Below are 115,343 nucleotides of genomic sequence, written 5' to 3' on the forward strand. Positions count from 1 at the left end.
CACGCTGAACACGCGCTGGTTGGCGCCGGACATCACGGGCTCGACGAAGTGCAGGCGTAGCGTGTAGTTGCCATTGGCAACGCTGCGGTTGAATCCGAAGTCGGCGCCCCAGCGGCGGTCGTAGTACAGGCGATCGTCCGTCGTATCGGCGACGGCAATCGTATAGCTGCTGCTCGTGCCACCGCTGAATCCCGTGGTGCTGGCATTGTCACCGGCCGCCCAGACCTGCCCCTGCGCATCGGTGTAGGAGGAGCCGCCGGCGTTCACGCGGAACGTCGTCCCGGCGGCCGCGGCGCTGGCGGACATCACCGACAGGTCCTGCGACGCATCGTGAGCCGCGGGGTCGCCGAACGCGTGCACATCGGCACAAAACAACTGGCGGGCCTCCAGGCCTTCGACCACCGGACGTGACGCGCGATCGAGCGCAGCGAACATCGCAGCCTTATGAACAAACATCTGCATTCTCCCGAGGTTGCTAAAACAGAAATGACACCCACGGTTCGGGTGAGGACGACGTGAGACATCCTAGACGTGAGATATCGTACCAGTATCTCCCATCTGGCCAACGGCAAATCGGCGCGCGCAACGGTAGCGTGCGAGCCACCATGTGGTGGCCTTAACGGGCCGGTAGATGCCAAACGGTAGCGCAAAATCGGCGCACCGAACGCGACCGTAGCCGGTGATTTGTCTTGACTCACAGTGGGCGGGGCCTATCCTCTAGACCCTCCTGGTCCCCTTTTACGTGGGTAGTCTATAGCCGAAAATTGGCCGTTACGCCGACCATACCACGTTCGTTAGAATCTCGTCCCTGTCCTCCCCCGGCTCCGCATGGTGCAGAGTTGGGGTACCCCCACAACACGCCGACCGGCAAAGGGGAAGGTGTGTTAAAAAATTCGGAGAATTATTCGTGACCTCACGTACGTCCAAGAAAATCGCGTCTCCCCTGGCTAGCGCCGTCCGCTCCGTCGTCGAGCCGCTCGAGGGGCGTACCCTCTTCGCCGTCAACCTCCCCTTCCAGCTCGACTGGTCACCGTCGGAGACGCGCAGTGGCTTGGCCGGCAACAACGGCGCCGAGACGGGGTTCGAACTGGTGAACGGTCCGGCGTTCAACGCGTCGCTTGTCAACGTCGACAGCGCCAACGGTGACCTGCGCCTCACCTCGACGCCGACCACGCCGTACGACGCGACCAACTCGCTGGTCAACAACCTGGTCAACGAGTTCGACGCCGGCGAGCAGTTTTCGGTCACGACCCGCATTGAGGACCTGACGACCGCGCTGGCGACCTCCGGTCGGCAGGCGGGGCTCTGGTTCGGGCCCGATCAGGACAACTACGTGAAGCTGGTCGTCGTCTCGACCCCCAAGGGCTCGCGCCTGCAGTTCCAGGACGAACGCGCGGTCGGTCCGGTGTCGGTCCACACCGCCACTACCGCCCAGACCTTCACGACGCTCACCGGCACGATCGAGTCGGTCGAGCTGCGCCTCGACGGCACCCGCAACGCCACGACCGGCGTGTCGACGGTCGCCGCGTACTACAAGGTCAACAACGCCCCGACCTTCACGAAGCTGCCCTTGGAATACACCTTCACCGGTGAGCAGGCTGAGCAGTTCTTCAATGAAGAGTCGCGCGCCGGCATCGTCGCGATGCACCGCGCCAGCTCGTCGGCTTATGCGTTTGCGTTCGACCGGTTTGCGATCACAAGCGTTCCGGGCCCCGGCGGTCCTGTCTTGTCTCCGAGCGCCACAGACGCGTACTACAACGAGACCATCAACGACTCCAGCACGTCGGCGCAGACGTTCACGTTCACCAACACTGGCACGACCGCGCTCACGCTCGGCGGCAGCGCCGTCACGCTGAGCGGCCCGAACGCCGGCCTCTTCACGATCGTCAGCAACACGCTGCCCGCCACGCTGGCCGCGGGCCAATCTGGCCAAGTGCAGGTCGCGTTCCGCCCGACCGGTAGCGACAACATCGCCAACCGCGGCTTGAAGACCGCGACGCTGAACGTAGCCAGCGCCACCGACACCGCTTCGGTCAACCTCCGTGCCCTGGCGACCGCGGTCAGCGGTGAGGACGCCGAGCCGTCGCTGCAGCGCGTGCTGGACCTGTACCAGATTCCGATCGTCACCGGCGACACCGATCCGGACGATGCCGAGCTGTACGACGATGAAGAGCCGCTCGCGGCCGTCACCGACGAGGTCGCCGCCTCGCGCCTGGTGAAGGCCGGCGCCGGCCCGGTGACGATCGAGACGCTGGGCGCCTTCGCGGTGCCGGAGAACGTCTCGGTGCGCCTCGGCTACTACCGCTCGGGCAGCCCGCTGGAGCGCACGCAGCTGGGCACCATCAAGGGCGACGACTCGCAGAGCGTCAACGCGACGCTGCAGGGACCGACCTCGTTCGACCCGGGCACCGGTGCGTTCAGCCTGTACGGCACGTTCCCCGGCAACTCGGCATCCGGCACACGCTTCATGAACGCCGACGGTGGTGGCACCGGCCTGGCCGCCGGTGGCTCGCCACGCGACGTCTTCGCTGAGGACCAGCTCAACACGTGGGACCCGGCCTCGCCGCACAAGATCCGCTTCTACCCGCTGAAGGATGCTGGCGGCGCCGTGGTGCCCAACGCGTACGTCTTCGCGATGGAAGAGTACGACCTCGAGTTCGACAGCAACGACTACATCGGCATCATCCGCAACGTCAGCATCGCGCCAGCGGCCCCCGAGATCGGCGTGGTCAACCCCGATCCCGCGCCGTTGGCGAACGTGCTGACGTTCAACAACATCACCAATCGCGACCCGGCCGATGTCAACGCACCCGACAACGTCGTTCACGACGTCGTCACGCTGAAGGTCCACAACACCGGCAGCCAGCCGTTGAACATCAGCACCATCGCCGCGACCGGGCCGTTCCTGGTAAGCCAGCCTGGGCCCGTGACCGTGGCGCCCGGCACGTCGACCGACGTCACCGTGACCTTCACCGGCACCGGTCTCCCCGCCCTGCAGACGGGCGTGCTGACGATCGCCTCCAACGACCCCGACGAGCCGACCAAGACCTTCGACCTGCGCGGCATCACGCAGGACCGCAGCGAGGGCACCAACGAGCGCGACCTGCAGACGATCGTCCAGGCCTTCGGGTTCGGCACCGTCACCGGCACCCCGGGCCAGCTCAACACGCTCGGCCAGCCGACACCGGTCGGCGACGAGATCATCAGCCCCTACTGGACCAGCGCCGACGGTGGCGAGGTCGTCGTCCGCCAGCTGGCGGCGTTCCACACGCAGGGCAACCAGTCGACCATCCGCTGGTTCACCCAGGCCGGCACCGGCGTCGGGCAGGCCGCGGCGCCTGCGCCGTCCAACCTGCGGGCGCTCAACAATTCGGCGTCGGCCACGGGCAACGACATCCTGGTCACCTGGACCGACAACTCGACGACCGAGACCGGCTTCCAGATCGAACGCAGCACCAACGGTGGCGCCTACAGCGTCGTCGGCACCGTTGCGCCCAACGTCACGACCTTCACCCACAGCAACCAGTCGGCCGGCACCACGCACAGCTACCGTGTCAAGGCGATCGCCGGTGACGCCGGTGGCATCGATACCGGTTATTCGAACACGGCATCGAACGGCAGCGTGCTGTCGCACGTCGGGGTAGACGCCCAGTCGTTCTACCCGCGCCGCGCCAATGCCGCGACGGGCTACCAGCCGGTCGCCTATTTCCAGCCCGACGCGCCGTTCGGGTTCCGCTTGGACGAGGAGAACAGCGACGACTCGCTGAACACGCAGGAGAACGACGACACGACCGCCACGCCCCACCGCGTGCGGTTCTACCCTGCCAAGACCGAAGCGGGCGTCGTGATCGCCAACACCTACATTGCCGTCATGGACTTCAACGGCATCAACTACGACTTCAACGACAACATCTACCTGATCAGCAACATCGCCCCGGCCAACGCCGTGGCCGCCCCCACGGCGGCGGCGGCGTACACGGACGCCAGCGGCGCCTTGAACCTCGACTGGGCCGACAACGTCGAGGCCGGCGTCACCGGGTACAACGTCTACCGCTCGACCGACGGCGCGACGTTTGCGCTGTTGAACTCGGCACCGTTGACGGCGTCAGCGTTCGTCGACTCGACCGCGGTCGCCAACACCGCCTACACCTACCGGGTGACGGCGATCGGGCCCAACGGTGAGTCGCTGCCCCGCACGGTCGCCGTCAACGCGACCGGTGGGTACTCGACGTTCGCCGTAGGCACGCTGACGCTGGCCCAACCGGCCACCGGCAGTCTCGCCGAGCTGACCGGCCTGACCTCGGCGGTCGACGTGTTCGCGAACCAGTAACGACTGGTGATCCCCGGCCCCCCTCGGGCCGCGCGGTCATCGGGTTCATCGGATCCTCCTTCACGGGCCCGGCAGGCAACTCCTGTCGGGCCCGTTTTCTTACGCGATGAAATGTCGCGCGTGCGCATGCGAGTCGGCGCGCAACGGGCGGGTGATAAAATTCCGGCCGTATCTGTTGGAAATGTGCCTGGTGCTTCAGTACGTTGCGCGGCACGCACCTCGGTGGCGCACGGGCGGCGACAGTGAGGGACACCTACACTTACCGCATCGGGCCCCGCGCCCGGGAAGGACGTTAGAGCGATGAAACTCCACCACTTGCTTGTCGTTGCCTGCCTGCTGGGCGTCACCAGCGCGTTCGCCGCCACGCCGGCCGAGGACGAGGCGCAGATCAACCGGCTGGCAGCCAAGATGCGCACGACCGCCGAGCAGCACGGCGCCCGCGCCAGCGCCGCCGAGCAGGTCGCCGTAGACGCGGGCACGCGATTGTCTGCGCTGGCCGACGCCAACGCGAAACTCGCGCTGGAGGTCGACCGCCTTCACGCGCAGCTCGCCAAGGCCCCCGGTGCCACACCGTCGAAGGTGTACGTCGTGCCGGCAGGTGGCGACATCGCCGCCGCGCTCGCCAAGGCCAAGCCAGGCGACGCCGTGAACGTCGAGCCCGGCGCGATCACCGCCGGTTTCGTTGTGCCTGAGGGCGTCACGCTCGACCTGACCGGCAGCACCTTCGACGGCAAGGGCGCCAAGGCGATCGGCCTCGTTCGCCTGGCCAAGAACGCGACGATCATCGGTGGCACGATCCGCAATTTCGCGGCTGAGAACGAGCGAAACAAAACGACCGTGATCATCGCCGGTGACAACGCGACCCTGCGGGGCACCACGCTGCAGGACTGGACGGCCGGTTGCCCGATCAGTTGGAACCTCGTCGATCGCCCCAGCTTTATCGACGTGACGATCCGCAACATCGCCGGGTCGGCCTACCTGGGTGGTGGCGGGGGTGACGACGGTGACAAGACCGTCGTCGGCCCGCTGTTCGAGAACTGCACGATCGCCGACTGGAACCAGGGCACCGAAGGTGGCGAGAGCGGCATCGGCGTGAACAAGATCACGCGCACGACCGGTACGACCTTCCGCAACTGCACCTTTGAGGGTGGGCGCGGGCGCGCGATCTGGCTGGACATCAACAACCGCAAGTTCCTTATCGAGGGCAACACGTTCCGCAACCTGAAGCCCGCCAGGCACGTCTGGGACCCGATCGGCGTCTGCATCGAACTGAACCCCGGCGACGGCGGCGTTATCCAGAACAACACCTTCGAGGGCTTCACCAAGGCCGCGACCGTCAGCATCGAGGAATCGTCCGACATCGTCGTGCGCAACAACAAGCAGAACCCCGACGCGTTCGGTGAGGTCCGCAACATGCGGAACCCAAAACGCGATTCGGGAAACCGCACCTACGGTTACTGGGTCACCGAGAACGGCAAACGCGTGCAGAAGTACGTCGAGGTCGAACTGAAGAACGTCCTGTTCGAAAACAACGCGGGCGGAAAGTGGACCCACCTGTCGATCCCCAAAGATTTCGGACCGGATCCCGATGCACTCCTGAAGGCGCAGAACGTCGTCTATCGCAACAACAAGTAGGGAACATCTGGAATTCAAACGGAGCTGTTTGGGCGTGTTCAGTTCAGCTGAGCACGCCGTTTCCGTTCCGCGGGCGCGTCTGCTTTCAAAACGCTTGTAACATTGACGTGCACCTCTACACCCACCTTGTAAGATTGTGAAGGATCGATACAATCTTCACCCCTGTTGGCACCCGCGCAACCCTTGCGCACAATGACTGAGATCACGAGTAAGAAAAAGGAACCATCCATGCCCGCAACCGGACGCATTACGCAGGTCATCGGTTCGACGTTCGACATCGAGTTCCCCGAAGACAAACTGCCGGCCATCTACAACGCGGTGAAGATCGAGGGCAACAACGATGGGCAAGCCATCCGGTTGACCGGCGAGGTCGCCAGCCACTTGGGTGGTGGGCGCGTTCGCGCCGTGGCGCTCGGCAGCACCGACGGCCTCCGCCGTGGCATGGACTGCCTCGACACCGGCGCGCCACTGAGCGTGCCGGTCGGCAAGGAGACGCTCGGCCGCGTGTTCAACCTGCTCGGCGAGCCGATCGACAACCGCGGCCCGGTGAACGCCGAGGCGAGCCGCCCGATCCACCGTGAGCCACCCGAGTTCATGGATCTGACCCCCAAGGCCGAGGTGTTCGAGACCGGCATCAAGGTGATCGACCTGCTCACGCCGTTCCTTCGCGGCGGCAAGGCCGGCCTGTTCGGTGGCGCCGGGCTGGGCAAGACGGTCGTCATCCAGGAACTGATCGCCCGTATCGCCCAGCAGCACGGTGGTTATTCGGTGTTCGCCGGCGTGGGTGAGCGCACGCGTGAAGGCACCGACCTGTGGCTGGAAATGCAGGAGGCCGAGATCGGCAGCACCGGCAAGCACGTGATCGACCAGACCGTGATGGTCTTCGGCCAGATGAACGAGCCGCCGGGTGCGCGTCTCCGCGTCGCGCTGTCGGCCCTCACCATGGCCGAGTACTTCCGCGACGAGAGCGGCGCCGACACGCTGCTGTTCATCGACAACATCTTCCGCTTCACGCAGGCCGGTTCGGAAGTGTCGGCGTTGCTGGGCCGCATGCCGTCAGCCGTGGGTTATCAGCCGACGCTGGCGACGGAGATGGGCGAGCTGCAGGAACGCATCACGTCGACCAAGCATGGCGCCATCACGAGCGTGCAGGCCGTTTACGTGCCCGCCGACGACCCGACCGACCCCGCCCCGGCCAACGCGTTCGCCCACTTGGACGCGTTCATCTACCTGGAGCGTTCGATCGCGTCGAAGGGCATCTACCCCGCCGTCGACCCGCTGGCGTCCGCCAGCCGTGCGTTGTCGGCCGACATCGTGGGTGAGGACCATGCCCGCATCGCCCGCAAGGTGCAGACGATGCTGCAGCGCTACCGCGATCTGCAGGACATCATCGCCATTCTGGGCGTCGACGAACTGAGCGAAGAGGACAAGCTGATCGTCAGCCGCGCCCGCAAGCTGGAGCGCTTCTTCAGCCAGCCATTCATCGTCGCCGAGCAGTTCACCGGCAAGAAGGGCATCTACGTGAAGCTCGCCGACACCCTGCGCAGCTTCGAGGAGATCATCAGCGGCGCCGCCGACGATCTGCCGGAACAGGCCTTCCTGTACGTCGGCAGCATCGACGACGTGCGGTCCCGTGCCGCGGAGATGGCGAAGTAACGCTGACCGCTATAAAGCGACAGAATCGGCGGGCGTTCCTGACCAAGGGACGCCCGCTTTTTTATTGCCTTGTTCCCACGTCGCGCAAAACCAAGCCATCGGCTAGCGCATTGACGCCCTTTCTCATTGGCGGGTATGTTCAGCGCCCGTTCCATTCCGACCTGATCCGCATTCGTGAGTCCGGGGAGCCTTCCATGACATATCGGCCGACGTCGAACCGCGCCCGCGCGCTTGTGGTGGTGGAAGGGCTGGAGTCGCGTCAACTGCTCGCGGGCGACCTGCCCGTGTCGCTGCACGTGAACGCCGGCGGACCGGTGGTCGCGGATTCCGTTGCCCGCACGTTCGCCGCCGATGTCGGGTTCACCGGTGGCACCGTCGGCACGCAGGCCGCCACCGATGCCCAGGGCTTGCCCGCCGATGTGACCTACAACAGCTTCCGCGCCGGCACGAGCTTCAGCTTTTCGCACGCGCTTGCCGACGGCAACTACGCGATGTTCCTCCAGTTCGCCGACGCGGCGGTCACCGCCAGTGGCAACCGGTTCTCGGTCGTCGCCGAAGGCAAGCAGATCCTGACCGACTTCGACCCACAGGCCGACGGCGTCGGCGTCGCGGCCGCGCGGGCGTTCGATGTGACGGTGGCGGGTGGCGCGGTCGACCTGCAGTTCAACTGCACGGTGGGCCACGCCGTCATCAGTGGCATCGTGCTGGTGCCAACGGACATCCCGGTGGAAGCGCAGCCGTATTCTTGGGCCGGGTTTGACGACGTGGGCCGCCAGGTGCAGTCGGCCAACACGTTGCGCAATATCGGCTCCCTCATCTTCCTCCATCGCAACGAGAACAGAAACAATTATCCTGCGATGCTGTCCGACTTGGTGGACGGGTCCACGTATCCGGCGATGTTCGCGAGCATGCGCACGGACACCCTACTGCCGCGGGGGGAACTGTCGACGCTTGAGGTGCAGGCATGGGCGGCGGTGCGTCAGGACTATATCTACATTCCGGGTCCTCGGCTCGACACCCCTGATCGCGTCGCCGCCTATGAGAACCCGGCTCGCGTCGCCGGTGACATCAGTGTGCTGTTCAGCGACGGGCACGTCGAACTTTTGGCCCGCGCTGACGCAGCGGCCCGGATTGGGTTCGACCTGAACGTGCCGCCCACCGGTGGTGCGCCCTTTCGCACTACACTGCGGCCCGATCCGCATTATCAGCAGAACGTCGCCAATCTGAACCAGATTGGCCGTTCGCTGCTGACGTTCGCCAACCAGAACCGTCAAACGTACCCGCTCACCGCTGGCCTGCTCGTCCATACCGGCGCGACCGCAGCGACGTTCCATGACCCTCGCGGCGAGACCCCGGCCCCACCGGCCGGCATGACGACGGACGAGACCCGCGCGTACATCGACGCCTCGACCGACTACCGTTTTCTCGCCGGCGGGCTGAGCGCGGGCCAAAGCAGCAACATGGTGTTGGCCTATGAAGATCCGGCTCGGTTCACCGACGGCATCTATAGCCTGTTCGCCAATGGTCGATCCGAGTTCCGCGAGCACCGGTGGGCAATGGAGACGCTGCGCCGTTCCGCGCTGCGCTACGAGGGCGGCGTCACCACAACCCGTCCACTGGCCGAGATCGCGGGCGTCAGCAAGACGATGACCGCCGGTGAAACCATTCGCCTTGCCGGCGCGGGCGTTCCCGTACGGGTGGCCCGGGCGGGCTCAGAGGTGCCGATCGTGGCCTACTCCTGGGACTTCGATTACGACGGTGCCACCTTTACGGCCGACGCGTCCGAGCAGGCCATCGCGTTCACGCCGCAGGCGATTGCGGGCAAGCCGGAACGAACCATTGCACTGCAAGTCACCGATGCGCAGGGCCGCAGTGGGATCCGGTCGATCAGCGTGACGGTCAACGATCCACCGCCCCCACCCCCGTCGCCGACCGTGGTTTTACAGGCTGAGACGGCCACGTTGTCCGGTGGCACGGCTCGGCAGAGTCAGCACGTCGGCTTCACCGGCGACAGTTATGCCGACTTCGCAGGCAGCGGGTCGGCCATCCAGTGGGCGGTGGATCGCACCGATGGTGAGACAACCACGCTCACCTTCCGTTACGCCAATGGCGACACGAAGAATCGGCCGCTCACGATTGTCGTGAACGGGGTGAGCGTAGGGTCGGTCGCTTGCGTGCCGACAGGGTCGTGGACGGCTTGGAAGATGGTGCCGATTGTCGCCAACCTTACCGCCGGCACCAATACGATTCGCGCCGTCGCGGGCGCCGCGGCGGGCGCCAACGTGGACGCGCTGACGATCGCGGTCGGCGACACGCCTCCGCCACCCACGGAGACGTCAGTCGTAAACCTTCAGGCCGAGACGGCAACATTGGCCGGCGGCACGAGCATCGCGACCCTTCACGCCGGCCATACCGGCGCCGGGTATGCAGACTTTGGCGGCAATGGCTCGTCGGCCCGGTTCTCGGTCACGCGCTCGGCCGCGGGAGCGGCACGTCTTGACGTACGCTACGCCAATGGTGGCTCGGCCAACCGGCCGCTGGCGGTGACGGTGAACGGCGTCGTGGTCGGCACCATCACCTGCGCGCCTACCGGGGCATGGACAACGTGGAAGACCGTGTCCATCAACACCTCACTTGCCGCGGGTGGGAACGCGATCGTGCTTACCGCTACGACCACCGCCGGTGGCAGCAACATCGACTCGCTGACGATCGTTGCGGTTGACCCGGCCACCCCGCTGCCAGCATCGCCTGTGACGATTCAGGCCGAGATGGCCACACTTGGTGGGGGCACGTTCAAGTCCAGTACCAACGGTGGTTACAACGGCACCGGCTACGCCGACTTCACCGGGGCCAACTCGTACGTGCAGTTCGACGTCCACCGTACGGCCGCCGGCGACGCGACGCTCGCGGTGCGGTACGCGAATGGCTCGACAGTGACGCGGTCGGTTCGGGTTACGGTGAACAACGCGGTAGTCGGCACGCTCCCCCTTGGCCCCACCGGGTCGTGGACCCACTGGGCCACGGCCTCGCTGACGACGGCTTTGCGAGAGGGAAACAACATCGTGCGCGTCACGGCCATCAATGACGGACCCAACCTCGATGGATTGACCATCGCTTGAACCGGTGCACGTACCGAAGCGAGCGCAGTGACTGGCCGCTTTCGGGAAACCTTCTATTTCGCCCAATTGGAATTTGCCCCCATCTTAGATCGCGCCGTCATATTTCTATTGTGCCGTCACATTTCGCAGCCCGAACCTGCCGGAAACGCCGTAAGCTAGGATGAGGTCGGTCAGGCTTCTTGACACTGCAGAAACCGCGGGGAAATAAGGATTTTGACCGTGCATAGATTCGGATTGATCGGTATGTTCTGCGTCTCCTAGGGTGTCACCGTTGCAGTGGTGATAGGACGGTTGGGGACTTGGCGAAGCGACCAGGTATCTGTGCGTTTGCCGAGTATCAAGTCTGACGAGGTTTTGTGATCACACGGTCTAACGTTCGTTTGGGGCTTCGCGCCCCGGTTGTCTTCGAACAGATCGAACCCCGCCTGCTTATGAGCGGCGTCGTGCAGGGTGGCGCGTTGGCGACGCCCGAGCTGACGCCCCATACGCTGGCGGACGAATCGGTGGCGTTGTCGCCAGGCATGGCGGCGGCGACGGCGTCCCGCACGACCAACGCCACTGCCACCACCACCACGCTCAAGCCACTGTCGGCGGCGCCGCAGCTCAGCAGCCTCGCGTCGGCGGCGAAGAAGCTCTACCTGAACTTCGTCGGTGGCGAGATCCCACCCGAGTGGTGGTCGTCGGCGTCGCACACGCCGGCGTACGACCAGGACGCCGACGCGACCACCTTCAACGACAGCGAGCTCGCCTCCATCACCGAGATCTGGAAGCGCGTGGCCGACAAGTACGCGCCCTTCAACGTCGACGTCACCACGGTCGACCCCGGCAACCGCAACGACAACCAGACCTTCAGCGTGATGATCGGTGGCGACGGCGCCTGGTACAACCCCGCGTACGGCGGCGTCGCGATGATCGGCGGCTTCAGCAACGAGTATTCCAACACCGCCTTCGTCTTCGCGGCCCAGGCCCCCTACTACACGAGCTTCCTCGGCAACATCATCACCCACGAGTCGGCCCACGGGTTCGGGCTGGACCATCAGGCCAACCTCTCGCTGCCGCCCGATGATTACTGGCACGAGTACAACCAGGGTGGCTACGACCCCACGACCGGGCAGACGGTCGGCCCGATCCTGGGCGATTCCAATACAACGCTCGCCGGCTGGTGGAACGGACCCAGCTCGCAGAACGCCGACGGCAGCGTCGTGATGCAGAACGACTTGACGATCCTCGGCACCACGCTCGGCTATCGTCCCGACGATGCCGGCAACGCGATCGCCAGCGCCACGCCGCTTGGCGAGGTGAGCAGCGCGGTGCTCGTGCGCGGCACGATCGAGACGACCACCGACACCGACGTCCGCTCGTTCACCACGCGCGGCGGGTCGATCTCGCTGAACGTCAACCTGAACGCCGAGTTCGCCAGCATGCTCTCGCCGCTCGTCGAACTGCGCAACGCCAGTGGCGCGCTCGTCGCCACGGCACAGGACAACGGTTCGTATCAATCGCTATCGGCGACGATCCCGTCGGGCACGTACTACCTCGTGGTCAAGGGCAGCGGCTGGGTGACCGTGGACGGCCCCAACACGCTCGACCAGTACGCCGACATCGGCACGTATACGATCGACGGCGGCATCGTCGGTGGCGTCGAACCGGCCGACACCGACCCCGACGACACGATCGCCGAGTCCAGCGCCCGCACCGACCGCCAGAAAAACATCGGTAGCAACGTCGACCTCGAATTGAACCCCGCCACCGACGTCGACATGATCGGCTTCAAGGTGACCGCCGGCCAGCGCGTCGCGTTCGACGTCGACTCGCGCAGCGGTTCGAACATCGACACGCACCTGCGCCTGTTCACCGCCAACGGCGTCGAACTGGCGAGCAACGACAACGGTCGGGAAGCCGGCGAGACGGCGTCGGGCTTCTCGTACCTCGAGCACACGTTCAGCACCGCCGGCACGTACTACGTGGGCCTGTCGCTGTCGCCCAACCGCAGCTACGACCCGAACGCGGGCACCGGTGACGTGCCGGCCACCGGCGCGACCGGGCTCTATCGCTTGCGGCTGGTGAACGTCGCCGTCACCACACCTCCTCCTCCGCCGCCACCACCGCCGCCCACGCCGACACCGACCGGTGCGGTGACGGAGCGCACGAACGCGACGAGCACCGCGATCAAGATGGGTGACGGTCGCGTGTTTAGTGCCGCAAGCGGCTTCACGGGTGGCACCGAGTCGTCGTACGGTTACGAGGTTGCCAACACGACCGACGACACGCTCTACACGACCCGTCGCTGGGGCAAGGATTTCGGCTTTGCGCGCAGCGTTCCCAACGGCACGTACAACGTGACGCTGTACTTCGCCGAACCGGTCTACAGCGGCAACGGCAAGCGCGTGTTCGATGTGTTCGCCGAGAACGGCAAGGTGCTGGCCGACTTCGACCTGCACGCCGTCGGTGGCGCCAAGAGCGCGATCGCGCGCACGATTCCCGTGACCGTCACGGACGGCCAACTGAACTTGCGATTCCTGGCCAAGGCCGACAATGCGATCGTCAGTGCGGTGATGATCGCGCCGCAGCTGGAGGCCGAGGTCGCCACGAGGGTCGGTCCGAGTTTCAGCACGCAGCACGCCGGCTTCACCGGCACCGGTTTCGCCGATTTCAATGCCGCCAGTGGCGAGTACGTGCAGTTCACCGTCAGCGCCGCCACCAGCGGCAAGTACCTGCTGACCTTCCGCTACGCCAACGGCGGCACGACCAACCGCCCGCTGGAACTACGCGTGAACAACACGGTCACGGGTTCCTCAATCCCGTTTGCCCCGACCGGCGGATGGACGACGTGGAAGGACGTGACCGTCGCCGTCGATCTGCTGGCCGGCAGCAACACGGTACGCCTGACGAGCATCGGCAGCGGTGGTGGTAACCTGGATTCGTTGGTGGTGACGTAGAGGCTCCAGCCCGCCCTGAGGGCGCGGCGCGGTCTGACGGATCGCGCGCTGGCGAAACCCATGTCATCCCGATGGGAGCCTAAGGCGACCTGAGGGATCTCCCACGGGCTTCAATCGTTCGTCATTCGAGATCTCCCAGGTCGGCAAGCCTCCCATCGGGATGACAGACACTTCCTTATCTCTCCCGCGCCGCCACAACGCTCACCGTACTCACCGAAAGCTCACCTCCATCGCGTGATCGCCAGTATCGCACCGCGATCGGCGCGATCAGCAGCAGGTTCAGCACCACCAGCGCCGCGATCAGTTGCATCATGGAAACCCAGTCCCCGCGTAGGCTGCCGCCAGCGGCGCCGAGGATCGTGTAGAACCCGACGCTGCCGGTGTTGCCCAGCAGCGTGCCGATCGCGACGTCGCGTGGGCGCAATCGCATGATGCCGAACGCGACATTGAATGGCCCGAACGGCGTGAAGTGCGCCAGCCGCGTCGCCATTACCAGGGGTATGCCAGTAGAGCCCAACCGGCGTTGCACGTGGCGTAACTTCGCCAGGACGGGCGCGATCTTCTTCATCGACATGCCGCGGATCATCCACTCGCTGGCCGCGGTGGTGATGTACGCCGCGATCGCGTTGCCGATCTGGCAGAGCAGCGTCGCCTGCAACGGCCCGAAGACGAACCCCGCCACCCCCTGCAACGGCCACAGCGGCAGCATCGTGCAGCCGACAAACGCGTACCCAATCAAAAACAGCAACGGCGCCGCCGTCGGATACTCCGCCAGCAGGTTCGCGATGCGCTGTTGATCCGTGATCGCGCGGCCGAACGGCGTTAGCAGCAACAGCCATCCCAATCCTGCCAGCGCCAGCAGGAGGACGACGAAACGAAGCAGTTTTTGTTTGGGGGAGACGCCCGGTATCACGCCGCGCATCGTACGCGGACCGACGCCCGCAATCGACCCGCTTTCTGCATCCCCGGCATTACTGGACTGGCCGCTTTAGCGGCCAGTGCTTTCGCCACTTTCCCACGCCATCTAGTTCACGATGAGTTAGTTCCCCTACCGGTTCGCAAACATCACGTTGCGCATGCCGATCCAGTAGGTCCAGAACAGATAGCTTGCCGTCGCGATGACTTCAGCGCTCAGCAAGTACAGGTACGCGACGCTCAGCTGAAACCCACCGATCTCCATCACGGTCGGCCGCATCCAGATGAACGACGCCGTGGTGATCGCGAACAGCATCGCCACGGGCAGGTAGTGCGCGTAGTGGAAGTCGAGGCACCTGCGCACCGTGTCCAACGGGAGGCGCAGCCCGCGATAGGTGGCCTCCCAGTGCGTCAGTCGCGCCGCAAGGTTGGTGATGAGCGCAAGTGAACCGACGCTGCAGAGAAAGCCACCGAGGAAGACCGCGTAGTGCTTTGGCGTACCGAAGCGCTCGCCGGAAACGATCAGCCAGTACCCGACGGCGGTGAAGCCGAACAGCAGCGACGCGATGATGGCGTGCGCGCGACCGAAGGTTCTGGCCTCGCCACGGCCACCGCGAACGCTGAGGTGCCGGAAGAACGCCGTCGGCCGGAGCAGCAGCGCGAGCGTGGTCGCGACGAACGCCGCAGGCCGACCTTTTGATGGCGATTGTTCCCACCGCGACAACTGACGGCCGTCGTTCACGCTGTCGCCGATCGGGCCACCGCATTCCGGACAGCGGCCGTCGTCGGGCAGGCCGTTCAGCGTGTAGCCACAGTGCTCGCAGAGCAGATCGGTGGGAGCGGGAACAGCGGGGGCAACTCGCGCCATGGTGATCGATCTTATGCGGACTGAACGGTCTAAGTCTCGCCGATTGTGTAGCCGCGACGCTTCACGCGCTCGGATGAACCCACGTCGGCGCCGCGCCGTCCCACACTTCCTGCTTCCAGATCGTCACTTCGGCCTTCAGCGTGTCGATGACGAACCGGCACGCCGCGAACGAGTCGGCCCGGTGCGGCGTGCTGACGGCGATCAGCACGCTCGGCTGCCCCACCGCCACCCGGCCCGTGCGGTGCAAAATCGCCACCTTCAGCACCGGCCACTGCTGACGCGCCCGTTGCGCGATGTCGCGCATCTGTTCGATCGCCATCGCCGCGTAGGCATCGTAATCCAATGCGATCAAATCCTGACCCGCGGCGTTCCGGTCGGATCGCGTTGTGCCGAGAAACACGTCAATCGCACCCGCGGCCGCGTCGGTGACGAACGCGATGGCGGCGGCGGTGTCGAGGGGATCGGAGGAGAGCTGGATCAGGTCGTGCATTGTTGTCCCTCACCCGCCGCTCACGGGTGGGATGGCGGCCAGTTCGTCGCCGTCCTTCAGCACCTCGGCGGGACCGGCGTAGGTGCGGTTGACGGCGTAGCCGGTGTGCGGCAAGTGCTCGGCCAATGCCGGCAACCGCTCGCCCAGCGCTACTGCGGCCGTGTGAACCGTCGCGCCGTCGGGCAGGTCCAACGTCAACTCCGGTGTGCCCGCAGCGTCGCGGAGGATGGCGAACAGTTTGACGTTGATCTGCATGCGTCTTCCCATCGAGTCGTGAAATCAACGTGCTACTGCCCGCGCAATTGGTCTTCACCCCACGAGCGCGGCATCCACTTCGGGTCCTCATCCGGCGGTATCCAGGTCGTCGAGACCATCATCGGCATGACCACTTCAAAGCCGGCCTTGGCGCGGTTGCGGTCGGGCAGGAAGGCCAGCACCAGCACGCCCACGAACCCCAGCAGGCCCAGCGCACCCACGCGGCCATGGTAACCCTTCGAGCGCGCCCGGCGGACGCAGCCGACCGTCAGCACGGGGACGCCGGCGAGGATCATCACCAATCCCAGCCAGAACGGCGCGATGTCCGGCCGACCGACCATCGCCATGATGAACGCGCCAGCAGACTGGGCAAGCAGGCCGCTGTGGATGCAGTCGGTGCCGCGCCGCCGCGCGATCACCTGCGGCGTCTCCTCACCCACGTAATCTCGATCTTTCCAGAACATGGTGGAAGTACCACCCAAGAGGAAGTCGTTCGATCCCCTCTCCCGGTACGCCGGGGGGAGGGTAAGGGAGGGGGTCTTACTTGCGTTGGGAAGCAAAGAGCCCCCACCCCTGCCCTCCCCCGGCGTACCGGGAGAGGGGGTTAAATTTCAGCCGGCCATCTCGCCACCGTAGCCGACGACCGCGATCTTGTAGCGGTCGGCCAGTTCCAGAACTTTAGGCCGCTCGAGCATCACAGTCTTCCCCGGTTCCAGCACCACGCACCCCGCTTTGGCAGCGGCGAGCTTCTCGATCGTGGTTGTGCCGATCGTCGGCACGTCGACGCGCAAATCGGCGTTGGTGTTGCTGACCTTGATCAGCGTCCACCCGCCCGACGGGCACAACTGCCCCGCCCGCTCGATCATCGCGTTGGTGCCCTCGGTCGCCTCGACGGCCAGCACGTCGCGATCCTTCAGCGCGATGCACTGGCCGATGTCCATCCGGCTGATCGCAACCGCCCGCTCGTACCCATGGCGAATGTCGGTCCACTGGGCGTCGGTCGGCTGCCGCTTGCCCATGACGCCGGGCGTCGACAGTTGGTCGGCGGTGTAGGTGGTTTGGTCGATCAATTGAATTCCGTTCTGCGCGAGCTCAGCCGTGATGGAATCGATCCAGGTCTGCGGGCGCTTGTCGTGGCGAAAGATGCGCCACAGCATCTTGGCCGTCAGCCAGTCCGGCACGTAGCGGACGAGGTTCCAGTTGTCGTACGCCTTACCCTTGGCCACGCGGCCGACCAGGATCGCCTCGGTGCACCCGTGCTGCCGTAGCAGGCGGATCCACTGCCCCATGCGCAGCAGCCCGACCCACCCAAATACGTCAACCTCGTTGGCCAGCGATGCCCACGCGTGCCCGGCAAACCCCGCGCACACCACCCGCCTGCCCGCCGCCCGCGCACCGCGCGCGATCAGCACGGGGAAGATGCCCTCACCAGCGATGATGCCCAGCGGCGCGCTCATAAGCTGGCAGTATAAGTGGATGCGACGCGCGCCCCAAGGTGCGGCGGCGGGATTTCAACCGTCGCATGGGCGAGACGCCTATCCCACGGCCAGTGCGAGCTCATCTGATGGTGAAAAAGCTCTGTTTACAGGTTGTTCGCACCGCCGCACCGCGTTAGTGTCGCTCGGCTGACTCCTGGCAATGCTGGCTTGCAAAAACGGATAATCAAACATGCGCGAAAATCGTCGTAACAACGCGGGTGAACGTTCTATCTCGGCCGTGGAACCGCTCGAACGTCGGCAGCTGCTCAGCGTGTCGTTTGCCCCTCCAGCCAGCACACCAGTAGGCAGCGGCGCCAGTGCCGTAGCCACGGCCGACCTCAACGGTGACGGGATCGCAGATCTCGTTACCGCCAACCGCACCGCGAGCACCGTCAGCGTGCTGCTGGGCGACGGTGCCGGTGGCCTCGGCCTGCGGGCCGACTATCCGGTCAGCCAGCCGCCAACCGCATTAGCACTTGCGGACGTGAACGGCGACGAGCTGCCCGACATCGTCACCGGCAGCGAAACCGGCGTTGCGACGGTCCAGCTGAACCTCGGTGATGGCACCTTCGCCGCCGGCGCCGACTTTGAGGCCGGTGGCGCCGTGCGCAGCTTGGCCGTGCAGAACGTCACCGGCGACGGTGGCGCAGACATCGTTGCGACCATCGGCGGCACGGGTGGCTTCAGCACGCTCGCCGGCAATGGTGACGGCACCTTCGACGCCTTCGACTTCACGGCCGTGCCGGGCAACGCGATCGGGCTGGCGCTGGGCGACGTCGACGGCAACGGGTCGGTCGACTTCGTCACGGTGGATGCGGACGCCAACACCGTCACGGTCACCCGCCGCATTGCCGGCGTGACCGAGCCGGCGCAGCAGTCGTACGCCGTCGGCCGATCCCCCACCGCCGTCACCCTGGCCGACCTGAACGCCGACGGCGCACTCGACCTGATCGTCAGTTCCAGCGTCGACGGTGAGATCGCCGTGCTGTTGAACACCGTTATCGGCGGCGCGTTTGCGCCGAAGGTCGACTACCGCGCCGCAGGCGTCAGCAACGATCTATTGACCGGTGACGTCGACGGCGACGGTTTCACCGACGTCGTCGCCACCGCCACCACCGCCGACGGGCTGCTCGTATTGCAGGGCAACGGCGCCGGCAGCCTAGTTGGCCTGCAGGGCCTCAGCGCCGGCGGCGAGTTCACCGGCGTCGCGCTGGCGGACGTGAATGCCGATGGCAAGCCCGACCTGTTGGCGACCGACGCCGCCGGCACATCGGTCAACACGTTCGTCAACACGTCCACGCCCGGCCTCTTGCCCACTGCCGACCTCGTCACGGCATTTCGTCGCGTATCACTGCCGGCCCTCTTCGTGCCCGGCGATCGCGGGTCGGCGTTGATTTCGGTGAGCAACGCCAGCGACGTTCAGGCGACCGGTCGCGTCACCGTCAACCTGTACGCGTCCGCCGACGCCGTGCTGGACGAGAACGACGTGCTGCTGAACACCGGCACGGCCCTCACCGACCGCGCCATCAACCTGCGCGGCGGGCGCACGACGACGCTCCGCGCCTCGTTCGTGGCCGACGACACGATCCCCGCCGGGCCCGTCTACCTGCTGGCCAATGTCAACACGACCGACATTCCCGAGGGCAGCGTCGCCAACAACACCGTGGCCAGCGACACCACCTACGAACTTACGCAACAGTTCGGCCGACTGGGCAACCGCACGCTTCGCCAGACGCGCACCGACGCCGACGGCACCGAGATCACGTTCTCACTGTCGGGCCCGGGCACCGGCACCGTCACGACGGGCGCCAACGACGCGCTGAACGTGACGCTCGATGGCACCACGAGTCGCACGACGCTCATCATCACACCGCGCGGCCGCAGTGGCGACGGCGTCGCGACCGTGGGTGGCATCGTCAGCCAGAGCACGATGCGCGCCATCAACGCCAGCCGCGCAACGATCACCGACGGCGTGACGATCACCAGCGCCGACACGGCGACCCCCGTCACGCTCACGCTCGGCACGCTCGCCGGTGGGTCGATCACGTCCGACCAGCCGATCCGGTCGTTATCGCTGGCGGAATGGACCGACGGCAACGCGCTGTCCGGCAGCGACGAAGTGCTGACCGCGCCCTATGCCAGCACGATCAACGCGCGCGGCGCGTTCGCCGGCGCCGTGACGTTCAGTGGCGCTGGCAGCCCCGCGGGCCAGGCGTTGCGCAGTGCCACGATTCGCGGCGACCTGGCCGGCGTGCCCTGGACCATCGGGGGCAACGTCAGCACGATCACCGTCGCCGGCAGCGTGCTGCCCGGATGGAGCGGCAACATCGCCGGCTCGCTGCGCTCGATGAACGTGCGCGGCGACTTCTCGGGCGACCTGGCGACCGCGTCGTCGCTCACGGCGTTCATCGTGCGCGGCAGCGTCGCGGGCAGCACCGTGCTGGCCGGCGCCAGCCTTGGCGCCGACAACTCGTTGGGCGGTGGTGACGACACCTACACCGCTGCCACCATCCGCGTGATCTCGATCACCGGTTCGGTCACCACCTCGGTCTTCGCTGCGGGCATCAACCCCGTGAACGACGTCCTGCTGGACGGCGACGACGCGCTGCTTGCCGGTGGCCGGATCTCGATCGTCTCGGTGCGCGGCCCCGTGGACGCCAGCAGTCGCTTCGTCGCCGAAACGCTGCCGCGCCGGGCCACCTTGGGCGGCACATCGGTGCTGCCCGCCGACGACGTCCGCTTCTCGCTGACGCCGATCGTGTGATAGGTATTGGCCGTGGCATGGGCGTCTCGCCCATGCCTGCAATGGGGCCTGAAGATCAGATCTACGGCAGTTGATCCGTCGAAGCGATCTTGCAGCAATAGGATCTAGCGAAGAATCGGCATGCATGGGCGAGACGCGGCCTTGTTGAAAAAATTCCTTGTTGAACGCCAAGACGCCAAGGACGCCAAGATAGGAAAGAAGAGAGAAGAGGATCTTCTTGGCGTTTCTTCGCTTGGCGGTCTTGGCGGTCTTGGCGTCTTGGCGCGTTCACCCCGCTTGTCAACAGAGCCGCGAGACGCCCATGCCACGGCAAGTGCACGACTGCCGTTTCGTGATCCCCTGCCCGTACATTTACCCCTTCTTTCCGGGTAAACTGGTGGCGACAGTAGCCTCCACCCATGAACATCGTCCTCAACCCCATCGGCTCGCACGGCGACGTGCACCCGTTCGTCGGCATTGGCCTCGAACTTCAGCGGCGCGGGCACGACGTGACGCTCGTCACCAATGCCCACTTCGGTCCGCTCGTGCAGTCGGCCGGGCTGAACTTCGAGCCGCTCGGCGACGACGCGAGGTACCGCAACCTTATGGCCGACCCCAACCTGTGGCACCCCACGCGCGGGCCGCGGGTGGCGGTGCAGGGTGGGGCGCTGGCCAACCTGCAGGAAACGGTCGACCTGCTGCGCCGATTAACGTCGCGCGACGATTCGGTGCTGGTGGCGTCGTCGCTCGGATTCGGGGCGCGCATCGTGCGTGAGATCACCGACGTGCCCACCGTTACCGTGCACCTGGCGCCGATGGTCTTTCGCAGCGTCATCGCCCCACCGGTGCTGGGCGGCATGATCTGGCCGAGAAATCACACGCTGCGCCGCGCAGTGATCTGGCTGGCCGACGTGGGCGTGATCGACCCGATGATGGCCGGGCCGATCAACCGCCTGCGCGCCACCTACGGCCTGCCACCGGCCAGGCGGTTGCTGAAGGATTGGTGGAACTCGCCCGACCGCGTGCTGGGGTTGTTTCCCGACTGGTACGCGCCGCCGCAGGCCGACTGGCCACAGCAGGTAAGGCTGACGGGCTTCCCGATGTACGACGAGCGCGGCGTGACGCCATTGTCACCCGCGCTCGATCAGTTCCTCAACACGGGCGGCGCCCCCATCGCCTTCACCCCCGGTACCGCCATGCTGCACGGGCAGGACTTCTTCCGTGCTGCGGTTGGCGCGTGCGCGGTGCTCGACCGGCGCGGGTTGTTGCTCACGCGGCATCGCGAGCAGTTGCCAGCCGACTTGCCAGCAGGTGTGATTCACGTCGACTACGCGCCGTTCAGCCAGTTGCTGCCCCGCTGCGCCGCGATCGTGCATCACGGTGGTATCGGCACGACCTCGCAGGCCCTGGCGGCCGGCATTCCGCAAATCGTCATGCCCATGTCGCACGACCAACCCGACAACGCGGCCCGGCTCGCCCGCTTGGGCGTCGGCGCGTCGCTGAAACCGAAGAAGTTCACCGCGACTAACCTCGCGACGATCTTGGGCCGCCTGTTGGGCGATTCGGCCGTCGCGGCACAGGCGAGGGAGATCGCCACGCGGTTCGCCGACAATCGCGGCATCGAACGGGCCGCGGACTGGATCGAAGCGGCGCGGGCGGCGCACCACAGCCAACCGGCAAAGGTCGTCGCGTAAGCTGGGCCCGAGCGATTGAGAAGACCTCGTCATACCGAGGCACGCCGAAGGATCTCTTCGTCTTCCTGCGTGGGACAGAAGAAATCCTTCGGCGTACCTCAGGATGACGGTTTGCGCGATCGTTTCGTCTAGTGCATGGGTCCGAAACGGAAGACCACGGGCAAGCCCGTGGCTATATAGAAGAGCGCAGAGGGAGGCCGAATGGCATTGGAATTGAGTTGGGTCACGAGCGACGCTCGCGACGAGATCGCGACGGCGCGATTGGCGGCGTACGGGAACGGTCCGAGCGGCTTGGAGGCCATGCAGCAAGCCGTCCCCGACGATCGCGCCCCGGGTCACGACTACCTCCTGGCCCGCGACGAAGCCGGCCGCCCCATCGGCACCGCCACCAGCTATGCCATGCAGATGTGGGTGCGCGGCGCCGCCCTCCCGTGTCAGGGCGTCGCCTGGGTTGGCACCGCCCGCACGCATCGCAGGTCATCGAAGCGTTTCGGCGGCAAGGGTGTCGCGACGCATTTGATGGAAGAGATGATCCGGCGCGGCCGTGAGCGCGGCGACGCCGTCACGGCGCTGCACCCGTTCCGCGGCAGCTTCTACGAGGAGTTCGGCTACGGCGTCATCGAACGGCGAGTCGAGTGGAACATCCCCATTCGCACGCTTCCCGCAGGTGCCACCGACGGCCTGCGCTTCCTGGAGCCCGCCGACCAACCGGAGATGGCTGCCTGCCTGGCCCGCGCGGTAGCCGCCGGTCAGTGCGACATCGCCCGCTCGCCCGGCCGCTGGGCAAAACTGCTTCATGCGTGGCGCGATGGCTGGACGATCGTGGACCGGCCCAAGACTGGCGGCCCGGTGCGCGGGTACATGCACTTCGTCACCAACGAGGCCGATCCACAACACGCCGCGACGGTTACCGAGCTCGTCTATGAGAACACGCCGGCGCTGGTGCGCCAGCTGCGGTTTCTGGCCACCCTGCGCGATCAGTACAGCAGGGCCGTCATCACGCTGCCCGGCGATCTTCCACTAAACCTGCTGTTGCGCGAGCCGCAGGTGGTTCTCGATCCGAGTTCGGAGGGCCCGGCGTCTGTGCGCACGCACAACCGGTTGATGGTGCGCGTCTTGGACCACAAGCGGCTGCTGGAATCCATCGCATGGCCCGGTTGGGCCAAGGGCCGCACGGTGATCGGCATTCAGGAATCTGAAGGCCGCCTCACCCGCGTCGCGGTCGACGTGGAGGCCGGTCGGGCCACCGTAACCCTGGGCAGCGAAGCCACCCCGGAAGCCGCGATCTCCGACAACACGTGGGCCCAGATCGTCCTCGGCGAGCTCACCGCCACGCGAGCCGTCCGCTTGGGTCTGATCGCCGTCGAGTCGGCCCATTGCTTGGAGATTTTAGATGCGTTGGCCAAGGGGCCGGTGCCGTTCTGCCATGAGCAGTTTTAGGTTCCTCTGCCATGGCCTTGAGGCTAGCGGACGAAACCCCTGCGTCGAGCAGGGACGTGTCATCCCGATGGGAGGCTTGCCGACCTGAGGGATCTCGACTGACTCACGGTGCGGCCGTGGGAGATCCCTCGGATCGCTACCGCTCCCCTCGGGGTGCCACCAGTCTTCTGGCTCCCATCCGGATGACAAGTGCGCGCGAGGCGACAGGGTCGCGTAAAGCGATGCGTTCTTCATTGATGCTTGGTCATTCCTACCCGTCCGTGGTTTCTTCCGACCATTCCACCCAATCTGCCCGCCCGAAAAGTGCGGCCGATTTCCCGTTGCCGTTTTTTCGTTGAAGGTTAAGGGGCTGCAAGGTTATGATGACCGTTGCGAAGCCAGTCGGCGCGTCCTGACACGCCACGGAGGTCGACTGGCGCAGCGTGATCCTGCCGTACGAGCCCTTCCACTTTTGGAACGAGCTGATCCCCAAACTGTCAAGCGGGGAAGGTACCGGCGTCGGCTTGGCCGATCACGTGACGCGGAGCAGAGCGCTGTACGCACCCGGAGGATGAGCATCATGGCTACCGAGACCATTCCGCCCAACGCGGATGCCAAGGCTGCGTCGCCCGCAACGGGCGTCCCAAAGACGGCAACGCCTGCAACTGCCGCTCCTGCAACGTCGACCAAACCCGCCTCTGCCACTGCCCCCGCGACTGACATTCCGACCGAAACCGCACCGTTGGACGAAGCCCCCAAGAGGCGCCCGTTCATGCAGACCCCTTGGGTGCAGGACGTGCTTCCGCTGGCGACCAGCATCATCCTGCACGCCGGCATCATCGGGCTGGGCTTCGCCACTTACGAAACTTATAAGGCCATTAAGAACGTCGTCGAAGAACAGACGATCATCCCCGATGCCGCCATCGTCGATGGCGCCGAAGTTGGTGGCATTCCTAATCCCGGCCTTGGTGGCGACCCGAACATGGCGTCGGCCCAGGACGAGTTCAAGGACGTGCCGACGCAGAGCGACGCTTGGAATTCCAAGCCCAGCGACAGCCTGACCGCCAGCCTCGCCGGCGCGCAGGGCGAGACGACGGACAACACGATCGGCATCGGCCCCAACAGTTCGTTCGGCAGCGCCACCGGCGCCGAGAGTGGCGTGGGCACGGGTGAAGCCGGTGGTGGCGCCATGGCCCCGTTCGGTGTGCCCGGTGGTGGGGGTGGCATCGGGCCCAAGAGCCCGTTCATGGGCATCAGTGGCAACGCCAAGCAGATCGTCTACATCTGTGACGCCACCGGCACCATGCTCGGCCTGAAGTTCGACTTGCTCAAGCAGCAGTTGGCCAAGGCGATCGACATCCTCAAGCCGATCCAGAAGTACAACGTGATCTTCTTCCGCGGTGGCAGCACCGACGACCAGTGGGCCATGCCCCTGGCCCAGTCGCTGCTCCCGGCCAGCCCGTCGAACAAGCAGAAGGCCTACAAGTTCATGAACGAGACCAGCGTGCTGGGCGCGGGCACCAACCCGATCCCCGCGCTGAAGCAGGCCTTCGCCCAGAAGCCGCAGCTGGTCTACTTCCTGACCGACGGCGAGTTCAATAACTACGCCAGCTATCAGGACGTGCTGGCCGAGGTGGCGAAACTCAACGCCGACAAGAGCGTGAAGATCAACACGATCCTGATGATGAGCGACGACCCGCAGGCCGAGCAAACCTTGCGGGAGATGGCCAACCAGAACGGTGGCGTCTTCAAGAAGGTCTTAGAAACCGACCTTCGGTAATAATCGAGGGCACGCTCCTCACTGGGCTTGCCGCTTTAGCGGCCGGTTCCTCGTGAGAGAAACGTCCGACGCCAGCGTTCCAGTACGACCAACAAACGAACAACACGAACGAATGCCCCGGACCGTGACTTGCGGTGGTGACAGCGACAAAGATTCCGGTCACCGCGAGCGCCCCGACGGCGCCCCTCCAACCCGACAATAGACAGAGAGATCGGCTCCGGTCCTTGTGCGTGGCGAGGTTTAGAAGACATTGCGGATTTCGAATTGCGGATCTCGGATTGACTGAAGACGAGCAGGACGCGCGTCCAAGGTTAATCCGCGATCGACAATTCGAAATCCGCAATCAGGAGATCCGCCTCATGCGTCCTTCCAACTCGTCCAAGTTCCGCCTCGTCCTGCTCGCCGTCCTGTTGGCCGGTAGCCTGTTCATGACCGGCAGCGCGTTCGGCCAGGACGCCGCCGCGGGCGCCGAGCCCGCCAACGAGCCGCTCGGTCTGATCGATTTGATCTTCGGTCACATCGACGGCGTGACGATCACGGTCGGCATCCTGTCGGTCGTCGGCCTCACGCTGATCATCCAGGGGTTCCTTAAGAACCGCCCCAGCGTGCTGATGCCCGAGGAAACGACCAACCAGATCCGCGAGATGATCGGTCAGCGGAAGTTCAAGGAGCTGATCGAGTTCACCGAGACCGATCCCAGCTTCGTCAGCAAGGCGCTCAACCCAGCGCTGAAGCGCGCGCCCAGCTTCAGCAGCATGAAGGAAGCGATGGAGACGGCCCTTGGCGAGCAGACGGCCGAGCAGTTCCGCAAGATCGAGTACCTCAACATCATCGGTAACCTTGGGCCCCTTCTGGGCCTGCTGGGTACGGTGCTCGGTATGATTCAGGCCTTCAGCGCCATGCAGGCCGCCGGTGGCAACGCCAACCCGGCCGAGCTGGCGGGTGGTATTTCGACCGCGCTGGTCCACACGTTCCTCGGGCTGTTCCTGGCCGTGCCGTGTCTGGCCGCCTTCGGCATTTTGCGCACGATCGTCGACCGATTGACGGTGCGCGGCGCGCTGGTGGCCGAAGAGCTGCTGCTGATGATCAAGCCGCAGGAGAAGCCCACCGCCACCGCGAGCCCCGCCCGCGCCGCCGCCGCCCCGCAGCCCGCCCGCAAGGCCCCGCTGCCCACGCCGGCGCCGAGCCCGGCAGTGTAGGGGCGGGCCTCCGTGCCCGCCCTCTGCTTTGCCTTTAGTGGTCCGACGAACAACCGACACCGGGCAGGCACAGAGGCCTGCCCCTACGGGGCTTTCCCATGGCCAAACGCCACATTCCCCAATCGCACGGCGAGCACCCGAACGTCACGCCGCTCATCGACGTCGTGATGGTGCTCATCGTCTTCTTCATGCTGGTCGCCCGCATCGGCGTGAACACCGGGGCCGACGAGACGATCACGATCCCCAAGTCCATTCAGGGCACCGACATCAAGGACATGGGCAACGCGCTCGTGCTGAACGTGAAGGAGGGCCAGCTCGACCAGCCGTACATCACGGCCCTCGTGCGCGGCACCAACACCGAGCTGAAGGTCTCCGACCCCACGACCAAGAAGAACCAACTGGTCGAAACCCTGATGTACTTCCGTAACGGCGACAAGTCTGCCGGCATCGCCCCCAACGACCAGTTCAAGGTCGTCATCCGCGGCGCCGAGGACATGCAGTACCGCTTCCTCGAACCCGTCCTGCTGGCGTGCGCCCAGGCGAAGGTGAAGGAAGTCGCGTTCAACACCGGCAAGGTGACGGAAGAAGTTCAGTAGGCGCGCCTGATCCCCTCTCCCGCATGCGCCGGGAGAGGGTTAGGGTGAGGGTGATTTCCAACTGCTGACGGCTCTCGAAAGAACGAATCACCCTCACCCAGCCTCTCCCGGAGTACCGGGAGAGGGGCCGGAACAGTAACCCCTCCGTATCGAGTGTAACTTATGAGATTAAAAGGCGCTAAAGCCGTCCATTACGAATCGGGCCCCAACATGACGCCGCTGGTCGACGTCGTGATGGTGATCCTGATCTTCCTCATGCTCACCGGTTCGTTCGGCGGGCAGGAGCACTACCTCATCAGCAACATGCCGGTGACGGCCGCCGGGGTCGGGGGCAGTTCCGACGAGATCAAGGAGGAGGTCGCGCTCGACATTCGCGTCGACTCCCCCACCCCCGACCGCTTCGTCGCCACCGCCGGCCGCATCCAGGCCGACACGACCGAGAAGCTGACCGCACAGCTCATCGCGATGAAGAAGCAGTTCAACGAGGCCGGCACCCCGGACGACAAAATCCAGGTGAAGATCAGCCCCGGCCGCAACGTGAAGTACCGCTTCCTCGTCCAATGCTACGAGGCCGCGCTGCGGGCCGAGTTGCCGCGGGTGGGTTTCGCGACGGCGCACTAAGTTGGGCGTGTTCGTTCGTGCGGCCCCAGGGACCTTGGGGCCGCACGAAGTCGCGACGCGCCACTTGTCATCCCGATGGGAGGCTTGCCGACCTGAGGGATCTCCCAGGGCCAAGGACGCTTGCCGTGGGAGATCCCTCCCGTCGCCTTGGGCTCCGCTCGGGATGACATCGGTTGCGAGCGACGCCCGGCGAGATTCACCCCGCAACTTCCCCCCCGTTTTTCGCATGACTAAAGCATCGCGGATGCAGAACTTCCCACCCGCATTCGCTACAATTTCACAGCCATGACTTACCTCCGCGCCACCACCGTCGCCGCCCTGCTCGCATTGGCCGCCAACACCGCGCTTGCCCAGCAGCAACAGCGGGCCGCCAGTGGGTTGGACGCGCTCGACGAAAGCCGCCTGCAGGCCGAGCTGGCCTCGCGCGGACTCAACTCGCTGCTCGATTATTCGTTCGAACAGTCGAAGACGCCCGAGACCCAGCGCCAGGGCGTGCGCACGCTGGCTGCGTTGCGGCAGCTGTCGGACCCGAACGCAAATTTGTCTCCCAAGCAACGCGATGAGGTGATCGCCCAGGTCGTCAAGGGCATCGAGGCGGCGCTGCCGACGTTGCGTGATCCCAAGCTGCTCATGCAGCAGGCCGGCACGCTGATCACCGAGGGGATCAACCCCGATTTGAACACGCTGGAGTACTGGGGCGAGAACGCGCGCCTGCAGGCCAGCCTGCGCCCGCTGGCCGAGACGATCCAGAAGATCTACGACAAGGCCGCCACCGAGGCCGAGGAACTGGCCAACAAGGCCGCCGAGCAGATCACCGGCAACAACCCCGCCGCCGAGAAGCGCTGGACCGAGCTCGACAATCTGACCACGTTCGCCAAATTCAACAAGTCGATGAGCGCCTACAGCCTGGCACGCGCGATCGACAAGGCCGACCCGAAGCGCAAGACCGTCGCCGACGAGGCGATCACCGAACTGCAGCCGTACGATGCACCCGATACCAACGTTCAGCCCGTCGCCCGGTTGCGCATCGCGAAGCTGAACCTCGCCAAGGGCGACTTCGCCGCCGCCAAGAAGCTGTTCGATTCGATCGAGGCCGAGGCCGCGTCGCTCGAGCCCAAGCCCGGCATCGCCGAGCGCTACGAGGCCAAGTACTTCGGCGCCCAATCCCTCATGCTGGCCGGCGACATCCCCGGCGCGCGCAAGGGGCTGGCCGATCTGCAAAGCTGGCAGAAGGCCAATTTGCCCCCCGAGGCCATGCCCGGCGCCGATGCCGCCGCCCGCATGCTCGACTATCGCATCACGTCACTGGAAGCCGAGAAGGCCAGCGGGAGCGCCAAGGCCAAGGCCAACGACGCCGCCATCGCCGTGCTCGTGGGGCTGGTGAAGGAGTATCCCGGCTACCGCTCGATCATCTTCGACCAGCTCTTCGAGCGCATTCCCGCCGACGCCGACGTCACCAAGCTCGACCCGCTTCTGCTGTCGGCCCTCATGCAGCGGGGCCAGACCGAGATGGCCAAGTCGCAGGGAGACGCGCCCGACAAGAAGGCCCTCGAGTCCGCCGCCAACGCCGCGCGCGAACTGGTCGCCCGCAAGGGCAAGGCCGGCGTGGACGACGCGATGGTGGAAGACGCCGCCATCCGTTTGCCCTACTTCCTGATGAAGCTCGAGCGCAAGGCCGACGCCGCCGACGCCTTCCTCGCCTACGTGACCGCCTACCCGCAGGGCCAGCACGCCCGCGCCGCCATCGACAACGCCGGTGCGCTGGTGTTCGACCTGCAGCGCACCGAGCAGACCAACCCCGCGCTGGCGGGCCTCATGGACCGCTTCCTGCCGATCGCGATCGAAAAATTCGATCACAAGGAACTGGCCTACATGTACGCCGTTCGCCTGCGCGAGACCGACCAGTACGCCAAGGCCATCACCTACTTCCGCCAGGTGCCCGACTCTGATGCCAACGCCGTGAAGGCCCGCTACTTTGAAATGCTCTCGCTGAAGCAGCAGCTGGACGCCAACGAGCCCAAGCTGAGCGACGCCGACCGCAAGAAGATCGTCGCCGACATCCAACGGCTGGCCGACACCGTCAACAAGTCCGCACCTGCCGCCGTCGCCACCGCCACCCGCGACTCGGAGAAAGCCTTCTACCAGTTCGCCCCCGCCCGCACCGCCCTGCTGGCGGCCGACCTCGCCAAGCGAGAGTCGAAGGACCCCAACCGCACGCTGCAACTGCTGGGCAACTTCGAGTCGGCCGTCAAAGGCGCGCCCGGCGAGGACAACCTGCTGGCCGAGGCCCTCTTCCTCCGCGTCGGCTCGTACATGGACCTGGGCCAGACCGACAAAGCCACGCAGAACCTCGTCACGCTATTGAACACCAAGGGGGGCGAACAGGGCCTGCGCATCGTCTTCGATCTGCTGCAGCGCCTCGACCAGGACTACAACGCCGCCCTCACCGCAGGCGACACCGCCGCCCAGCGCGCCATCGCCAAGAACCGCGCCGACCTCAGCGGCTACCTCGTCGACTGGGCCGCCAACAACAAAGACCCCAAGATCAAGCAGTTCACCTACAAGTACCGCGTCTTCGACGCCTCCTCCAAACAGCTCGCCGCCAATTTGAGCGACGATCCCGCCGCCCGCAAGCAAGGCCTGCAGGCCGCCCAAAAGCTGTACGAAGGATTGCAGTCCGAGGCCAACGTCGCGCTTTACCGCGCCACGCTGCCCGCCAACGCCACCCCGGCCGACGTCAACTACGGCGACCCGCAGGTGATGATGGGCCTGGCCCTTACCCACTACGACCTCGGCAACTACGGCGCCGCCGCCCCGCTGCTCAGCAAGTTGCTGAACGACGGCAAGCTCGGCGCCGCCCGCATCACCGTCACCCAGAACGGCGAACAGCAGCGCGTCGACAACGACCAGTTCTGGGAAGCCACCTTCAAACAGCTCGACGGCTTCGCCCGGATGGGCTCTGCCCCCAACGCCGACGACAAGGCCAAGGCCGGCCTCGAAGCCGCCAAGGGCCAGCTCCGCCGCCTCTACATCCAATACGGCAAATCCGTCGGCGGCAAGCGCGGGGCCGCCGACTTCGAAGACCTGCGGAAGCGCATCATCCCCGACTACAAGGTGCAGGACCTCGACCCCACCACCCAACCCGCCGGCACGCCGGTGGTGCAGGGGTAGACGCTGTCCGATCGATCAAGCGCCCCAAGAGAGATGCTTGTCATCCCGAACGGGAGCGGTAGCGACCTGAGGGATCTCGATCGATCGAAGACCACCCGCCGCTTGCCCCGATCACGTTAACGACGTGGGATGCGCGCCAAGCCCGCCAAGGCGCCAAGAACGCCAAGCGAAGAAACGCGGGAGCGATAGGGGGCGGGGCGAGGCTCCGACCGTGGCATGGGCGCCAGTGCCCATGCGTGCGTGGGGTCGGAAAGCTCAATTAGATCGACGCCGCGTGGCCGGCGCAACGGCCCACAAATCGCGCCTCTCGTTCCAGTCGACATGCATGGGCACTGGCGTCCATGCCACGAGCCGAGCGCCGACCGCAACCCGTTCTTTAGCACCCTCTCAGGATGACGACGCGCGAGAATTAATCGGAATCCCTTTTATCCGCTCCTTTTCTTGGCGTTCTTGGCCTCTTGGCGTCCTTGGCGCGGATCCGAAAACGCGCCCTGCCTCATGCCCCCGCTTCCTCCCCCAACGCAAACAACCGACCGCCGCGGGACCCTTCCCGCAACGATCGGCCATCGTTCATCCGACCGGATCGGCTAAGCCGCCTGCGCCGTCGTGTTGCTGCCAAACAGGAGCGTGCTCACCGCGGTCGCCGCGGTCCCGCTCGCCTTCACACTATTGAAGAAGAAAGCCGTAAACCAAACCTTCGTGCCCATCGGGGTTTCGGGCGGAAACGGGACGGTCACGACCATCTTTCCGGTCGACGTGACGAACGTCCAGTCCGCCGGGTTGATCGGGGCAGAGCTGCCGATGTGCGAGAAAATCGTGATCCCGCTCACCCCGGCCGGCCGGCCGCGGTGCGACGGGTCTTCACCGTGAACGCGCAGCGTCACGACGGTGTTCTCGACCTTCTCGATGTCGACCGTCGCCTTGCCCGGCACGGGCGCCGGCGTCGGCGGCTTGCGCGGCGACAGCCCTAAATTCACCTTGGCCGATTCCGGAACCTCCACGTTCGCCTGAATCATGCCGCAGAGGCTCCGCATTCCGACCAGCAAAAGTTCCTTCTTTTCGTTCTTTTCGAGCACGGCGGCCCTGGTGCGCGTGATCGGATCGTACGCCGTCTGGTACGCCGTCGCGAACGCCGTCTGCAGCGCGACGAACGCGCTGACCTGAACCTGGTCCAACTGGTACAGGCCGGCCGACGCCCCGATCTGCGTCGCCACGTTCAACGCCGCCGCCAACAGAGCCGAATCCCGAGTGGGTGGAAACTTCGCCATGACGCCCAATCCTTTTCTCCACGCGTGGCCCAGCGTCCGCCCCGCACCAGCAGGCTCGCCAACCGCCCCGTCGTAGTGTTCTTCGCCTCCCACCCCGCCCCCGCCATTCGGAGGACGTTTCATGAGGTGGACACAACAACTATCGATCAACCCCGCGGGAAAACTTCAACAATATTTTTGTACTACGTTTCGTATCTAGAAATCCCTATTATCCAATACCACCAAAACCGCTATTTTCTCGGTAAAATCGCCCTTTTCCCCCTTTTGCGAATATCCGCCGACCTCACAACCAATTGTCTAAGGTCCGCAACCAATTGGCCGCGCGCCGCAACCAATTGGCCGCGCGCCGCAACCAATTGGCCGCGCGTCGTAACCAATTGGCCGCGCGCCGCAACCAATTGGCCGCGCGCCGCAACCAATTGGCCGCGCGTCGTAACCAATTGGCCGCGCGCCGTAACCAATTGGCCGCGCGCCGTAACCAATTGGCCGCGCGCCGTAACCAATTGGTGGAGCCGCGCAATCAAATGGCTGCGTGCCGTAACCAATTGACGGAGAACCGCGAGCGATTGGCTGCGCGTTGGAACCGATTGGCAAAGCGTTGCGAGCGATGGGTTGCGGAGCGTTAGCAGTGGGTCGCGGAACAGAATCGATTGGCTGAGCCCCGCAACCCATTTCGCGCGCCGCATCCGCGACTGGCAAAGGATCGCGAGCAATCGGTGACGACCCCGAATCAACCCCCGATGCGCGACCCCGAATCGGCCAGACGCGATGCGATGCGATGCCGATGCCCGCGCGTGCGACTCACTTTCGAAGCGTCTTCAGGAAGCCGGCGTAGGTCGTCACCACGTCACCGGTCTGCACGACGTCGGCGTCCATCGGAATCGCCGTCCACCCCTCCGCCGGTGCCGGCGTTACCCGGGTTCGTCGCAGTTCCGTCCAGACCTGGGCGGCGTGCCGATCGTCATCCCGCACCTTCAGGACCGACCGATACGGCGGGCCCGGGTTCCAATACAGGATCTTCTCCACACCCGTCTCGCGAAGGTGCCGTTGCTGCTCGTCCCAAAGGAACGACGGCGCCACGTACCCCAGGACGTCGCCGCTATACGACGGCGAGGCGATCCATGGCACGACCGTACCCTTGTTCCGCGCGCTGCGCGCGACGTTCAGGGTGTCGATGAACCGGTTCCACCGCGGGTCCTTCTTCAACGCCGCATAACGATTGCCCTCGGGCGCGAGATATAGTTGTGGCGAAGACACGTCGGTCGCGGCCACGTCGTGCAACGCCCAGCCGTTGAGGTCGAACACCGGGAACGACGGCCGGAGGTCGCCGTAGTTCGTGAACGTCGCGTTGGGGTGAAGATCGGCGAGCGGCGTCACATACGCGCGTCGCAGCCCATCGCGCAGCAAGTGCGACGCGACGACGTTATAGACTTCGTAGAGCGCTTCCCCGCCGGGCAGTCGCGCGTCGGCGAACAATTCGGGTGACGCCTGTCGAACGACTTCGGGGAACTTCGCGATCGCATCCCGGTTAGCCTGCAAGCGCTTGAACCATTCGGCGCGATCCGGCTCGGGTATGTGCCATGTCGTCACGCCGGTCTCTTGGTCAAGGAACACCGCCTCCAGCGTGATGCCAGCGTCACGAACGAGCGTCAGGTACTGACGGAACCACGCCTCCTGGTCCGCCGTGGGCCAACCATGTTTGAACAACGCTGCTGGGTCGGTCCGCGCGAAGTCAACGCGATCACCGGGCGTGAGGAACAGCACGGGTCGGAGCGAGCCCCGATACAGCAATACCCGATCACCCACCGCCCTTTCACGTAGCAGGGGGATCGTGCGAAAGGCGGCGTCTTGCGGCGGTTTGTCGTCGGCCACCCACACCATTGGATTGACGTCCGGATCGAACGTCTTCGTCCATGCATGCACGCGCAGGGGCGGCGCGGCAACGGCCTCGGATGAGAGCATCAAGAGCAACGTTGAACGCAGCAGCTGAGGAATGGTCATTCGTTCTCCGTGGATGATTGCCGAGGCAACATACCGCGGAAGATGGCGCTGCGCGACGAGGCTTGGCGGACCGAACTGTTAAATGTGCCCTTAGCCATTGTATCAGTTGCTTGCCGATTGCAGCGCGGGTAAGGTCGAATCGGCGCGTGGGGGGTTCCCACACCGATCCGTTCCAAGTTAAAGGGGCCAACGTGATCCAGACCTGCCCATTCATTGCCATTGCCGCCGTCGTACTTGCGCCCGCACTTGCCAATGCCGACGTGCTGAATCGCGGCACGCTGCAATGGGCCAAGGCGGCCGAGTCCGGCCGGGCCGACATGCTGATTCTCGGCGACAGCGTTGTCCTGTCGGGCGGCGACGGCTGGGATGCCGGCTTCAACACGGCCGCCGGCAAGCGTTACGGCTTGGCCGGATCGGGCCTGATGCGGGCCGCCAGCGGTGACGAGGGTGACGGCGTCGCGTTTCACACCGTCAACGGCACCGGCTGGACCGCGGGCCGCGCCGCGATGCCCACGGCTGCCCGCCCGTATGCATGGGGCGATACCGGGTTCACCGTCGCAACCGGCCCGGCGGCCAACCTGAATCTATCGCTGAGCCCGGGCGGGGGCGGCTTCGACCCGCGGGCCGCGTACGACTGGACCGTCTACGGCGCTGGCCTCTCCACCGATTCCGCCGTCGGTGCGTACCGCAGGTTCGGCAGCGCACCGTACACGCGCATAGCGACCGCGACCCCAACGGCGTTCACTGCCGACGGCAACGGGTTCGGCAAGGCCACGATTTCGTTCGCCTCGAACGCGCTCTCGCCTGCAAGTCAGGAGTTCCGCTTGGAGGGGGCGACGCAGACGTCCTACCTCTACTCTCGCCTCCATCGACCGAACGCGACCGGCGTCACCGTCACGAGTTGGGGCTACGGCGGCAAGGACACCCGCGATTTCCTCAACGACCAGTACCTCGGCGGGTTCGGCTCTGCTGCGGGCCGGCTAGCCTGGCTTGGGTCGATCGTCGACGGCGGCTCAGGGAAGTTGAACATCGTCATCGCCGAGGGGTTCAACGACCGCAACGACAACGACCTCAGCGTCGACGGCGTCAATGCCGGCAAGACGCCCGAGGGCTTCGCGGCGAACGTGCAGGCGATCATCGCTGCCACGCGCGACGATTGGGCCGCGAAGGGTAAGGACGAGGCCGACCTCTCGTTCACATTGCTCGGCATGTACGAGATCGCGTCCCACAACGAGCCGTTGCGGCTGTACGCCGCCGAGTTGGAGAAGATCGCGTTGGCCGACCAGCAGATCACGTTTGTCGATCTTTACACAGCGGCCCCAGGCTACGCGGCGGCGAACTCGATGGGCTATCTGGCCGATGGATTGCACCCGACTCGCGCCGGCGCGCTGGCTTATTCGCAGATCGCGTTCAACGCGATGGTTCCCGAACCCGCATCGGTTTCGATGCTGGTCGTTGCTGCATCCATGTTGCTTCGTTGTCGTCAACGGCGTCAACGGTAACTTCTCTATCCCCCCCTCTACCGCCCGAACGTCGCCGCCTTGCGGTCGATGCCGCCCCGTCTTCGCTTCGTATTGTTGTGTCAGCCGCCGCCTCGTCCCGCGGATGGAGGTCGTGGACAATCGACGCCCCTGCGAATACAACTGGCCTCTACCCGGGCACCGGGAGACGCCCCGCACCGCCCCGCGAAAACCCACCCGTGACCACCGGCATCGCCTCACCCATCGTCCCAAAACCGCCCCCTCCCGCATTACGCGCCGTAGCGGCACATGGCTTTGCCTGGGCACTGACGCAGATCATGTGCGTGAAAGGCCTTGGCTTCCTCACGCAGATCGTGACGGCGCGGCTGCTCCTGAAAGAGCAGTTCGGCACCGTGGCGCTGGCGCTCACCGTGTCGATGTTCGTCAACCTCGTCCATCAAGGTGGCCTGCGCGAGAGCCTCTCCAAACGCCAGAGCGAGTTCGACGAATGGAGCACCGACGCGTTCTGGTTCTCGTGCCTCTGCGGACTGCTGGCCATCGTGCTGCTGCTCGTCGCAGCGCCGATCGCCGCGCAGTTGTACGGGAAGCCCGAGCTTGAGCTTTTCACGCTGATCCTCGGCACGGCCATCCCCTTTCAGGTCGTCAGCAACGTGGCATGGATCAAGATGCAGGTCGACATGCGGTTCAAGGCTATCGCGCTGATCACGCTGGCGAACACCATCGTCATCAGCGCCGTCAGCATCGGCCTGGCGCTAGCGGGCTGGGGTGCGTATGCGCTCCTGCTGCCAGTTCCCATCGTGTCGGCGTTTCATATGTTGATCGCGCTGTGCATGGCAGGTGCCGTGATCAACGTGCGGACGCTGCGGCCCTGGCGCTGGCTCGTGCTTACGAAGGAGGGATTGCTGCTGACGGCCGCGTTCGCGTTCATCACGGTGACCCAGCAGGGCGACTACTTCGCGCTGCAGATGATCACGAGGTCGCCGGAGTTGGTCGGCATCTACTTCCTGGCGTTCACGCTGTCGATGCAGACGGCATCGATCCTGACGACCGCGCTGAACAGCGTGCTGCTGCCCGTGCTGAGCCGCATGCAGGACAACCGCCAGCGGCAGGCGGCCGCGTTCCTCTCGGCCACGCGCATGCTGGCCGTCGTCGCATCGCTGCCCTGCCTGATGCAGGCGGTCCTTGCCGAACCGATCGTCCTCCTTCTCTTCGGCGAGAAGTGGCTTCCATCGGTCCCGGCGCTTTGCGTGTTGAGCATCGGCATGCTGGCGCGGGTCGTCACGATGGGCGCACAGACGCTGCTCAAGGCCCAGGGATCGTTCCGGTTGTACTTGACGTGGTCGGCGCTCTACGCGGTGGCGTTCGTGCCGGCCGTGCTGCTGGGCGCGCGGCTCGGTTCGATCATCGGCGTCGCGATCGCCGTGTCGCTCTGCATGTGGATAGCGGAGCTGCTGTGCGTGTGGCTGAGTATCCGGGGCGGCGGGATGGGCTGGTTGAATGTCTTCCGCGCCATCACGACGCCGATACTGTTAGCCGCCACGTGCGCCGTCGCCGCGTTCGGATTCGATCGCGTGGTGCAAAGCCTGCTAAGCGATCAGCCGGCAGTCCGCATCGCGGTCGTGGGCGCGTTTTCGGTCTGCCTCTACGCGATGGGCTTGAGGATCGTCAGCCGGACCGACGCGATGCAGATCGTCGCCTTGCTCCGTCGCCGCTCCGGCGGCGGAAACGCCGTGGACGCAGCGGCAGGTTAGGACGGTTCGGCGGGCGCAGCGTTCGTCTGCAGCCACGGCAGTGCGTCCATCTTGCCATCGTCGCCGCCTATCTCCGTGAACGTCAGGGACGGATTCAGGCACAGGCTATAGGCAGTCACGCGCGAGTTGACGCGGACGAGATGATCGACGCGCGAGAGGAGGTACGCGTCGCGCACCACTTCCAGCCCCTTCTGATACGGGCTACCCGGCACACCGCCATCGTAGTGGCCGTGGATCGAGACGTTGTCGGTCGATCGGATGCAGTCGAGCGCGACAAGTTGGGAACCATAACGGTCGCGCAACGCGTCGATCGCAGCGACCGAGTCCGTCGCAGCAAAGATGCCGGCGTCCGGTGACCGCCGCAGGTATTCATCGATCGCTCGACAGTACGCGTCGAGCCCGAATGTCTTGCGGGCCTCGAACCCAGCAACGGTGTCGGTCTGCCGCACGTGCACGCCGACGGTGACTCGGTCGCCGAATAGTCGGTGAATGAGGGCATCGATGTCGGCCTGCACGTCGGGCCGCAACCGCACGAAACGCCGGATAACTTCGGCGTACGTGGCGCGGATACCCATGTTGGGATACAGTGGAAAGATCGTGTCGGCCGTCGGCTTGAAGGGCAACGTTTTGTCGGCTGAGGGCGTGCGCGGCGCGGTCGCAGACGTCAGGCTCGGCACCGTTTGGAAGTAATAGGCCCAAGCGTTATCGCCGTGGGCGTCATCGTAGAAGAGGGATTCGCCATCCCAGTACGGTTCAGGCTGAACGCTGGCCGCCTCGCACAGGCGAATGCCGTTGAGCGTCATGAACATGTTGCCGAAGAACCCGCACCGTCCCGCCAGCACCCGCCCGCGTCGGTAGCCGCCCCACCGCAACTGCGCGTACTGCCGACGTCGACTTGCCTTGGCGTATGCTACTTTAAGCGGATGGAGGTTCATGGTGTAGCCGTCAATTGGCCGAGTTAGTTAGCCAAATTTCCTCGTTCATCGCTTGCGCAGTACCGCAACGAGATGATCACGCGCCGTGAGCCATCCTGGCGCATGGCGATCGACTGCATGGCGCATCCGTGCGATGCCAAAACCGCCGCTCTTCCTAGCGGCGAGATAGGCAACATTTTTAACGACGTCCTTCACCTTTTGCACCGGCTTGGCGCGGCCGTGACTCAGCGTTCGGAATTCAAGTAGCTCATACCCGACTTCGCGACACACGTACTCCAGGCTTTTCTTGGAGAAGAATGAGCAGTGCTCCGGCAGCGAACAATACCAGTAGAGACTTCCCATGGTGCGCCATTGCCAAGCGTCGTTGTTTCCGGTCAGAAGCAGGAGGACACCATTATCAGTCAGTCGCTTGCGCACCTCGCGGAAGAAAGGCATCGGCTCGTTTAGGTGCTCAATCAGATCCATGGCAGTGATGGCGTCGAACGGTGGCGTGCTGGCTGGTAACTCACTGAGAGTTGGCGACAGAATAGTAACGCCTTTTGTTCTTGAGACGCGGCTTGCTGCCTCGCTTGGTTCGATCCCGAATCGCTGCCAATCCGCGCCGACATAGTCTAGAAAGCCGCCGTGAAAACACCCGATGTCCAGAATCCGTCTGCTACTGCCGATTCTCTCCAACAGCATGTCGCGCATCATGTCGAAACGTCGCTGTAGTGGATCGGGTGAAATCCACGCAGCGAACTCGGAGTCCGCCGCACGGTAGCAGGCTAGCAACTGTTCTTCCGGGACTGCGGGTGATTTGAACTGAAATCCGCACTCGTCGCATGCGACAAGGTGGAATGCTTGGTCGTCGATATTAATGCGAACACCAGCGACCGTTGCAGGGCGAAGATGCAGGATTTCGCCGAGATTACGCCCTTGGGGATTACCGCACAACGCGCATGGGCGAAACCGTGTCTCTTGCGCCAATGTGTTCCTCGTCGAATCGCGTTGGGGAATCGACATCATCAGGCAGGAGCGTAAAGCGGCCTTCTACCAACGTCAACAATTCGGCACGTCATACAGCGGACGTCGCGCGATTGAAGAACGCTCGCGTATCAACACCAGTCAACGTCCAGTTGCCTTTCATGTTACAATAAGCGATAGGACCGATTGGCACGATCTCGCTTAGGGTGAAGATGAACAACGCGCAAGAGCAACTGGATAATCTCATTGGGGCTCTCGCAAATCCGGCAACATGGCTGTTGGTTCTGCTAGGTCTAGTTGTGTGCGTTGTGCTGGGCTTCTCGCGTAGCGCCAAATGGGCGGTCGTTGCTGGGCTGCTCTTCATTTCGAACCTCGACACATCATCGTGGATCAAGAATCAGACTCTGGTTACCCCGCTCCCGCTGCTGTTGAGCTTCGCTCGGGCGCTGGCGTTCGGATCGCTGTTGCTATTGCTCGTGCCGACGTTGATGTCCGACCGGGGATGGCGACGTAGCTTTGTGCCGGCCGCGGCGGTTTTCTTCCTTTTGTGCGAGATGATGTTGACGTTGCGCATCGCCGCAGATGGGAACCACCAAAAGAGCACGCTGGGCTTCGTGCTCTTCCCACTCACGTTCATAATCTTGATCGTAGGGATCGGTCGGCACCTTCAGAGCGTGCGCGGCGCCGAACGTCTTATTACCGCCATCACCGCCGGTGGCGCAATGGTCTTGCTGGCAACCGTGATCCAGGTACTGGTCAATTCCCAAGCCGTTGTTCACCGCGGCCGCTTGGCTGGGCTGACGAGCAGCCCTAACCATTCGGCCGTGATCTTCGCATTGTTGTTGATCCCGACTGCGCACTTGATCACGCGGCAAGGCGTGGGGCTCAAATATCGCTTGAGCATGATCGGCATCGGTGGACTGGCATCGGCCATGCTGCTTTGGACCGGCTCGCGAACCGGCGCGTTGATGGCGGCGGTCGGTCTTGTGATGTACTTCCGGCATCGCATCGACAAGCTGTTCATCGTTGCGGCGGCGGTCGGAATCAGTCTATTTGCCGCTATGCAGGTCTTTTCCGACAGCTCGGAATCCGCCGAGCGCATGCTGGACACCAGCGACACCCGCTCGCACGTCTGGCAGGCGATGTTCCGCAACTTCGCCTCCAATCCGTTTTTTGGAGTGGGTGAGCAAACTCGCTATTCCGAAAACTCGTTCCTGCTCGTGGCATCACAGGCGGGTCTGTTAGCGCTCGTTCCGCTAATCATCTTCGTCTTCTTGATGGTCTACTCCGTCATCCGGATGCTTAGGCTTCGCGCTTTTATGGATCGCGACTTGCGCGCTACCAGTGATTTCGTGCTAGCGTCCGTTTGCGCGTTGGGGGCGGGTGCATGCTTTGAAGGCTACTTTACGGCATTCTTTAGCTTTCCGTTGTATTACCTCTACCTGCAGTTCCCGCTCTTGGCGTTCGTGATCGACGCGGCGCAGGCGCGCGCGACCTCCAATGATGTGGGCTTCGATCAGCCCTTCGAATTGGCACAACAGCTTGAATATCCCTGGGTCGACAACGCGATTCCCCGATGAAGCCAAGGGACGGCCGCGATATCCGCGTTTGAAAGCTGTCATCCAGTGGAACGGTTGAAGGTCACACGACGCAACTCCGCATACCGCCCCACCCAGCGATTGGCGATCTCCTGCCAGTCGAACCGATCGCGGACGAAACCCGCCGCCTTGGCGGCAGCGGCGTTGCGGAGGCTGGCGTCCTGCAGCCAGCGTTGCAGTTCGGCGGCCAGGGCGTCGGTTTGCATCGGGACGACGCCGCCGACGGCGGCGGATTGGATTTCCTGCCAGATGTTGACCTGATCGGAGATGACGACCGGCGTGCCGGCGGCGAGGGCCTCGACGACGGCGATGCCGAAGTTCTCCTGATAGCTGGGGAGGCAGAAGAGGTCGGCGTCGGCGAAGGCGGCGACGCGGTCGCGGCCGTAGAGCATGCCGGTCCAGATCACGCGGTCCTCGATGCCGAGGCGCACGATCTCGCTGCGCAGCGTAAGGCCGTAGCCGTCGTGGTCGGGGCCGGCCAGCACCAGCACCGCGTCCTTCACGTTCGCCTGCGCAAAGGCGGGGATCAGCAGGTCCAGCCCCTTCTTATGATGAATGCGGCTGAGGAACAGGACCATCCGCTTCCCATCGAGTTGCGGGTAGCGCGAGCGGAACGCGCCCGGCGGCGGCAGTTCCTCGAATTCCGATAGCGAGACGCCGTTGGGCTCGATGATCGGCGGCGCGCCGAGGGCCAGGGGCGCGGTCAGTTCCGCCTCGGTCTGGCTGGTGAAGTGGATGGCGGTGGCGCGCTGGAGGTTCTGGCGCAGGCGCCAGGCCATGTAGATCTTTTTCTTCAAGCGGCTCTGGCGAAGGCTCCAAGGGTCGAGCATGCCGCAGGGGCGGATGAGGTAGGGCTTGCCGTGCCGCTGGGCGGCGCGGGCGGCCTGGTGTTGGACTTCCTCCCAGAGCGCGTGGATGTGCACGATGTCGGCGGCGGCGACGAGGCGGTCCATGGTCGCGTGCATGCGCGGGTGTTGCTGCAGGCGGCCGAACGTGGGGCCGACGAGCGTAACGTCGATGCCGGCCTCGCGCAGTTGTTCGGCCAGCACGGGGTGGGTGCGGCCCGTCCAACTGGAGACGACGGAGACCTTCAGGCCCGCCTTCACCTGGGCCCGCGTGAGCCCGGCCAGCGCGGCCGGCGGGCCGCCACCGGCGAGGTCGAGGGTCGAGATGACGTGCAGCACGTGGGTGGACGGCGCGGCCGCGTTCGACGCATCGGCCGGTTGCTGGGCAGCGGCGCGGGAGACGGGATCGGGATGGGTCGCGGGCGACGGTCGCACGGGCAACGGCACGGCTGAGGCATTGTCCGCAACGGCGCGGGCGGCTTGAGATTGGGGGGCGATCGGCCGCGCCTCGCGTGCCAGCGGCATCAGCTGATCGCGCCAGAGGGCGGCGATGTGGCGCCAGTCGTACTGCTGCGTGGCCCACTGGCGGGCGCGCTCGCCGGTCTGCTGGCGAAGCGCGGGATCGCCCATCCACTTGTTGATCGCGCTGGTGACGGCGTTCACCTGCGTCGAGACCACCGCGCCCACCTGGGCGGCGGCGATCTCGGGGTGGATGTTCACCTGATCGGAGATGACGACCGGCGTGCCGGCGGCCAGCGATTCGATGACGGCGATGCCGAAGTTCTCCTGATAGCTGGGCAGCACGAACAGGTCGGCTGCGGCCAAGGCGGCGATGCGGTCGCGGCCGTAGAGCATGCCGGTGAAGATGACGGAGCCTTCGATGCCCTGATCGCGGACCATCCGCTTCACCTCGGCCAGATATCCCTCGGCGGCCGGGCCGGCGATGACCAGCACGGTGTTGGACAGCTTCGCGGCAGCGAAGGCGGGGATCAGCAGGTCCAGCCCCTTCTTCGGGTGCAGGCGACTCAGGAACAGCACGATGTCACGCCCGGCGATCTCGGGAAACGAGTCGCGGAACTGCGCCGGCGGGGGAAGTTCTTGGAATTCGCTGAGGTCCAAACCGTTGGCGATCACGGCTGCGGGCGATGCGAGGTCCAGCTGGCTGACCAGATCGCGCTCGGTCTCGCTGCAGTAATGCAGCAGGGCCGCGCCATCCAGGTTGCGCCGCAGGCGCAGCATCATGTAGAGCTTCTTCTTCAGCCACCGCTGTCGCAGGCTCCAGGGGTCGAGCATCCCGTGCGGCGCGACCACGTACGGCACGCCCATGCGCCGGCAGATGCGGGCGGCCTGATGTTGGATTTCCTCCCAGAGCGTGTGGATGTGGACGACGTCCGCCTGCCTGATCGCGCCCTCAAGGATGCGCTTCAGGTCGGGATGGCGGTTGAGCTTACCGGTCGCGGGCCCGATCAGCGTCACCTGCACGTTGTGTCGGCGCAGCTCGCTGACCATGTCCAGGTTGTGATCGGCCGCATAGGTTGAGCAGACGTGCACCGACAGGCCGGCCGCCGCCTCGGCCTGTGCCAGACCGCCTAACGCGACGGGCGGGCCGCCACTGCGTCGGTCGATCGAGGGGATGACGTGCAATACCCGCAGGCCGCGCGGGGGCGCGACCGACGGGGCAGAAGAAGCTAGGGTGGCAACGGTCACGGGTTATTGATGGATGGCCTGGCCCTGATGATTCTGCTGGCTCGCGTGCGGCTCGGACGCTACGAGATGGCCCGAGGCGAGCTTGCGTTCCGTGATGTCCTGGGCCACGCCCACGATTCGGTCGGTCGCGCCGGCGTCGCCGTACAAGATGCGCCCGCGGGTGTTGATCCAGCGGACGGTGCCATCGGGGCGCACGATGCGGTGTTCGATCTCGTAATCGGTGCCCTCGTCGACCGTCCGCGTGACGGCTCGACTGACGAAGTCGCGGTCCTCGGGATGCACGTAGCCGTAGAACCCCTCGTAGGTCTGCGAGAACTGGCCGGGCGCGCGGCCGAAGATTTCCTCCAGGCTGGGCGACCACCAGAAGTCGCCGCGCCGCAGGTTCGCGTCCCACACGCCCATCTTGGTGGCCTGCAGCGCGACCGATAGCCTTTGTTCACTTTCCCGAAGCGACCGCTCGGCGCGCTCGCGCGAGACCTGAAGGCAGATCAACAGCGTCGCGACCAGGACGAACACGATCAGGCGGGTCATGTCTTCGACGTTCAGGATCGAGATCGAATTGGCCGGCGTCAGCACAAAGTAAGCCCCGGCAAGCACGGACAATGCGATCGCGAACAGCCCCTGCTTGGCCCCGCCGTAAAATGCGGAGATCGCCACCGCGGCCAAGAAGAGCATGAATGCGCCGCGCTGCTGCAGCGTGGGACTGAACAGGCAGATGGCCAGCGCCAGCCCAACCGTCGCGATGACGACGCCGAATCGGCGGATATCAGCCGGATCAATTCTCATCGACGGTCTCCGATACAACCCCTTCCATCGCCTTACGTGCGTCCCGCGAACGTTGCTTGATCAACATTGATCTTAAACGCATCAAAGGAAAGTTGCGACAACGCGGTCACGCCTATCGGCCGGTCCAGATTTGACACTTTTGACGCATCCCCCTTAAAACTTGCGCCGCGTAGTCGTTGGCGTCATCTTCCGCCAAACCAATGTTGATCTTAATCAGCTAATGGACCGGAGAGGCGCCTCACTGGACGATATCAACGTTAGGAAGGGACGCGTATGACTCAAGGCGATGCACGTCCCGCGAGGTGGCCTTACTCGCCCGGCGTTTACCTGGGGCGCCTGCTCTGGCGCATCGTCTGGGCAAGCGTCTGGAAGATCAGCTGGAAACGGTTCCGCGTCCTGCGGTCGACCCTATTGAGGTGGTTTGGGGCCTCGGGGTTCCGCAGAGTGGAGGTGCATGGGTCCACATGGGTTGAGATGCCGTGGAATCTGACCATGGGCGAAGACGTTTCAGTTGGTCCGCGCGTCATCCTCTATAACCTTGGCCAGCTGACCATCGGGCAGCGCAGCGTGCTGTCGCAGGACGTATACGTCTGCGGCGGCACTCACGATTACACGAAGTCGTCGTATCCACTGATCCGCACGCCGATTACCATCGGTGACGACGTATGGATCGCCGCCGGGGCATTCATCGGCCCAGGAGTGACGATCGGCGACGGCGCGGTGGTTGGCGCTCGCGCGGTGGTCGTTCGCGACGTGCCGCCTTGGACCGTAGTGGCGGGCAACCCGGCGAAGGTAATCAAAGATCGTCCGTTCTCCCGTGGCGGCGAGACGGCCGGCGTGCAACGCGAGTCAGACGTGCCCCCCGCCGCAGCGAAACAGGATTAAGTTCATGCCCCCCACCGTCCCAGCCACCCAACGCGCCGCCGTTGCGATCATGATCCTCACCAAGAATGAGGCAATCAATCTCCCCTATACGCTCGCGAGCGTGGCGGGTTGGGTGGATGACGTGTTCGTGCTCGACTCCGGGTCGACCGATGCCACACGCGAGGTAGCGGAGAAGTTCGGCGCGACGTTCGTTCCGCACGCGTGGGAAGGTTACGCGAAGCAGAAGAACTGGGGGTTGGACAACCTGCCGTTCCGGTCGCCGTGGATCTTCATCTTGGATGCCGATGAGGTGGTGACACCCGAGTTGCGAGAGGAACTGATCGGCGTGACGAACTTGCCGACGACAGAGGAGACGGGCTACTTCGTCAATCGCTACTTCATCTTCCTTGAAAAGCGAATCCGCCACTGCGGCTACTATCCCAGTTGGAACCTGCGGCTGTTTCGTCGTGGCAAGGCTCGTTACGAGGAGCGGGCGGTACACGAGCACATGGTGGTCGATGGCAGGGTCGGCTACCTGAAGCACGACATGGAGCACTACGACCGTCGGGGGCTTGAGGATTACATTGCGAAGCACAATCGCTACAGCACGTTGGAAGCCGAGGAGATGTACCGATTGGAACGCGGCGTTTCCGATGGTTCCGTAACGGCCACGCCGTGGGGCGACGCGATCCAGCGCAGGCGTTGGCTGAAGACGCGCGTCTGGCCGCGCCTGCCCGCCAAGTGGCTGGCCCGGTTCGTGTACATGTACCTGTACCGGCTCGGCATCCGCGACGGGGTCGTCGGCTTCCACTTCTGCCTGTTCCTGGCCAGCTACGAACACCAGATCACGATGAAGCTAAAGGCCCTGCGCATGGCGGGTCAGGGCGCATCGTCCGACAACGCGGGGCAATTGCCCTCGCCTGATGCATCCGTAAAGTAGTGCGAGCCGACTATCCCTTAACCCGAGAATTCTGTGCCCTCCATTCCTGATCATGCTTTTCGTGGAACGCGATCCTTAGTCACCGGCGGGGCTGGATTTATCGGGTCGCACTTGGCGACGGCGCTGGTGCGTCACGGCGCGAACGTCACCGTCGTCGACGACCTCTCCGGCACGTTTGGGTCTTGGGCGAACCTGGACAACGTGAACGTGAACCGCATCACGGCGTCCATCGCCGATGCTGACGCGGTGGCGCGGGCGGCGGAGGGGTGTGATTACGTGTTTCACCTGGCGGCGCTGGGGAGCGTGCCGGGGAGCGTGGCGGAGCCGCGGCGGTATCAGGAGGTGAACGTCGGGGGCACGCTGAACGTGCTGGAGGCGGCAAGGCAGGCGGGCGTGAAGCGGGTGATGTTCGCGGCCAGCAGCGCGGCGTACGGGGATAGTGAGGTGCTGCCGAAGGTGGAGACGATGCCCGTGCTGCCCAAGAGCCCCTACGCGGCCAACAAGGTCGCGGGCGAGGCGCTGTTGCGGGCGTACGCGGGCAGTTATGGGCTGGATACGGTCTCGCTGCGCTACTTCAACATCTTCGGGCCGGGGCAGAATGCGAACAGCGCTTATGCGGCCGTCATCGCGGCGTTTGCGAAGGCGATTCTCGCGGGGCAGCCGCCGGTGATCTTTGGAGATGGGGAGCAGTCGCGCGACTTCACGTATGTCGCCAACGCCGTGCATGCGAACCTGCTGGCGGCCCGATCGGAGACGCCGTTGAACGGGGCCGTGCTGAACGTCGCGACGGGCGTGCGGATTAACGTCAACCAACTGGCGGCCGAGATGCTGAAGCTGCTTGGGCGAACCGATCTAAAGGTCGTCCACAAGCCCGAACGGGCGGGCGACGTGAAGCATTCGCTGGCGGATCTTTCGGTGACGAAGGCGGCGCTGGGGTATGAGCCGATCGTCGATTTCTCGACCGGGCTGGCGGAGACGGTGAAGTGGTATCGGGGAGCGATGTAAAATCCCAAGCCCCAATGCCAAACAAAGTCCCAAGAACCAAATCCCAATCGGAAGTGGTTCGGCTCTTTGTCTGACTCTGTGCTCTCTGTGGCCTCTGTGGTTTAACTCCTTCTCTTGCCGCCCTGTTCGCCCGTCAAGGCTTCGCTAACCCGCGGCGGTTTGGGTAAGCGGAAACGCGAATTCGTGCACCATTTTGCACCATTGTGCACCATCGGGTGCGCGAGACGCGGGTGGCGATGTCCGCGGCGTTGGCTATTCGGTTGTCAAAGAACACGCTATCCATTTCTACGCTGGCGCTGCGCGATTGACGTGGTGATGGCGCAACGACCTGAGTTTTTCTTCGCGTCTTCCTTCGCGCCTTCGCGTCTTCGCGTCTCTTGCTCTCCCCGATCGCGGCTAGCGCCGCGGGGCAGACAAGAATGTCCGTCCCCACTGAATGAGCAAGACAGAATAGAGACAGACAAGAATGTCCGTCCCACCAAGAAGGGCAAAGACAATAAGAGACACAGGCAAGAATGCCTGTGCCACAGAAGACAGAGACAGAAGACGGGGGGAGAGAAATACGGGGGGAGAGACAGGCAGGAATGCCTGTCCTACAGAAGAGGATGACGGCGAAGTCGGCGTCGAACGGGTGGCAGCGGGTTAGTAGCGGACTAGTCGCTGGTCGCGGCGCTGGCTTTCATGGGGCGGTCGTCGTCGATGTCGTAGGGGCTGTCGGCGTTGTCGCCTTGCACCTCGATACGTTCGATCGAGATTGCCCGGCCCGTCGTTTCGTCGATCTCGGCGATCGCGCCGCACAGGCGCACGTCGGCGGTGGCCACGTCGAAGCTGTGGGGCATGCTCGTGGTCATGTGCTTCACCACGCGGTCCTTGCGCCGGCCCAGCACGCTGTCGTAGGGGCCGCACATGCCTAAATCGCTGATGTAGGCGCTGCCGTTGGGCAGGATTTTCGCGTCGGCGGTGGGAATGTGCGTGTGCGTGCCGAAGATGAAGCTGACGCGGCCGTCGAGCCAGTGGCCCATCGCCACCTTCTCGCTGCTGGCCTCGGCGTGCACGTCGGCAACGCACACCTTCACGTGCTTCGGCAGCCGTTCCAGCACGCGATTGGCCGCGGCGAAGGGATCGTCGCTCGGCAAGTTCATGTAGATGCGACCCAGCACCGCGAACACGCAGACCGGCACGCCGCTGTTGGTGGTGACGATGGTCGACCCCCGGCCCGCGGCGTCGGCGGCGAGATTGGCGGGGCGCACGATGCGCTCGGAGGTCGTCAGCGTCGGCACGATGTCGAGCTTGCGGTAAACGTGGTCGCCAAGGGTGACGACGTCCACGCCGTAGCTGCGCAGCTTGTGGAACAAGTTCTGGGTAATACCCGACCCGCCGGCCATGTTTTCACCGTTGGCGACCACGAGGTCGATCTTGCGCTCGCGCACGATCGCCGGCAGCTTCGCATGCACAACCTGCCGGCCTGGCCTGCCGACGATGTCCCCCAACGCTAAGATTCGTACGGGCATAAGTCGCGGAGTATAGCGGTTTTGGCGCTTCGCAGACAGGTGGCCGGGCGGCCAAGTGACGCGAGGCGGGAGAATGGGAAGATCCCGATTGCGTTTCGACGGGCAGGTGGGGTAGTGATGGAGGTGACAGAGCGATTCGGCAGGACGCCTGACGATGCGAGCATTACGGATCGCGGCGGCGGCGGCGGCGGCGGCGGCGCGCGCAAGTTGTCATCCCGATGGGAGCTTTGGCGACCTGACCCATCTCCCAAGGCCGCGAACCGTCCGTGGTTCGAGATCCCTCAGGTCGCCTTAGGCTCCCATCGGGATGACAACTTGCGCGCGAGGCGACAGAGTTTTGTCCGCTAGCCTTTAGGCTCCGCTGGGGGAGACAACTGGCGTAGGCGCGCGCTCCGGGCCGTAGCAGCGAATGGCCTGTTCGTCATCCGGATTTGTCCAAGGCAACCGTCACCCAATCCTCTCCCGGCGCATTCCGGCGGGGAACAGCGCCCTACGCAGGCGTACAATAAGACAGAGGCACCACGATGAGCACCCACGTTAAATACCTTCTGATTGGTGGCGGCCCCGCGAGCAGCGCGGCGGCGGAGGCGATTCGGACGCATGATCGCGAGGGCGATTTGCTGCTAATCGGCCAAGAGATCAACCGGCCCTACCGGCGTGGGCCGCTGGCGGGTGGGTACCTCGCGGGCACGGTGCGGCGAGAGGATTTGTTCACCCAGCCGGCGGGGTGGTTCGCGGAGCATGGGGTGCAGCTGCGCACTGGACGGCAGGCGACGCACCTCGATCCGGCCCGGGCAACGGTCATGCTGGATGATGGTCGCGACGTGTCCTACGACAAGTTGCTGATCGCCACGGGGGCGGCGGCGGTGCGGATCAGTGTGCCGGGCAGCGAGCTGCCGGGGCTTTACTATCTTCGTACGTTGGAAGACGCCAATCGGCTGCACACCGCGATCGAGAAGGCCAAGGCCGATGGTCGGCCGCACGAGCGCGGGCGTGGCCGGGCGCTGGTGATCGGGGCCGGGCTTCAAGGGGCGGAACTGGCGGCCACGCTGACGACACTCGGGATCGCGGTGACGCTGACGACCGCCCTGCCGCATGCCTGGGGACGATTTGCGGGCGATGCGACGGCGGCTTACGTGACGCGCGTGCTGGAGGCCCACGGGGTCGCGGTGCGGGCGGGGCTGTCGTTGGCGCGATTGGCCGGCGATGGTCGCGTTCAACGGGCGGTGTTTGCGGATGACTCGACGGTCGATTGTGATTTCGTCGTGGTCGCGATGGGCGTGACGCCCGTAAAGCAGTTGTTGCGCGGCACGAGCATCTCCGCCGAGCGAGCGATCCTTGTCGACGAGGCCGGCCGCACGAACGTGCCGGGAATCTTCGCCGCCGGCGATTGCTGCGCGTTTTACGATCCGCTGTTCGGCAAGCATCGGCTGAGCGACCACTGGGATAGCGCCCCGGTCACCGGCGCCATCGCGGGCCGGAACATGGCCGGTGAGGACGTGCGGTTCGACGGCGTCAGCACGTTCGCGTCGCGCGTGTTCGATATTGCGTTAACGGGTTACGGCGAACCGCGGTTCGTGGACCGCCGGATCGTGCGTGGTCAGCCTGGGGCGGCCGGTGGGTTCATCGAGATCGGCATCGCCACCGACGGGCGGGTGTGCCAGGTGCTATGCGTGGACTGCGAGGAACCGGCCGCCGCGGAACTGGTGCGGCATCGGGTGAACGTGAATGGGCGGGAAGAATCGCTGAAGGATCCCCATCAGCCGCTGGCCGGCTTCGTCGGCTGAGGTGGATGGGGCCCCTCTTCACGTGGCATGGGCGTCTCGCCCATGCGTGTGAACAGAACAGATGATTTTGTTTCTACCAGTCTGCTTCGACCGCGCAGCAGCAACAGATCAAATTTCTTGGCCTAACCACGTGCATGGGCGAGACGCCCATGCCACGGCCGGAGTTGCCGGCCTCGCGCTGCATCCTCAAGGAAACTTGAGGCTGGCGGACAATACTCCTCACGGCCACTAATCCAACCTGTCATCCCGAGCGGAGCCGAAGGCGACGGGAGGGATCTTGACTGGCCGGGAATCGCTTGACCGATCGAGATTCCTCAGGTCGCCTAGGCTCCCATCGGGATGACACGGGTAAATGGCCACGCGAAGGGTTCTGTCCGCTAGTCTTTTGGCCAACAAAAAACCCGCGTGGGCCTTCGCAAGGTGAAAGTTCACGCGAAGACCCACGCGGGCCAAGTGACATCGGTTGAATCGCGGGCCAGCTTAAACGCAACCCGCGCGCGTTCATCATCGAACGCTCGCCGTGACGGCCGTTAGGCGCTCGCGTGCGTCTTCTGGAAGCCGGCGTCGACGTTGTCGTCGATCTCGGCCTCGGCGCGGCAGCCGACAATGGCGGTCGTCAGGAACAGACCCAGGAAGGCAATGCTCAGCATCTTCAACATAACGTTCTCCTGCTTCATGGCGACTATCCGCCATGAGTATGTGCAGGACCAATCACAAACGCGGTGCCAAGCGACCACGGCCGTATTTATGGACGGAAATTGATGAGACGGTGTGAGGCTGCCGCTAAAATGTCGTAGCGATTGCGTGTGCGGCGTGTGAAATGTCGGGGTGATTGGCCGAACGACGTGCCGGGTGTGTGGTCCGATCCCCTCTCCCGGTACTCCGGGGGAGGGTTAAGGTGGGGGCGTGAGAGCGTATCCGCCCAGTACGGGCCCCCTCCCTAGCCCTCCCCCGGAGTACCGGGAGAGGGGACCAGAGCGCAAGCCCGGTGAGGCTATTACGCAGGCCGGGGTGCCGTGGATTGTTCTTCGTCCAACAGGTGCGGAGCGCGGTCGGTGTCGCGCTTCAGGTAGATCGATCCCCACGCCCAGAAGATGCCACTGAGCAGGATCGTCAGCGAGACGACCACGAACCCGACCTTGAAGCTCCAGTGGTCCTTCACCCACCCAATGATCGGCGGGCTGATCGCGTCGCCGAACGCGTGGATGATGAAGATGTTCATCGCGAACGCCGTCGCGCGGATCGAGGGGTGCGTCACGTTCGCCAAGGCCGTGTTGCTCGGGCCGGTGTTGAAGAACAGGCAGAAGACCGCGGCCGCGAGGATGCCCCAGGCGTAGGGGAAGTCGACGACGAGCATCAACAGCAAGAGCGGGAAGCCCAGCAGCATGCCCGCGGCCGACACGATGAAGTAGGCCCCGCCCCACCCGCGCTCGCGCAGCTTGTCGCCGGCGATGCCACCCAGGATGGTCGCGAACAATCCCGACACGACGACGATGCCGCCGAACGTGGGCGTGGCGACGCTTTCGCTCAGGCCGCGCTCGGTCTTGAGGTAGGTGGGCATCCAGAACGAGATGCCGCCCATGGCAAACGTGAACGACGTCATTGCAAGGCAGTTCAGCACGTACGACGGCGTGCGGACGAGCGTCACGTAATCGGACAGCGTCGCCTTGCGATGCGGCGTCGCCGAATCGCTCAGGCCGCGCGGTGGTTCCTTCATCCGCAGACACCAGATGCCCAGCAGAATGCCCGGCGGCAGCGTCAGCAAAAACGCCCAGTGCCAGTTCCCGCGCGACGCAAACAGGCCGCCCAGCACGAACCCCAGCGCGCTGCCCACCGGAATGGCCGCGTAAAACCACGCCATGATCCGCCCGCGGATCGCCACCGGGTACAAATCGGCCAGCAGCGTCGGCGCCACCGGGCCGTACGCCCCTTCGCCCACGCCGATCAGGCATCGCATGACCAGCAAGAACAGGTATCCCAGTGACAGTCCGGTCACCACCGCGATCTGATCGAATAGCGCGTAGCCCTCCAGCCGCACCCCCGCGAAGTGGGCCAGCCCCGAAGCGCCGCTGGCAAGGCTCCACAGGATGACGCCCACGCCGATCAGCGCCCATCGCGGAAACCGGTCGGCCATCCACCCGAAGATCGGCGAGGTAACCATGTACGACAACAGGAACGCCGTCGACAGCCACCCCATTGCCGTGTAGCTGACCCCGAACTCCTCGCGCACCGGCTCGGCGACGGCGGCGAGGATGTAGCGATCGATGTAATTGAAGAGGTTGATGACCAGCAGCAGGATGAGCGCCTGCCGCGCGCCGGGCGCCGGCGCGACGCGTTCGTTGGGGTCGATCGGAAGTTCGGCCGACGATGCGGTGGCTGGTGTCATCCGGCGGCGATCATGGCCTGCTCAGTTCGCGATTGCAAACGCGGTGGGAATGGGCAGGTGACAGACGGGCGATTCGGAAGAACGGCCTATCGATCGAAGACGGCATCTCAGCTGCGCCCGCGCATCTGTCATCCCTAGGGGAGCTTAAAGGCGGGCGGACAGACTCTGTCGCCTCAAGCGCACGTGTCATCCCGATGGGAGCCGAAGGCGACCTGAGGGATCTCGAACCACGGACGGTTCGCGGCCTTGGGAGATCCCTCAGGTCGCCAGGGCTCCCATCGGGATGACACGTGCAGTAGCGCCACGTTCACTGTCCCCCACTCCGCACTCCGCACTCCGCAATCCGCAATCCGCGCACAAAACGACCCCCGGCTCTTTCGAGTCGGGGGTCGCGCGTTGGGACCTATGAGATCCGCATTGGAGGCTGCATTCCCGGGGCGCTGTCGCGCGGCGAACCGCGCTTTAGTCCCGGACGAGCCTCATATAACTAGGCCCTGCTACCCTTGCAGCAGGCGCAGGGCGGCCTGAGGGGCCGAGTTGGCCTGACTGAGCACCGTGCTCGCAGCCTGCGACAGGATCTGCGCACGCGTCATCTCGGCGGTCTCGGCGGCGAAGTCCGTGTCGCGGATCGCGCTCTCGGCGGCGCTGGCGTTCTCGAACGCGACGCCCAAGCTGTTGATCGTCGAGCCGATCGTGAACTTCTGGAACGCGCCCAGTCGTCCGCGGATGCCCGAGACCTGTTTGATCGAGCGGTCCAAGATCTTCTGGGCCGTCGTCAGGTTGTCGCTGGTCAGGCTGTTGGTTCCGCCCGAGCCGATGCTCGAGAGGAAGCCCAGCGTCGTGTCGCCGAGCGACCCGGTGCTGACCGACGCGATGCCGATGCTCGCCTTGTCGGTTTCGGTCACCTTCGAGCCGAGCGCGAACGTGGCGCCACCACCGATGATGCCGAACGTCTTCGTCTGGTTGTTGATGTTGACCGTCTTGGCCAGGTCGAACTCGATGTCGACGTTGCTGGAACGGTACTGGACGCGCAGGCCGTCGGTCTGGGCGGTCGACCCGTTGACGGTGACGTTGGCGTCGACGCCGTAGTCCTTCGTGCTGGTGAGCGCGAAGGTGCCGGTGAGGGCCTTCAAGCCGACGAACTGCGACGAGCCGAAGGTCGTGCTGTTCACCTGCAGGCTGCCACCGACGATCGCCGCCGACACGCCGGTCGCCGTCTTCACACCGTTGATCGCGGTCGCGATGGACGACACGGTGGTGCCGCTGGCGAACGAGAGCTGTTCGGTGCCGTTGTTGCCCGAGATCTCGAGCGTGACGGTGTCACCGCTGACCGAGCCACCACTGTAGGTGATCGTGCCGGTCTGGGCGCTGGTGACGACCTGCACGACCACCGACACGTTGGCCCCGTCGGGGATGCGGGTCGAGTTGACCTGCAGGTTCTGCACCGCGCTGGTGCCGACGCTGCTGGTCGTGTAGTCGTAGTTGCCGTTCAGCAGCTTCGTGCCCTGGAAGGCCGTGCTCTGGGCGATGCGGTTGATCGTGCTCAGCACGCTGTCGACCTGCAGCTGGTTGGCGGCCAGTTCCTCGGTGCTCAGGCCACCGCTGTTGGCGCTTTGGTTCAGCAGGCCCTGAAGTTCGACCAGCAGGCTGCTGACCTCGTTCAAACCACCCTCGGCGGTGCCGATGATGTTGCTGGCCCGCTGGGCGTTGTCGATGGCGGTCGTGATGCCGACCTTCTCGGCACGCAGGTTTTCGCTGGCGATCAAACCGGCCGGGTTGTCGGCACCGGTGTTGATCTTCAGACCGGTGCTGAGACGTTGCAGGCTGGTGTTCAGCGTGCTGTTGTTCTTACCGAGGACCCGCTGCGAGATCAGCGAGCTGACGTTGGTGTTAATGCGGCTCATGTTGTCTCTCCGTGACTGTGATGAATCCTAAGTGTCGGGGCACGCGCCCCGGCCGAATGGCGCGATCGGTCCGATCGCGGCAAGCGGCGTCAAACGTTTCCCTTGAGCTATCGTTGTGTTGCCGGCACGACCAAGGGGTCGAATCGTGCCGGCCGATCGCTGGGAGGCCCTTCGCGGCGAAGAGTCATCCGTGTCTGTCGCGACCCGTACCTCCCAGGCGGGAGCATGTCATGCAGGAGCCGTTTAACGAGTGCACCTGCGTATCAGCCCGACCTCTCCTTTCCCATAAATCCCGGCCGTGGTTCAGACGGTTGCGTCCGAACTCGTGCCACGCGGAGATGTCATCGTCGGGCATGAAATATTCGCTTGTGGTTTTCGGCAGGCTCGGCAAATTCGCGCATTATCGGGCGAAAGCTGCGTGACCCTTGCGCGGTCGATTTGCGGTCTTCAGCCGCGGGAGCGGCGCATTATCGGACCCGCGCAGAGGTTGCGCACCGCGCCGCACACGTCCCGATTTTTGCGCCGCTTCGGTCCCACGCGAAGCTTCCCGGCATCGGTTCACCTTTTCGGGGGGAGCGGACGGCCCGCGAATGGGCACGAATCGACGCGAAGGAAGAGGAGCGGATATCACGATTTCTTATTCGTGTTACTTCGTGCCCATTCGTGGGCAGCTCTTCAATCCGGGAACTTGGCACCCCCCACCGCTCTCGTCCACCTGCTACAATTCCGCTTTACCGACCGCTGCGGAACCGATTCTCATGACTTCATCTCCCCCAATAATGCGTCTCGACCCCAAGCGAGTCTTGGCCGACCTGAAGGAACTGCGCACGCTCACCGGCGACGCCGACGGCGCGCAGCGCGTCGCGTTCACGCCGATGTGGGCCACCGCCCGGCAATGGCTGCGCGACAAGCTAGCGGCGTTGCCGGTCGACGTGAAACAGGACCCCGCGGGCAACCTGTGGGCGAAGCTGCGCGGGCAGTCGGACAAGGAACTGCTGATCGGCGGGCACATCGACTCCGTCCCCAACGGTGGCTGGCTCGACGGTTGCCTGAACACGCTGGCCGGCCTTGAAGTGCTGCGGCGGTTGGCCGAGTCGGAGACGCCGCCGGCGGTGACGGTGCGGCTGGTCGACTGGGCGGACGAGGAAGGCGCGCGCTTCGGCCGCAGCTTGTTCGGGTCGAGCGCCGCATCGGGCGCGCTGGTGCCGGATGACGTGCGCGATCTAACCGACAAGGCCGGCATTCGATTCGCCGACGCGGCGCGCGAGCATGGCGTCGAGATGCACATGGCCTTGGAAGCGCGCTTCGAACTGCAGAAGGCGGCCGCGTATCTGGAACTGCACATCGAGCAGGGCCCGGTGCTGGAAAGCCTGGGCCTGCCGCTGGGCGCGGTCGAAGGCACGTTTGGCGTCGAACGGCACGCGATCACCTTCACGGGCCAAGCCGCTCATAGTGGTTCGACGCCGATGGCCCACCGCCGCGATGCGCTGGCGGGCGTGTCGCGCCTGCACCTGGCGATCCGCGAGATCGCGGTGAAGCATGGCGGCGTCTGCACGGTGGGCAGCGTTACGACCAAGCCCGGCATCGTGACCGCCGTCGTCGGTGAAGCGACGATGACGCTCGACCAGCGGCACCTTCGCGCCGATGCCTTAGCCGCGATGTATCGCGAGGCCGTGGCGGCCAGTGAGATAATCGCCGCCGAAGAGAAGATCGACGTCAGTTGGAAGCCGATCTGGCAGATTCAGCCGTTCCCGTTTCACCCCGAGCTGATCGACCTGGCCGACCGCGCCATCACCGCCACCTGCGGCCAAAGCCACCGCCTGCCCAGCGGTCCGCTGCACGACGCCGCCGAGGTCTGCCGAGCCGGTGTGCCGACGGTGATGCTGTTCGTGCAGAGCCTGCACGGCATCAGTCACAACAAGATCGAAGATACGAAGGAAGAGCACATCGAGCAGTCGGTGGTGGCGCTGGATCGATTGGCGGACATGACGATGCGGTGGATCTTGGAGCGATGAGGTACGGCACTCCGACCGTGGCATGGGCGTCTCGCCCATGCTCGTGGATTGGAATGGAGATTTGATTGGTGGCAGTATCCTTCGACCGCGCAGTTGCCACAAATAAAGTCTTCTGACCTCATTACATGCATGGGCGAGACGCCCATGCCACGGTAAAGACGCAAAAAAAAGAAGGGCAGGCACGAAGGCCTGCCCCTACATCATTGCCATTGGAACCATCCTACTTCTTCCCATCCCCCGACTGTTCCAGGGAGTAGTTCGGGGCTTCCTTGGTGATCGTGATGTCGTGCGGGTGGCTTTCGGCCATGCTCGCGGCGCTCACACGGCAGAAGCGGGCGTTCTTGCGCAAACTCGGGATGTCCTTCGTGCCGCAGTAGCCCATGCCGGCCCGCAAACCGCCGACCATTTGATAGACGAAGTCGCCGAGCGGCCCGCGGTACGGCACGCGGCCTTCGACGCCTTCGGGCACCAGCTTGCTCGTCTTGCTGACGGCCGCCTGGCCGTAGCGGTCTTTGCTGCCCTGCACCATGGCGCCCATGCTGCCCATGCCGCGGTAGGTCTTGTACCGCCGGCCAGCATGAATGATCAGTTCGCCCGGGCTTTCGTCCAGGCCCGCAAACAAGCTGCCCATCATGACGCACGATGCGCCCGCCGCGATGGCCTTGGTGATGTCACCACTATGACGGATGCCACCATCGGCGATCACCGGCACGCCCGCGGGGTCGGCGACGCTGACGGCGTCGAAGATCGCGCTCACCTGCGGCACGCCCACGCCGCTCACGATGCGCGTCGTGCAGATTGCCCCGGGGCCGATGCCCACCTTCACGCCGTCCACGCCCGCGTCGATAAGGTCCTTCGCGCCCTGCGCCGTCGCGACGTTGCCGGCGATCACCTGGATGTCGTACTGCTTCTTGATCTGCCGCACCGTCTCGATCACGTTGCTGCTGTGACCGTGGGCCGTGTCGACGATGATCACGTCGACGTCAGCGTTGATCAGGGCTTCCACCCGCGCAAAGTCGCGCACGCCCGTCGCCCCGCCCACGCGCAAGCGGCCGCGCTTGTCCTTGCAGGATGCCGGGAACTGGTGCAGCTTGTCGATGTCGCGCATCGTGATCAGCCCCGCCAGCCGGCTCTCCTTATCCACCAGCAGCAACTTCTCGACCTTCGCGTGGTACAGGATGCGCTCGGCGTCATCCAGCGTGGTGTTCTCCGGCGCGGTGACGAGGTTCGTCTGCGTCATCACCTCGCCCACCCGGCGGTTGTCGTCCTCCTGAAACTTCAGGTCGCGGCGCGTCATGATGCCCAGCAGCTTCGGCGCCTTGCCATCGCGGCGGGCGCGAACGGGCGCTTCCATCACCGCGGGACCACCCTCGGCCGTCGCCGATGCCGTGATCGACATCGGCCCGGCGGGCAGCGCGACTGCCTCGTCGACAATCGGAATGCCGCTGACGTTGTACTCGCGCATGATGCGCCGGCACTCGCCGATCGTCGCGCTCGGCGGGAGCGTGATGGGGTCGGTGATGATGCCGTTCTCCGACCGCTTTACCTTCTCAACCTCGCGGGCTTGGTTCTCAACTGACAGATTTTTGTGGATAATGCCGATGCCACCCTCTTGCGCCAGCGCGATCGCCAGGGCCGCCTCGGTGACGGTGTCCATGGGCGCGCTGATCAGCGGGATGTTCAGCTCGATGCCGCGCGTGAGGCGCGTGTGCGTGTCGGCGTCGGAGGGGATGAAATCGCTGCGGGCGGGAATCAGCAGGACGTCGTCGAAGGTGATGCCGTCCTGAACGATCTTCGGGTGTTCCATGTGTCAGTGTTACGGCCCGCGGGCGCGGATGTCAAGATGATCGTTCCGGTCCCACTGCCGCAACGATGGCGTAGGTTCAGAGAGGCGGGAAGAATGACCAATGCCCAAATCCGAATGACCAATCAAGCCCCAATGACCACTGACGAATGACCAATGAACTTCCTGTTCTTGATCATTGGGAGTTGGACATTCATTGGTCATTCGGATTTGGGTATTGGGCATTCGAATAGCCCCATCGCCCAATTCTGTTGTCTTCCCCATACCAACTCTCTATAAGGCCTTGCGATGATCGGCGGCAACCTCATCGACAGTCTTGGCACTGCCATCCTGGCGGTTGGGGAGGTTCACGGGCTGGAGTTGATTCAGGATCTGGCCGTCATCATGTGCGTCGCGGGGGTGGTGACGGTTTTGTTCCGCAAGCTGCGCCAGCCGGTCGTGCTGGGGTACATCCTGGCCGGCCTGATCGTCGGCAACCACACGCCCATCAAGCTGATCGCCGACGAGGCCAACGTGAACACGTGGGGCAACATCGGCGTGATCTTCCTCATGTTCAGCCTGGGGCTGCACTTCAGTTTGCGCAAATTGGCCGAGGTGGGCGCAACGGCCTTCTTGGCCGCGTCGCTGGAGATCGTGGGGATGCTGACGTTGGGCTACTACGTCGGCCTTGCGTTCGGCTGGAAGCCGATGGACGCGCTGTTCCTGGGCGCGATCCTGTCGATCTCGTCGACCACCATCATCATCAAGGCCCTGACCGAGCTGAAGCTGGTGAAGGAGCGCTTCGCGGAGGTCATCTTCGGCATCCTGATCGTCGAGGACATCCTGGCGATCGCCATGCTCGCGCTGCTCAGCGGCATCGCCAACACCGGCGGGCTGGCAGCCGACGAGGTCGCGGTGACGTTCGGTAAATTGGGCATCTTTCTGGTCATCACGCTGGTGGTCGGCCTGCTGGCGGTGCCGCCGCTCATGCGGTTCGTCGCGGGCTTTAAGAACGACGAGGTGCTGCTGGTCTCGGTGCTGGGGCTCTGCTTCGGCGTATCGTTGATCGCGGTGAAGATGGAGTACAGCATCGCGCTGGGCGCGTTCCTGATCGGCGCGATTATGGCCGAGGCGCGCGAGGCGGGGAAGATCGAGGCGCTGATCGCGCCGGTGCGCGATTTGTTCAGCGCGGTCTTCTTCGTCACCGTGGGCATGCTGATCGACCCGAAGGTCATCCTGACCGACTGGTGGAAGGTGCTGGTGCTGGTCGCAGTCGTGATCGTCGGCAAGGTGATCACCTGCGCCGCGGGCACGTTCTTAGCCGGGCACAGCACGCGCACGAGCATGCGCGTGGGCATGGGGCTGGCGCAGATCGGTGAGTTCTCGTTCATCATCGCGCAGCTTGGGCTGACGACCGGCGTCACCAGCCCGTTCCTCTACCCGATCGCCGTCGCGGTGTCGGCCATCACCACGCTGACCACGCCGTACCTCATTCGCTCGTCCGACCCGATCGTGCATTGGTTCGACCGCACCGCCCCGCGCAAGATCACGACGCCGCTGGGCGTGTACAGCCAATGGGTGAAACGACTCGGCACGCGCGGCACCGATCCCGCAAGCGAGCAGATCCGCAAGCTGAAGCGCAAGTGGGCAATCCAGATCGGCCTGAACGTCGCGATGATCACCGGCCTGTTCGTCGCCGGCGACCGCGTCGGGCGCCACACGGACGACTGGATTCCCAGTTTGCCGCAGTGGACGGGTGGCCCCAAGGCGGCGATCTGGTTCCTGGCGGTGCTGCTGGCGCTGCCACTGCTGGTGGCGACGTTCCGGAAGATGCGCGCGATCGCTTGGGTGATCGCCGAGACACGGGTGACGAAAGCCCGGGCCAAGGAGCAGACGCGTGCAATTCGGACGATCGTCGCCAACACGCTGCTGGCCGGCGCCAGCGCGCTGATGATTTTGTGGATCGCGATCCTCAGCGCCGCCGTCCTGCCACCGTGGCCGGTGCTGGTGCTATTCGCGGTCATCGCGACCGCTGTGGCGGCCGTCCGCTGGAACGCGATGGTGCGGCTGTACGCCAATGCGCAGGTCGCGCTGCACGAGACGCTGACCCGACCGCACGCCGAGATCGACCACGACACAGAGACGCGCGCGATCCCACCGATCTTGCGCGAGGCGTCGCTGGAGACGATCACGCTGCCGGTGGCCTCCCCCGCCGCCGGGCTGCTCATTCGCGAGTTGCAGCTGCGCACCCGCACCGGCGCCAGCGTCGTCGGCATCCAACGCGACGGCCACAGCCTGGTGAACCCCGGGCCGGACGACGACCTTCAACCGGGCGACCAAGTGCTGCTGATTGGCACGCAGGCGCACTTGGAAAACGCGGTCGGCTTGCTGATGGGAACGAAGACTGATGGGACGGGGTGAGGGGGAAGAATGCCGAATCGAATAATGGCAACTCGTCTGACATTCCTTGGTCGTCGGTACGCGTGCAGCCCTCCGGCATTCGGCATTGAGTATTGCGAGGATATATATTGCGAGAACAAAGCGGCGGTGAATGCCGTCAATTGCCGTTTTACCCAATGCCGATGCAAGGAAGTCGGACTGTGAGGCTCAGCATGAAGAAAGACGCACTTTACTCGGCAGTAGCTTCGGCCATCAACTTCGCTTTGTTTATTCTGCTGGTAGTGCTGACAACAGTGTATATTCCTTCGCTGATGGGATTGAATTACTGGTGGGTTTACACCTTGGTCGCGATCCTTAGTTTCCTTGCTTATGGTTATCTGGTGCAGTGGGTTCTATCGTTCGGCGTTAATACCATGCTTCTATGGCTGTTCTTCGGTCGTGACATCGAAAAGCGGAAGTGACTTCGCCACATGCAACCGATCCCTAGCTGCTCGCTAGTCCACTAGGCAGCTCCTCCCCTACTTCTTCACCGACATCGCCGAACTCATCGCCCCCTGGCGCATGTAGCCACCGATCGCCATCGAAATGGAATCGATGGTGACGAAGGCCTGCGGGTCGACCTCGTGGGCGATCTTCAGCAGCGACTGGGTGCGTTTGCGGGCGCTGACGATGAAGAGGATCTGGACCTCGTGCTCGCGCCCCTCGCCGCGCACGGTGGTGACGCCAAAACCTTCGGCACGCAGGCGGTCGCGCAGTGTCCCGGGGTGGGACTTGCTGATCACGCGCACCATCACCTGCCCGGCGGCGATCCACTGCTCGATTGAGATGCCAACCAGAATGCCGCACGCGTAACCGGCCGCGTAGCCGATCATCTTCGGGCCGCTCAGGTCCTTCATCACGTGCGAGATCGCCAGGATGAAGATCGACGCCTCCACCAATCCCAGCGCCGCCGCCGTCCACTTCGAGCCGCGCATCACGAACAGCACCCGCAGCGTGCCGATGGAAACGTCGATCACGCGAAGGCAGAAGATGAACAGCGCCGCCAGGAAGATCGCCATGCGGGCAGATCATACAGACTGGCCATGTCAGGGGCACCGCACCGAATAAGATGGAACCTTCATCATTGCGGGATCGATTCCCATCTCGCATCGACCAATTCGTATCGCGGCGCGCTATCGCGGACGCTTTCAAAACCAGGAACCCGTCGCAGTCGCCCCGTCACACGAACCGGCTCCCCGACCGTCAACTTGCGGTCCGCACGTGCCGATGCGAACGCGATGCGAGCGTCGCCATGTTGCAGCGTGGCCTGCTGTACCGGCCTCAGCCCTCGGCCCGGTGGCAGCGTGAGGCAGAAGTTGCCCTCCCACCGCGCCTCCGGCATCACGTACGCCGAGCGGGCAACCGTCCCCTCGAGCCGCACAGCTTGGCCCACGAACGGTTCCACATCCCCACCCGCTGGCACCGAACGCGCGGCACAGCCACCCCATCCCGCAGCGGCCAGAAGCATCGTGACAACATGCATTTGTCGCATCCGTAGAAAGACACGCGAAACGGCCATCCGTTGGACCGGATATTCGAGACGAAACGGCCGCCATGAATTAGAATCTGCCGCGGTTGCGTCCGCTTATTCCGGAAGGCTTATGCCCGCGATTCCCATCACCGTTCCCGGCATGTTGCGACACGCGATCGACGACGCGGCGTTCGTCACGATCGACGCCGCCACGCTGCCCGACCTCGTCGCCCAACTCAAGCGCCGCCACCCACTGCTGGTGCCGCTCGTCTGGACCGAAACCGGCGAACTCCGCAAACACGTCCTGATCTTCCTGAACGACACCGCCAGCCGCTGGCTCCCCTCGCCCGACATGCCCCTGAAGGACGGCGACCGAGTGACCATCGTGCAGGCCGTATCGGGCGGGTGATGATATTTTCATCAAACCACCATCCCCACCGCTCCCGGCTTCGCAGTCGGACGAACGTAGATAGCGGTTGCACAGCCTGTCCGTCCGCGAAACCGCAAACGATAACTTCACCCGTCCCACGCGCCGCGGGCGATCGCTACAGTCGATCCCATGTTCTGGCACCCCTTCGTCATCGGCGGCATCCTGCTCGGCATGGGATTGGGCGCGTTTGTCGACGGCATCGTGCTGCACCAGATTCTTCAGTGGCACCACCTCGTCTGCATCACCGACCATTGCACGCCGCTGAGCATCGAACACCTTCAACGGCAGAACCGACAGGACGGTTACTTCCACCTCGGCGCGCTCGTCCTGACCATCGTCGGCAGCTACCGCGTCTTCCGCACCGCCCAACTGCCGGACGTGCCGCGCTCGCCACTGGCGTTCGTCGGCGCCACGTTGTGCGGCTGGGGCGCATTCAACCTGATCGAAGGGCTGATCAACCACCAGTTCCTGCAGATCCACCACGTCCTGCCCGGCCGCCCGTACGAGTTCGCTGCGGACATGGCCTTTCTGGCGTCGGGGGTCTTGCTGATCGTCATCGGCTATCTGCTGCTTCGCCGGGCGTTTCGTCACCGCGACATAACGCGATGATGCGTAACGTCGAGTGGGTCCATGTTCACGCGTGGCATCGATCGAACTTTTCCCCTTGTTCACCGCCACCGCTGAGGCCGTAACTTTGGCGGGTGAGCGACGGTGGGACGGCCATTCTTCGTGTCTGTCTCTCTTCGCGTTGCGCTCCCCCGCGATTAAAAGAGACGCGAAGTCGCGAAGACGCGAAGCCGAACGCGAAGCGGGACCGAAAGAGGAAGTCGGCCTCGTGTCGCGACGGCGGTCTGGGTAAGGCAAAACGCGAGACCGTGCACCATTTTGCACCATTGTGCAACATCGGGTGATGGCGAAGGAGCCCATTACAGGAATCGCGTCGGCTATTCGGTTGTCAAAGAACACGCTATCCATCTCTACGCTCGCGCTGCGCAGAAGACGCGGCATTGGCGCAACACGCTCTGCTTTTCTTCGTGTCCTCCTTCGCGTTCTTGGCGCCTTCGTGGCTCCCTCACTTCTTGAGCGCGGCTCCGCCGCGTGGCAGACAAGAATGTCCGTCCCACCAAAGAAGAGACACAGGCAAGAATGCCTGTGCCACAGAAGTGAGAAGAAGGAATACGGGGAGAGATGAATTCGGGGGGAGAGACAGGCAGGAACAGAAGAGGGAACCCGGGTTTGAGGTGGCGCGGGAGACCATGCAAGAAGGGCTGGGTCGCTTATCGCGATCCAGCCCTTTGTTCTTTTTGTGATGAAGGCGACCGGCAAGCCGGTGGCTATATGGCGGTGGTTACACCGCGGCGCGCATGGCTTTGACGCATTCGGTCAAGGCGGGCACCGGGTTCTGGGGTTCGGCTTCGTACTCGATGACGGCCATGCCGGCGAAGTTGGTCTCTTCCAACGCCTTCACGAAGGCGGGCAGGTTGAGGTTGCCGGTGCCGACGACGACGTCGGTCCACTGTCCGCGGCGGTCGAAGGTGAAGTCCTTGTAGTGCACGCCGTACACGCGGCCCTTGAAGGTCTCCCGGGCCCACTTCACGGGGTCGCCGCTCGGGCCGGTCTGCATGCACCAGGCGGTGTCGATGTTCACACCGATGCGCTCGCCACCGAGCTTCAGAATGTACGCGATCTCGTCGGCGCTGCCACCGAACATGTATCCGCCGTGGCAGTGCAGGCCGATGCGCATGCCGTACTCTTCAGCCAGCTTGGCGGTCGCGGGGACGGCCTTCTCGAACGAGTCGACGCGGAAGTGGGCGCTGATGTGCTTGGCGCCGGCGATCTTGGCGCACTCGAACCACTTGCGCTCCTTCTCGGCGTCACCGACGAAGGTCTGCACGCCCAGCGACACGATCTCGACGCCGCCCTGCTTGTAGATGTCGACGATCTTCTTGAAGCCTTCCGGATCTTCGAAGTTCGCGTGCACGCCGCAGATCTCAAGCTTGCTGAGGCCGATCTGCCGCACGAGCTTGGCGACCTCGGTGTTGTCTTTGAACTCGCGGAAGCAGTAGCTTTGAACGCCAAAGTCGCGGGCGGGAGAGAGAGCGGCCATGGGATGGTTTCCTTCCTCAAAGGGGTATCGGTTGCTGTTCTACTTCAACTGTCATCCCGAAGGTAGCCTAAGGCGACCTGAGGGATCTCAAATGACGAGCGTCGCTGATACTGGGAGATCCCTCAGGTCGCCTTAGGCTCCCATCGGGATGACACCCTGAACGATTTGCGACGGACCACGGACCACGTACCAAATAAAAGAACCGGCAGATTACTCTGCCGGTTCGTAAGTGCAATGCAAACGTCAAATCGCTCAGCGAACCCAAATTACCGATAAAATTCGATGATCAGGTTCATGTTCACTTCGAACGGCACATCTTCCGGCGTCGGCAGCTGGTTGATCTTGCCGGTGAGCTGGGCGGGGTTCCACTCGATCCAGTTCGGCACGTTGTGGCCGGCGTTCTGTTCCATGTTGTCGCGCAGGACCTTCTGGATGCCTTCCTTGAAGGTGATCGTCTGGCCGGGCTGCAGGCGATAGCTGGCGATATCGGTCTTCTGACCGTCAACCATCACGTGCCCGTGGGCGACGATCTGACGGGCCGCCCAGATCGTGCGGCCGACGCCGAGGCGGCGGATGACGTTGTCCAGGCGCAGCTCCAACAGCTGCATCATCGAGCTGGCGGTGTTGCCCTTGCTCTTCTTGGCATCATCCAGCGTGCGGCGGAACTGCTTCTCGAGCATGCCGTAGTGGAAGCGCAGCTTCTGCTTCTCGGTCAGACGCACACCATATTCGGTGTTACGGCGACCACGGAACCCATGCTGGCCGGGCAGCTGCAGTTCCTTGGCGGTGTGCTTGGGGATGTCGGCGATCGGTACGCCAACGCGACGGGACAGACGAACCTTCGGACCTACGTAACGGCCCATGACAAACACGCTTTCTACGGGCAACTACCGGCCCGCTCAAAACTTGCGACGCGACGGAAAACGCTCCACCGACTGACTCGCGTTGCCCGGAATCATGGTTTTGAGGCATGAAACCGAGATGGCCATAACGGCCATGGGGCGAACAGTATACGAAATCGCAGGATTGGATCAAGGTCGTCCCGGCCCCGGGCCAGCTCCTCTTCTGTAGGACAGGCATTCCTGCCTGTCTCTCCCCCCCCGTCTGACTCTCCCCCGTATTGTCGAAAACAAAATCCCAAGCCCCAATGCCAAACAAATAACCAAGCACCAAATCCCAATCAGAGGGATTCTTTGGTAGTAGGTCAGTTTGAAGTGGCACGGGTTTCAAACCCGTGTTCTGGAGCGAAGACACGGGTTTGAAAACCCGTGCCACGAGGGAAGGTGTGGAAACTGACCCACTACCGATTCTTTGCTCTGTGTCTGCCTCTGTGCTCTCTGTGTCCTCTGTGGTTCAATCGCTTCTTCCCCACTGAATACGGGGGGGGGAAAAGCAGACGGGGGGAGAGACAGGCAGGAATGCCTGTCCTACAGAAGAACGCCGTTGCCAGCGAGGGTGCCAGCCGGCCGCTACCGCTTCGTCCAAACCGGCGACGGTTCGATCGCGGGACCCACCGGCTTGCCCGAATCCTTCCGGCCGGATCCTTCAAATCGGCTAATGACCTTCACCGTCATATCATGGTCGCACAGCATCTGGCAGCTCAGCCGAATGCCCGGCTGGTCCAGCAGCCCCTTGGCCGTCAGGACGGCTTTTTCCGCTTCGGTCATCGCGTCCGGTTCGCCTGCGACGAACTGCACGCGGCAACTCGTGCACTTGGCGAAGCCGCCGCAGGCGTAGAGCTGGTCGACCTTCGCGCCCTCGGTCAGCGCCAGCACCAGCCGTTTGACGGGCGATACTTCGAATTCACCCACGTTTTCGACGGTCAATTTTGGCATTAGTCGTCCTTCTTACTCGCAGAGGGTTTAGAACGTCGGCCGGCGCGTGTGCCAGTCGGTGGCGGCTTCGTACATACGGGCGGCGCGGAGCAGGGTTTCTTCACCGAATGTGGGGCCGAGCAGTTGCAGGCCGATGGGCAGCGGCTTGTCGCCGCTGGTGAAGCCGCAGGGGAGGCTGATGCCGCCGATGCCGGCGATGTTGCAGGTGACGGTGAAGACGTCGCTCATGTACATGCTGAGCGGGTCGCCGGTCTTCTCGCCAGCCTTGAAGGCGGGCGTGGGGCTGGTCGGGCTGAGCACCACGTCGCACTTTTCAAAGGCCTGATCGAAGTCGCGTTTGATCAGCGACCGCATCTTCAGCGCCCGCAGGTAGTAAGCGTCGTAGTAGCCGCTGGAGAGCGCGTACGTGCCGATCATGATGCGGCGTTGCACTTCCTCGCCGAAGCCTTCGTAGCGGCTCTTGCTGAAGAGCTCGACAATGTCCTTCACCGGATCTTTGGTGCGATGGCCGAAGTGCACACCGTCATAGCGGGCAAGGTTGCTGGATGCCTCGCACGGCGCGATGACGTAGTACGCCGCGATGCCGTATTCGGTGTGCGGCAGGCTGATGTCGACGAACGTGGCGCCCAGTTCCTTGTACTTGGCCATCGCAGCATCGACGGCGGACTTCACCTGCGGGTCCATGCCGCTCTCAAGCTGATATTCCTTGGCAATGCCGATCCGCAGGCCCTTGATGGGCTGTTCCAGATTGGCCAGGTAATCGGGCACCGGGCGGTTGACGCTGGTGGAGTCCTTCGGATCGTGGCCGGCCATTACGTTCATCAGCAGCGCGGCGTCGGCGACGGTCCAACCGAACGGGCCGATCTGATCGAGCGACGACGCGAAGGCGACCAAGCCATAGCGGCTGATGGCGCCATACGTCGGCTTCAGCCCCACCACGCCGCACAGCGCCGCCGGCTGGCGAATGGAGCCACCCGTGTCGGACCCGATGGTCGCGCAGCACATGCCCGCCGCCAGGGCCGCGGCGCTGCCGCCACTGCTGCCACCGGGAATACGGCTCGTATCCCATGGGTTTTTCGTCGTGCGGAACGCGCTGTTCTCGGTGGACGAGCCCATGGCGAACTCGTCGAGGTTCGTCTTGCCGATCAGCACCGCCCCGGCCGCTTCCAGCCGTTCGACGATCGTGGCGTTATAGGGGGCGTGGAAGTTCTCGAGCATCTTGCTGGAACAGGTGGTACGGCCCCAACTGGTGCAAAGGTTGTCCTTCAGCGCAATCGGCACGCCGGCGAGCGGCCCTTTTCGGGTGCCGTCGTCCACTTCCTTGGCGATGGCCATCGCGCGGTCTTCGTGGACCTCGTTGAAGGCTTGGATGGTCGGATCGACCTGGCGGATGCGCGCCAGCGCCTGCCGGGTAAGCTCGGCGGCCGAGACCTTCTTGGAAGCGACCGCGTCGCGGGCAGCGATAAGGGTGTCGTGCGAAAGCATGCGGGCGGCGAGGGTAAAGCGCGACGATGCGAAAGTAAAACCGGGGTTGCGCTTCTGTGACGCGTTTCGATACGTGAAGCACCACTCATGCGGGCCCGGTCGCTTTAGCGACCGGCAGATCCCCACCCTCGACAGACGCCGCGCACCCGATATAATGCCCGGTCCCACGCCCAGGTGGCGGAATTGGCAGACGCACTACTTTGAGGTGGTAGCGGGGCAACCCGTGCAGGTTCAAGTCCTGTCCTGGGCATCTTCGGACGACCGAGTCCATCCGACAACAGACACCCGGAAATGCTTTGAGCAATCAAGGCGTTCCCGGGTGTTTTTGTTCGTCCACGCCCCCGCTCGTGGCCATACCCCCACGGCAGTCGAATCGATGGCCAACATTGGTCGTATTGTGCAAAGAACGGGCCGCCGAATCCATGGGCGGACGGGAAAAGCGTGTCATGATATGGCTCGTGATGCACAGCAACCTCACGATCCTTCAAGGAGAACACGCATGTCCGCCACCGCCGTTACTACAGACGTCATCGCCCCGATCAACCTCACCGATCGCGAGGTCCGATTCTACAACGAGGAGGGGTACCTGCCCCTACCCGGTCTTGTCCGTAGTGACGCCGTCGCCGCGCTGCGGCAGGAAGTGTTTGATGTGCTTGAAGCCAACGGCGTGCCCGCCGACAGCCTCAAGCGCGCCACCAGCGCTGCCGACAAGCTGCGCCAAAACTCCCAGTACGTCGCCGGCACGCTGCTCGACGCGCTGATCAACAGCGACGCGACCCGCGCGGTCGCCTCTCGCCTGATCGGTGGAACGGCCCACCGCTACATGCCGTTCACGGCCGTGAAGGCCGGTGGGGGTGGCGGCACGTTCCACTACCATCAAGACAACAACTACACCGTCCACGAACCGGCCATCGGGTCGATCAACATCTGGGTCGCGCTCGTCGACATGACGCCCGAGAACGGCTGCCTGCAGGTCATCCCGCGCTCGCACCTGTGTGGGCAGATCAAGAGCCGCAACAGCGACGACGGTGACGGCCATCAGCAGATCGACGTCGACCTGAACGAATGCCTGCCGATCCGCATGCGCGCCGGCGACGCAGTGGCCTTCACCCGCTGGACCGTGCACGGCTCGGGACCGAACCACACCAACGAGGCCCGCGTCGCCTACGCGCTGCAGTACCACCGCGACGACGTGAAGTGGAAGGACGGCGACCAATGGCGATCGCTCGTCGAGACCCCCCGCTTCGCCACCCCACCGGTCGCCAAGTTGGGGCCGGCCAAGTGATCGGCACAGGTCAACCAACCGACGCGGCGACCGTGACGGCAGCGCGTGATGCCGGGTTCGACGATGGCTGGGCGGCGCTGGGCTGAACGGGCCATCCGCTCGTCACCGCACCCGCTATTCTCCCACGCGCGCCTGGGCCAGCAGGCCCATGCCCATCTGCGAGATAACACGGTACGACGAGCGCTGGAGGGCTTCGCCTCCCTTGTTTTCCTGCGAGCAGCCTCGCAGGAGCCCGTCGGGCGTGAGGTGGGCGATCAGGTTCTTCACCGCAGCGTCGGCGATGGGCTGGAGGCGGTTGGGGAACAGGCCAGCCTCGACGCCCAGCGTGATCGCCGCGGCGATGGCGGCGGTGCCGCTGCTGTCGGTGGCGATCGTGGGGTCGTCGATGAAGTTCGGCCACGCCTGCCCCGGCGTCAACGGGGGCAGGCCGTCGATAACAGAAATCAGGCTGGCCAGCAGCGCGTCGTGCGTGCGGCCGGTCTCGATCAACGTGCGCACGCTGCCCAGCAGGTACCAGCCGACGCCACGGCACCAGTGCCGCAGCCGCGGTTCGCCCTGCTCGGTCACCAGTTGCCAGACGAACCCGTCGCGCACGTTGACCTCCATGCGCCGCACGCACTGCCTGATCGCCAGATCGCGCAAATCGTCGCGATCGCGCACGCGCGCGACGACGGCCATGGGCCAGGCGATCGTGTAGCAACCTTCGGTGGAGGTGTGGCTATCGCGCACCAAGTCATCGGGGTGCTTGCGCGACAGCCAGAAATCAATCGCAGCGTCGACCGCTGGGTGGCTCGGGTTCAGCCGAGCCAGTTGCGCCACGGGCAGCGTCGCCTCGATGCCGTAATACTTCCCATCGCTCGGCCGGGCGCCGGGCGATTCGTTCCAGATGCCACCGTCGCGGAAAAAGTCATCAATGAAGATCGACTGTAGCGCCGCCTCGTAGCCGCCGTTTGGGTCGTGCCGATGCAGTTCGGCTTGGCCGTCCATCACGCAACCGGCCAGCCAGCCAAACGGGTGCCGCACCGCGGGCGTGCGCATGCGCTGGAGGAACTGCTTCACAGGGTCGGTATCGACGCTGGGCCCCAGCAGGTGCGGTTGAAGCACCGGGCAGGCGGGTTCGGTCGATTCGATCAGGTGCAGGTGCGTGGCGTTCTCCAGGCGCAGTTCAGCGCCGTTTATCGCCAGCGCGGCGGCCATGGTGGGCGTGAGCGGCATCGACTGGATCTTGAACGCCCCGCTGTAGCGAATCTCGAACGTGCCGAGCCGGTCACCGGTACCGCCGTCATGCACGTGCAACAGCGACGTGGGACAGGCGCGGTCATCGATGCCGATCGTCACGCGTAGCGCGCTGGCGCCGGTCGCCGCGGGCTGCGCGGTCCAGCGCAGGCGGAGCGGTTTGTCGGGCGCGATGCCCATCAGGCGCACGCCGCTCGGCGCACGAAGGCCTGTGGTGAAGGGAACCGGTTCGAACGGCTTGATGATCTCTGTTGGCGTTAAGTGCATAGCGGCAGTTTCGAGCATCCCGGCCACCCTCCACACACCGTGCATCAAGCGCTGTCACGGGGGCGAAGGACGACCAGTGTCGAAGTGGAACAAAAATTAGAGGTTCGTTTGACCGTAAACCAAACAAGTTGCAGAAACAATCAGGATCGCTCTCAGATGGTCGTCAGCGGAGGCCGGCGCGACGTCGACCATGGCATGGCCCGATGCGTCTTCCACCGAGCCCGCGGTACTGCCCCGGCGCATCGACATCGACCTGAGCGCCCCGCGCGACGCTGGCCGAAGCATCGCCGAAGTCGCCGGAGCAGAAGTGACAATTGCGACTTAATGCGGTATAGGGAATCTCGTTTGACGTACACCAACTGAGGAAGCACCCGACCATGTCCGACCATATCGCTCACATCGGCATTTGCGACGACACGTTCCGCCTGGCGGCCGTTCACCCGGCGATTCACCCGAACTTCAAGCGGCTAATGGTCGAACATCGCGAGGCGGCCCACATGGGCAGCATCACGCGGTCGGCCGACAAGTGGTCGGTGGACCTCGTCGGCTGGGCGCGCGACGAGTTCGCCAAGCCAGGTGGTGAACGTGCTCAGAACGCCGATGCGAAACTGGCGTTCACGCTCGGCTCGCTCACGCACCGCTCGGCCGACCGGTTGACCAAGCCGATCACGCGATGCTGGTCCGGCAACGACGACTCCGGTCGACGCGGCAGCGAGGCGAACGAATCGAAGATCTACCAGGACGTCTTCGTCTACAAGGAAGTCTACGCCTCCGGCCACGCGCCCGATGCGGCCGGCCTGTTCGCGCCGAACTTCTTCGACATCGTGCCCGACAGTGCGCTGGCCGGTCCCGAGGCGCTCTACCGCCTGCTGTTGCGGCGAGCGCTGATCGCGATGCACACGCTGAACCCCGATGCCAACCACATCCACGACTGGCTCGACCGCTTCTTCGCCGGCATGCAGACCTACCCCAAGTCGTTGGCGCAGTACGCCGAGATCAACGCGACGTGGCCGAAGGACAAGGTCGACAAGTACCTAACCAGCAAGCGGTTTTACGACCGTTCCGATGCGCTGATCCAACTGGCCCGCGCCGCGCAGACGGGCAAGGCGATCGACGGCGGCGCGGTCGTTGATGCGCAGCAGGCCACGACCGAGCGCAACAGCCGCTATGGCCGCGCGCTGGCCAAGGCGTTGGACTACCTGATTGCGGCCACGGAATACTTCGAGGGCCGAACCGACGCCGTCACGACCGCCAAGCGGTTCGACATCGGCGTGCCCGAGCTGTCGCTGCAGGACTGATCGCTGCCGATCCTCGCCATTAACAGTGCGATGTTCCCGAACTTACCCGCTCGCGTCGCCCGGACGGCAGCGTCGGGGCGATAGTTGATCTCGCGCGCCATGGCTCAACTGGTTCCGCGGTCGCGGTGAAGGCCTACTACAGCGCAGTGCGGGGCGATTGGACGAAGCGGAAATGGATCGAGGCCCCCGCGACCCCCAGTGCCCCGCGATGACCACCCTTACATGGTCTCGACCGCGCTGCAGCACGTGGAATCGAACGCGTCCAACGCATTCGTTCCCCCCCACCGGCCGCGCTGACGCCACCGCGCCCACCACTGCGGCGACCCAAAGCCGCGGCTGAACGTGCGGTGGCACAGCCGCTGAGGGCGCCTTGAGGTGTACGCGAGCATTGTACAGCATGATTTGCCCCCCCTTATCGCGTCACGTCTGTCGCGACCTGCGGTACTCGGCCGGTGAGACGCCGGCGCGTTGGCGGAACTGGCGGCTGAAATAGAAGACGTCGCCGTAGCCCAGTTCGGCGGCGACGCGTTTGATCGGCACCGTTCCCTCGCCCAACGCCCGCTTGGCAAGGTTGATGCGGCAGTGCAGCCGATAGTCGTGCAGCGACGATCCGACGTACTCGCGGAACCGCCGCCGCAGCGTCGTCAGTGCCATGCCGTGCTGCTCGGCCAACGCGGTGTAGTCCGGCTCATCGTCACCGCCACCGTCGAACTGCGCCAGCCGCTGCATGACGGCGTCCAGCCACTCGGGCCGGCGCGGTTCACCACCACTTCGGCGATTCGCCGCCAGATCCAACAGCACGCGCTCGAGCAGGTTCACCGCCGTGCGCTGCGCCCACTTGCCCGGCTCTTCCTTCACCGCCAGCAGCTCGTCAAACCACGCCGTCAGCCGAGCCGCCCGCTCGGGGTCGGTCACCTCCTGTGGCGACGACAGCCACAGCCCTTCAGCCTCCCATGCGGTGGCCTGCGGTCCGGTAAAGGCCACGTACCGATGCTCCCAATTCCCCGTGCGCGGCCACGCGTGAAAGCGCACGTACGGCCCCGGGTGGCACGGCCACGCCCAGACGCCGGTCATCTCGTGGCGGACATCGTCGTAGAACAACTCGACCCCGCCGCGCGTCATCAGTTGCACCGTGTGATAGGCAAAACGCTTGTCGACCGTGGCCGCACACTCGGGCGTGCGATAGCCGTGCAGGAAGGTGACGTCACGTGTCATGGTTGATCATATTGTGCAAAGATCGAGCTGCCGAATCTACGGGCAAGTAGGAAACGCGAATCACGATGCACGGCCCACCGCGAAATACGAACGTGTCACTCAAGTCTGCCACCGCCACTGCCGACGCCTTTGCCTTGGTCGACCTTACCAATCATGAGGTTGGATTCTGCAACAACGCGGCTACCTGCCGCTGCCCGGCATTGTTCGTAGTGACGCCGGCTATAGTCGATGCCGATCAACACCAATGGACGCAGATACGCCGCCTCGGCGACCGCCTAAAAGCCGCGCTGCGGTCGGCGTGGCAAGCGGTGATGATGCGGCGCAAGGAATGAATGTGACTCGGTAACGAAAGGGCTCCAATGCGTTACGTAATGCGACAGAAGCTGATCTCGCTCGGCGACGATTTCACGATCCGCGACGCCGACGGGCGCGACGCCTACTTCGTCGACGGCAAGGCGCTGACGCTGCGCGACCGCCTGACCTTTCAGGACATGGATGGCCGTGAGCTTCTGTCGATCCAACGGCGCCTGCTGGCCTGGGGCCCAACCTACGAGATCCACCAGGGCGACCAGTTGAAGGCGGTCGTCAAGCAGAAGCTGTTCACGCTGTTCAACCAACGGTTCAGCGTCGACGAAATCGACCGCGAAGACGACCTGACGGCCAAGGGCAACTTCACGGACCACCACTACACCTTCAGCCGCGGTGGACGCGAGGTCGCCTGGGTGTCGGAGAAGTGGTTCTCGCTGGCCGACACGTACGGCGTCGAGGTGGGCGCCGGTGAGGATCCCGTGCTGATCCTCGCCTGCGCTGTCGTCATCGATCGCTGCCAGGAAGCCGCCGAACGGCGGGATTGAGCCTTGCGCTTCTAACGATTACCGTCACCCACGGGCGCAGTCACAGCGATCGTTAACGACGTCGTGCAAACCGTAGAGGGCACAGGGAAATGAGTCGCAAATCGACCGGGATCGTACTGCTGTTGGTCGCGTTGCTCGCGTTCCTCGCATTGGCGTGGCGAAGCCTGATCGACATGTCGCACCTGGCGCGCAATGCCTTGGGCGGCGACGGCACGGCCCGGGAGGCGATCAGCGTGCTGCTGGAGATCAACGGACTGCCGATCATCATGCTTGGCGGGCTGATGCTCGTGCTGCTGGCGATCTACTGGAAGCTGTTCGTCCGTCGAGACGAGGACGACGACGCCGCCGGGTACTAGCGGTGACCGAGATTGCCGTCAGCATCTCCTTTAACGCATCCTTATTGTATTCGTTCGGCGTTAAGCATTGGCAATTGCTGCCCAATTCGTCGGACCAGCCCGTCACTTGGCGTATGACGACTGGCGAACCACTAACTTACCTGCCACCTGGATGCGGCGCGCAGCCCAGGCGGGTTGGGCAATCCGGCTTTCCATCAGCATCAAGGCGGCCTCGGCGATGTCGGCGATCGGTTGGCGGACCGTGGTGAGCGTAACGGGTAGGAGCGACGCGATCGGGCGGTCGTCGAAGCCCACCAGCTTCAGGTCCTGCGGGATGCGAATGCCCAAAGCAGGCAGGTGGCGCATCGTCAACGCCGCGAACTCGTCGGACTTGAAGACGATGCCTTCCGGCCGACAGCGTTCCAGCAGGCCGGCAACGAAGCGCTCGTCGATGTCGTTCGACGCGACGTGGCAAATCCAGTCCGATGGCACATCGATGCCGCGCGCCGTCATCGCATCCATGTACCCCAACTGCCGCTCCACGGCCGTCGGCACCGGTGGGTTGGATCCGACGAACAGCACGCGACGCAAGCCCATCGCCAGCAGGTGCTCGGCCTGCAGATACCCGCAATGGCGGTTCTCGATCCCCACCACGTCCAGACTGCTGCGGTCGGGGAACGTCGCGTAGTCGCCATCGAGCAGCACCAACGGCAGATTCGCTTTCGCGAACAGGGCGGCCACCTGCGCGTTCACGTCACCGCCTGCGTGCGACGAGGGAATGGGCACCATGAAGATGCCGCCGACGCGCTGATCGATGAGCGCCCTCGCGACCGCAAGCGGGCTTTCGTCGCGCTCAATCGAATGGGCGATCAGGGCCGACCCGCGCCGCTGGAGGAGCGCGTTCAACTGGCTCTGGATCTGGTCCGAGACGCTATCGGCGAACCGACCCGACTGCGCCATCTGCAATAGTCCGATCGACGCGCAAGGGACCGCCTCACGCTCGCGCGCCTTCGGCGTGACGAAGGAGCCCGATCCCTGCCGGCGCTCGATCAAACCCTGCTCTTCCACCTCGCGCAGCGCTCGGATGATCGTCGAGCGCGATGCATCGAACGTGGCGGCGAGGTCGCTCTCGCTCGGCAACTTGTCTCCAACTCGATACTCGCCCGAGCGAATGATCGAAACAAGTTTAGACCGAATGTGCTGATATTTCAAAGGTGCCGCTGGGACGTTCACGCCGTCAATTGTGCCAACCTCGCGTATGAAAGGCAATATCTGCGTAGGTTTCACTGTTTTGCCATCGCCCTTCAGAAGATCTACCTCATGTTGCCAGCGCGAATGCATCGCACATCAATTGCAAATAATTCAGTGTTAAGTTCCGCCGCATGTCGGTTCAAGAACATACAAGTGCGAAGGCGAAGCGCGGTTTCACCCTGATCGAGTTGCTGGTGGTGATTGGCATCATCGCGGTTCTGATCAGCCTGTTGCTTCCGTCCGTCCGCCGGGCGCGTGAGCAGGCGCAGGCGGTCACATGTTCGAGCAACCTGCGACAGTTGGCGCTGATCAGCCAGATGTATGCGAACGACCATCGCGGCTTCGTGCCGATTGGCCGCGCGTCAAACTTCAAGTGGGTCAACTACTGGTTCGTCGATAACTCGGATACGCCGAAGCCGGCGTTGTACATGTTCGGCTCACTGTACGGCGCGGGCCTGATGAACGACGGGCGGGTCGCGTACTGCCCTTCGCAAGGCGCTACGCGTTTCCTTTACAACAACATTGATCCCAACCCAATGGAGTCGAACGAGTGGCCGCCCAAGGTCTTCCCGGTCGGCACTTCCGAGTACCGGACCAAAGCGTCTTACTCGATGCGTCCCGATTACTTCGTTGGCTTTGACACCGGCGTCGCCCGGCTGCCCAAGATTACCCACTTCAAAGGCCTGACGGTCTTCACCGATCTGGTGACGCACGACACCTCCATCCGTACCGGTCACCGCAACGGCCTGAATCGGGCGAGGATCGACGGTTCTGTGGTGTGGGTGCCGTTCACCGCCCCCGATTCAGCGGCCGTCCCAAGGTCGATCCGTGAGCACCTGGTTCTGCTGAAACCCGCGAACGCATGGACGGTTAAGAACGCTGCGGTCGACGGCATCTTCAGCGCGCTCGACAGGTACTAAACAGGCGTTCCGACCTTCAGACCTCGGCCAATACGACATGAACCAGCCCACCACCCATCCTGACCGTCTCCGCGTACGCTTGGGCTGCGTCGCGTTGGTGACGCTGCTCGGCCTGAACGCCGCGCTGCCCGCGCAATCGCTGGAGTCGCCGGCCGTCGCGCCGCTGGCCGAGTTGCTGACGCCTGCGACCCGGCCGGCCAACGCCTACGTGCTGAGCGACGCGGAACTGAAACATCTGGAACGGCAAACCCAGGTGTCGCTCGAACAGGTCGCGGCGGCGCTGGAGGCCCATCCACCGGCCGTCGACGCGATCCCCCGCGAGCGTGCGATGGCGTTGACGCTGTTCGATACCATCCTGCACGACCCCGCCGCCCCGCAACGGGCCTCGGTCGGGCAGTTCCGCCAGGCGCGCACGAAGCAGGCCATCGACGACATGCTCCGGACGACGGTGACCGAAGGGGCGGTCGTCTGGCAGATCTACAACATGGGATTCGTCGTGCGGACGCGGTCGGTCACGATCGGCTTCGACCTCGTGAAGCTCGTGCACGTGCCGGTGATCTCGCTGGACGACGAGACGATGCGGGCGTTGATCGACCAGTGCGACGTCCTGTTCGTCAGCCACGAGCACCTGGACCACGCCGACCGCGAGGTGAGCCAGTGGTTCTTGGACGCCGGCAAACCCGTCGTCGCCCCACCGGCGATGTGGCTCGGCGAACCGTCGCACGCCCGCCTGACCCACCTGCCGCGCGACGGCCGCCCCCAGGGGCACTCGCTGTCGATTCGAGACGGTAAGGCGACGTTACAGGTCGCGGTCTACCCCGGCGCCCAGCGCACGAAAGAGCCGGCCGACATCGAGAACAACGTGTACGTCATCACCACGCCCGAGGGCATCCGCATCGCCCACACCGGCGACAACAACGTGACCGCAGGGCTGCCCAAAGCTGGATCGCTGAACGGGCCAATCGACCTTCTGTTGATGAAGCTCGAACCCGGCAACGGCCTGCGGTCGAAGCGCATCGTGAACGCGTTCGACCCGCGCCTGACGCTGCCCTCGCACTTCGAGGAACTGGGACACGCGAACGTCAACGGCCGCGAGCCCTTCTGGCGCGGCATGGAACGCGTGCCGAAGCTGAAGGTGCCGACGCTCATGATGATGTGGGGCGAGCGATACCACTACAGGCCACTGGCAAACTAACGACTGAAGACCGATGGCGGCGTCTCGACGGAGTTTTCGTCGTCCGCCAGCGTCCGAACCGTGAATGCGTGTAGGAATAGGGAAGATTATGCGAAAATTGAACCGATCTGCGTTATCTATCGTGACGGCTGCCATCATCGGCGCGACGGCGATCGAATCGTCCGCCGCGACAATTGCGTTCCAAGGCTTTGAAGCCAATGCCACGGACACGTGGGCATACGCGACGTCCGGCACGGGTGGTGCGGTCGGTGGAGCTGGGGCAGCCGTAGAATATCCGGCCGGCGCATCGCGCGTGAACAGTGGTAGCGCGTCGTATCAGACCAGCGACGGGACCAGCACGGTGTCGTTCAACGCGCTGGACGTGTCTTCGTTCACCGACAAAATCGTCGGGCTTCGCTTGGCGGCCATCAGCACGGGCCCCAGCAACGGGCTCGACGCTGGCGACCGCGTCAAGGTGTACGTCGCATTGAACGGGGCCGACTTCTCGCCCACGCCAGACCTGACGATCGGTGGCTTCAGCAACGCGCGGTGGCTGTACTCGGCCTCGGGCGAGGCCAGCACAAGCGCCGGCACCGCCGCGACGTTTGCGCCCAGCGCGGGCGGCGTTCGCACGACCGATGGCTACAGCACGCTCTTGGTAAGCCTGCCGGATTCCGTCCAGTCGCTGTCGATGAAGATCGTGAGCAACAACGACAACGTCGGCGAAATATGGTCCGTCGATGACGTCACCGTCACCGGCACCGCCGTCCCGGAACCCGCATCGCTCGGCCTGCTTGCCGGTGGCGCGGCCATGCTGCTGCGCCGCCGTGGGCGTCAGGGCTAAGTCACCGCGGCACACCCTTTGGAAGTTGAACCGACCTCGCCGCGAGCAGGACGCCATCGTGCTGCTCGCGGCGAGTCTCTTGTGAGTTGGAAGCGCATGATGAACTCAATCCTGCTTCGCATCACGGTCGCCCTCGTGGCGGCCACGTCGACCGTCGCCACCGCGGCCGTGCGTTTGCCGGCGATGTTCTCCGATCACGCCGTGCTTCAGGCTGACAAGGCGGTGAACATGTGGGGCTGGGCCAGCGAAGGGGAGACGGTGACGGTGACCATCGCCGGCGCGACCGCGACCACCGTCGCCAAGGCGGACGGCACGTGGTCGGTCGCGCTGGCGCCACTGCCGGTGGGTGGGCCGTTCGTGATGGAGGTGGCGGGATCGAACGCGCTGACCGTGAACGACGTGCTGATCGGCGAGGTCTGGCTGTGCGCGGGTCAATCGAACATGGCCATGCAGTTGAAGGGGCTGCACGGCGAGGTGGACGACGCTGACGCCGTCATCGCCAAGGCCGATCATCCGACGCTTCGCATGTTCGTGCACGACGATCCGGTTAGCCTGCGCGACACCGCCGTGCCGCCCGCGCAGCCGCTGGCGGATCGGCCCGGCAGGTGGATCGTCTGCACGCCCGCCACCGCCGCGAAGTTCACGGCCATGGGTTACTTCTTCGCGCGGCACTTGCAGGACGAGTTGAACGCCCCGGTGGGACTGATCAACACGGCCGTCGGTGGCACCACGATCGAGGCGTGGACGAGTCTGTCGGCCCAGCGGGACGTGCCGGTGCTGCAGCCGATGCTGGTCGACTGGCGCCAGCGCCTCGAGTCGTACGACCCCGTTGCCGAGCAGCGCGATGCCGTTGCCGCCAAGGCGGCTTGGTACACCGCGCGGGCCGAAGCGGTGAAGGCCAACCGGCGCGAACCCAAGGCCCCGCGGAAGGCCGACTACAAGAATCTGACCGCCAACGGGCCGGGTGGGCTGTTCAACGCGATGATCGCGCCGGTCATCCCCTACACGCTGCGCGGTGCGCTGTGGTACCAGGGCGAGCGCAACGCGTCCGGCCCGTTCACGACCGTGTACGGCCAACAACTGGAGACGCTGATTACCGATTGGCGCTCGCGCTGGGCCGATTCGTTCCACGTCGTGTGCGTGCAACTGCCCAGCTACGGTAAAGCACAGGAGTCGCCGGCCGACGACGTCGGCTGGGGCGTCTGGGTGCGCGAGGGGCAACGCCGTGTGTCGGCGGCGCTACCGGCGATGTCGATGCCCGTCACGATCGATCTCGGTGGCTCGTCGCGGGCGGCGCTTCATCCGACCAACAAAGACGAGTTCGCCCGCCGCGCCGCGCTGCTGGTGCTGCACGACGTGTATGGCAAGTCCAACCCCGCTCGCCAAGGCCCGACCTACCGCAGCCACCGGCGCGAGGGCAGCCGATTGATCCTCTCGTTCGACTTCGCCGAGGGCTTGGCCGGCAATACCGACGCGAGCGCCCCAAACGGATTCGCGATCGCCGGTTCCGATCAGAACTTCGTGTGGGCCAATGTGGTGATCCGCGATAGCCAGGTCATCGTCTGGCATGACGACGTGCCCGAGCCCCAGGCCGTTCGCTACAACTGGGCCGGCAACCCGATCGGCGACCTGATCAACGCTGCCGTGCTGCCCGCTGGCCCCTTCCGAACCGATGATTGGTAAACGGCGGCGCCGTCGCGTCAGCAACCGTCGTCGGACGGAAACGCGCGATCGCCCGTGCCCGGCACAGTCGATCGCTGTTGGCCGACGCTGGTTCAGACGGTTGCCGTTGCAGCGCCGGCCTCGACGAACTTGCCCTTATCAAGATGAATAAGCCGCCCCGCCGCAGCGGCGGAATGGGGGTCGTGCGTGACCATCACGATGGTCTTGCCGAACTCGCGATTCAGCCGCTGCATCAGCGCCAGCACGTCGGCTGCGCTGGCGGCGTCGAGGTTACCGGTCGGCTCGTCGGCTAAAATGATGTCCGGGTCGGTCACGATCGCCCGCGCGATCGCCACGCGCTGTTCCTGTCCACCGGAGAGCTGCCGCGGGAAATGGTCGAGGCGATCACCCAGGCCGACGAGGTTGAGCGCCGTGGTCGCGTTCTCTCGCCGGCGGCTGCGCGAGAGCGAGGTTAATTTCAGCGGAAGCTCGACATTTTCCAGTGCGGTAAGCACCGGGATCAGATTGAACGCCTGAAAAATGAAACCCAGGTGGTTGTTACGCCAGCGGGCGATGTTGCGCTCCGAGAGCGTCGCGGGTTCCTCGTCCAGCACGACGAGGCGCCCGTTGGTGGGCTTATCCATGCCGGCGATCAGGTGGAGCAGCGTGCTCTTGCCAGAGCCCGACGGGCCCATAAGGGCAACGAACTCGCCGCGGCGAACGGTCACGTCGACGTTGTCCAAGGCGGTGACGGTCGATTGGCCGCGCACGAATTCCTTGGTCAGACCAATGCCTTGAACGATGGGCTCGCTTGGGGCCATGGGGGTCACGTTAGTTGCCGTTGTTAACTCGGACATCGTCGCCCTCCTTCAGCGTATCGGGCGGGCGAACGACCACGTCTTCACCGCCGATGAGGCCCTTGCGAATCTCGACTTCACCGCTGGCCGACGTGTTGCCGACCGTGACCGTGCGGCGCACGGCTTTGCCGCCCTCGATCAAGAACACGGCGTTATCACGAACCGCGTCCTTCGGCACGCGAATCGCCGGCCGTTCGCCCGCGGGCTGCGTTGCAACGGCGCGCGTCGCCGCGAGCGTGCGCGGCGACAGGAACGACACGGTCGCGTTCATGTCCGGCTTCAGCAGTTCGTCCGGGTTTAACACCTTCACGCGAACCTGCACCGTCGCCTTCTGACGGTTCGCCTCCGGCGAGATGAGGTCCACGACGCCCTCGTACCGGCGGTCCGGGTAGGCGTCGGTGACGATCCAGCAGGGTTGCGCGGGCAACACCTTCGCAAAGTCGTTCTGGCTGACGTCCAGTTCCACCCGCAGGTTGTTCAGGTCGGCCAGCGAGACCACGAAGCCCTTCGCGCCATTGTCGCCAACGAAGCCGGTCGTCACGAACTCGCCCACCTCGACGTTGCGCCCCAAGATCGTCGCGTCGATCTGCGAGCGGATGACGGTGTTGTTCAACTCGACCATCGCCAGCGCGAGGCCGCCTTCCAGTTGCCGCACGATGGCCGCCTGCGCATCGATCCGTTCCTGTCGCGGGCCCGCCTTTACCAATCCGTACGCCTGCTGCACGGATTCGACGCGCGCCGTCCGCGAGCGGACGAGCGCCTCGGCGTCGTCGATCTGCTGCTGCGATACCGACCGCCCGCCCTCGAGTTCCTTCAATCGCCGGAAGTTGACCTGCGCGTTAGTCAGTTCGGCCTTCGCTTCGTTCACCTGGGCCTCGGCCTGCAGGACCTCTTCCGGCCGCGAACCGTTCTTCAGTTCGGCCAGCTTGGCACGCTCGCTATCAAGTTGCCCCTGCGCCTGCGCAACGCGCGCTTTATATTCGTCGTCCTCCAGGCGAACGAGGACCTGGTCCTTCTTGACCTTGTCGCCCATCTCCACACCCACCCACGCCACGCGGCCGACGACCTTGCTGGCCAGTTCGATCTTGTGGGCCGCCGTCACGTAACCGGTGGCGTTCAGCTGGACCAGGTCGGCCTCGGTCACCAGGCCTTCGGGCACCCGAACGCGGATCGTGTCGACCCTGTGTGCCGTCCCGCCGACCCCGTACATGAACGCGGCTAAGCCGATCAGCAGAGCGACCAAGCCGACGACCACCCACGGCCACAAAAGCCGCTCATCGCGGCGGGCCTTGTCGGACTTGTCGATCCGGAGCTTGTGCAGTTCGCTTTCCATGTCGCCTGTTGGGACCAATGTCGGTTCGGGAAGGAGTTTTGCAAGCAAACGGTTGGACGCGAAACGCACGAGTCACGGTTCGCGCATGGCCGCGATCACGTTCTTCCGCGACGCCGCCCACGCCGGCAGGAAACCACCCAACGCGCCGATAAGGGCCGCGAACACCATGCCCCACAGGATGGCCGACGGCCCCACTTCGAACTTGAACGCGACCTCGCTGAACGTCTGGAAGTTACCGATGCCCGTCGTGAAGCCGTTCACCGGCAATGCCATCAGCACGCCCAGCGCGCCGCCGACCAACGACAGGCAGATCGACTCGAGCATGAACGATCGCAAAATCGCCCAGCGGCCAAAGCCGAGCGCGCGCAACGTGCCGATCTCGCGCGATCGCCGTGCGACGGCTGCGTACATGGTGTTGGTGGCGGCAAAGGCGCTGCCGATGGCCATGATGACGGCCACCGAGAACCCCAGGGCCTGCAGGGGCATGCCCGACTGCGTCATCCGCTGGTAGTACTCCTTCTCCGGCATCAGTTGGACGCGCAAGCGCTGGTCGTCGTCGATGATCGGCTTGAGCGTGGCAATGGCTGCGGCGCTGTCGACGCGCACGAGCAACGAGCTGCTGCCGCCCTGCTGCTCGAAGTCGCCGCGCAGCTGGTTGAGGTCCGTCCAGATTTCACTGTTGGCCGCCGACCCACCGGCGCTGAAGACGCCGACCACTTCCCACGTGCCGCGGCCAAACCGAACCTGCTTGCCCAGCCGTGCGTCCGGATACCGGCTGGCGATCGATTCGCCGACCACCACCTGCCGCAGGCCAGGCTCGAACATCTTGCCCTCGACGATGTTAACCGTGCGCATCGCCAGTCCGATTGGCAGCAGCCCCCGCACGCTGACGTTCATGCCTGCCGGCGAGTCAACGCTCGGCAGGTTCACGACGGCAAGACCCTCGGGCGACACCATCGGTTCGCCGTTGGCGTCGGTCGCGATGCCGGGCAGTCTGCGGATGATCTGATACGCCTCGCCGGACACGGTCGAGCTCAGCTCCGCGTCGACCCCCTTGCGCAGCACGAGGGCCTGGCGCTCGTCCCCACTGGCCGCGAAGACGTTGTTCAGGCCAGCCGTGAGCGCGATCGCGGTAACCAGCACGGCGACGGTCAGCGCAATGCCCAGCGCGGTCATCAGCGTCGTGCCCTTGCGCTCGACGAGGTTCCGGAGGTTGTAGGTGACGGGTACGCCCATGTGTTCCAGTGCTCGATCAACGGTGCCATCGCAGGGGTGAAGGTATTGCGTTCGCTAGCCAGAGAACCGCAACGATTCCACGATGTTTTTCCGCGACGCCAGAACTGCCGGCACCAGGGCGGCCAGCACGCCGATGATCGCGGCCAGCGTGATCACGACCGTTGCCGCCTGCCACTTTACCCCCGGCAGCGGAAACCCGCCCGAGCCGCTGGCGATGAGCGCTGCCAATCCCGCGCCCAGCGCCACGCCCAAAGCGCCGCCGACGATGCTGATCAGCATCGCCTCGCCCAGCACAAGCAACAGGATCTCGCCAGGCGTGTATCCCAATGTCCGCAGCACTGCCATCTCGCGCGTGCGCTCGCGCACGGCCATCGCGACGGTGTTGGCCGAGACGAGCAGGATCGTGAAGGTCAGCGCGCCGCAGATGGCGGCCAGAAATAGCTTAATGTTCCCTAAAAAGGCCAAAAACGACCGGCCGAACTCCTTTTCCGACTCCGTGCGCGTGGGATACGGCGAGTTGTCGAACATGGTGTCGATCGCCCGCGCGACCCGCGGCACGGCCGCGGGCGAGTCGGCCAGAATCAGGTACGTTCCCACCTCGTCGCGCGACGCCGCGGCCTGAGGCAGCAGTTCCGTCAGGTACTCGCGATGGAACACCAACGATTCGGTATTCGGCGGATGCCTGAAGATGGCAGCGACCGTCAATTCAAGCGTGACGTCGTAGATGTCGCCGACGATCGTCATCCGGTCGCCCAGCTCGATGTCGTACTTCTCCGCAATCGCCTCACCGATCGCGCACGCCGTCCGCTCGCGCTGGAATGCCGTCCGCTGTTCGTCGGAGATGATCCAGTCCTGTCGAATGTTGAACACGCGATCGGGATCAACCGCGAACCGGGCGAAGAAGTTCTGCGGCTCAATATAGGTCCCCTGAAACCACGACCATGCCGTGGCGTCGGCGACCCCCTCGATCGCGAGGATGCGCTGCTGATAGCTGGCCGGCAGCGTCTGCGTCAGCGACACGCGATGCCGGCAGACGAGCCGCAACGCCTCGGAAGGTGACGAGTCTTCCGCGTGGAAGAACCCCTGGTAGATCGCCAGCATCAACGCGAGCAACCCGAGCGAGATGGCCGTGCTGGCCAACGTCAACAGGCTTCGCCGGCGGCTACGAAGCACATTGCGGAAGATCAGTGGGACAAGCTTGAACATAGCCACGTTCTTGCAACTGACAGATTCGGCCACCTACGCGGAACCATCCTATGGCGGCCACTGAAACACCTCAACAGCGGACACGAGCTTACAGCTGGATGCGGACAAGAACTTCCCTCCCCCGTACTGGGTGAACTGCGCCGCAGGCACAACTTTATCTCATCATAGCCAATGCACGTCGGCGAATCCGGAGATCCGGTCAGCGAGCTGCGTTGAACAATTCGTTCTGCTCAAGCCAGCGGGTGATGACGCGCTGTCGGTCGGTTGGCCCAGCGGCCTTGCGAGGCGCGTTAAGCGGGCCCTCATGCTCGAGCGACCAGCCGTGCCATTCCCGGTAGGCGTGGTACGTCCAGTCGTAACCCAGTTCCTCCAGCAGCGCCGTCACGTCGGCCAGGTAGCGGGCGGCCGAGCCGTCGGGCGCGGTGCGAATCGCGGAGAACTCGCCGACGAACATGTGCACGCGGTAGCGATTGGCGAACTCGATGGCAGGCGCGAGGTGGGCGCGGAGCGCGGCTTTGTCCCACCGCTGGCCGTTGATTGTGCCAGGATACTCGATCGCCGCCGGGTGGCCTTGGATGCCCTGGTGCGTGAACTCGTGCGGCCGATAGACGTGGAAGCTGTAGACGCATCGCGGCAGGTCGAGCGGCTGAAACTGCGCGAACTCGGCCGGGCCGCCACCGGGGCTGGGCTCGATGACGAGCGTTCTCGCGGGGTCCACCTCCCGAATCGCTCGCCCGGCGCGCTCGGCCAGTTGTTGCCAATCGAGACACCCCTCGGCGAGCATCGTGTCGTCCGGCTCGTTCATGAGATCGAAGCCCCAGATCACGTCGTTGCCCTTGTAGCGCTCCGCGATGCGCCGCCAGACCTCGACGAACTTCGCCTGCGCCTCGGGCTTGCGGAAGATGTCGCCGCGGCCGGTGATGTAGCCGGCCTCAAACGCCTCGCCGCCCGGTGGCGAGTGCAGGTCGAGCGCGATCAGGACCCCATGCTTTCGGCACCAGTTCAGCACTTGGTCGAAGTACGCCAGTTCCGTCTCCAGCCACGCGTCGTACTGGTCCAGCGGCCGGTCCCCCTTACCGGCCTCGAACAACTGCCAGCGGAGCAGGTTGCCGTTCCACTCACGCGCGAAGTGCGCGATGTCCGCCTCGGTCAGGCGGTTGCCGGCCATGGCGCCGCGCAGGCGCGGCAGGTCGTGGCCGCGAAAGATCGGTTGGTTTTGATCGCCGGCAGGCGCGCGTGTCAGGTCCTTGCGGTGCGTCACGTAGACGTTGTCGAACCAGACGTCACCCGTGACCGCTTCCAGCCCGAGAACCAGCGTCACCGCCGTCGCCTCGTGTGGCACGTTGGTGACGCTGGAGTAGCGCGCCCATTCCAACGAACCCGTCGGCACCTCCGGCTGTGGATAGTTCTTGCCATGCGGCGTCTCGATCACCAGCATCACCTTAACGCCGTTCCAAGGCTGAGGTTTCTCAGCGACGCCCTCGATGCGAACGTCGGCACCGAACCAGACGCTCTTGCCGGCCAGCCGTTCGATCGGAAGCGGAATCAGCACCGTGCGGCCGAGCGGCTCGCTCGCCCGCACGCGCGCATGCAGCACCCGACCCCGCTGCGGCGAGTCCGTGAGTTCGGCCCCGTTCAGGTTGGTGGCTGTCGGCAGTTCTCCCTCAAAATTCAACCGCAGATAATCCTCCGCCGCCCCGGCCATCCTCGGCATCACAAGGACGGCCAGCAGAATGATGAGGAAATCCAATCGCATGACGTTGAGGGAACACTCATTGTCCAAGTGTCGAGTCCTTTGAATGAGAAATGAAACATTGCCTGAGAATGCGATTGACGGCAAGTCGCTGGTGATGAGGTTTTGGCCGTCTCCCCGTCACCCGCTGACTATGGCGGTGAGGTAATGGAATGGCCCCCGTGACGCTGCCTACGCATCCCCGCCCGTCGCCAGGCGGACCGGATCCGAGCATCTACCGCGACTGGCTGACACGGACCTGAGGCCCCTGCCGCATCGCTGTGCTGGTTCGCGTCGGCTTGCTACGCCGTGACTCGGAACAGCGTGACGCCGCGGTCGGATTGCCCGAACATGTCGGTCGATTCGACCTCCAGCGTGTGCGTGCCCACCGCGATCTCCGTGGGCAGCGGCGCCTGCCAGATGTGGTACGACAACGGCAGGTCGTTCGCTTCCAGCCGGTACTTGCTGCGGAGCCACGATTCGGGTTTGACCTGCGACTCCAGCACCCATTTCATCGAGGGGTCCTGCTCGGGCGTCAGGTCCATCGGCAGCCAAGAACCACCGTTGACGCGCATCCGCACCGTGGACCGTTCCGAGCCCGCGAAGACGTTGGCGCGCACGAGCTGGCGCCCCAGGTCCTTCGTGCGAATGCGCGGCGAGACGAAGATGTTCATCTGATAGTCGGCCCGCTCGCGCGAGCCTTTGTAACGAATCGAATAGCCGTCCTTGTTGATGAATAGGAACGAGTATCCGTTCGGCGTGCCGCAGACCGACTGGCACGTCGGGATGCGCAGTTCGTCGAACATCCCGCGGTACCCTTCGCCGCGCACGCAGATGCTGTTGAAGTGATGGTGCTGCCCGGGCCCGCTGAAGCCCGATTCTTCGCCATGAAACGTGTGCCGCTGGCGGTGCGTGTGCCCAGACATCGACAGGGTACATCTGCGGCCGCTCAGCAACCCCATCAACCGCTTGCAAAACGCCTTTTCGTCGTCGTTCTCGCCCGTGATCGGAATGTGCATGGCGATAAACAGCGGTCGGTCTAACGGCACAGCTGCAAGGTACGACTCGACGAACGCCCACTGGTCGTCCGTCAGCCCGCAACCGTAGTTGTCACCCATCGGGGTCGACGTCTGGCCATCCTCGCTGGTGTTGTACCCCTGCACGGGGCGGCGCATGATGTTCTCGAGCATCAGGAAGCTCGCCGGGCCGTAGTCGAACGCGTAGGTGGTCGGGCCGTACGTGGTGCGGAACTGCTCATCGGCCAGCGAGTCGTCGGGCACCATGATGTTCTGGTCGTGGTTGCCCGGGATGACGTACCAGGGGAACCCCGTCTTGGCCTGCATCTCGTTCAGCGGCTGGTACATGTGCAGCAGCCCCACGTTCACGAGATCGCCGAGTGAGATGCCGAACGCCACGCCATTTGTGCCGACCAGCTCCGCGATCGTGTCGCGCGACATCCATTCGACTTGCCTGTCGTGCGACACCTGCGTGTCACCAAACACGACCACCTTGAACTCGTCGGGCTCTGCGTGCTTGCGCAACGGGAAGTCGATCGACGCCGGCAACGGGCCCGTGGCGTCGGTTCCCGCGTAGTAGTAGGTCGGATCGAGCGTCGCCGGCGCGTCGGGGGCGCGCCACTGCGGCGAGCCGGTGGGTCGGTGGAAGTAATAGAACTTCGGCAGGTTGTACTCGGAGAGCGGCGTCGCCCAGTGCGCCGGCTTGACGACGAACAGCACGTCACCGTCACGCACGCCAATGCGGTACCTGCCATCGCGATCTGTCCGGACGACCGAGCGGCCGTTCGATACCAGCACGCCCTCGATGCCCGGGCTGCCGTCGCTGCGCACCCCGGTCGACCCGCGGTCGTCGAAGACGTAGCCAGTGGCGACCTCCTCGGCGGCCGGCGCGCCGGTCATCGATTCGGCTGCCTGGGCCAGCGCGCCCAGCGCGGGCAGGAACAGGACGCCCGCACCGGCGCCGAGCGACCGGCCGAGCAACTGACGGCGGGAAAGGGGAGCGTTCATGGGCATCTCCGGTCGGCTTGCGTCACGTGAATCAGTCGCGGTCGAACGCGGCCCAGACCTGGTCGATCGCAACGTTGTTCATGGTCACGAACTCATCATCCGTGGCCGACAGCAGGTTAAGCGGTGCGGTGATCTTCTCCTTGCGGATGAAGTGGACCGAACCGTCGTCGCGCATGTAGTTGTAGCCCGTCCCGTGGCCGTGATACTTCAGGTGGGCCGCGGTGCGGATCAGGTCGGACATGATCGCCTTGCCGCGGAAGTCGCGCATCTTCGGCATGCCGGCGACGGGTTCGAACGTTGCCGGGAACGACGCGGTGAACCGGTGCACCTGCAGCCTGTACGCTGGGAAGCCGCTCGGCAGGAACCCGTTGGGCACCCACTGAATGCGGAAGTCGGCCCGCATCGAGTACCCCGCCCGCTCGCGCGACGCGTTCGTCGTCCGCGGTGGCCACGAGTTGCTGGGCGTGTTGAACGCGTGCAGCGGGTCCGACTGCGTCGGGCAAAAGGCCGTCGGTGGCGTGCCCTTCAGCAGCCCGGCCTGATAGTAGAACCCGAAGTGATTCAGTTCGCCTTCACCGGCGTCGAACCAGTAGTTCGACTGTTTGTTCTGCGAGCGCGATCCGATCGGGACGTACCCCTTGTGCATGTCGGCGTACATCTGGTTGACCATGCCAACCTGCCGAAGGTTTGACGCGCAGTGGACCTGGTTGGCCTGCCGCCGCGCCGACGACAAGGCGGGCATCAGCAGCGAGATCAGGGCGGCGATGATCCCGATGACGACGAGCAGCTCGACGAGCGTGAAGCCGTTCGATGAGCGACGGCTGAAGAAGACGTTGGGTGAATACATTCTATTTTTCTCTGTTCGAACGAAGTTGGATCTATTGGCTCCTAATCACCGGTCCGCCTGACGCCGACGACGGCCCAGCAGGCCCAGCGCCGCTAGCGACGCCAGTCCGACCGTGGCCGGCTCGGGCACGGTCGCCACATCGACGACGGTTAGCGTGACGTCGCCACCGCCGTAGCCGATCTAGTAGGTGTTGAGGCCCGACGTGAACGTCGCCCCGTCGGCCAATCCGGCGAACGTGCCCGTGAGCAGGTTGGGCGTGTCGATGATCGTGAACGCGTCGCCGACCAGCAGCGACCCGGCGCTGGCGATCACGAGCGATGCCGTCTCGCCGAGCGCTACCGAACCGGTGCTATGGAGTTGGCCGAACGTGAAGGAGGACAGCAGGTCGACCTTGAAGACGCCGTCCAAGAGAACGGACGCCACGTCGAGCGTGCCACCACCGTCACCGGGGCGCAGGTTGGCGCCGGCGGCAATCGTGATCGGCGCCGCGATCGCGCCGGTGCCACCGAGCGTGCCGCCGGTCTCCACGGTGTAGCCCGTGGGGTTCGGGATGGGATGGTTCGCGTTGACGAGCAGCGTGCCTGCGGTGACGGTCGTCGAACCGCGCCAGATGCTGTTGGTGTTGATCCGGACGGCGCCGTCGCCAACCTTGACGAGGTTGATCCCACCGTAGATGCCGCCGACGTTGACGCCCGCGTAGAACGCTGCGTTCGGGTCGTTGGCATCGACGTTGATGTTGCCGCTGCCGCCGATCTCCAGGTCCATGTTGTGCGTGGGCTGACCGCCCTCGTTGGCGACGATGCCGCCGGTCAGCGTCAGCGTGCTGGTGGCGTTGTCGTTGCGCAGGCGGGCCCGGTCCGACTCACCGGGCGTCTCGCGGACGTCGCGGCCGAGGATGATGCGCTGGTCGGTCGTGGTGGTGCCACCGGTGTAGACCAGCGCGCCGTTCAGGTGCGATGCGCTGGTCGTGCGGCTGACCTGAATCTGGCCAAAACGTGCGCCCGTGCCAGCCGCGCTGGCCAGACCGATGTTGCGCAGCGACGCCAGCTCGATCGTACCGTCGGCGGCCACGAGCTGGCCGCTGAACGTGTTGTCGGCGAGCAGCCGCAGCGTGCCACCACCACGCTTAGTGATGGCCCTGCGTACACCGCTGCCCTGGATCGGCGCTTCGACCGCCAGCACGCCCGACCCGCTGATGCGCCAGGTGTGCTCATCGTTGGCCTGCAGCTCGATCGCCCCGCCGTTGATCGCGCTGATCGTGTGGCTGCCCGACGACATCGACAGCGTCTCAGCACCGTTGGTGACCGCGTTGAAGTCCAGGCGACCCCCGCTCGTGCCATCGATCACGATGTTCAGCGGGCCGGCGATGTTGCCGTTCAAGTTGAGGTTGGACGCGTTGGGGTTGTGACCATTCTTGATCGCTATGGTCGAGATGGCCGCGTCGTACCCGGGATCGACGAGGTTGAACTGGTGCGCCCCGCCGTTGCCCGGCGTGTAAACGCCCCCGGCCCAGTTCGCCTGGCTGGCGCCGGTGCTCCAGACTCCGTCGCCGGCGGCGCCGGTCCAGGTGAAGGTGTCGGCGGAGGCTTGCGAGCCCAGGCCGAGCACGACGATGGCGGCGGCGGTGGCGCGGCGAACGATGGCTGAACGGTGGTGATGATCGAGCATGGTCTTCTCTCCGGTGTTAACGGGCGCGCGGCGCCGATGCGCTGCTGCCCTGAACAAAGATGCTGGGTAGTTCCTGATACAGGCCGTTGCCGGACCGCCCCGCGCGACGCGAGCGGGCCGCGTCGAGCGCGGCGGCGGCGATGGAGGGTTAGTCACAGCGGAAGGTCGTGAGGTGCGGTTGACCCTCGGCGCGGGGGATGCCGCCGATGCCGATCAGCGACACGTCCTGCGGTACGCGCAGCCCGTGCCGGGCCGGCAGGTCGTTCCAGAGCAGGTAACCGTGCCGGTCGATCGACGTGATGACCGCCGTCACCCCGTCGGCAACCAGCGCGGCGACCGCCGCCGGTAGATCGTTCTTTTCGACCGTTCGACCGTCGCCAACGTTGACACGTCGGTCGCGACGCGGTACGGCATGCCCAGGCGCGCCAGCCCGCTCACGTACCCCGCGTGCCGCAGGCCCTGCGTGACCCTGTGGCCGGTCGCAAGTTCATCGCCGACGTACGCAATGCGGCGGTGGCCCAGGCGGTGCAGGTGGTCGACCGCGCGCATGGCGTCCAGCGCGTGCGTCGGGCCGATCACGTCCACCTCGGGCGAGTTCGGGTAGAGAACCTCGAGCGAAACCACAGGCATCACCGACGCAAGCCGTTCCACGATTGCATCAGGGAAGGGGTAAACGAGGATCGCCGCATCGTTATCGCGCGTGCGAAGCACGCGCAGGTGGTCGAGACGCAACGCCGGTGATGACGCATCGACGAACGACACCATCAGCCCCACGCCGGCATCGTTGGCGACGCGCTCGAGGTTCGTAAGGACGTGAAAGCCGACGTAGCTGGGATCCGGCACGCCGTTGAGGTCCACGCACGGGTTGCCGAGCACCAGTCCAACGCGGTCAAGCGACACCGTTGAGGCTGCACCACCGCGCGAGCGCCGACGTCGGGGTGCGTAGTTGAGCGAGCCCGCAACTTCCAGCACGCGCGAACGCGTTTGTTGCGCAATATCACCACGGCCACTCAGGGCGCGGGAGACGGTGCCCTTGGACAGGTTCAATGCCGCCGCGATGTCTTGGAATCGTCCCGCTGTCGATCGCATGGGCGGGAAATTACGTTTGAAATGTCAGGCACCGATGGCGAGTCTGCTAATCTCGCGCGCCGTTCATGTTTGCGTCGAATAAGTTGCGCAACTTTGGCACCCAATTTAAGCATGTTGCTGGATAAATGTTGCGACTTTAGGTGTATCCGCCACAGACCACTGGTGGTGGCAAGCACCAAAGCACGTCCGAACTTCACGACTGAACTGGAAGCGAACCGCAACTCTCTATTTTGGTGGCAATCTCTGATCCATTGCCTCGGTTCTTATCAGACGCAGCTTTGTCGAAGACAAAAATGGGGTGGCGGTGATTTTCGAACTAGCGCTTGCCGATATGTAACGGCCCAGACGTCGCCAACGGCATTGTCGGCTCAGTCGTCAAAAGAGGATGCAGCGCACTGGCATTCACGTCACGCCGGGCGCGCCGCCTCAGTCCACTAGCGGTGGATGGTGCCACCTTGGGGCGGGCAGGGATATGTAAATGAATCGGAAGCGGTTGTTCACCTTTCTGCTGGCCATGCTGACGGTCGCGTTGCGCCCGGGCGTGCTGGAGGCAGGAGAGGCAAACCGGGAATACGCGTTGAAGGCCGCATTTCTCTACAACTTCGCGCAATTCGTTGAATGGCCCGCCGGTGCCTTTGAGTCCGACACGGCACCGTTCGTCATTGGCGTCTACGGCGACAACCCGTTCCAGGACGCGCTGGACCGCGCCGTTCAGGGGAAGACGGCCAGCGGACACCCGATGGTGGTCCATCAGTTCAGCACGACGGCGGAGGTCGCCAGCGCCCACATGCTGTTCGTATCCGCGGCACAGGGCGGCGCACTCGACGAATTATTTGCCGCAATCGGGGACCGGCCGATCCTGACGGTGGGCGAGAGCAATTCCTTCCCGTGGAAGGGTGGCGTCATCCGCTTCTACATGGAGGACGGAAAGGTGCGTTTCGAGATCAACCCCGAGGCCGCGCAACGCGCCCGCCTGCGGATCAGTTCGAAGCTGATGAAGCTGGCCAGGATATTCAAACGATGACAGCCTCCAATCGCCCATCCCGACCGTCGACACTGTCACTACTATGGCGGCGCGCCAGCCCGCAAACGCTGCGCGGCAAGCTGGTGGCGATCAGCATGACCAGCACGGGTGTCGCGCTGACGATCGCGTGCGCGGCCTCGCTGTTGTTCGACTATCAGCAAATCCGCCGTTCGCTGGGCAACGAGGTCGTGTTGGAGGCGCAGATCGTCGGCGCCAACTGCACGGCCGCCATCAGCTTTCACGATGCCGAGGCCGCCACCGCCACGTTGGCGACCCTTGCCCCGCAGGAGCGCGTCGAGCTGGCCGTGATCTACAATGCCGACGGCCAAGTGCTGGCGACGTACGCGCGCCCGGGCTACACTGCTGAACCACCTGTCGCCCCACCACTGCGCGATGTGGAATTCGGGCCGGGCTACATGCTGACCTGCCAGACGATCGAACTGGGCGGCAAGGAGATCGGCCGCGTCCTCATTCGCGCCGACCTTCGCGGACTGCACGCTCACCTGCGCAACGGAGCCCTGATGGGCGGGACCGTGCTGGCGGGCGCGATGGCGTTCGCCTACCTGGTCGTTGCGCGCCTGCAGCGCGCCATCTCCGGTCCCATTTCCACGCTCACCGAGACCGCCCGCTCCGTCTCGGTGGACCGCGATTACTCGGTGCGCGTCGCACGCATCAACGATAATGGCTCCGGCGAGCTCGGCATGCTCGTCGATTGCTTTAACGAGATGCTCTCGCAAATTCAGGATCGCGATGCGGAACTGGAAACGCACCGCGGTTGCCTTGAAGCCGAGGTGGAGGCGCGCACCGCCGAGCTGACGAAAACGAACGCCGAGCTGACCGAGGCCACGCGCAAGGCCGAGGCATCCAACGCGGCCAAGACCGCGTTCCTGGCCAACATGAGCCACGAGATCCGCACGCCAATGACGGCGATCCTGGGCTACTCGGACCTCATGCTCTCCCCCACGCAGACCACCAGCGACCGCGTGAACAGCCTGCAGGTGATCCGCCGCAACACGCGCCACCTGATGGAGTTGATCAACGACATCCTCGACATCAGCAAGATCGAGGCCGAGAAGATGACGATCGAGAGCATCCCGTGCGATCTGGCCGGCATCGTGGTCGAGGTCAGCAGCATGCTGCGACCGAAGGCGATGGCCAAGCAGCTGACGATGGCGGTCGACTTCGATGGCCCGATACCGCGCACGGTGCATTCCGACCCGCTGCGCCTCAAGCAGGTGCTGATGAACCTCGTCGGGAACGCGGTGAAGTTCACCGAGACCGGCGAGGTCACGATCAAGGTGCGCGTCGAGCGCACGGGCACCACCGGCCGGGCGATCTTCGACATCAGCGACACCGGAATCGGCATGACGCCCGACCAGATCGGTCGCCTGTTCCGGCCGTTCACGCAGGCCGACGAGTCGATGACGCGCCGGTACGGTGGGACCGGCCTGGGCCTCGTCATCAGCCAGCGATTGTCGCGACTGATGGGCGGCGACATCACCGTCACCTCCGCACCTGGAATGGGTTCGACCTTCTCGGTGCAGATCGATACGGGCCCGCTGGCCGGCGTCGAATGGCTGACCGGACTGACCGAATCCACGTTGCAGCCGCCAGCGATTGAGCCGAGCATCGACGAGGTCGCGCTGTCGGGCCGGATCCTGCTTGCCGAGGACGGGTACGACAACCAGCAGTTGATCTCGCTGCACCTGTCGGCCGCCGGCGCCCAGGTCACGATCGCCGAGAACGGGCGCATCGCCGTCGACAAGGTTCGCAGCGGGGCGTTCGACGTCGTGCTGATGGACATGCAGATGCCCGAGCTGGACGGCTACGGCGCCGCCAGCGAGCTACGGCGGCGCGGGTTCACGTTGCCGATTATCGCGTTGACCGCCCATGCCATGGCCGGCGATCGCAAGCGCTGCCTGGACGCCGGTTGCACCGATTACCTGACAAAACCGGTCGACCGCGGCCTGCTGCTGCGGACGGTCCAATCGTATCTGACCAAGCCCCCGGAACCCGCAGTGAATCGCCGGGCGCCTGTATCCGCGACGATCGATACGTCCGCCGCGCCTGAAGCACGTGAAACGACCGTACTCACGCCGAACGCGGCGTCATACGGTAGCGATCGTCAGAACAAGGCGCTAGCCGCCGCTGTCGCCGGGTTCGTCAGCCGGCTTCCGGCGCGGGTGAGCACGCTGCAGGGCCAGGTCGCCGACGGGAACCTCGCCGAGTTGAAACGCACGCTGCACCAGTTGAAGGGCGCCGGCACCGGCTACGGCTTTCCAAAGATCACGGCGTTGGCCGCCCAAGCGGAGCGGGCCGTCGTCGCCCAGCAGGCGCTTGAGGAGATACGGGCGGAAGTGGATCACCTCGTGGAGGTGATCCGGATGGTCGACGGTTACGTCTGCGCAAGGGAGGCCCATGCCTGATCAGAAGCTACTGGTCATCGACGACTCGTCGGACGTGCATGAGCTCGTCGGCGTCTGGCTGATAGACGAACCGATCGAACTGCTGGCCGCGTACGATGCAACATCCGGCCAGGCGATTGCGCGCGAGCACAAGCCGGACCTGATCCTGCTTGACGTCGACATGCCCGGCACGAATGGGTTCGAGTTGTGCGCGCAGCTGAAGGCAAACCCGTTGACGCAGCAGGTCCCCGTCGTCTTCCTCACCGGCGCGTCCACCAGCGAGGAGAAGCTGCGCGGCCTGGATCTTGGGGCGGCCGACTACATCGTTAAACCGTTCGAGCCCGCTGAGCTGCGCGCCCGGGTGCGCGTGCTGCTGCGAACGCAACAGCTGCTGGCGCTGCTGGCACAAAAGGCGACCGTACTGGAGGAGAGCGAGGCGCGGTTCCGCGTGCTGGCGGAGAACTCGTCGGACGTGATCTCTCGCCACGACGCGGACGGCACGTATCTGTACGTATCGCCCGCGTGCGAGGCCGTGTTGGGCTACGCGCCGGACGAGATGATCGGCCGGCGCGTGTACGAGTACGTGCATGTGGATGACGTCTACGCCGTTGCGACCTGCCACACGGATCCGCCTTCGAGCGCGAACGGTACCCGCCGCCCCACCGCGACGTTTCGCTTCCGCCGGAAGGACGGGGCGTTCGTCTGGCTCGAATCGACGTTCCGCCCGCACCTGCGCGCCGAGGACGGCACGTTCGAGGTGCATGGCTCGGCCCGGGATATCACGGCGCGCAAGCACCAGGAGCGCATCGAGCAGTGTCGCATTGAGGTGCTAGAACGGGTCGCGCAGAACTGCTCGTTCGAGGACGTGATGGGCTGCCTGCTCAGCGCAGCAGAGCAGGTCAAGCACAACGCGGTAGCCGGTTCGATCGCGCTGTTCGACGGGCAGCTGCACTATGCGACCGAGCACCTGCCCCCCAGCGTCCAGAAGATGTTCGTCGCCCAGCCCTACGCATTTGCCGCCCGCATCTGCAGCGCGGTGGCCAACGCGTCTGGCGACGTGTTCGTCAGCGACATCGCGACCGACCCGATGTGGGACGGCGCGCGCGACGCACTGCTGGCCGAGGGATTCGAGACCTGCTGGGCGTCGCTGATCGATACGGGGCGCGAGGTGCTCGGGGCGTTCTGCCTCTATCACCGGGACCCCGCGCAACCCGACGCGGTGCAGGCGTCGTTCCTGCGCATGGCCGGCAAGTTGGCCGCGCTGACGATCGAACACCACCAGTTGACCGAGCAGCTCGCCCATCGCGCGCAACACGACGCGTTGACCGGGCTGCCCAACCGCGTCCTCTTCGAGGAACGGCTACAGCGCGCGCTGGTCGAGGCGGCGCGCGTCGGCCGCTCAGTTACGGTCGCGTTCATCGACGTCGATCGGTTCAAACAGATCAACGACACGCTCGGCCACCACGTCGGCGACCAAGTGCTGTGCCAGGTGGCGACGCGGGTCCAAGCGATGGTCGGGCCGAACGACACGCTAGCCCGCATGGGCGGCGACGAGTTCGCGATGATCCTGACCGACAGCGGGGGCCCTGAGGCCGCCGAGCGGTTGTGCAGGCAGATCATCGCGCGATTCAAGACCGCGTTGGACGTGCTGGGCCAGGAGTTGATCGTGACGCTCAGCATTGGCCTTGCGACCGCGCCGACCGACGCGTCCGACTCGACGACGTTGAAGAAGAGCGCCGACGCCGCACTGTACGCCGTGAAGCGTGCGGGCCGCGACGGGGTGCAATGCTTCGTCCCCAGCATGATGGCCGGCGGCATCGATCGTTGGGATATGGAGGTCGGGCTGACCCGCGCGATCGACGCGGGCGAACTGGTGCTCCACTACCAACCGCAGGTGAACCATCAGGGGAACATCGTTGGGCTGGAGGCGCTCGTGCGTTGGATGCACCCGCGGCTCGGCATGGTGCCGCCGAACCGGTTCATCCCGATCGCCGAGGAAACCGGCCTGATCATCCCGATCGGCAATTGGGTACTACGCGAGGCATTGGAACAGTGCCGTCGTTGGACCCAGGCCGGCGTGCCGTGCGTACCGGTCGCCGTGAACGTTTCGGCGTTGCAGTTCGCGCAGCCATTGTTCCCGTCTCAAGTCGACGCGGCACTGCGCGACTTCGGGATCGACGCAGGCTTGCTGAAGATCGAGGTGACCGAATCGTCGCTGATGCGGAGCATGCAGGACGCTGCTGCCAAGCTGACCGAGCTGCGTGCGATCGGCATCGGCCTCGCGATCGACGACTTCGGCACCGGGTATTCGTCGCTCGCCTATCTGCATCGCCTGCCGATCGACGTGCTGAAGATCGATCGCACGTTCGTCTCCGCGATCGGCACGTCGCGCTCGGCTGACGCGGACTGTAAAGACACGACGATCACTCGGGCGATCATCGAACTGGCGCGGAGCCTGGGCCTGTCGACGGTCGCCGAAGGAGTAGAAACCGAATTGCAGCGCGCGACGCTAAAGTCGCTCGGCTGCGACGTGATGCAGGGGTACCTCTTCAGCAAACCAATTCCAGTAGAACCATTGAGGGACCTGCTTTGCCGCGGCCGCGTCAGCCGCGTGCAGGACGCCGCCGTGGCTTAAAGAGAGTTGAGGCGAGGCCCGTTCGGGCCGGCGAAACGAATGTCTGTATATCCCGGCGAACCGGCATAAATCACACATCCGTTCCGACCGATGAATCTATTAGAAGCACTCCGGTTTTCGAACAGGCGGCGAATGATGACGGTAACCAAATCTGCCAACCGCAGCCGAACGCAGCACCGAATTATCGCGAGGTTCCTTGCGGTCGCCGTGCTCGTTGGGCTTGGGCATCGTTCGCCGGCGTTCGCACAGTCCGATGCGGACATGCCCGACGCGACGCAATCGCCAGACGACTTGACCTCGATGAGCATCGAAGAACTGATGGAACTGCCCGTCGTGGTCGCCGCGGGCAAACGGGCGCAGTCGCAGCGGGAAGCCGCGGCATCGGTGAGCGTGGTGACGGCCGACGAGATCAACCTGATGGGCTACCGCAACCTCGCCGAGGTCTTGCGGAACCAGCGCAGCTTCTACCTGCACACCGATGGCCTCAACTGGTTCGCCGGCGTGCGCGGCCTGCTTCGGCCGGCCGAGTGGAACGCGCGATTGCTCGTGCTGGTCGACGGCCGCCCGACCCGCGAGAACATCTACGGTCAAACGCACCTCGACCAGGACTTCCTCCTGCCCATCGAGGCGTACAAACGCGTCGAAATCGTCCGCGGTCCCGGATCGGCACTGTACGGCAGCAACGCCGTGTTCAGCGTCGTCAACATCGTCACCAAGGACGGCGCCGACCTGAACGGCGGCCTGATCCGCGTCCAGGGTGGCACCGAGAACACGGCCCGCGTGTCGGCGTTGTACGGCCTGAAGACCGACGGTGGATGGGACATCAGCGGCGGCATCGCCGGCTACACGAGTGACGGGGACGAGGACGTCCACTTCGACGGCATCAGCGACCCGCTGCTGAACTTCGGCCACGTTGAAGGCTGGGACGACGAGCGCTCGGTCACCGGATATCTGAAGATCAAGCGTGGCGAGTTCACGGCCATGGTGGATCACGCCGATCGCGAGCGCGACAGCCGGTCGGCGACGTACGCCACGTCGTTCTTCGAGCCCGGCACGATGGACGAGTCGCGCACGAACGTCACGCTGCGCGTCGACCACGAGATCGCGCCCGGGCGAAGCATTCACGGGATGGCGTATTACGGCCGGTCGCAGTACCGCCAGACGCTTGGCTTCACGCTCGATCCGGCGGTGTCGCCGGCCATCGATTACAATTACTTGACGAAGGCGCACAACGACTGGCTGGGGTTGGAGTCGCACTACGACTGGCAGATCAACCCGAAGTTTCACCTGCTGGCTGGCGGCGAGGTGACGCACTCGCTGGAGACGTCACAGCAGGACCGTGACGATGCTGGATTCTCGATCGACATCGATAAGCCGTTCTCGTCGGTCGCGTTGTTCGCCGAGGGAAATTGGCACCTGACCGAGCGGGTGACGCTCGTCGCCGGCGCCCGCGTCGACCACGTGCGGCACGTCGGCACGATGTTCAGCCCGCGGGCCGCCGCGATCGTGTCGGCGACGAAGAACGACACGATCAAGCTGATGTACGGCCGCGCGTTTCGCTCGCCCAACCTGTACGAGATGTTCTACAGTTCGGCCGACGCATACCTGGCCAACCCTGACCTTGATCCGGAACTCGTCGACACCTACGAACTCGCTTGGGAACGGCAGTTAAAGAGCGGGTGGCGCACGTCGCTGGGTGGCTTCTTCTGGCACATGTCCGACGCGATGGACAGCGTGATCTTCCCCGACGGCACCTCGCAGGTGCAGAACGTGCGCGACGTGAGCGCCCGAGGCGTGGAGGCCGAGTTGCAACGCCAATGGCAATCCGGCGGCAGCTTCCGCGCCCACGCCAGCCTGACCAATGCCACCGATGACGACGGTGACCGCCTCGCCGTCTCGCCGCGGTACATCGTGGGCACGGCGATCATCGTCCCGCTGATCGGCAAGAAGACGTTCCTGTCGGTGGACGCGCAACTGGTCGGCCCGATGGAGTCCGACCTCGGCGAATCGACCGACCCCAGCTACGTCACCAACGTGGTGCTCACCTCACGCGACTTCCTCGGCACCCGCGGGCTGGAGCTGCAAGCCGGCGTCTACAACCTGTTCGCCGACGACGCTCGACTGCCCCACGGCGACAGTTTCCAACACACCCAGCCCACCCTGAACTGGCCCGGCACTCGCGCCATGGTCGGCCTGACGTACGCGTTCTAATCCGCGGATACACGAGCGCCAGAAGTCGGCCCGTGCGCCAACGCGAGACATTACGCGCTGAGCGGAAGAGCCGACAATCAGGAGACAATCGAACAGGCGGATCGGCGCGGTCGCTCAGCGGGGATTGCCTCTCGCTGGCATAGAGGGCACCGGTGTTCGGCGACACCTGCATGGCGTAGAAACCGTTGGCCCAGGACGCCTGAAGGCCATTCTACGCGTGCCCGTCGCGCACGATGTTCCGGTCGGGCAGGGTCGCGTCGGATGACGACCAATTTCCGTTTGTCGACCCCTGTTGCCAGGCCACCTCCGATAGGCGGCGGCGCGATTCGAGTGGTTCGAATGTGAAGACCCAATGCCGACGCGGACCCCGTGCGGACCGCCGCTGGGCGGGATCCGACTTGAAGATGATGTGTTTCTCCCCCCGCTTCCTCGGTCAAAACGCACCGTCAAACTGCCCAAATCGTGGACACCGGCTTTCTGCGGTACCGCGCGCCGCTCGTAGCCGTCGCGGGCTGTCGCCGACCACGCGATCCGGTAGACTGCGTGGTCAATATGGTCGAGCTATCCCCTGACGAGGCCCGGATCCTGGGCGTGCTGATCGAGAAGGCGTTCACGACGCCCGAGCTTTACCCGCTGACGCTGAACGCGATCGTCAACGGGTGCAACCAGCGGAATAACCGCGATCCGGTCACGGCCATCACCGAGGACGCGGCTCGCGCGGCCCTGGAGGACCTCAAGGGGATCGGGCTCGTGGCGCAGGTCGACCAGATGGGCGCCCGCGTCCCCAAGTACCGGCACCGCGGCCCGGAGGCGCTGCACGTCGGGCCAGCGTTCCAAGCGGTGCTGGCCGAGCTCCTGCTGCGCGGCCCGCAGACGCTCGGCGAGATCCGCACGCGCGCGTCGCGCATGGTGCCGATCGACTCGCTGGAGGCGACCGGTGAAATCGTCCGGACCCTGTGCGAGCGCGACGAGCCGTACGCGGGCCGGTTGCCCCCGATCGCCGGCTCGCGGGCCGAGCGGTACGTCCAGCTCCTCTGTCCCGACCTGCACGGTGCCGCAGTGGCGAGCGGCGAGGCTGCGGCGGGATCCGACACGATCACCGAGGTTACGACCGACGATGCGCCGATGACCCGATCGGCTCTGGCCCAGCGTGTGACGGCGTTGGAGGCAGAAGTGCGTGCGCTGCGCGTGGCTCTGGCAACGCTGGCGGCCGCCGTGGGCGAACCCGACCCGATGGCCTAAAGGCTAGCGGACAAAACCTCAGCCCAATGTGCTATTTGTCATCCCGACCCTAGCGGTAGCGACCCGACCCATCTCCCATGGCCACGAACCGTCAGCCGGTCGAGATCCCTCAGGTCGCTACCGCTCCTTTCGGGATGACATGAGGTTTTGTCCGCTAGCCTTAAGCGTGGCGCACGCGGCTCAACGTAACGGCCAGTTCACTACGTCGTCCGACCATCCGAGGATTCGGCTACGTCTCCAACAGCGTCCTCCGCAAGTGCGCGCTGTGTGAATCGCGCATTGCTTTTCGTTTTTCGCACCCTAATATCATCTCCTTGCGTTGCCTGAGTTAGAATCGGTCAATGGGAGGCAAGAATGAACCAGAGACAAATCGGAACGGGTGTTCACCGTGCGCCAGTCGCGGAGGCGGTCGAGCGGCGGGTGATGTTCGCGGTATCGTTCGGCACGAGCGCGACCCTGGCACCGATCGGCACCAACACGCAGGACGTCGCCGTCGCAGACCTCAATGCCGACGGCAAGCTCGACGTGGCCGCCGTAACCCTTAGTGGTGGCGTGAGCGTGTTCGCTGGCAATGGCGATGGCACGTTCGGCGCACGTGGCGATGTCGACCTTTCCGCGACCGTCCCCGACCTGACCGTCATCAGGGCGGCGGACCTCAACGGTGACGCGCTGCCCGACCTGGTCGTCACCGGCGCGACGCGCGGCGACGTCGCGGTGCTCATCAACCTCGGAGACCTTTCGTTTGCAACCCCGGTGACCTACGCGACCGCTGGCGCCACGTACGACGTCGACTTGGCCGACTTCGATAAGGATGGGGACCTCGACCTCGTCTACTGCAGCGGGACGACCGCGATCATCGGCATCCTGCTCAACGACGGCGCCGGCACGTTCATCGCCGGCGCCACCCGCACAACGGCCGCCCCCTCGCGAGCCATCGCCGCGACCGACTGGGAGCTGGACGGCGACGTCGACGTGGTCGTCGCCACCCGCGACGGCGAGAACGCCATCGCCGTCCTGCTCAACGCCGGTGACGGCACGCTGCCCACCATCCGCAAGGCGCAACGGATGGGCTCCGCCAAGGCGATCGCCCTGGCCGACTTCAACGGCGACGCCAAGCCGGACGTGTTGTCGTTCAACGAGATCGGGCGCCGCTTTGCCTCGTATGGTCTCGAAACCAACTTTCAGGACGCCATCCGCCGCTCACGCATCTATGCTGAGATGCGGGGCGACCCCGTCGGCGGCGACTACGTCGATTACGATCAGGACGGCGATCGCGACATCGTTGTGCTCTACGCCAACGGTCGCCTCGTCGAGGTGGGTCAGCCCCGGCCATACACCTATTTCGATACCGAGCTATTCGATGGTTCTCCCGCCAACCGCTTCGCGACCGCCGACTTCAACGCAGACGGTAAGCCCGACTTCGTCCTCGCTACGGCAGACGGGCTAATCGTGCTGCAGAATGGTTCGTCCGGAGGTGGTGGTGGCGGCGGTGGCGGCGGTGGCGATGGCGTTACGCCCGGAGATACCGACCGCGATGGTGTGGCTGGCGAGCCGGCAGCGCTGGACCTGGCCATCACGAAGCTCACGTTGCCACCTGTTTTCGTCCCGGGCGACAAGGGTAGCGTCACGGTCGGCCTCACCAATGCCGGCGACGCCACGGCCAGCGGGCGCGTGACGGTCGAGCTGTTCGCGTCGGCCGACGACACGATTGACGACGGCGACGCGCCGCTCGACACCGGCACCGCGCTGGCCAACCGGCCCGTGCGCGTCGCCGCCGGCCGTACCGCGTCGTTAACCGGTCGGTTCGTCGTCCCCGCAGCGCTGGCCAACGGTTCGTACTCGGTGCTGGCCAAGGTCACCCCGCTCGATGTGGTCGGCCTGAGCGAACCGGCGACCAGCGCATCTACCCAGACGGTCCAGAAGGTCACAAGCTTCGGCCAGGTCGGGGACCGCCGGAACGTCCGGTACACTTTCACGGATGCCGACGGCACGCTCGTCACCTACGCGCTGAGCGGCGCCGGCACGGGCGTCGTCAGCGACGACGGCACGTCGGTCACCCTGGATGGCACCACCGCCGCGAGCCGGTTCACCGCCACCACCCGTGCTATGCGCGCCACGTCGGGCAGCGATGCCCTGACGTCGATCGCAAACCTCACCGTCAACGGTCCGATCGCGGGCATCACGGGTAAGGGGCTGCAACTGAGCGGCTCGTTGAGCGTTGGCGACGTGCGGACAGTCGTGCTGGCGGACCTGATCGGCGCGACCGACGACGTCGCAGTGACGCTGAGCGGCACGACGCCCGTGTCGATCACGCTCGGCAACGTCCGGAACGCGGTCGTGATCTCGACGGCGGGCATCCGGTCGCTAAGGGCCGGCAGTTGGGCCGCCGGTGCGTTCGCCACTGATCGGATCACCGCGCCGTGGATCTCCGCTCTGACCGTCAAGCAAGGCTGGGCTGCGGACGTCGTACTGAGCGGAATTGGGGCAGCCGGGGGGAACGCGCTTGGCAGCGCGCGGATCGGCCAAGGGCTTAACGCGGCCCTCTGGTCGGTCGCTGGCAACGTTGGCGCGGTCACGGTGGGTGGCGACGTGGCCAACGGGTGGGTCGCGAACATCGCGGGCAACCTCCGGTCGATCACGACGAAGGGCAACTTCACCGGCGGCAGCCTCGCCGCCGCCAACGTTGGCACGTTCGCGGTCACGGGAGACGTGTCGGGCTCGACCGTTCGAGCCGGCTGGTACTTTGGTGCCGATAACCTCGCCGACACGCCCGACGATACCGGCGTCGTCGGCAGCATCGCCCAGGTGGCGATCCGAAACAGCCTGGCATCGTCAAGCTTCTGGGCGGGCGTCGACACCATCGGCGAGCCAATGGCGGGCGGGCAGATCAGGCGCATCGGCGCAATCGAGACGGTCGCGCCGACGGGCGTGGAGTTCCGTGCCGCCACGCTCCCGCGAACCGTCCGCTTCGACGGCGTGACCCTCGCGACGGACGAGGACCCGCGATTCGTGACGATGGCGTAAGGGGTGATCATCCGGCATCGTCAGACGAGCCAGTTTCGAAACCGCAACTGTCGGAAGGTGTCATCCCGGAACACGAAACTTAAGGCATGTTCGGCGAGGGGCCGCCCGGCGGAGCTCGGTTCTGCAGACCAGCAATTGGTAGTTAGGACAGAATGAAATGCACAGTGTGTCGAGGCGAGGCTGAAGCGATATGCAAGTTTTGCGGTCGCGCCGTGTGCTTGCAATGCGCCGCCGCGCGCGAGTACCGCAGCGGGGCGGTACCGAAGTACTTCACGCAGACCGCCAAGAGCGCGATCACGGTCAAAGACGCCGTTTGGTGCAGACGCTGCGAGGTCGAGTCGGCCTAGCGGTCGCACATCTACGGCGTGGCGCGTCAACCGTGGTGCCGCGCCGGCCAACGTACGCGTACACTCTGCGATACCATGCCCACGCACTTCCTATTCTCGGCCCACCCGTTGCGCGCTTCGCTCGTGGAGGAAATGTTCGGCGACCAGTACGGAGCCGTGCAGGCCGCCGGGTTCACCGCCTCCGTCTGTCCCGACGCCGCCCTACGTGCGGCCCGCCCGCTGCGCGATATCCCCGCCGGGGCGACCATCGTGTATCGCGGCTGGATGCTCAACGCTGGCGACTACGCCCGCCTAGCCGGTGCGGTCGGCGACGCGGGCGCAGGCCTCCTGACCTCCCCCGCTGCGTACCTGGCCGCCCATCACCTGCCGAACTGGTACCCGCTGATTGAAGCGTTCACGCCAGAGACGCGCGTGCTGACGATGGGCGACGACCTGGAAGTTCAGCTTCGGTCGCTCGGCTGGGACGCGTTCTTCATTAAGGACTACGTCAAGTCGATCAAGACGTCCGACGGCTCGATCATCCGCGACCCATCGCAGATCGGGCACGTCGTTTCCGAGATGGAGCGATTGCGCGGCGAGGTCGAGGGCGGACTGTGCGTCCGTCGGGTCGAGCCGTTCGTCGCCAAGACGGAGCGGCGATACTTCGTATTACAGGGCAAAGCGTTCGGGCCGGACGACGAGCCGGTGCCCGAGTTGGTCGCGCAGGTCGCTGAACGAATCCCGTCGCCGTTCTTCTCGGTCGACGTGGTCGTTCGAACGGACGGAGCCCTGCGGATCGTGGAGGTCGGCGACGGACAGGTGTCCGACCTCGTAGGCTGGAGCGCCGAACGCTTCGCGGCCATTTGGCCGCGAACTTCCGAAGCGGCGGGTTAGACCGCCCCGCCGTTCTGCGACGGTTTCACTACCGCTCCCGATCGTGGCGGATCTGACGGGCGCCATAAGTCCCAAGGCTTCGCCTTATGAACTAAACGATGCTCCCCACAGGCGGGCTGAGGACCAGCCGGGTGATGCGGTCGTCCTCCGGGTTGCCGCGGGTGTCGCGGGCGAAGTTGCTGTTGCCCGGTTGTGGGTCGCGCGGGGCGCCGGTGTTCTGACGCCACTGCGGGTCCTTCTGGGTGTACAAACCCAGTTCGCCGGTCGGCTCGGCCAGCGTTTGGTCGGCACCGGCCTCCTTGCCCAGCGCCAGCAGGAACGCCTGCACCTGCGGCGAGGGCGAGCGGGAGACCGTCGGCTCGCCAAAGGCGCTGAAGGGGACGAGGTAGCTGTTGAACTCGCCGGACCAGTCGTACAAACGGTCGGCCCCGGTGTTGGCGATCAGCACGTCCAGCCCGTCGCCGCCGTAGACGAAGTCGGCATCGGCGAACGCCGGCGCGTCGGGACGATTGTTCAATCCACCGGCGGTGTCGTGGTTGTCGTCGGCGTTCATCACGTCGTCGCCCTGGCCACCGAAGAGGCGGTCGTTGCCCGTGCCGCCGACGAGCCAGTCGTGGCCCCAATCGCCGAAGATGCGGTCCTTGCCGTCATTCACCTTGACGCCCTGCGCGTCGATCGCGTCGAAGTTCAGCAGGAAGCCGTCGATCCGCCGCATCGGGTTGTTCGCGTCGTACGCCGCCAGCTTGCGGGTCGACGCGTTGTAGCCCAGCACGTTGAAGTTGCTGACGGGCAGCGTGTTGTAGAACGCCGCCGTCGCCTCGGCGCCGCTGACGGCGTCGTCGCCAAAGCCGGCGTGGAGGAAGTCGTCGCCAAGGCCGCCGTAGATCACGTCGTTGCCGCCCTTGGTCACGGCCAGCAGCTTCACGGTCTTCTGCAGTCGGCCATTGATGTAGCCCCAGAACCCGGTCGCTGGGCCGGCTTCGGAGTAGTAGGTCTCCTTGGTCGCCGTGGTGACGCCGCTGAGCGTCTCGGTGAGCCCGTTGCGGCTGGTGAGGACGATGCCGTCGTCACCGATCACACCGTCCTCGCCGTTGCCACCGTAGATGCGGTCGTGGCCGGCGCCACCGATCAGGTCATCGTCCTGACCGCCGCCGAACAGCACGTCGTTGCCGGCTTGACCGAGGATCGTGTCGTCGCCCGCCTCGCCGTGCAGCAGGTCGTTGCCACCGATGTCGCTTGCCGCCCCACCGGCGGTGTAATCGACGCTCTGCACGCCGCGGACGACGATGCCGAGCGACGCGTAACGGTCGTAGTTGAAGTGGAGGAAGCGCCCGTCGTTGCCGATCAGGCGGAAGATGTTGCCGTTGTCGCCAAGGATGACGTCGGCGTCATCGGCGTGACCATTGGCGGAGGTGTCGCCGGCATTGTAACGGTCGAGTTGCGTGCCCGAGCCACCGTAGATCGTGTCGTTGCCGTCGGGCCGCTGGGCGGCGATCGTCAGGCCGTACAGCGACGAGCTGCCACCGATCAGGTCGTCCTGGCCGCCATTGCCGTAGATCACGTCGGCGCCGCCGTTGCCCTCGATGTAGTCGTGCCCGTCGGTCGCCGCGCTGGCCGGTGCCACGCCGAGCACGCCGTCGCCTTGAAGGACGTCATTGCCCATTTGGCCGAAGATCTTGTCGTCACCCGCGCCGCCAGCGATGGAATCGTTGCCGCTCGTGCCGGAGGCCACGGTCGTTGAATGGTCGAACAGCGTGAACGTGCGTTCCAGCGCGGCGCGTGGGTCGAGCTGGGGCGCGGTCGTGACGTTCGGAGCGCCAGTGGCGTTGTAGAGCGTCGCGCTGCTGAGCTTGCGGATGCGGGTGCTGAGGGCGCTGGCGTTGCGGACGATCTGCGCGTTGTCGCCGGCGATCGCATCATTGCCGGCGCCGCCGTCGATGGAGTCGCCCGCGTCGCTGCCACCGGCCACGTTGTGACCGCCGATGATGTCGTCGTCGCCCGCGCCACCGCGGATCGTGTCGGCGCCCTGTTGGCCGAGCAGGATGTCGGCACCGTCGTTGCCGTCGATCACGTCATCGTTGCCCAGCGCAGCAGCGGTGTCGGTCGACGTTAGCGTGAACGACATGTTGCCGGTGCTGACGGGCAGCGTCGCCGCGTCGATGGCGCCGGTGAGCATGCCGTGGTCGCCGAACACCAGGTCGTTGTCGGCCCCACCGGCGATGGTATCCCGGCCGTTGCCACCGAGGACGATATCGTTGCCTGCGCCGGCCACGACCGTGTCATTGCCGCCGAGCGTGGGGTCGATCGTGTATATCTTCGACGCGAGGCGCTCGACGCCGTCGGTACGGTCTGCCGGGACGTTCGGCGTGACGGCGGGCGCGTCGCCCGCACCACCGATGATGGTGCCAGCGCCGAACTCAGTGCGGCCGGTATCGGCGATGATGACGTCGGCAGCAGCGCCGCCGGTGATCGTATCGCTACCCAGGCCACCGAACAGGTACAGAGACCGCGTGGAAGCGGCGCCGTTCAGCACATCGTCGCCCGATTGGCCGTTGGCGACGAAGAAGCCGTCGGTCGCGCCAAGGTTAATCGTGGCCGTGTCGTTGCCGGCCCCCGTGTTCAGCGTGGTAATCGTGCGCCCGCCGGCGGTGTTTAGCGTACTGCTGACGGTGGCGTTGTCGGCACCTTGGCCCGCCCACACGGTAATGCCACCGAAGAAGTTGCCGGCGGCGACGTAGGTGATGTCGCTAGGTGCCAGACCGGTAATCGACGAACGCGTCAGGACGACGCTGGCGTCTCCCGCGGTGGCCGTCGAGTCGCTGACCATCAGCGTCTGGGTACCTGCCCCGCCATTGATGTTCAAGTTGGCCGCAAGGTCGTTCAAGTTGCCGAACAGGTAAGCCGGAGTCTCGCCAGCCTGCACGTTGGCCGAGTTGGCGACGTAGATGCGGTCATTGCCGCCATTCGTATTCAGGTTGGTAACGGCCGACGTGCCGCGCACGTTGAACACGTCGCCGGCCGATCCGGCGTCAATGTTCAGCGTCTCCAGGGCCGCGTAACTGATGACGGCCGGGCTTAGGCCCGACAGCGTCGTCTGCGTCAGTACGCCCACGGTGATGGCAGTCTCGGCGCGGTCGTCGACGTTCATCATGTCGGCGCCGCCTTGCCCATCCACCAACAGCGTTGCGGCGATCGCGTTCACCGTGCCACCCACGGCCGGGGCGAGGCTACCGACGTTGATCACGTCGTCGCCGGCGCCACCGAGTACCACGGTCGGCGTCTTCGCATGAATGCTACGAATGTTGAGCGTGTCGTTGCCGCTGCCGAGGCGGACGTCGAGCGATTCGAACGTGGCATAGGCGATGCCGGATGCTCCCATGCCCAGACCCGTGACGGCCGTGGCGGTGACCATGCCCGTGTTCGCGGCGGTGTCGCCGGTGTCGTCGATCAGCAGCGAGTCACTGTCGGCCGTCGCATCCTGGTTCGATCCACCCGCCAGCGACACGACGCCCTGGATCTTGTTCACCGTGCCGCCGAGGACGGGGGCCAGGCTGCCGACGATGAACGTGTCGTTGCCTTCGTTGCCGGTTGCGCTAAGCGCCATCGTGCCAAGCACGCCGCGGATGTTGAACGCGTCGGCACCGAAGTTGCCTTCCAGGTCAATCTTCTGCACTTCGCTGGTGGTGACAGCGTTACCGAGGCGGTCGACGGTCATGTCGACGTCGAACGTGTCGTTACCGCGCTTGCCGCGCCCAAGGATCGCCTCGACGCCGGTGAAGCTCGCCTCGCGGCTGCCGACGACTGTGATGGAATCGGCCGTGACGACGAGGTGATCGTCCAGCAGCGAGCCGTTGACGATCAGCGTGTCGAAGCCTTCCCCGCCGTTGATGATGACCGGCGCGTTGGCCAAATACTGAATGAGATCCGCGCCGACGCCACCGGTGACGGTGGAGGTGCCGACGTTGTCGACGGCGGTGTTCAGTTCGAACGTATCATCGCCGTTGTCACCGTTGAGGGTGAGTTCGGCCTTGTTGCGGTTGACGAGGAAGTAGTCGTTGCCCTCACCGCCGTTGAGAGTGGTGGCGAGGCTGACGCCCGCGATGTCGGCACCCTTGGTGGGCACGCCATCAATAACGTCATCCTGCACGAAGCCGTCTTCATCCAGCACCGGCCCGATGCGGAAGCGATCGGCACCGTTGCCGGCGTCGACGTTGACCTTCGCGCCGGTGTCGACGAGCACCATGCTGTCGTCACCCGCACCCAGCATGATGTTCAGCTGTTCGGCGGTGCCGTAGGTCAGCAGACCGCCGGTGCCGAAGAGGCCGCTCAGCGTGACCTTGGTCAGCAGCGCGGTGTCGCCGGTGGTGTCGGCGCGGTCGTCGACGTTGATGGTGTCGTTCCCGTCCTCGCCGTTGATCGTCAGCCCGGCGGTGATGGTATCGACGGTGCCGAACGCGGTCGTGCCGGCGTAGGAGCCGACGTTGATCGTGTCGGCATCGCTGCCGGCATTGATCGTGGTCTGTGCGGCTAAGCCGCGGAAATTAATCGTGTCGTTGCCGGCGAGCGTGCGCACGACCGTCTGGTTGCCGGCGGCCACGTTGGCCACGGTCACCGTATCGGCGTCAGCGTTGGTCTCGATCAGCGTGCTGGCTGCGTTGACCGCGCCCAGCACGTTTATCTTGGCACCCACACCTGCATCGGCGTTTCCATAGTCGGCCAGCAGCGTGACGGTGGTCGCCGCCTGAACCGTAGCCCCGGCGGTGATCGTGAGGTCGTCGCCGCTGCGTAGCGTGACGGCCGCACCTGTCGAGCGAACGGTCGCGCCGGACGTGATCGTCAGGTCGTCGCCGGCCGTGGCGGCGTCGGTCGTCGTCAGCGTGATGTCGCCGGTAGCGTTCACGTTCTCGTTGACCGTCAAGGGGCTCTTGGTCGTGATCTGAGCCACGCCGGCCGACGTGACGCCAACCATGCTGCTCGCGCCACCGATCGCCAATGCGCCAGTGTTGACGACGAACAGCCCGCCCGAGCCAACGTTGGCCTCCAGCTTGGCAACGCTCGTCTCGATCGCGTCAGCGGCGGTGCCAAGGGACGGAGCGTCGGTGACAACCAGCGCCGCGGCGGTGATGTCGACCGCGTTCGCGTCGGCATCGTCAAGTATGCCCGCGGCGCCCTTCAGTGTGACCGTGCCGCCCGTGGTGATGGCATCGATCGTGAGATCGCCGGCGGCTTCGCTTACCAAGATGTTGCCCGTGGCTGTCACCTTCAGCTTGCCGGCGGCCGCATTGGCGGTGTTGATGCCCAGCGGCTGGGTGGCCGTGCCAACGGTGGCCGCGTTCAGCGTGACGCTGTTACCCGTCACGTCGGCCGCGAGGTCGGCGCTGGCTTCAACGATGCCCGCCGTGCTGGTCAACGTGACGTTGCCTGCGGTGCTGGTGATGTTCCCTGCGCGTAGGTCGCCGGTCGTCTCGCTGAGGTAGATGTCGGCCGGTGTCGACGCGTCGATCGCTCCGTTGCCGACGTTCGTGCGAACGGCCTGCGTGGTGCTGCCGATCGCGCCGGTCGCGACGAGGTTGATGTTCTGCCCAGCGACGACGTGTGTGTTGTTCCCGCCGACGATTGCGCCGGCGTTGTTGCGAAGCGTGGTCGTGCCGTTCGTGCTGCTGATCGATTCGGCCAACGTCAGCGCCGAGGTGCTGGTGTTGGTTACGTTGACGTTCCCATTGGCCGTGATCGTACGCAGGTCCCAAGCCGCCGACGCGCTGTGCTCGGTGGCGGCCAGGATCGTGTAGGAAATTGAGATGTTGCCGTACGTGAACGTCTTGGCAACGGGCGCGATGACGATGCCCGTGCCACCGCCGAGCGTGAGGTCGACGTTCCCGCCCGCCGAGATGCTCTTGATGATCGACTTGTCGTCGAACGAGTACGCGCCACCGGCCAGCGTGACGTTCTCGCTGCCCTGCCGCGTAAGGGACAGCGCGACGTTTCCACCGGCCGTGGCAGTGATGGAACCGTCCTCAGTGCGGAGGTTGATCGGCAGCGCGGTCGTGCCAATATTGCCGGCGTCAGCGGTGAGGATGAAGTCGTCGCTGCCGACGAACTTGCCGTTCGACTGGCTGATGTTGCCACCCTTGTTGCGAATGGTGCTGACGCCGGTCGGGTTGGAGATGTCGCCGGTCAAACGGACGTCGGTCGCCTTGTCGTTGTAGATGTTCAGCGCGGCCGGCGCCGTGCTGCCGAGGTCGGTGTTGTAGGTGTGGTCGTTGCTGGCCGTGAAGGTGAGGGCGGGCTCGGGCGCGCCGCTGCCCTGGAAGTCGATGTCGCCGATGACGAAGTTCTTGTTCGAGTAGTTCTTCAGGTCGACCAGATCGAGCGAGCGGTCGAGGTAGATCGTCCCCGCACCGCTGAGCGTGCCGCCGCCGGCGTTGGTGCTGGCGACGAAGCTGGCGGTGCCGCCGTTGTCGTTGAAGATGTCATCGACGATGACGTCGCTGCCGCCCACGGTCGCGCCCACGTTGCTGTCGGCGGCGATGGTGCCGTCGGCGTTCACCGTCAGCTTCTTCTCCGATTCGCTGGTGACGTACAGCCCGCCGTCGAAGGCGATGTTGGCCAAGTCGGTGATGACGCCGGGGCTCTGCTCGTTGGTGCTTTCGACCTTCAGGGCCTTGGTGACGGCCGAGACGATCCAGCCGATGATCGGGATGCTTTCGACGACGTTCTGGACCGTGTAGGCCGTGGCGTCGGAATCCTTAACGTACGTGTTGGCGGCGTAGCTGGTGAGCGCGGCGGCCTTGGTGTACAGCTTCGCGCCGCTCTTGACGTTCACGTCGGTGTGGGCGTTGATCGTGTTGTCCGCTGTGGTGCGGGCGCGGCCCGAGAAGCCGACGACCTGCGACTTCGCCTGCGTGTTGGCGTCGGAATTGTTCTGCCGGGCTTCGATCGTCAGCGTAGCCTTACCGGTGACGGTGGCGCCGCTGTTGATCTCGACCAGTGCATCGGTGTTCAGGCTGATCTTGCTGTTCGAACCGGCCGACGAGTCGGCCGCGTAGGTGTTGGTGTCGGTGATCGCGTCGGCTTCCATGTGCGGCGCGACGGCCTGCAGGTAGACGTTCTGGCCGCTGATCTTGGCGTCGGCGCCAACGCGCACGACGGCGTCGGAGTTGATGTAGATATCGGCCGTGCTGTCGGCATAGCTGGCGAGGCCGCCGGCGTCCATGTCGGTTTCGGCCCGGGTGTGGGCTTCAGTGATGGCCTTGATCGTCACCGTCGTACCGGCGGTGACCACGGCGCGGGCACCCACGGCCGCCAGCACATCGTTGTTCAGATCGAGGTCGGCCGTCGTGTTGGAGCCGCTGACGACTCCACCGGCGCCGGAGTCGACGAAGATGTTCCCCTTGTTCCAGGTGTCGGCCAGCACGGTGACCGCGCCATTGGCCTTCAACGATGCGTCGGCGGCGATGGTGGCATGTGCGTGGGCGGTGATGCGAACGTAGGCGGCATTGATGCCCGCGGCGAGGGCGCCGTAGGTGTCGCCGTCGGACGTGGCGTTGGCGTACGTATCGGACTCGGCCTTAACTGTCGCGCTGCCACCGACGGTGAGCGTGGCGTCTCCAATGGTGGCGTCGAGCGTCGGGTTGCTGGTGGCCGTGGCCGTTGCGCCGTTGCCGCCGACGAGCCCACCGACCGCGCTGGTGGCGTCGGACGTGGCGTTGGCGATCTGTTGGCTCGACGCATTGTTGACCGGCTTATTGATGGCCTGAACGGTCAGGTTGCCGCCGGTGCTCATCGTGACGTTGTTGCCGATGGCTGCCTGTAAGGTCGGGCTGGCATTGGCGCTGCCGATGCTGACGCCAACGCTGATGCCACCGATGTTGATGCCGTAGGCGTCGCCGCGTGCGTAAGCTGCGGCCTCGGATTGGACGGTTGCGCCGCCAGTGGTATGAACGATGGCACTATTGCCGATCGTTGCGCGCGACTGTGGCGTCGAACTGGCGCTGCTGTCGGCACCGCTGCCCGACACGATGCCACCGACCGCGGCCGTCGCGTCCGACTGAACGAGCGCGGTGGCGTTCGACTTCACCTCGACGCTGCCGACGGTGCTTGTCGTGCTCTGGGTGCTGTTGACGCGGGCGTTGCCGCCGAGCGTTGCGACGGCCGAGCCGTTCTCGATCGCATTGCTGATGACGACGCCGACCGCGCCTGCACCCACTGCCGCGCCGGTGGCGCTGGCGTGGTTGTCGGATGACGTGGTCGCATTGACCGCGAGCGAACTGGCGCGGGTGACCGCACCATCCAGCGAAGCGGTAGCGTTGGTGGTGCTGTTGAGCTTCGACACCGCCGCGCCCAAGCCTACAACGCCGGCCGCGCCGGCGAGAGACCTGGCGTCGGAATCGTTGAGCTTGCCGGTGGCCAGGACGTTGACCGCTCCGCCAGCGTCGATCGATGAACCCGTGGCGACCGTCGCAGTGGCCGACGGCTTCACCGAGCCGATTGCGACCGACCCGCCAATGCCGAGCAGACCGCCCGCGGCAGCGCCGGCGAGCTGCTTGAGTTGCACCGTATCGTCGGCGGTGACGTTGACCGCCCCACCGGCGACGATCGTCGCGCTGGTGCCGATGCTCGCGGTCACGCTGCCGGTGGCCGGCGTCGTGCTGAGCGGGGTTGCGACGCTGACCTTCGACGTCTCGCCGCTCGCCTTGGCCTTGGCCACTGCGACGAACGACTCGCTGCCGTAATCGCCGCCAAGTTGGTTCGTGCTGCTTTGGCTGTTCAGTTCGCTCGTGGCATTGCTGCCACCCTTGCCGTTGACGGCCGACAACGCCTCGCCGCTGAGCGTACCGCCGATGTATACCACGCTGACCGCGCCCTGCACGCCCACGAGTCCGCCGCCGGCGGCGACGGTGATGATGTTCACGCTCTTCGTGCCGTCCGCGTCGACGGTGACGTTCCCACCCGCGCTAACGGCGGTACCACCACCGATGACGGCCGCGGTGGAATTCTTGATCGTCGTCACGTCGACCGACGCGCCAGCGCCCAGTACGCCGCTG

General features: G+C 64.9%; 79 protein-coding genes, 1 tRNA gene and 1 pseudogene (1 of these 81 running past the window's edge). 43 read left to right on the plus strand and 38 right to left on the minus strand.

Annotated elements, in window-relative coordinates; genetic code table 11:
- The coding region (locus VGN72_16895) for a malectin domain-containing carbohydrate-binding protein (protein ID HEV7301047.1) at positions 1 to 456 on the minus strand (456 nt) is incomplete at its 3' end.
- A 451-nt stretch (positions 457 to 907) separates the two neighbouring features.
- Here VGN72_16895 and VGN72_16900 point away from each other — a divergent pair.
- The 5 genes from VGN72_16900 (at position 908) to VGN72_16920 (ending at position 13,679) form a co-directional block, all read left to right on the plus strand.
- Entirely contained in the window at positions 908 to 4,330 is a 3,423-nt protein-coding gene (locus VGN72_16900) for a choice-of-anchor D domain-containing protein (protein HEV7301048.1), read from the plus strand.
- A 300-nt stretch (positions 4,331 to 4,630) separates the two neighbouring features.
- Positions 4,631 to 5,965: a right-handed parallel beta-helix repeat-containing protein gene (locus VGN72_16905; GenBank protein ID HEV7301049.1), complete on the plus strand. Its 1,335-nt coding sequence runs from the start codon at positions 4,631 to 4,633 to the stop codon at positions 5,963 to 5,965.
- Positions 5,966 to 6,193: 228 nt separating this feature from the next.
- Positions 6,194 to 7,621 carry a F0F1 ATP synthase subunit beta gene (gene atpD, locus VGN72_16910; GenBank protein HEV7301050.1) on the plus strand — a complete coding sequence of 476 codons (1,428 nt, stop codon included), beginning with the start codon at positions 6,194 to 6,196 and terminating at the stop codon, positions 7,619 to 7,621.
- A 194-nt stretch (positions 7,622 to 7,815) separates the two neighbouring features.
- Positions 7,816 to 10,740 carry a carbohydrate-binding protein gene (locus tag VGN72_16915; GenBank protein ID HEV7301051.1) on the plus strand — a complete coding sequence of 975 codons (2,925 nt, stop codon included), beginning with the start codon at positions 7,816 to 7,818 and terminating at the stop codon, positions 10,738 to 10,740.
- A gap of 431 nt (positions 10,741 to 11,171) precedes the next feature.
- The gene (locus tag VGN72_16920; GenBank protein HEV7301052.1) at positions 11,172 to 13,679 is read left to right on the plus strand and encodes a malectin domain-containing carbohydrate-binding protein; all 2,508 of its coding nucleotides are present in this window, start codon (positions 11,172 to 11,174) and stop codon (positions 13,677 to 13,679) included.
- Positions 13,680 to 13,854: 175 nt separating this feature from the next.
- On the opposite strand, the gene VGN72_16925 is transcribed toward VGN72_16920, so the two are convergent.
- The 6 genes from VGN72_16925 to lpxI all read right to left on the minus strand — a co-directional run bounded on the left by VGN72_16925 (position 13,855) and on the right by lpxI (position 17,664).
- A complete protein-coding gene (locus tag VGN72_16925) occupies positions 13,855 to 14,592 on the minus strand; it encodes a VTT domain-containing protein (GenBank protein ID HEV7301053.1) in 738 nt (245 codons plus the stop codon).
- Positions 14,593 to 14,727: 135 nt separating this feature from the next.
- Positions 14,728 to 15,462: a hypothetical protein gene (locus tag VGN72_16930; GenBank protein HEV7301054.1), complete on the minus strand. Its 735-nt coding sequence runs from the start codon at positions 15,460 to 15,462 to the stop codon at positions 14,728 to 14,730.
- Between the two features lie 61 nt (positions 15,463 to 15,523).
- Complete coding sequence (locus VGN72_16935; GenBank protein ID HEV7301055.1) at positions 15,524 to 15,952, minus strand: molybdenum cofactor biosynthesis protein MoaE; 429 nt, start codon at positions 15,950 to 15,952, stop codon at positions 15,524 to 15,526.
- A gap of 9 nt (positions 15,953 to 15,961) precedes the next feature.
- The gene (locus VGN72_16940) at positions 15,962 to 16,207 is read right to left on the minus strand and encodes a MoaD/ThiS family protein (GenBank protein HEV7301056.1); all 246 of its coding nucleotides are present in this window, start codon (positions 16,205 to 16,207) and stop codon (positions 15,962 to 15,964) included.
- 32 nt (positions 16,208 to 16,239) lie between these two features.
- The gene (locus VGN72_16945; protein ID HEV7301057.1) at positions 16,240 to 16,671 is read right to left on the minus strand and encodes a hypothetical protein; all 432 of its coding nucleotides are present in this window, start codon (positions 16,669 to 16,671) and stop codon (positions 16,240 to 16,242) included.
- Between the two features lie 147 nt (positions 16,672 to 16,818).
- A complete protein-coding gene (lpxI, locus tag VGN72_16950; GenBank protein HEV7301058.1) occupies positions 16,819 to 17,664 on the minus strand; it encodes a UDP-2,3-diacylglucosamine diphosphatase LpxI in 846 nt (281 codons plus the stop codon).
- 211 nt (positions 17,665 to 17,875) lie between these two features.
- Between lpxI and VGN72_16955 the strand changes: the two genes are divergently transcribed.
- The 8 genes from VGN72_16955 to VGN72_16990 all read left to right on the plus strand — a co-directional run bounded on the left by VGN72_16955 (position 17,876) and on the right by VGN72_16990 (position 30,908).
- A complete protein-coding gene (locus VGN72_16955) occupies positions 17,876 to 20,449 on the plus strand; it encodes a VCBS repeat-containing protein (GenBank protein HEV7301059.1) in 2,574 nt (857 codons plus the stop codon).
- Between the two features lie 398 nt (positions 20,450 to 20,847).
- A complete protein-coding gene (locus VGN72_16960; protein ID HEV7301060.1) occupies positions 20,848 to 22,122 on the plus strand; it encodes a nucleotide disphospho-sugar-binding domain-containing protein in 1,275 nt (424 codons plus the stop codon).
- A gap of 201 nt (positions 22,123 to 22,323) precedes the next feature.
- Positions 22,324 to 23,562, plus strand: a complete 1,239-nt coding sequence (locus VGN72_16965) for a GNAT family N-acetyltransferase (protein HEV7301061.1) — start codon at positions 22,324 to 22,326, stop codon at positions 23,560 to 23,562.
- A 559-nt stretch (positions 23,563 to 24,121) separates the two neighbouring features.
- Positions 24,122 to 25,321, plus strand: coding sequence for a hypothetical protein (locus VGN72_16970; GenBank protein HEV7301062.1), 1,200 nt, complete (start codon positions 24,122 to 24,124; stop codon positions 25,319 to 25,321).
- Between the two features lie 359 nt (positions 25,322 to 25,680).
- Positions 25,681 to 26,520, plus strand: a complete 840-nt coding sequence (locus tag VGN72_16975; GenBank protein HEV7301063.1) for a MotA/TolQ/ExbB proton channel family protein — start codon at positions 25,681 to 25,683, stop codon at positions 26,518 to 26,520.
- 98 nt (positions 26,521 to 26,618) lie between these two features.
- Positions 26,619 to 27,116: a biopolymer transporter ExbD gene (locus VGN72_16980; GenBank protein ID HEV7301064.1), complete on the plus strand. Its 498-nt coding sequence runs from the start codon at positions 26,619 to 26,621 to the stop codon at positions 27,114 to 27,116.
- Between the two features lie 162 nt (positions 27,117 to 27,278).
- Positions 27,279 to 27,737 carry a biopolymer transporter ExbD gene (locus tag VGN72_16985; GenBank protein ID HEV7301065.1) on the plus strand — a complete coding sequence of 153 codons (459 nt, stop codon included), beginning with the start codon at positions 27,279 to 27,281 and terminating at the stop codon, positions 27,735 to 27,737.
- A 285-nt stretch (positions 27,738 to 28,022) separates the two neighbouring features.
- Positions 28,023 to 30,908 (plus strand): hypothetical protein, encoded by a 2,886-nt coding sequence (locus VGN72_16990; protein HEV7301066.1) that lies wholly within the window; start codon positions 28,023 to 28,025, stop codon positions 30,906 to 30,908.
- A gap of 587 nt (positions 30,909 to 31,495) precedes the next feature.
- Here the strand turns inward: VGN72_16990 and VGN72_16995 are convergent.
- Complete coding sequence (locus VGN72_16995) at positions 31,496 to 32,176, minus strand: hypothetical protein (protein HEV7301067.1); 681 nt, start codon at positions 32,174 to 32,176, stop codon at positions 31,496 to 31,498.
- Positions 32,177 to 32,490: 314 nt separating this feature from the next.
- Here VGN72_16995 and VGN72_17000 point away from each other — a divergent pair, with 314 nt between their 5' ends.
- The gene (locus VGN72_17000) at positions 32,491 to 32,802 is read left to right on the plus strand and encodes a hypothetical protein (protein ID HEV7301068.1); all 312 of its coding nucleotides are present in this window, start codon (positions 32,491 to 32,493) and stop codon (positions 32,800 to 32,802) included.
- Positions 32,803 to 32,977: 175 nt separating this feature from the next.
- Here the strand turns inward: VGN72_17000 and VGN72_17005 are convergent, their stop codons facing one another.
- A complete protein-coding gene (locus VGN72_17005; GenBank protein HEV7301069.1) occupies positions 32,978 to 34,177 on the minus strand; it encodes a hypothetical protein in 1,200 nt (399 codons plus the stop codon).
- 191 nt (positions 34,178 to 34,368) lie between these two features.
- On the opposite strand from VGN72_17005, the gene VGN72_17010 reads away from it, so the two are divergent.
- Positions 34,369 to 35,679, plus strand: a complete 1,311-nt coding sequence (locus VGN72_17010; protein HEV7301070.1) for a GDSL-type esterase/lipase family protein — start codon at positions 34,369 to 34,371, stop codon at positions 35,677 to 35,679.
- A 197-nt stretch (positions 35,680 to 35,876) separates the two neighbouring features.
- The gene (locus VGN72_17015; protein ID HEV7301071.1) at positions 35,877 to 37,409 is read left to right on the plus strand and encodes an oligosaccharide flippase family protein; all 1,533 of its coding nucleotides are present in this window, start codon (positions 35,877 to 35,879) and stop codon (positions 37,407 to 37,409) included.
- Here the strand turns inward: VGN72_17015 and VGN72_17020 are convergent.
- Both VGN72_17020 and VGN72_17025 read right to left on the minus strand, forming a co-directional pair.
- Positions 37,406 to 38,344 carry a hypothetical protein gene (locus VGN72_17020; GenBank protein HEV7301072.1) on the minus strand — a complete coding sequence of 313 codons (939 nt, stop codon included), beginning with the start codon at positions 38,342 to 38,344 and terminating at the stop codon, positions 37,406 to 37,408. The two genes, VGN72_17015 and VGN72_17020, sit on opposite strands and share 4 nt — an antisense overlap.
- 45 nt (positions 38,345 to 38,389) lie before the next feature.
- Complete coding sequence (locus VGN72_17025) at positions 38,390 to 39,349, minus strand: class I SAM-dependent methyltransferase (protein HEV7301073.1); 960 nt, start codon at positions 39,347 to 39,349, stop codon at positions 38,390 to 38,392.
- Positions 39,350 to 39,519: 170 nt separating this feature from the next.
- Here VGN72_17025 and VGN72_17030 point away from each other — a divergent pair, with 170 nt between their 5' ends.
- Positions 39,520 to 40,887 carry an O-antigen ligase family protein gene (locus VGN72_17030; protein HEV7301074.1) on the plus strand — a complete coding sequence of 456 codons (1,368 nt, stop codon included), beginning with the start codon at positions 39,520 to 39,522 and terminating at the stop codon, positions 40,885 to 40,887.
- Positions 40,888 to 40,925: 38 nt separating this feature from the next.
- Here the strand turns inward: VGN72_17030 and VGN72_17035 are convergent, their stop codons facing one another.
- Both VGN72_17035 and VGN72_17040 read right to left on the minus strand, forming a co-directional pair.
- A complete protein-coding gene (locus VGN72_17035) occupies positions 40,926 to 43,457 on the minus strand; it encodes a glycosyltransferase (protein HEV7301075.1) in 2,532 nt (843 codons plus the stop codon).
- Between the two features lie 3 nt (positions 43,458 to 43,460).
- Positions 43,461 to 44,243 (minus strand): PAS domain-containing protein, encoded by a 783-nt coding sequence (locus VGN72_17040; GenBank protein ID HEV7301076.1) that lies wholly within the window; start codon positions 44,241 to 44,243, stop codon positions 43,461 to 43,463.
- A 273-nt stretch (positions 44,244 to 44,516) separates the two neighbouring features.
- On the opposite strand from VGN72_17040, the gene VGN72_17045 reads away from it, so the two are divergent.
- The 3 genes from VGN72_17045 to VGN72_17055 are packed head-to-tail and all read left to right on the plus strand — an operon-like array spanning position 44,517 to position 47,052.
- Positions 44,517 to 45,128, plus strand: a complete 612-nt coding sequence (locus VGN72_17045) for a DapH/DapD/GlmU-related protein (protein HEV7301077.1) — start codon at positions 44,517 to 44,519, stop codon at positions 45,126 to 45,128.
- Positions 45,129 to 45,132: 4 nt separating this feature from the next.
- Positions 45,133 to 46,047: a glycosyltransferase family 2 protein gene (locus VGN72_17050; protein ID HEV7301078.1), complete on the plus strand. Its 915-nt coding sequence runs from the start codon at positions 45,133 to 45,135 to the stop codon at positions 46,045 to 46,047.
- A gap of 33 nt (positions 46,048 to 46,080) precedes the next feature.
- Complete coding sequence (locus VGN72_17055; GenBank protein HEV7301079.1) at positions 46,081 to 47,052, plus strand: NAD-dependent epimerase/dehydratase family protein; 972 nt, start codon at positions 46,081 to 46,083, stop codon at positions 47,050 to 47,052.
- Between the two features lie 653 nt (positions 47,053 to 47,705).
- Here VGN72_17055 and VGN72_17060 read toward each other — a convergent pair.
- Positions 47,706 to 48,563 carry a TIGR00282 family metallophosphoesterase gene (locus VGN72_17060; protein HEV7301080.1) on the minus strand — a complete coding sequence of 286 codons (858 nt, stop codon included), beginning with the start codon at positions 48,561 to 48,563 and terminating at the stop codon, positions 47,706 to 47,708.
- Between the two features lie 524 nt (positions 48,564 to 49,087).
- Between VGN72_17060 and VGN72_17065 the strand changes: the two genes are divergently transcribed.
- Positions 49,088 to 50,350 (plus strand): FAD-dependent oxidoreductase, encoded by a 1,263-nt coding sequence (locus VGN72_17065; protein ID HEV7301081.1) that lies wholly within the window; start codon positions 49,088 to 49,090, stop codon positions 50,348 to 50,350.
- 530 nt (positions 50,351 to 50,880) lie between these two features.
- Here VGN72_17065 and VGN72_17070 read toward each other — a convergent pair.
- The 3 genes from VGN72_17070 to VGN72_17080 all read right to left on the minus strand — a co-directional run bounded on the left by VGN72_17070 (position 50,881) and on the right by VGN72_17080 (position 54,640).
- On the minus strand, positions 50,881 to 51,009 hold the full coding sequence (locus VGN72_17070; protein HEV7301082.1) for a hypothetical protein: 129 nt from the start codon (positions 51,007 to 51,009) through the stop codon (positions 50,881 to 50,883).
- 338 nt (positions 51,010 to 51,347) lie between these two features.
- Positions 51,348 to 52,736, minus strand: a complete 1,389-nt coding sequence (locus VGN72_17075; GenBank protein ID HEV7301083.1) for an MFS transporter — start codon at positions 52,734 to 52,736, stop codon at positions 51,348 to 51,350.
- Positions 52,737 to 53,233: 497 nt separating this feature from the next.
- Positions 53,234 to 54,640 (minus strand): flagellin, encoded by a 1,407-nt coding sequence (locus tag VGN72_17080; protein ID HEV7301084.1) that lies wholly within the window; start codon positions 54,638 to 54,640, stop codon positions 53,234 to 53,236.
- Positions 54,641 to 55,419: 779 nt separating this feature from the next.
- On the opposite strand from VGN72_17080, the gene VGN72_17085 reads away from it, so the two are divergent.
- Positions 55,420 to 56,655, plus strand: a complete 1,236-nt coding sequence (locus VGN72_17085; protein ID HEV7301085.1) for a Zn-dependent hydrolase — start codon at positions 55,420 to 55,422, stop codon at positions 56,653 to 56,655.
- Between the two features lie 220 nt (positions 56,656 to 56,875).
- Here VGN72_17085 and VGN72_17090 read toward each other — a convergent pair whose 3' ends face one another.
- On the minus strand, positions 56,876 to 58,462 hold the full coding sequence (locus tag VGN72_17090; GenBank protein ID HEV7301086.1) for an IMP dehydrogenase: 1,587 nt from the start codon (positions 58,460 to 58,462) through the stop codon (positions 56,876 to 56,878).
- 285 nt (positions 58,463 to 58,747) lie between these two features.
- Between VGN72_17090 and VGN72_17095 the strand changes: the two genes are divergently transcribed.
- Both VGN72_17095 and VGN72_17100 read left to right on the plus strand, forming a co-directional pair.
- Positions 58,748 to 60,859, plus strand: a complete 2,112-nt coding sequence (locus VGN72_17095; protein HEV7301087.1) for a cation:proton antiporter — start codon at positions 58,748 to 58,750, stop codon at positions 60,857 to 60,859.
- A 191-nt stretch (positions 60,860 to 61,050) separates the two neighbouring features.
- Positions 61,051 to 61,299, plus strand: a complete 249-nt coding sequence (locus VGN72_17100; GenBank protein HEV7301088.1) for a hypothetical protein — start codon at positions 61,051 to 61,053, stop codon at positions 61,297 to 61,299.
- Positions 61,300 to 61,356: 57 nt separating this feature from the next.
- On the opposite strand, the gene VGN72_17105 is transcribed toward VGN72_17100, so the two are convergent.
- On the minus strand, positions 61,357 to 61,896 hold the full coding sequence (locus tag VGN72_17105) for a DUF5698 domain-containing protein (GenBank protein HEV7301089.1): 540 nt from the start codon (positions 61,894 to 61,896) through the stop codon (positions 61,357 to 61,359).
- A gap of 62 nt (positions 61,897 to 61,958) precedes the next feature.
- Positions 61,959 to 62,360: a hypothetical protein gene (locus VGN72_17110; protein HEV7301090.1), complete on the minus strand. Its 402-nt coding sequence runs from the start codon at positions 62,358 to 62,360 to the stop codon at positions 61,959 to 61,961.
- Between the two features lie 118 nt (positions 62,361 to 62,478).
- On the opposite strand from VGN72_17110, the gene VGN72_17115 reads away from it, so the two are divergent.
- Positions 62,479 to 62,757, plus strand: coding sequence for a MoaD/ThiS family protein (locus tag VGN72_17115; protein ID HEV7301091.1), 279 nt, complete (start codon positions 62,479 to 62,481; stop codon positions 62,755 to 62,757).
- Positions 62,758 to 62,907: 150 nt separating this feature from the next.
- Entirely contained in the window at positions 62,908 to 63,387 is a 480-nt protein-coding gene (locus VGN72_17120; protein HEV7301092.1) for a DUF2243 domain-containing protein, read from the plus strand.
- 739 nt (positions 63,388 to 64,126) lie between these two features.
- Here the strand turns inward: VGN72_17120 and VGN72_17125 are convergent.
- The 4 genes from VGN72_17125 to gatA all read right to left on the minus strand — a co-directional run bounded on the left by VGN72_17125 (position 64,127) and on the right by gatA (position 68,205).
- Positions 64,127 to 64,885, minus strand: a complete 759-nt coding sequence (locus tag VGN72_17125; GenBank protein HEV7301093.1) for a sugar phosphate isomerase/epimerase — start codon at positions 64,883 to 64,885, stop codon at positions 64,127 to 64,129.
- Between the two features lie 266 nt (positions 64,886 to 65,151).
- Complete coding sequence (gene rpsD / locus VGN72_17130; protein ID HEV7301094.1) at positions 65,152 to 65,748, minus strand: 30S ribosomal protein S4; 597 nt, start codon at positions 65,746 to 65,748, stop codon at positions 65,152 to 65,154.
- 606 nt (positions 65,749 to 66,354) lie between these two features.
- On the minus strand, positions 66,355 to 66,720 hold the full coding sequence (locus VGN72_17135; GenBank protein HEV7301095.1) for a 2Fe-2S iron-sulfur cluster-binding protein: 366 nt from the start codon (positions 66,718 to 66,720) through the stop codon (positions 66,355 to 66,357).
- Positions 66,721 to 66,747: 27 nt separating this feature from the next.
- The gene (gene gatA, locus VGN72_17140) at positions 66,748 to 68,205 is read right to left on the minus strand and encodes an Asp-tRNA(Asn)/Glu-tRNA(Gln) amidotransferase subunit GatA (GenBank protein HEV7301096.1); all 1,458 of its coding nucleotides are present in this window, start codon (positions 68,203 to 68,205) and stop codon (positions 66,748 to 66,750) included.
- 168 nt (positions 68,206 to 68,373) lie between these two features.
- Between gatA and VGN72_17145 the strand changes: the two genes are divergently transcribed.
- Together VGN72_17145 and VGN72_17150 are read left to right on the plus strand one after the other, a co-directional pair.
- A tRNA-Leu gene (locus VGN72_17145) sits at positions 68,374 to 68,455 on the plus strand.
- A gap of 249 nt (positions 68,456 to 68,704) precedes the next feature.
- On the plus strand, positions 68,705 to 69,490 hold the full coding sequence (locus VGN72_17150; protein HEV7301097.1) for a phytanoyl-CoA dioxygenase family protein: 786 nt from the start codon (positions 68,705 to 68,707) through the stop codon (positions 69,488 to 69,490).
- Between the two features lie 114 nt (positions 69,491 to 69,604).
- Here the strand turns inward: VGN72_17150 and VGN72_17155 are convergent, their stop codons facing one another.
- Positions 69,605 to 70,993 (minus strand): glycoside hydrolase family 88 protein, encoded by a 1,389-nt coding sequence (locus VGN72_17155; protein ID HEV7301098.1) that lies wholly within the window; start codon positions 70,991 to 70,993, stop codon positions 69,605 to 69,607.
- A 377-nt stretch (positions 70,994 to 71,370) separates the two neighbouring features.
- On the opposite strand from VGN72_17155, the gene VGN72_17160 reads away from it, so the two are divergent.
- On the plus strand, positions 71,371 to 72,291 hold the full coding sequence (locus VGN72_17160; GenBank protein HEV7301099.1) for a hypothetical protein: 921 nt from the start codon (positions 71,371 to 71,373) through the stop codon (positions 72,289 to 72,291).
- 420 nt (positions 72,292 to 72,711) lie between these two features.
- Here VGN72_17160 and VGN72_17165 read toward each other — a convergent pair whose 3' ends face one another.
- The gene (locus VGN72_17165; GenBank protein ID HEV7301100.1) at positions 72,712 to 73,506 is read right to left on the minus strand and encodes an AraC family transcriptional regulator; all 795 of its coding nucleotides are present in this window, start codon (positions 73,504 to 73,506) and stop codon (positions 72,712 to 72,714) included.
- Positions 73,507 to 73,598: 92 nt separating this feature from the next.
- Here VGN72_17165 and VGN72_17170 point away from each other — a divergent pair, with 92 nt between their 5' ends.
- The 3 genes from VGN72_17170 to VGN72_17180 all read left to right on the plus strand — a co-directional run bounded on the left by VGN72_17170 (position 73,599) and on the right by VGN72_17180 (position 74,716).
- The gene (locus VGN72_17170; GenBank protein ID HEV7301101.1) at positions 73,599 to 73,838 is read left to right on the plus strand and encodes a hypothetical protein; all 240 of its coding nucleotides are present in this window, start codon (positions 73,599 to 73,601) and stop codon (positions 73,836 to 73,838) included.
- A gap of 27 nt (positions 73,839 to 73,865) precedes the next feature.
- A complete protein-coding gene (locus VGN72_17175; protein ID HEV7301102.1) occupies positions 73,866 to 74,360 on the plus strand; it encodes an LURP-one-related family protein in 495 nt (164 codons plus the stop codon).
- A gap of 89 nt (positions 74,361 to 74,449) precedes the next feature.
- Positions 74,450 to 74,716: a hypothetical protein gene (locus VGN72_17180; protein ID HEV7301103.1), complete on the plus strand. Its 267-nt coding sequence runs from the start codon at positions 74,450 to 74,452 to the stop codon at positions 74,714 to 74,716.
- A 102-nt stretch (positions 74,717 to 74,818) separates the two neighbouring features.
- On the opposite strand, the gene VGN72_17185 is transcribed toward VGN72_17180, so the two are convergent.
- Positions 74,819 to 76,036 carry a substrate-binding domain-containing protein gene (locus tag VGN72_17185; GenBank protein HEV7301104.1) on the minus strand — a complete coding sequence of 406 codons (1,218 nt, stop codon included), beginning with the start codon at positions 76,034 to 76,036 and terminating at the stop codon, positions 74,819 to 74,821.
- Positions 76,037 to 76,077: 41 nt separating this feature from the next.
- Between VGN72_17185 and VGN72_17190 the strand changes: the two genes are divergently transcribed.
- The 4 genes from VGN72_17190 to VGN72_17205 all read left to right on the plus strand — a co-directional run bounded on the left by VGN72_17190 (position 76,078) and on the right by VGN72_17205 (position 80,567).
- Positions 76,078 to 76,866: a type II secretion system protein gene (locus VGN72_17190; GenBank protein ID HEV7301105.1), complete on the plus strand. Its 789-nt coding sequence runs from the start codon at positions 76,078 to 76,080 to the stop codon at positions 76,864 to 76,866.
- Between the two features lie 37 nt (positions 76,867 to 76,903).
- Entirely contained in the window at positions 76,904 to 78,061 is a 1,158-nt protein-coding gene (locus VGN72_17195; protein ID HEV7301106.1) for a hypothetical protein, read from the plus strand.
- An 88-nt stretch (positions 78,062 to 78,149) separates the two neighbouring features.
- Positions 78,150 to 78,884 carry a PEP-CTERM sorting domain-containing protein gene (locus VGN72_17200; protein HEV7301107.1) on the plus strand — a complete coding sequence of 245 codons (735 nt, stop codon included), beginning with the start codon at positions 78,150 to 78,152 and terminating at the stop codon, positions 78,882 to 78,884.
- A 96-nt stretch (positions 78,885 to 78,980) separates the two neighbouring features.
- On the plus strand, positions 78,981 to 80,567 hold the full coding sequence (locus VGN72_17205; protein ID HEV7301108.1) for a sialate O-acetylesterase: 1,587 nt from the start codon (positions 78,981 to 78,983) through the stop codon (positions 80,565 to 80,567).
- Positions 80,568 to 80,659: 92 nt separating this feature from the next.
- On the opposite strand, the gene VGN72_17210 is transcribed toward VGN72_17205, so the two are convergent.
- The 10 genes and pseudogenes from VGN72_17210 to VGN72_17255 form a co-directional block, all read right to left on the minus strand.
- Positions 80,660 to 81,403 (minus strand): ABC transporter ATP-binding protein, encoded by a 744-nt coding sequence (locus VGN72_17210; GenBank protein HEV7301109.1) that lies wholly within the window; start codon positions 81,401 to 81,403, stop codon positions 80,660 to 80,662.
- Entirely contained in the window at positions 81,378 to 82,736 is a 1,359-nt protein-coding gene (locus VGN72_17215; GenBank protein ID HEV7301110.1) for an efflux RND transporter periplasmic adaptor subunit, read from the minus strand. The genes VGN72_17210 and VGN72_17215 overlap by 26 nt, the downstream gene beginning before the upstream one ends.
- Before the next feature lie 72 nt (positions 82,737 to 82,808).
- Entirely contained in the window at positions 82,809 to 83,972 is a 1,164-nt protein-coding gene (locus tag VGN72_17220) for an ABC transporter permease (GenBank protein ID HEV7301111.1), read from the minus strand.
- 54 nt (positions 83,973 to 84,026) lie between these two features.
- Positions 84,027 to 85,178, minus strand: coding sequence for an FtsX-like permease family protein (locus VGN72_17225; GenBank protein ID HEV7301112.1), 1,152 nt, complete (start codon positions 85,176 to 85,178; stop codon positions 84,027 to 84,029).
- Positions 85,179 to 85,377: 199 nt separating this feature from the next.
- On the minus strand, positions 85,378 to 86,934 hold the full coding sequence (locus VGN72_17230; protein HEV7301113.1) for a cellulase family glycosylhydrolase: 1,557 nt from the start codon (positions 86,932 to 86,934) through the stop codon (positions 85,378 to 85,380).
- Positions 86,935 to 87,212: 278 nt separating this feature from the next.
- Positions 87,213 to 88,934: a calcineurin-like phosphoesterase C-terminal domain-containing protein gene (locus VGN72_17235; protein HEV7301114.1), complete on the minus strand. Its 1,722-nt coding sequence runs from the start codon at positions 88,932 to 88,934 to the stop codon at positions 87,213 to 87,215.
- Between the two features lie 31 nt (positions 88,935 to 88,965).
- A complete protein-coding gene (locus VGN72_17240; GenBank protein HEV7301115.1) occupies positions 88,966 to 89,781 on the minus strand; it encodes a type II secretion system protein in 816 nt (271 codons plus the stop codon).
- Between the two features lie 180 nt (positions 89,782 to 89,961).
- A complete protein-coding gene (locus VGN72_17245) occupies positions 89,962 to 91,449 on the minus strand; it encodes an autotransporter-associated beta strand repeat-containing protein (GenBank protein ID HEV7301116.1) in 1,488 nt (495 codons plus the stop codon).
- 148 nt (positions 91,450 to 91,597) lie between these two features.
- Positions 91,598 to 91,840, minus strand: a pseudogene (locus VGN72_17250) (substrate-binding domain-containing protein).
- Positions 91,759 to 92,538, minus strand: a complete 780-nt coding sequence (locus tag VGN72_17255) for a LacI family DNA-binding transcriptional regulator (protein ID HEV7301117.1) — start codon at positions 92,536 to 92,538, stop codon at positions 91,759 to 91,761. Before VGN72_17255 ends, VGN72_17250 begins: the two are co-directional and overlap by 82 nt.
- Before the next feature lie 514 nt (positions 92,539 to 93,052).
- Between VGN72_17255 and VGN72_17260 the strand changes: the two genes are divergently transcribed.
- The 7 genes from VGN72_17260 to VGN72_17290 all read left to right on the plus strand — a co-directional run bounded on the left by VGN72_17260 (position 93,053) and on the right by VGN72_17290 (position 106,299).
- Positions 93,053 to 93,562, plus strand: a complete 510-nt coding sequence (locus VGN72_17260; protein HEV7301118.1) for a YfiR family protein — start codon at positions 93,053 to 93,055, stop codon at positions 93,560 to 93,562.
- On the plus strand, positions 93,559 to 95,988 hold the full coding sequence (locus VGN72_17265) for an ATP-binding protein (GenBank protein ID HEV7301119.1): 2,430 nt from the start codon (positions 93,559 to 93,561) through the stop codon (positions 95,986 to 95,988). Before VGN72_17260 ends, VGN72_17265 begins: the two co-directional genes overlap by 4 nt.
- The gene (locus VGN72_17270; GenBank protein ID HEV7301120.1) at positions 95,981 to 98,602 is read left to right on the plus strand and encodes an EAL domain-containing protein; all 2,622 of its coding nucleotides are present in this window, start codon (positions 95,981 to 95,983) and stop codon (positions 98,600 to 98,602) included. The genes VGN72_17265 and VGN72_17270 overlap by 8 nt, the downstream gene beginning before the upstream one ends.
- A gap of 135 nt (positions 98,603 to 98,737) precedes the next feature.
- Complete coding sequence (locus tag VGN72_17275; protein ID HEV7301121.1) at positions 98,738 to 100,813, plus strand: TonB-dependent receptor; 2,076 nt, start codon at positions 98,738 to 98,740, stop codon at positions 100,811 to 100,813.
- A 462-nt stretch (positions 100,814 to 101,275) separates the two neighbouring features.
- Positions 101,276 to 102,055 carry a YceH family protein gene (locus VGN72_17280; GenBank protein HEV7301122.1) on the plus strand — a complete coding sequence of 260 codons (780 nt, stop codon included), beginning with the start codon at positions 101,276 to 101,278 and terminating at the stop codon, positions 102,053 to 102,055.
- A 354-nt stretch (positions 102,056 to 102,409) separates the two neighbouring features.
- Positions 102,410 to 105,079, plus strand: coding sequence for an FG-GAP-like repeat-containing protein (locus VGN72_17285; GenBank protein HEV7301123.1), 2,670 nt, complete (start codon positions 102,410 to 102,412; stop codon positions 105,077 to 105,079).
- A 422-nt stretch (positions 105,080 to 105,501) separates the two neighbouring features.
- On the plus strand, positions 105,502 to 106,299 hold the full coding sequence (locus VGN72_17290) for an ATP-grasp domain-containing protein (GenBank protein HEV7301124.1): 798 nt from the start codon (positions 105,502 to 105,504) through the stop codon (positions 106,297 to 106,299).
- Between the two features lie 91 nt (positions 106,300 to 106,390).
- On the opposite strand, the gene VGN72_17295 is transcribed toward VGN72_17290, so the two are convergent.
- Positions 106,391 to 115,343: the 3' portion of a hypothetical protein gene (locus VGN72_17295; GenBank protein ID HEV7301125.1), read on the minus strand. Its footprint extends 5,471 nt past the window's final position; only the last 8,953 of its 14,424 coding nucleotides appear in the window; its start codon lies beyond the right edge, outside the window; it ends in the stop codon at positions 106,391 to 106,393.

The organism is Tepidisphaeraceae bacterium, from assembly GCA_035998445.1.
Lineage (GTDB): Bacteria > Planctomycetota > Phycisphaerae > Tepidisphaerales > Tepidisphaeraceae > DASYHQ01.

What these genes read in the sequence shown, in the direction of transcription:
- VGN72_16905 (HEV7301049.1), top strand. Translation starts at nt 4,631, where the DNA reads ATGAAACTCCACCACTTGCTTGTCGTTGCCTGCCTGCTGGGCGTCACC.
- atpD (HEV7301050.1), top strand. Translation starts at nt 6,194, where the DNA reads ATGCCCGCAACCGGACGCATTACGCAGGTCATCGGTTCGACGTTCGAC.
- VGN72_16915 (HEV7301051.1), top strand. Translation starts at nt 7,816, where the DNA reads ATGACATATCGGCCGACGTCGAACCGCGCCCGCGCGCTTGTGGTGGTG.
- VGN72_16920 (HEV7301052.1), top strand. Translation starts at nt 11,172, where the DNA reads ATGAGCGGCGTCGTGCAGGGTGGCGCGTTGGCGACGCCCGAGCTGACG.
- VGN72_16930 (HEV7301054.1), bottom strand. Translation starts at nt 15,462, where the DNA reads ATGGCGCGAGTTGCCCCCGCTGTTCCCGCTCCCACCGATCTGCTCTGC.
- VGN72_16935 (HEV7301055.1), bottom strand. Translation starts at nt 15,952, where the DNA reads ATGCACGACCTGATCCAGCTCTCCTCCGATCCCCTCGACACCGCCGCC.
- VGN72_16940 (HEV7301056.1), bottom strand. Translation starts at nt 16,207, where the DNA reads ATGCAGATCAACGTCAAACTGTTCGCCATCCTCCGCGACGCTGCGGGC.
- VGN72_16945 (HEV7301057.1), bottom strand. Translation starts at nt 16,671, where the DNA reads ATGTTCTGGAAAGATCGAGATTACGTGGGTGAGGAGACGCCGCAGGTG.
- lpxI (HEV7301058.1), bottom strand. Translation starts at nt 17,664, where the DNA reads ATGAGCGCGCCGCTGGGCATCATCGCTGGTGAGGGCATCTTCCCCGTG.
- VGN72_16955 (HEV7301059.1), top strand. Translation starts at nt 17,876, where the DNA reads ATGCGCGAAAATCGTCGTAACAACGCGGGTGAACGTTCTATCTCGGCC.
- VGN72_16960 (HEV7301060.1), top strand. Translation starts at nt 20,848, where the DNA reads ATGAACATCGTCCTCAACCCCATCGGCTCGCACGGCGACGTGCACCCG.
- VGN72_16965 (HEV7301061.1), top strand. Translation starts at nt 22,324, where the DNA reads ATGGCATTGGAATTGAGTTGGGTCACGAGCGACGCTCGCGACGAGATC.
- VGN72_16970 (HEV7301062.1), top strand. Translation starts at nt 24,122, where the DNA reads ATGGCTACCGAGACCATTCCGCCCAACGCGGATGCCAAGGCTGCGTCG.
- VGN72_16975 (HEV7301063.1), top strand. Translation starts at nt 25,681, where the DNA reads ATGCGTCCTTCCAACTCGTCCAAGTTCCGCCTCGTCCTGCTCGCCGTC.
- VGN72_16980 (HEV7301064.1), top strand. Translation starts at nt 26,619, where the DNA reads ATGGCCAAACGCCACATTCCCCAATCGCACGGCGAGCACCCGAACGTC.
- VGN72_16985 (HEV7301065.1), top strand. Translation starts at nt 27,279, where the DNA reads ATGAGATTAAAAGGCGCTAAAGCCGTCCATTACGAATCGGGCCCCAAC.
- VGN72_16990 (HEV7301066.1), top strand. Translation starts at nt 28,023, where the DNA reads ATGACTTACCTCCGCGCCACCACCGTCGCCGCCCTGCTCGCATTGGCC.
- VGN72_16995 (HEV7301067.1), bottom strand. Translation starts at nt 32,176, where the DNA reads ATGGCGAAGTTTCCACCCACTCGGGATTCGGCTCTGTTGGCGGCGGCG.
- VGN72_17005 (HEV7301069.1), bottom strand. Translation starts at nt 34,177, where the DNA reads ATGACCATTCCTCAGCTGCTGCGTTCAACGTTGCTCTTGATGCTCTCA.
- VGN72_17020 (HEV7301072.1), bottom strand. Translation starts at nt 38,344, where the DNA reads ATGAACCTCCATCCGCTTAAAGTAGCATACGCCAAGGCAAGTCGACGT.
- VGN72_17025 (HEV7301073.1), bottom strand. Translation starts at nt 39,349, where the DNA reads ATGATGTCGATTCCCCAACGCGATTCGACGAGGAACACATTGGCGCAA.
- VGN72_17030 (HEV7301074.1), top strand. Translation starts at nt 39,520, where the DNA reads ATGAACAACGCGCAAGAGCAACTGGATAATCTCATTGGGGCTCTCGCA.
- VGN72_17040 (HEV7301076.1), bottom strand. Translation starts at nt 44,243, where the DNA reads ATGAGAATTGATCCGGCTGATATCCGCCGATTCGGCGTCGTCATCGCG.
- VGN72_17045 (HEV7301077.1), top strand. Translation starts at nt 44,517, where the DNA reads ATGACTCAAGGCGATGCACGTCCCGCGAGGTGGCCTTACTCGCCCGGC.
- VGN72_17050 (HEV7301078.1), top strand. Translation starts at nt 45,133, where the DNA reads ATGCCCCCCACCGTCCCAGCCACCCAACGCGCCGCCGTTGCGATCATG.
- VGN72_17060 (HEV7301080.1), bottom strand. Translation starts at nt 48,563, where the DNA reads ATGCCCGTACGAATCTTAGCGTTGGGGGACATCGTCGGCAGGCCAGGC.
- VGN72_17065 (HEV7301081.1), top strand. Translation starts at nt 49,088, where the DNA reads ATGAGCACCCACGTTAAATACCTTCTGATTGGTGGCGGCCCCGCGAGC.
- VGN72_17070 (HEV7301082.1), bottom strand. Translation starts at nt 51,009, where the DNA reads ATGTTGAAGATGCTGAGCATTGCCTTCCTGGGTCTGTTCCTGACGACC.
- VGN72_17075 (HEV7301083.1), bottom strand. Translation starts at nt 52,736, where the DNA reads ATGACACCAGCCACCGCATCGTCGGCCGAACTTCCGATCGACCCCAAC.
- VGN72_17080 (HEV7301084.1), bottom strand. Translation starts at nt 54,640, where the DNA reads ATGAGCCGCATTAACACCAACGTCAGCTCGCTGATCTCGCAGCGGGTC.
- VGN72_17085 (HEV7301085.1), top strand. Translation starts at nt 55,420, where the DNA reads ATGCGTCTCGACCCCAAGCGAGTCTTGGCCGACCTGAAGGAACTGCGC.
- VGN72_17090 (HEV7301086.1), bottom strand. Translation starts at nt 58,462, where the DNA reads ATGGAACACCCGAAGATCGTTCAGGACGGCATCACCTTCGACGACGTC.
- VGN72_17095 (HEV7301087.1), top strand. Translation starts at nt 58,748, where the DNA reads ATGATCGGCGGCAACCTCATCGACAGTCTTGGCACTGCCATCCTGGCG.
- VGN72_17100 (HEV7301088.1), top strand. Translation starts at nt 61,051, where the DNA reads ATGAAGAAAGACGCACTTTACTCGGCAGTAGCTTCGGCCATCAACTTC.
- VGN72_17105 (HEV7301089.1), bottom strand. Translation starts at nt 61,896, where the DNA reads ATGGCGATCTTCCTGGCGGCGCTGTTCATCTTCTGCCTTCGCGTGATC.
- VGN72_17110 (HEV7301090.1), bottom strand. Translation starts at nt 62,360, where the DNA reads ATGCATGTTGTCACGATGCTTCTGGCCGCTGCGGGATGGGGTGGCTGT.
- VGN72_17115 (HEV7301091.1), top strand. Translation starts at nt 62,479, where the DNA reads ATGCCCGCGATTCCCATCACCGTTCCCGGCATGTTGCGACACGCGATC.
- VGN72_17120 (HEV7301092.1), top strand. Translation starts at nt 62,908, where the DNA reads ATGTTCTGGCACCCCTTCGTCATCGGCGGCATCCTGCTCGGCATGGGA.
- VGN72_17125 (HEV7301093.1), bottom strand. Translation starts at nt 64,885, where the DNA reads ATGGCCGCTCTCTCTCCCGCCCGCGACTTTGGCGTTCAAAGCTACTGC.
- rpsD (HEV7301094.1), bottom strand. Translation starts at nt 65,748, where the DNA reads ATGGGCCGTTACGTAGGTCCGAAGGTTCGTCTGTCCCGTCGCGTTGGC.
- VGN72_17135 (HEV7301095.1), bottom strand. Translation starts at nt 66,720, where the DNA reads ATGCCAAAATTGACCGTCGAAAACGTGGGTGAATTCGAAGTATCGCCC.
- gatA (HEV7301096.1), bottom strand. Translation starts at nt 68,205, where the DNA reads ATGCTTTCGCACGACACCCTTATCGCTGCCCGCGACGCGGTCGCTTCC.
- VGN72_17150 (HEV7301097.1), top strand. Translation starts at nt 68,705, where the DNA reads ATGTCCGCCACCGCCGTTACTACAGACGTCATCGCCCCGATCAACCTC.
- VGN72_17155 (HEV7301098.1), bottom strand. Translation starts at nt 70,993, where the DNA reads ATGCACTTAACGCCAACAGAGATCATCAAGCCGTTCGAACCGGTTCCC.
- VGN72_17160 (HEV7301099.1), top strand. Translation starts at nt 71,371, where the DNA reads ATGTCCGACCATATCGCTCACATCGGCATTTGCGACGACACGTTCCGC.
- VGN72_17165 (HEV7301100.1), bottom strand. Translation starts at nt 73,506, where the DNA reads ATGACACGTGACGTCACCTTCCTGCACGGCTATCGCACGCCCGAGTGT.
- VGN72_17175 (HEV7301102.1), top strand. Translation starts at nt 73,866, where the DNA reads ATGCGTTACGTAATGCGACAGAAGCTGATCTCGCTCGGCGACGATTTC.
- VGN72_17180 (HEV7301103.1), top strand. Translation starts at nt 74,450, where the DNA reads ATGAGTCGCAAATCGACCGGGATCGTACTGCTGTTGGTCGCGTTGCTC.
- VGN72_17185 (HEV7301104.1), bottom strand. Translation starts at nt 76,036, where the DNA reads ATGCATTCGCGCTGGCAACATGAGGTAGATCTTCTGAAGGGCGATGGC.
- VGN72_17190 (HEV7301105.1), top strand. Translation starts at nt 76,078, where the DNA reads ATGTCGGTTCAAGAACATACAAGTGCGAAGGCGAAGCGCGGTTTCACC.
- VGN72_17195 (HEV7301106.1), top strand. Translation starts at nt 76,904, where the DNA reads ATGAACCAGCCCACCACCCATCCTGACCGTCTCCGCGTACGCTTGGGC.
- VGN72_17200 (HEV7301107.1), top strand. Translation starts at nt 78,150, where the DNA reads ATGCGAAAATTGAACCGATCTGCGTTATCTATCGTGACGGCTGCCATC.
- VGN72_17205 (HEV7301108.1), top strand. Translation starts at nt 78,981, where the DNA reads ATGATGAACTCAATCCTGCTTCGCATCACGGTCGCCCTCGTGGCGGCC.
- VGN72_17210 (HEV7301109.1), bottom strand. Translation starts at nt 81,403, where the DNA reads ATGTCCGAGTTAACAACGGCAACTAACGTGACCCCCATGGCCCCAAGC.
- VGN72_17215 (HEV7301110.1), bottom strand. Translation starts at nt 82,736, where the DNA reads ATGGAAAGCGAACTGCACAAGCTCCGGATCGACAAGTCCGACAAGGCC.
- VGN72_17220 (HEV7301111.1), bottom strand. Translation starts at nt 83,972, where the DNA reads ATGGGCGTACCCGTCACCTACAACCTCCGGAACCTCGTCGAGCGCAAG.
- VGN72_17225 (HEV7301112.1), bottom strand. Translation starts at nt 85,178, where the DNA reads ATGTTCAAGCTTGTCCCACTGATCTTCCGCAATGTGCTTCGTAGCCGC.
- VGN72_17230 (HEV7301113.1), bottom strand. Translation starts at nt 86,934, where the DNA reads ATGCGATTGGATTTCCTCATCATTCTGCTGGCCGTCCTTGTGATGCCG.
- VGN72_17235 (HEV7301114.1), bottom strand. Translation starts at nt 88,934, where the DNA reads ATGAACGCTCCCCTTTCCCGCCGTCAGTTGCTCGGCCGGTCGCTCGGC.
- VGN72_17240 (HEV7301115.1), bottom strand. Translation starts at nt 89,781, where the DNA reads ATGTATTCACCCAACGTCTTCTTCAGCCGTCGCTCATCGAACGGCTTC.
- VGN72_17245 (HEV7301116.1), bottom strand. Translation starts at nt 91,449, where the DNA reads ATGCTCGATCATCACCACCGTTCAGCCATCGTTCGCCGCGCCACCGCC.
- VGN72_17255 (HEV7301117.1), bottom strand. Translation starts at nt 92,538, where the DNA reads ATGCGATCGACAGCGGGACGATTCCAAGACATCGCGGCGGCATTGAAC.
- VGN72_17260 (HEV7301118.1), top strand. Translation starts at nt 93,053, where the DNA reads ATGCTGACGGTCGCGTTGCGCCCGGGCGTGCTGGAGGCAGGAGAGGCA.
- VGN72_17265 (HEV7301119.1), top strand. Translation starts at nt 93,559, where the DNA reads ATGACAGCCTCCAATCGCCCATCCCGACCGTCGACACTGTCACTACTA.
- VGN72_17270 (HEV7301120.1), top strand. Translation starts at nt 95,981, where the DNA reads ATGCCTGATCAGAAGCTACTGGTCATCGACGACTCGTCGGACGTGCAT.
- VGN72_17275 (HEV7301121.1), top strand. Translation starts at nt 98,738, where the DNA reads ATGACGGTAACCAAATCTGCCAACCGCAGCCGAACGCAGCACCGAATT.
- VGN72_17285 (HEV7301123.1), top strand. Translation starts at nt 102,410, where the DNA reads ATGAACCAGAGACAAATCGGAACGGGTGTTCACCGTGCGCCAGTCGCG.
- VGN72_17290 (HEV7301124.1), top strand. Translation starts at nt 105,502, where the DNA reads ATGCCCACGCACTTCCTATTCTCGGCCCACCCGTTGCGCGCTTCGCTC.